Raw genomic sequence first — 113,256 nt, forward strand, 5'->3', positions numbered from 1 at the left:
CCCAGCCGAAGAACAGCTGCAGCAGGTTGTTGCTCATCACCAGCATCAGCATGGAGAAAGTGAACAGCGAGATGTAGGCGAAGAAGCGGTTGTATCCGGCGTCTTCTTCCATGTAGCCGATGGTGTAGATGTGCACCATCAACGACACGAAGGTCACCACGCACATCATCATGGCGGTGAGGCCATCGACCATGAAGCCGATCTCCATCTTCATGCCGCCGATCACCATCCATTCGTAGATGGTTTCATTGAATCGCGCGCCGTCCACGGCCACGCTCTTGAGCGTCATGGCCGAAAGGATGAAGGCGATCAGCACGCCCAGGATGGTCAGTGTGTGCGAGGTGCGGCGCCCGATGACGTTGCCGCCAAAGGTGGTGCCCAGGATGCCGGCCAGCGCCGCGCCCACAAGGGGCGCCAGCGGAACCGCCAGGAGTGTGCTTGCAGAAAGGGTGGTGCTCATTTTTGTGCCTGTTCTTTCCCTGTCTTCACCCCTTGAGGGTGTTGAGTTCTTCGACGCCGATGGACGACTTGGCCCGGAACAGCAACACCAGAATGGCCAGACCGATGGCCGATTCGGCCGCCGCCACCGTCAGGATGAAGAACACGAACACCTGCCCATGCATGTCACCCAGGAAATGGGAGAACGCCACAAAGTTCATGTTGACCGCCAGCAGCATGAGCTCAATGGCCATCAGCAGCACGATCAGGTTCTTGCGGTTGAGGAAGATGCCGATGACCGACAGGGCAAACAGGATCGCCCCCACGGATAGGAAATGTCCCAGTGTGAGGCTCATGCCTGGCCCTCCTCGTTGCTCAATGCCACCGGAGCGGCCTTCTGTGTGGCGGTCATGGGCAACACAACCAGGCGATCGCTGGCGCGCACCTTGACCTGCAGGCCCGGATCGATGGCTTTGCTGTCCTTGCGCTGGCGCAGCGTGAGCGCGATCGCGGCGAACATGGCCACCAGCAGGATCACGGCAGCCACTTCGATGGGGTACAGGTACTCGGTGTACAGCAGCTTGCCCAGCTCTTTGGTGTTCGAGTAGTTGGCCGGAACGGCAGCGATGCCCTCCCCCGTGACCGTCGGGAAACCGACCCACAACACCGCGATGATCTCAACCGCCACCAGGGTGCCCAGTGCCGCAGCCAGCGGGAAGTTCTGCCAGAAGCCCCAGCGGTCATCGTCGAGCTTGATGTCGAGCATCATCACCACGAACAGGAACAGCACCATCACCGCGCCCAGGTACACCAGCACCAGGGTCAGGCCCAGGAACTCCGCCTTGAGCAACAGCCACAGGGCAGCCGCCTGGGAGAAGGACAGCATCAGGTACAACACCGCGTGCACGGGGTTGTGCGCGGTCACCACGCGGTAGGCGGCGAACAGCAGCACCGCAGAGAACAGGTAGAAAAAGCCGGTCTGGTAATCCATGGTTCTTGTCTTTCGCCAGCTTCAGCGGTACTTCGCGTCGGCCGCCTTGGCCGCTGCGATCTCGGGTTCGTAGCGGTCACCCACCGCCAGCAGCATGTCTTTGGTGAAGTAGAGGTCGCCGCGCTTCTCGCCGTGGTATTCGAGGATGTGGGTTTCGACAATGGCGTCCACCGGGCAGGCCTCTTCACAGAAGCCGCAGAAGATGCATTTGGTCAGGTCGATGTCGTAGCGGGTGGTGCGGCGCGTGCCGTCGGATGCGCGCTCACCGGCTTCGATGGTGATGGCCAGGGCTGGGCACACGGCCTCGCACAGCTTGCAGGCAATGCAGCGCTCTTCACCGTTTTCATACCGGCGCTGGGCGTGCAGACCGCGGAAACGCGGAGACAATGGCGTCTTCTCTTCCGGGAACTGCACCGTCACTTTGCGACGGAAGGCGTAACGACCGGTCAGGGCCAGTCCTTTGACCAGCTCGACCAGCAGGAAGCTCTTGAAAAAGTCGCCGATGGAAAACGGCGCGACGACCGAAGGTGATGCGGAAGGGGATACGGTGGTGGACATGGTCGTTCGCCCTGCTTATTTCCAGATGTTCCACGAGGTCTGCATCAGACCGCCGACGAGCAGCAGCCAGACCAATGTCACAGGAATGAAAATCTTCCAGCCCAGACGCATGATCTGGTCGTAGCGGAAGCGCGGGAAGGTGGCGCGAATCCAGATGAACATGGACACCACGACGAAGGTCTTGATGCCCAGCCAGATCCAGCCGGGAATCCAGTTGAAGAGCGCGCTGTCGATGGGGGGCAACCAGCCGCCCAGGAACATCAGCACCGCCAGGATGGACACCAGCCACATGCTGGCGTACTCGGCCAGGAAGAAGATCGCGAAGCCCATGCCCGAGTACTCGACCATGTGACCGGCCACGATCTCGGCTTCACCTTCCACCACGTCAAACGGGTGGCGGTTGGTTTCGGCCACACCGGAAATCAGGTACACCATGAAAATGGGGAACAGGGGCAGCCAGTTCCAGGACAGGAAGCTCAGACCCATGTCCGCGCCCATGCCACGCGCCTGCGAAGCCACGATTTCACCCAGGTGCAGGCTGCCAGCGGTCATGACGACCACCAGGAAACAGAATCCGATGGCAATCTCGTAACTCACCATCTGGGCCGAGGCACGCAGCGCACCCAGGAAGGCGTACTTCGAGTTGGAGGCCCAGCCCGCGATGATCACGCCATAGACCTCGATCGAGGTGATCGCCAGGATCACCAGCAGACCCGCGTTCACGTTGGCGATCACGGCCTCAGGGCCGAAAGGAACGACCACCCACGCGGCCAGGGCCGGCATGATGGCCATGATGGGGCCAAGGCGGAACAGGCCCGGCGCCGCGGCGCTGGGGCTGATGATTTCCTTGGTCAGCAGCTTGATGGCATCGGCAATGGGCTGCAGCAGGCCAAACGGACCCACGCGGTTCGGACCCAGGCGCACCTGCATGAAGCCCAGCAGCTTGCGCTCCCACAGCGTGAGGTAGGCCACCGCGCCCATCAGGGGCGCCAGCACGGCGACGATCTTGACCATGCCCCAGATCACCGGCCAGGCGGCCGTGGTCCACCAGGGAGCCGCGATCAGGCCCAGGCCACCGTTGTACATCGCGTCGATCATGCGTGTGCTCCTTCTGCTGCGCGGGCATCGGCCGTGAGCTGCAGCGAGCTGGCGCGCCGCACCAGCGAATCCAGTTGGTAGATGGACGCCACGCAGGGCTGGCTGGCGGCAGGGTTCATGTCAATGAAAGCCGCACCGGCGTTGGACAGGCGCGAAGCATCCACCACGCTGCCAGCCGTCAGGCCCGGCAAAGCGGCGGCAAGCACGGCCTGCGACGAGTCGGCATCAAACCCCGGCAGGCCAAGCAGGTTGCCCAGCACGCGCAACACCTTCCAGGCCGGGCGGGTATCGCCCAGTGGGCGCACCACGGCGTGGAAACTCTGCAGCCGGCCTTCGGCGTTGACAAAAGATCCGGAGGTCTCGGTGAATGGGGCGATGGGCAGCAGCACGTCGCTGATGTCCAGGTTGGCCTTGAACGGGCTGAGCGTGACCACCATGCCGGCGTTGGCCAGACCCTGGCTGCCCACCGCACAGTCAAAAGCCGGTTCGTTGTTCAGCAGCAGCGCCGCCTTGAGTCCGCCACCGAGCATCTGACCGGCGTTCAAACCGCCCTGCCCCGGCAGGGCGTTCACCAGTTGGGCGCCCACGGTGTTCGCGGCTTCGCTGAGGTAACCCACCACGGCGCCGGTCTGCTGGCCGATCCAGTTGGCCAATGACAGCAGGCTGGCGGCCTGCGCATGGTGCGCAGCCGCATTGCCCAACAGGATGGCTTTGTGTTCACCACCGAGCAGCGACTTGGCGATGGCGCGAGCCGCATCGTTCACCTCGGCGGCCACCGGAGCCAGCACGCCCGTTTCGGCGCCCACGGCGTTGGCGATGCCGGCCAGGGCCGACACCCAGTGGGTGCTGTCGGCCAGCACGGTGTTCTTGACCGGCATGGCCCAGTCCTGCGACTGGGCATTGAGCGCGTTCACCTGCCCCCCCTTGCGAGCCGCCTGGCGGATGCGCTGGGCAAACAGCGGATGATCCTTGCGCAGATTAGATCCGACCACCAGCACGCTCTGCAGACCCGACAGGGCTGCGATCGGCATGCCCAGCCAGCGGGCCGTGTTCGGGGATGCCGCGTTGAAGAAGTCGGCGTGGCGCAGACGCGTGTCGATGTTCTCGCTGCCCAGACCACGCACGAGCGCACCGGCCAGGGCCAGTTCTTCCACCGTGCTGTGCGGGCTGGCCAGCACACCGATGGCGCCAGCGCCGTGGTCCGCCTTGACCTGCTTCAGGCCGTTGGCCACGTATTCCAATGCGGTCTGCCAGTCCACGGTTTTCCACTCGCCGCCCTGCTTGAGCATGGGCGCGGTGAGGCGGTCTTCGCTGTTGACAGCTTCGTAGCTGAAGCGGTCGCGGTCGGCAATCCAGCATTCGTTCACCGCATCGTTTTCCAGCGGGACCACGCGCATGACCCTGTGGTTCTTCACCTGAACGATCAGGTTGGCGCCGGTGGAGTCGTGCGGGCTCACGCTCTTGCGACGCGAGAGTTCCCAGGTACGCGCGCTGTAACGGAACGGCTTGCTCGTGAGCGCGCCCACCGGGCAGATGTCGATCATGTTGCCCGACAGCTCGGAATCCACCGACTGCCCGACAAAGGTTTCGATTTCGGCGTGTTCACCACGGTGCGACATGCCCAGCTCCATCACGCCGGCCACTTCCTGGCCAAAGCGCACGCAGCGGGTGCAGTGGATGCAACGGCTCATTTCCTCCATGGAAATCAGCGGACCGACGTCCTTGTGGAACACCACGCGCTTCTCTTCTTCGTAGCGCGAGGCACCGCCGCCGTAGCCCACGGCCAGATCCTGCAGCTGGCATTCACCGCCCTGGTCACAAATGGGGCAATCCAGCGGGTGGTTGATGAGCAGGAACTCCATTACCGACTGCTGGGCCTTGATGGCCTTGTCGGACTTGGTGCGCACGATCATGCCCATGGTCACCGGCGTGGCGCAGGCGGGCATGGGCTTGGGGGCCTTTTCCACTTCCACCAGGCACATGCGGCAACTCGCCGCGATGGACAGCTTCTTGTGGTAGCAGAAATGGGGAATGTAGGTGCCCGCCTTTTCGGCCGCATGCATGATCATGCTGCCCGGTGGCACTTCGACCTTCTGGCCGTCGAGTTCGATTTCAACCATAGTTTCTCGTCTCGTTTCAGGCGGTGGCGTCGGCCTTGATCATGGCCGCGAACTCGGGCCGGAAATGCTTGAGCATGGCGCGCACCGGCATCGCCGCCGCATCGCCCAGGGCGCAGATGGTGCGGCCCATGATGTTTTCAGCCACGTTGTCCAGCAGCGCCATGTCGGAAGCCTTGGCCTCGCCGCGCTGAATCTTGTCCACCAGACGCCAGAGCCAGCCCGTGCCTTCGCGACACGGCGTGCACTGCCCGCAGGACTCGTGCATGTAAAAGTACGACAGGCGCTTGAGTGACTCGACCATGCAGCGCGAATCGTCCATCACGATCACGGCACCCGAACCCAGCATCGAGCCGGCCTTGGCGATCGAGTCGTAATCCATGGTGCAGTCCATGATGATGGACGCGGGCAACACGGGCGACGACGATCCACCAGGGATCACGGCCTTGAGCTGACGGCCCGTGCGCACACCGCCGGCGAGTTCCAACAGTTTGGCGAACGGCGTGCCCATCGGCACTTCGTAATTGCCCGGCAGGTTGACGTCGCCACTGACCGAGAAGATCTTGGTGCCGCCGTTGTTGGGCTTACCGCATTCGAGGTAGGCCGAACCACCGTTGCGGATGATCCAGGGCACCGCCGCGAAGGTTTCGGTGTTGTTGATCGTGGTTGGCTTGCCATACAGGCCGAAGCTGGCCGGGAACGGCGGCTTGAATCGAGGCTGGCCCTTCTTACCTTCCAGCGATTCGAGCAGTGCGGTTTCTTCTCCGCAAATGTAGGCACCGAAGCCGTGGAAAGCGTGCAGCTGGAAGCTGAAGCTGCTGCCCATGATGCTGTTGCCGAGGTACCCCGCGGCACGCGCCTCTTCCAAGGCAGCTTCGAAGCGCTCGTAGACCTCGAAAATCTCACCGTGGATGTAGTTGTAGCCGACGTTGATGCCCATGGCATACGCCGCGATCGCCATGCCTTCGATGACGATGTGGGGGTTGAACATCAGGATGTCGCGGTCCTTGCAGGTGCCCGGCTCACCTTCGTCCGAGTTGCACACCAGGTACTTCTGACCCGGGAACTGGCGCGGCATGAAACTCCACTTCAAGCCACTCGGGAAGCCCGCGCCGCCACGCCCGCGCAGCGCGGATTCCTTGACGGTCGCGATCACCTGGTCCTGCGTCATGCCGACCACGCCGGTCTCGGGGTTCGGCGCCGAGCCATCCTGACCCAGGATCTTGCGCAGGGCCTGGTAGCCACCACGCGCTTCGTAGTCCTTGAGCGACCAGTTGCTGCCGTTCAGGTCCTTGTAGATCTGCGGTTCGATGTGACGACCATGGAAGCAGGTCTGCACGCCGGTGGCGCTGAACTGGGAAATCACCTGTTCTGCGTTCATGCTTTGCCCTCTGCGGCCTTCAGGCCGTCGATCAGCTGATCGAGCTTCTCGTTGCTCATGAAGCTGCACATGTGGCGGTCATTGACCAGCATCACCGGTGAATCGGCACACGCGCCCAGACACTCGCTCTGTTGCAGGGTGAAGAGGCCATCGGCCGTCGTTCCACCCATCTGCACGCCGAGCTTGTGCTCCAGATGCGCCAGCGCCTTGCCGCCGTCGCGCAACAGGCACGGCAGGTTGGTGCAGACGTTGAGCTTGAACTTGCCCACCGGCTGCTGGTTGTACATGTTGTAGAAGGTCGTGACCTCGTGCACAGCCATGACCGGCATGCCGAGGTAGTCAGCAATCGCCTTCTCGGCTTCGAGGGCGACATAACCCTGCTCTTGCTGCACGATGGACAGACAGGCCATCACGGCCGACTGCGCCTGCTCGGGCGGGAACTTGGCCACTTCGCGGGCGAAACGCGCCAGCGTGGCTTCGGACAGCTTCATCGCCTGAACGGCGCCGCCGGGGGTTTTGTGCTCAGAGATCATCGGTCAATCTCTCCAAAAACGATGTCCATGGTGCCGATGATGGCGACGGCGTCGGCCAGCATGTGGCCACTCGCCATTTCGTCCAGAGTGGACAGGTGGGCGAAGCCGGGGGCGCGAATTTTCAGGCGGTAGGGCTTGTTGGCGCCGTCGCTCACGAGATAGATACCGAACTCACCTTTGGGATGTTCGACCGCTGCATAGGCCTCGCCTTCAGGCACGTGGAAGCCTTCGGTGAAGAGCTTGAAGTGGTGGATCAGCTCTTCCATGCTCGACTTCATCGCTTCGCGAGAAGGCGGCGCCACCTTGTGGTTGTCGGTGATGACCGGGCCGGGGTTGACGCGCAGCCAGTCCACGCACTGCTTGATGATGCGGTTGGACTGCTTCATCTCTTCCATGCGGACGAGGTAGCGGTCGTAGGTATCACCGGTCTTGCCGACCGGGATGTCGAAGTCCATGCGGTCGTACACGTCGTACGGCTGCTTCTTGCGCAGGTCCCAGGCGATGCCCGAACCGCGCAACATGGGGCCGGTCATGCCGAGGTTGAGCGCACGCTCGGGTGTCACCACACCGATGCCGACCGTGCGCTGTTTCCAGATGCGGTTGTCGGTCAGCAGCGTGTGGTATTCGGCCAGGTAGGTCGGGAAACGCTGGGTGAAGTCGTCGATGAAGTCGAGCAAGGAACCCTGGCGGTTCGTGTTGAGCTCGGCCATCGCCTTGGCGTTGCGGATCTTGCTGTGCCGGTACTGCGGCATGGTGTCTGGCAGGTCGCGGTAGACACCACCCGGACGGAAGTAGGCCGCGTGCATGCGCGCACCCGAGACCGCTTCGTACATGTCGAACAGGTCTTCACGCTCGCGGAACGCGTAGATCAGGATGGTCGAGCTGCCGCAATCGTTGCCGTGCGATCCCAGCCACATCAGGTGGTTGAGCAGGCGGGTGATCTCGCTGAACATCACGCGGATGTACTGCGCGCGGATCGGCACCTCGATGCCCAGCAACTTCTCGATGGCCAGGCAGTAGGCGTGCTCATTGCACATCATCGACACGTAGTCCAGCCGGTCCATGTAGGGGAGCGACTGGATATAGGTCTTGTGCTCGGCCAGCTTTTCGGTGGCGCGGTGCAGCAGGCCGATGTGTGGATCGGCGCGCTGCACGACTTCGCCGTCGAGCTCCAGCACGAGGCGCAACACGCCGTGTGCGGCCGGGTGCTGCGGCCCGAGGTTCAGGGTGTAGTTCTTGATTTCGGCCATTTCAGTGCAGGCCTCCGTAGTTGTCTTCGCGAATCACGCGCGGTGTGACTTCACGCGGTTCAATGGTGACCGGCTCGTAGACCACCCGCGCGCGCTCGGCGTCGTAACGCATCTCCACGTGCCCCGAGAGCGGGAAGTCCTTGCGAAACGGGTGCCCGATGAAACCGTAGTCGGTCAGGATGCGGCGCAGGTCGTTGTGACCTTCGAACACGATGCCGTAAAGGTCAAACGCCTCGCGTTCGTACCAGTTCGCCGACGCCCAGAGCGTGCTCACGGAATCAATGACCGGGAAGTCGTCTTCCGGGCAGAACACCCGCACCCGCACCCGCTGGTTCAGGCTGACCGACAGCAGGTGCACCACCGCAGCAAAACGCGGACCTTCCCAACGACCGTCACCGTAGGTCTGGTAGTCCATGCCACACAGATCGATCATTTGCTCAAAGCGCGCTACGGGCGCGTCGCGCAAGGTCTGCATCACCGCGAGATAGTCGGGCGCAGCCACCACCAGGGTGAGCTCTTCACGCTCGACATCAAGGGATACCACGCGCTCACCCAGCAAGGCAGCGAGGGTGTTTTTCAGCGCTTGGGGATTGGAGGCGTAAAGGGTGGCGGTTTCGCTCATGGACCGTCTTTCTGACAGAAGCCTGTGGGCCGGTGCGGCGCTCAGGCGCGCGCGATGGTGTTGGTGCGACGGATCTTCTGCTGCAACTGGATGATCCCGTACAGCAAGGCCTCGGCAGTTGGCGGGCAGCCGGGCACATACACATCGACCGGCACGATGCGATCACAACCACGCACCACCGAATAGCTGTAGTGGTAATAACCGCCGCCATTGGCGCAGGATCCCATGGACAGCACCCAGCGCGGCTCAGCCATCTGGTCGTAGACCTTGCGCAGGGCGGGCGCCATCTTGTTGCAGAGCGTGCCGGCCACGATCATCAGATCGGACTGGCGCGGACTGGCACGAAACACCTCGGCGCCAAAACGGCCCAGGTCGTAGCGCGCAGTGGCTGCGTGCATCATTTCAACGGCGCAACAAGCCAGACCAAAGGTCATGGGCCATAGCGATCCCGTCTTGGCCCAGTTCACCACCGAGTCGTAGCTCGTGGTCACGAAACCTTCTTTGAAAACGCCTTCGATCATCTTGCGCTCCGGTGCGTCGGTGTCTTGTCAGTGGTGCGAGGGATGTGCGTCATTCCCAGTCCAGCGCGCCTTTTTTCCACGCGTAGACAAAGCCCACGAGCAGATCCACCAGGAAGATGACGCCGACCCAGAACCCAGTGGAACCAATGTCGGTAAGAGCCACAGCCCAGGGGATGAGAAACGCGATTTCGAGATCAAACAGAATGAAAAGGATGGCCACCAGGTAGTAGCGCACATCGAACTTCATGCGGGCATCTTCGAAAGCTTCGAAGCCGCACTCGTAAGGCGAATTTTTCTCTGCGTCTGGACGGTTGGGGCCGAGGATGTAGCCCAGAACCTGCGGGATGATCCCGACGGCAATACCCACCAAAATGAACAAGAGCACGGGAAGGTATTGTTCGAGACTCATCTTGGGTAAATTCCGCTGACATGGCTCAAGGGCCATGTTGTCCAAAGATTGGTGCCGACGGCGAGACTCGAACTCGCACAGCTTTCGCCACTACCCCCTCAAGATAGCGTGTCTACCAATTTCACCACGTCGGCTGGGTCTGCATTGTCTGGCTCACGAGGGACCGTGTGAGCCTTGCTGACAACCCATAGAGTTTACCCTGAAACCCCCCTGTTTTTCAGAGGGTGTATCGGATTTTCAAAAGGAAAGGGTTGGATTGCTGCAGCGCAAAAACACAGGCGCGGTGCGGCTTCCCGGCCTGTTGTACTCCCCCCGGTTATTTTCCAGGGATCTGTGCAGCACCTGTCGCCGGGACTGCGGCGGGCGCAGCCGTTGCGGGCGCTTCGGTGCCCGCGGGAATCTGCTGTGCAGCGGGCTGCTGCGCGGGAACGGCGCTCTCGAGCACACTGCCCGAAGGCGCCGCGGTGCGCAGGTTGCCAAAATACGCCAGACCCAGCGTGCAGACCAGGAACACCCCGGCCAGCACAGCCGTTGTGCGCGACAGGAAGTTCGCACCACCCGACGCACCAAACAGACTGGCCGAGCCTGCGCCACCACCGAAGGCAGCGCCCGCATCGGCACCCTTGCCGTGCTGCATCAGGATCAGGCCGATCATGCCGATGGCAGCCAGGATCTGCACCGCCTGAAGAATGGTCAACAAAACGTTCATGTTTTTCTCCGAAAGGGAAAGGATCGTGGGCGACGCTCAGCGAGCCGATGCCACGATTTGAAGGAAGTCGGCCGCCTTGAGCGATGCACCGCCAATCAGGCCGCCGTCGATATCGGGTTGCGCCAGCAGGCTGGCGGCGTTGGCCGCGTTCATGCTGCCGCCGTAGAGGATGTGCACCCGCTTGGGGTGGGTGGTCGCTGCTGCAAGCTGGGCCCGCAGCACCGCATGCACCGCCTGCGCCATCTCGGGCGTTGCGGTCTTGCCGGTGCCAATGGCCCAGACGGGTTCATAAGCGACAACGATCTCGGTGATGCAGTGCCCCACCGTGTGAATCGCCGCCGCGAGCTGGCGCTTGACCACGGCTTCGGTCTCACCGGCCTCGCGTTGCGCCAGGGTTTCACCGACGCACACGATGGGGGTGACGCCGGCGGCCAGTGCGCGCTGCGCCTTGGCCGCAACCATCTCGTCCGTCTCACCGTGGTACTGGCGGCGCTCTGAATGGCCGACGATGGCGTAGCGACAACCGAATTCCTTCAGCATGGCCACGCTCACTTCGCCGGTGTAGGCACCCTGCTCGTGCGCTGACACGTCCTGCCCACCCCAGGCAATGGGACTGCCCTGCAAAAGTGACTGCAACTGAGCCAGGTACGGGGCGGGAGCGCACAACGCCATGTCCGCTGCGGGTTCGGCGCCCTGCAGGCCTTCGAGCATGGCCTTGACCAGCGCTTCGTTGGCGGCCAGCGAGCCGTTCATTTTCCAGTTGCCTGCGATCAGTTTTTTCATCTTGGTCTCCATGGGACTCAAGCCCAGGTGAGGACTATTTTTCCGATGTGCTGATTGGTTTCCATCAAGACATGCGCTTGCGCAGCGTTCGAGGCTTCGAACACGCTGTGGATGACGGGCTTGACCCGACCTTGTTCCAGCAACGGCCACACCTTTTCGCGCAGCGAGGCGGCAATCGCCGCCTTGAAAGCGACCGGGCGCGGGCGCAGCGTGGAACCGGTGATGACCAGGCGGCGACGCAGCACCAGACCGGCATTGAACTCAGCCTTGACACCACCCTGCACCGCGATGATTACGAGCCGGCCGTCTTCGGCCAGGCACTCGACCTCGCGCGCCACGTAGCTGCCAGCGACCATGTCCAGAATGACGTCAACACCCTTCCCGTCCGTGAGCTCGCGCGCCACGGCCGAAAAGTCTTGCGTCTTGTAGTTGATGGCGTGGTCGGCACCGAGCGCCAGGCAGGCGGCGCACTTCTCGTCGCTGCCGGCCGTGGCGATCACACGCGCACCCAGGGCTTTCGCCAGCTGGATCGCGGTCACGCCAATGCCACTCGTGCCCCCCTGGATCAACAGGGTTTCGCCCGGCTGCAAACGCGCCCGGTCAAACACATTGCTCCACACCGTGAAGAAGGTCTCGGGCAGCGAAGCCGCCTGAACGTCGTCAAAACCCGCCGGGACCGGCAGGCACTGACCGACGGGAGCCACACAGTATTCGGCGTAACCGCCGCCAGCGACCAGTGCACACACACTGTCGCCAACCGCGAGGCCGGCTGCCGCCATCGCATCAGCATCACCCGACTCGATCACGCCCGCCACTTCCAGGCCGGGCAGGTCGGAAGCGCCAGGCGGTGGCGGGTAGGCACCGCTGCGTTGCAACACGTCGGGACGGTTCACGCCCGAAGCACGCACGCGGATCAACACCTCGCCCGCACCCGCGGCCGGCATCGGACGCTGGGCCAGACGCAGAACCTCAGGTGCGCCAAAAGCGCTGATCTCAACCGCTTGCATGGCTCGGCCGCTTATTGCTGCTGTTGCTGAGCTTGCTCGGCAGGCGCAGCGTTGCGGTCGATCAGCGCCTTCATGGACAGCTTGACGCGACCCTTTTCGTCCGTCTCCAGGACCTTGACCTTGACGATCTGGCCTTCGGTCAGGTAGTCGGTCACGCGCTCGACGCGCTCGTGGGCGATCTGGCTGATGTGCAGCAGACCGTCTTTGCCGGGCAGCAGGTTGATCAGCGCACCGAAGTCCAGGATCTTGGTGACCGGGCCTTCGTAGACCTTGCCGATTTCGACTTCGGCCGTGATCTCGGCGATGCGCTTCTTGGCCAGTTCGGCCTTTTCAGCATCGGTCGAGGCGATGGTGATCGTGCCGTCTTCGCTGATGTTGATCTGGCAGCCGGTCTCTTCGGTCAGCGCACGGATGGTGGCGCCGCCCTTGCCGATCACGTCACGGATCTTCTCGGCGTTGATCTTCATGGTGTACAGGCGAGGCGCGAATTCCGAGACTTCGGTGTTGGCGCCCGACATGGCTTCGACCATCTTGCCCAGGATGTGCAGGCGAGCTTCCTTGGCCTGCGCCAATGCCACTTGCATGATTTCCTTGGTGATGCCCTGGATCTTGATGTCCATCTGCAGGGCCGTCACGCCACCGGTGGTGCCGGCGACCTTGAAGTCCATGTCGCCCAGGTGATCTTCATCGCCCAGGATGTCGGTCAGCACGGCGAAGCGGTTGTCTTCCTTGATCAGGCCCATGGCGATGCCCGCCACGTGCGCCTTCATGGGGACGCCAGCGTCCATCATGGCCAGGCAGCCGCCGCAGACCGAAGCCATCGACGACGAGCCATTGGACTCGGTGATCTCAGACACCACGCGCACGGTGTAGCCGAACTCGTCCTTCGGGGGCAGCAACGGCACCAGGGCGCGTTTGGCCAGGCGGCCGTGGCCGATTTCGCGGCGCTTGGGCGTGCCCACGCGGCCGGTTTCGCCCGTGGCGAAGGGAGGCATGTTGTAGTGGAACAAGAAGCTGTCGCGGAAGTCGCCAGCCAGCGCGTCGATGCGCTGCGCGTCTTGCTCGGTGCCCAGCGTGGCGATCACCAGGGCCTGGGTTTCACCACGGGTGAACAGGGCCGAACCGTGAACGCGGGGCAGCACGCCCGTGCGGATCTCGATGGGGCGCACGGTGCGGGTGTCGCGGCCGTCGATGCGGGGCTCACCAGCCAGGATCTGGCTGCGCACGATCTTGGCTTCGATGTCGAACAGCAGGTTGTCGACCTTGACGCCGTCGAACGCAATGCCTTCGGCCGTCAGTGCGGCCTTGACATCAGCGTAGGCAGCGCGGGTGGCTTGCGTGCGGGCTTGCTTGGAGCGGATTTGATACGCGGCGCGCAGCTTCTCGCCAGCCAGGCCATCGATCTTGGCGATGAAGTCGTCGTCCTTAGGCGGCGCGGCCCAATCCCAGACGGGCTTGCCAGCATCACGCACCAGGTCGTGGATGGCGTTGATGGCGATGCGGCCTTGCTCGTGGCCGTAGACGATGCCGCCCAGCATGACTTCTTCGGTCAGCTGATCGGCTTCGGACTCGACCATCAGCACGGCAGCTTCGGTGCCAGCCACGATCAGGTCCATCTTGGAATTGGCCAGCTCGGACGGGCCGGGGTTCAGCACGTATTCGCCATTGACATAACCAACGCGGGCCGCACCGATGGGGCCGTTGAAGGGGATACCAGAGATGGCCAAGGCGGCGCTGGACGCGATCAGGGCGACGATGTCGGCCGAGACGTTGGGGTTCAGCGAAACGACGTGGATGACGATCTGGACTTCGTTGTAGAAGCCTTCGGGGAACAGGGGGCGCAAGGGGCGGTCGATCAGACGCGACGTCAGCGTCTCGAGTTCGCTGGGCTTGGCTTCGCGCTTGAAGAAGCTGCCAGGGATCTTGCCAGCGGCGTAGGTTTTCTCGATGTAATCGACGGTCAGGGGGAAGAAATCCTGGCCGGGCTTGGGGTTCTTGGCGGCGACAACGGTGGCCAGCACCACGGTGCCTTCAACGTCGGCGAGCACGGCACCGCTGGATTGACGGGCGATTTCGCCGGTCTCGAGCGTGACGCTGTGGTTGCCCCATTGGAAGGTCTTAGTGACTTTGTTGAACATGCTCATGGGATGAATCTCCGGTTGAGTGGCACCCCACATGGGGTGCTTTTTTATGCGACGCCACAGGCGTCGGGGGCCCAAATCACTCTGGCGCGATGCCATTCCATCAGGGCAGCGGTGGCTGCTTGCCCTCATGGAATGACAGAGCGTCGCTGGTCGAGTGCCTGGATTTAAAAAACAAAAAGCCTGTGCTGGAAAAAACCAGACAGGCTTCTTGTCATGGTGCCGATCTTATTGGCAAACTTACTTGCGCAGACCCAGCTTCTGGATCAGTGCCAGATAACGGTCAGCGTCCTTGGCCTTGAGGTAGTCCAGCAGCTTGCGGCGGCGGCTCACCATGCGCAGCAGGCCGCGGCGACCGTGGTGGTCTTTCTTGTGGGTCTTGAAATGGGGGGTCAGGTCGTTGATGCGTGCGGTGAGCAGGCCCACTTGCACTTCCGGAGATCCGGTGTCGCCCACGCTGCGTGCGTTGGACTTGACGACTTCTGCTCTGCTCTCGAGAGTAATGGTCATGATGATTCTTTCGGTTTCGAGTTGATCAACTTGCGGCGCCAGGTGAAACCGACCCAGGCCGTGCTTTGGGAAATCCCCAAATATGCCGCCCGATAAGAGGGCAAGCCCGCGATTATAACGATTTTTGACAGGGGTGTCAGATCTTTGAAAGATCCCAGCGCGGCTGGACGTCGAACACCGCATCACGGCGCAAAACGGCCATGCCCGCCTGCAGGCGCATGGCGCCCGCCAGGGCGATCATGGCACCGTTGTCGGTGCACAAGTGCATTTCCGGGTAGTGAACCCGGACACCGCGCCGCTCGCCCGCCTGGTTGAGTTGCTGGCGCAGCAGGCGGTTGGCCCCCACGCCGCCAGCCACCACGATCCGCTTCAAACCGGTGGCTTTCAGGGCCGCCAGGGATTTCTTGACCAGCACCTCCACGATGGCGGCCTGCGTCGAGGCGGCCAAATCGGCCAGCGGCCCGGCGGGCACGTCGGCCAAGGCCTTGGCCAATGCGGCCTCGTCGTCCAGCAGGTTCAGCTTCTGTAATTGCGTGCGCACCGAGGTTTTCAGTCCCGCGAACGAAAAATCCAGGTTGCCGCTGTGCAGCATGGGCCTGGGCAGCTCGAATGCCTTGGGGTTGCCCAATTCGGCCAACTTGGACAAATGCGGGCCGCCCGGGTAAGGCAGCCCCATGAGCTTGGCGGATTTGTCGAAGGCTTCACCCGCAGCGTCGTCCAAGGTCTCGCCCAGCAGTTCGTAGCGCCCTACCCCGTCCACGCGCATCAATTGGGTGTGCCCCCCCGAAACCAACAAAGCGATGAAAGGGAATTCCGGCGGATCAGCGGACAAGAAGGGCGACAGCAAATGCCCTTCCAGGTGGTGAACGCCGATCATGGGCTTGTCCAGCGCCGTGGCCAAGGCGCATGCCACACCCGCGCCCACCAGCAAGGCCCCCGCCAAACCAGGCCCACGGGTGTAGGCCACCACATCCACATCGGCCAGCGTGCGGTCAGCCTCCAGCATCACCTGGCGCACCAAAGGCACCACGCGGCGGATGTGGTCGCGCGAGGCCAGTTCGGGCACGACGCCGCCATAGGCCTGGTGCATGTCGATCTGGCTGTGCAGGGCATGGGACAGCAACTGCACCGGGCCCTGTGTGGGCGCGCCCACGAGGGCGACACCGGTTTCGTCGCAAGAGGACTCGATGCCAAGGATACAAAGGGGGCGTTCAGACATCCCTCTAGTTTAGGCGCCACCCCGAACGGCCCGACGGCTTCGGGCATTTGCCACGATTGCGTGACACGGCAGGCCGATGGTCGGCGCGTTTGTTGCATGATTGCGGACATGAATGTAGCCCGCAGCATGCGCCTGGTGATCGTGGCGCCAGAGAACCTCACCGCCGACCCGGAGGCCGATGAATCGGTGCGGGCCGAGGCCGAGCGTTCGCGGATGCTGCGCATCGCCTTGCTGGAATCAGGCTTCAACATCGTGGCCACCCTGCCCGCCGATGTCTTCCTGCCCGATCGCATCGCCCAGATCCAGCCGGACATGATCGTGGTGGATGCCGAAAGCCAGGGCCGCGACATCCTGGAGCACGTGGTGATGGCCACGCGCGGTGAGCGCCGCCCCATCGTGCTTTTTTCAGATGATGAAGACACATCGCATGTGCGCGCAGCCATCGCCGCTGGCGTGTCGGCCTATGTGGTGGCGGGCCTGCCCTCCGACAGCATCAAGCCCGTGATCGACGTGGCCATGGCCCGCTTCGAGCACGAAGAAAGCTTGCGGCGCGAACTGGCCGATGTGCGCGGCCAGCTGGAAGACCGCAAGGTGGTCGACCGCGCCAAAAGCGTGCTCATGAACCAGCATGGTTTGAGCGAGCAAGAAGCCTACTCACGGCTGCGCAAGGCAGCCATGGACAAAGGCCTGAAGCTGGCCGAAGTGGCGCAACGTCTGCTGGACGTGACCGACATGCTGGGCTGAGCACAAGCTCCAGCACCCGCGCACCAGTTCAGCGCCAAGCCGCCCCGCATCGGGGCAGGATCTTCAAAAAACACCTGGCACAGCGCTTGCATTCATCACTGGCAAGCGAAATCAACGGCGATTTCGCCACCCTACTTGAACACCCAATGAAGGGCTGTTCAAGGCACCCGACAAAGGCGTCTACCGAGGAGTTCCCGCGTTCACCGCAGGGCTCGACGGCAGGCGCCTTTTTTGTTTGTTGATAGCCAAGAAAGTTGAAGTGACCATGTCCACACAGGATTTCAAAATGTCCCGTCGCTCCATCCTCAAAACCGCCGCAGCCGCCAGTGCTGTGGGCGTGGTGCCCGGCCTGCAATCGGCCGTGTGGGCCGCAGGCTCCGACAAGCCTGAGCTGGAAGAAGTCAAGATCGGCTTCATCCCCCTCACTGACTGTGCATCCGTCGTGATGGCTGCGGTCCTGGGCTTCGACAAGAAGTACGGCGTCAAGATCATCCCCACCAAAGAGGCTTCCTGGGCCGGCGTGCGCGACAAGTTGGTGAACGGTGACCTGCACATGGCACACGTCCTTTATGGCCTGGTCTATGGCGTGCACATGGGCACGGCCGGCCCCAAGAAAGACATGGCCGTGCTGATGAACCTGAACAACAATGGCCAGGCCATCACACTGTCGAAGGCCATCGCCGACAAGGGCGCCGTCGACGGTCCCGGCCTCGCTAAGCTGATGGCCAAGGAAAAGCGCGAATACACCTTCGCCGGCACCTTCCCCACTGGCACCCACGCCATGTGGATGCACTACTGGCTGGCCGCTGCCGGCATCAACCCGCTGTCGGGCGCCAAGCTGATCACAGTTCCGCCACCGCAGATGGTCGCCAACATGCGCGTGGGCAACATGGACGGCTTCTGCGTGGGTGAGCCCTGGAACCACCGCGCCATCATGGACGGCATCGGGGTGACAGCCAACACCACCCAGGACATCTGGCAGGACCACCCCGAAAAGGTGCTCGGCTGCACCGCCGAGTTCGTCAAGAAATACCCCAACACCACACGTGCCGTGATGATGGCCGTGATGGAAGCAGGCCGTTGGATCGACGCCGGTCTGCAGAACAAGATGAAGATGGCCGAGACCGTGGCCGCCAAGGCCTACATCAACACCGGTGTGGACGCCATCAACCAGCGCATCCTGGGCCGCTACCAGAACGGCATGGGCAAGACCTGGGACGACCCCAACCACATGAAGTTCTTCAATGACGGCAAGGTCAACTTCCCCTACCTGAGTGATGGCATGTGGTTCCTGACCCAGCACAAGCGCTGGGGTTTGATCAAGGAGCATCCGGACTACCTGGGCATCGCCAAGCAGATCAACCAGATCGACCTGTACAAGCAAGCGGCCAGCGCACTGAAGATCAGCGTGCCTAAAGACGTGATGCGCACCAGCAAGTTGATCGACGGTGTGGTGTGGGACGGCAAAGACCCAGCCAAGTACGCCGACGGCTTCAAGATCAAAGCCTGACCCAGGCTCTGATCCAAGCTCCGTTCCCGCCTCAGACACAAGCACCAGGTTTGTGCACCCTGCCCGATTCGTGCGTTTCGTTTTCTAGAGTGTTCGCGAAGAACGCCACTGAGTCCCGCTGAGACCGGCTCGAAGGGGCATCCACCCAAATGGATGCCCCCACTGGCCACGATATTGCAGACAAACGAATCGGGCAGGCCCTGTGCTTCGCTCACGCCTCTCAGACCCTTCAAGGAGTCCAACATGGTCAGCGCCGTTTTTCACAGCCCCTCGGATGCCAGCGACGCGATGCGCGCGGAAAAGGCAGCCGGCAAGTTCTCCTCAAATGCCATGACTTCCGCAGTTACCGCTGGCGCCACGCCCGCATCTTCCGCCAAACCCGCCGCCGCGCCCAAGACGCCCATCGATTGGGGCGCCCTGGCCATCACGGTGCTCTCACCCATCGCGGGCCTCGCGATTCTCGTGGGCATCTGGCACCTGCTCACGATGAAGAGCACCACCTTCCCCACACCGGGGCAGACCTGGGATGCCGCCGTCGTGCTGTTCTCAGACCCCTTCTACGACAACGGCCCCAATGACCAGGGCATCGGCTGGAACATCTGGTACTCGCTCAAGCGCGTGGCCATGGGCTTCGGGCTGGCGGCGATGGTCGGCATCCCGATGGGCTTCATCATCGGCCGCTCCAAAGTCATCGGCAGCATGCTCAACCCGATCATCAGCTTGTTGCGCCCCGTGTCGCCACTCGCATGGCTGCCGATTGGCCTGCTGGTGTTCAAGTCGGCCGACCCGGCTGCCATCTGGACGATCTTCATCTGCTCGATCTGGCCCATGATCATCAACACCGCCGTGGGCGTGCAGCGCGTGCCTGACGACTACCTGAACGTGGCCAAGGTGCTGAACCTGAGCGAGTGGAAGATCGTCACCAAGATCCTGTTCCCCTCGGTGCTGCCTTACATGCTGACCGGCGTGCGCCTGTCGGTGGGCACGGCCTGGCTGGTGATCGTCGCGGCCGAAATGCTGACTGGCGGCGTGGGCATCGGCTTCTGGGTCTGGGACGAGTGGAACAACCTCAACGTGGCCCACATCATCATCGCCATCTTCGTCATCGGCATCGTCGGTCTGCTGCTGGAACAGCTGCTGATGCTGGTCGCCAAGCGCTTCAGCTACGAATAACCCGACACCCTTCAGGAGCCCCAACATGAGTCAATTCATCGACATCCACGGCGCCGAAATGGTGTTCCACACCAAAAAAGGGCACTTCCACGCCTTGCGCGACATCAACCTGGGCATCGACAAGGGCGAGTTTGTGACCCTGATCGGCCACTCAGGCTGCGGTAAATCCACCCTGCTGAACCTGATCGCCGGGCTGCTCCGGCCCACCGAAGGCGCCCTGGTCTGCGACAACAAGGAGGTCAACGCGCCCGGGCCAGAACGCGCCGTGGTGTTCCAGAACCACTCGTTGCTGCCCTGGCTGACCTGCTTTCAAAACGTCTACCTGGCGGTGGAACGTGTGTTTGGTGCCAAGGAGACCAAAGACCAACTCAAGAAGCGCACGATCGATGCGCTGCAGCTGGTGGGCATGGGCCACGCCATCGCCAAGCGTCCGCACGAAATCTCGGGCGGCATGAAACAGCGCGTGGGCATTGCCCGTGCGCTGGCCATGGAGCCCAAGGTTTTGCTGATGGACGAGCCCTTTGGCGCTCTGGACGCCCTGACCCGCGCCCACCTGCAAGATGAGTTGCTCAAGATCGTGGCGGGCACCAAGAGCACCGTGGTGATGGTGACCCACGATGTGGACGAGGCCGTGCTGCTGTCAGACCGCATCGTGATGATGACCAACGGCCCGGCCGCCACCATCGGCGAGATCCTGACCGTGCCCATCGAGCGTCCGCGCAACCGGGTGCAACTGGCCGAAGACCCGACCTATGTGCACTGCCGCAAAGAGGTGCTGGACTTTCTGTACACCCGCCACGGCGTGGCCGACCGAAAAGCCGCCTGAATCTGGCATGACCCTTGCGTACAGGATTTGTGATCGCCTGATTCGCCAGAGCCAGGTGGTCTTCCTCAGCGGGGGTCCGTGGGTCCGCGAAAACCTACCGGCCTCTTCACGCCTTCCGATCCTTGGGTCGGAAGGCGTCTTTTTTGGCCGCAGCCCAAATCAGGGCCCCAGCCACGACCATGGGCACGCACAGCCATTGGCCCATGCTCATGTTCAGGGCCAGCAGGCCCAGGAAGCTGTCAGGCTCGCGGAAGTATTCGGCCGTGAAACGGAACACGCCATAGCCCATCAGGAACATGCCCGAAACAGCACCCAATTGGCGCGGCTTGCGGCCATAGAACCACAGCAAGGCAAAGAGGGCCAGCCCCTCCAGCCCGAACTGGTACAGCTGCGACGGATGCCGGGGTTCCATGCTGCCCGAGTCCGGAAAAATCATGGCCCAGGGCAGCGAGGGATCGGCGAAACGGCCCCACAACTCGCCATTGATGAAGTTGCCGATGCGGCCAGCCGCCAGGCCCACCGGCACACAGGGCGCCACCAGATCGGCCACCTCGAAGAAGGCCCGCCCGTTCCGCTTGGCATACAGCCACATTGCCGCGATCACACCCAGCAGCCCGCCATGGAACGCCATGCCGCCTTGCCAGACGGCCAGGATCTCGGCGGGATGGCTCAGGTAATAGCCGGGCTTGTAAAAGAACACATAGCCGAGCCTGCCGCCCAGCACCACGCCCAGCACGCCAAAGAACAACAGGTCTTCCACTTGCTGGCGGTTCCAGCCGGCCTGCGCAAACGGCGCTCGTTTGGCCCGCCAGATGGCCAGCAGGTAGAACAGGCTGAAAGCCGCCAGGTAGGTCAGGCCATACCAGTGGACCTTGAGCGGCCCCAGTTCCAGGGCGATGGGATCGATGTGCGGATGAACGAGCATGTGGGGGTCAGACAAGCCAATGGCGTGTTCGAAGGGAAACCGAGGCGAACGATAACCGATGCCCGCACCATTGATAGGATGTGGCCATGAATCCCACCACCCTTCAAATCGTGGCGGCAACGCTGTTTGGCATTGCGCTGATCCACACCTTCTCGACCAAATTCTTTGAACGCTTGGCCCACACACGCCCAGCCCACGCCGGCCTGTGGCATTTGCTGGGCGAGGTCGAGGTGGTCTTTGGCTTCTGGGCCATGGTGCTGATGCTGGTGATGTTTGCCATGGAGGGCAAGGATTCAGCCATCACCTACATCGACGGCCGCAACTTCACGGAACCCATGTTCGTCTTCGCCATCATGGTGGTGGCGGGCAGCAAACCCATCCTGGAAACCGCCGGCCAGCTGACCCGCCTGCTGGCGCGAGCCCTGCCCTTGCCGGATGGCATGTCGTTCGCGCTGGTGACCTTGTCGGTGGTGCCGCTGTTGGGCTCGTTCATCACCGAGCCGGCCGCCATGACCCTGGCCGCCCTGTTGCTGCGCGAACGCCTGTTCATGGCGCCCGTGTCAGCCCAGCTCAAGTACGCCACCCTGGGCGTGCTGTTCGTCAACGTGTCGATTGGCGGCACGCTCACCCATTTCGCCGCGCCCCCCGTGCTGATGGTGGCGGGTGTCTGGGGTTGGGACATGAATTTCATGTTCCACACCTTTGGCTGGAAAGCCGCGCTGGCGGTCCTGGTCAATGCCATCGGGCTGGTGCTGTTGTTCCGTCAGGATCTGCGCAAAGTGCTGCCCGCCTCCCGCAGCACCACCGGCCCGGCCATCCCCTGGCCGGTCAGTCTGGTCCATCTGGTCTTTCTGACGGGGGTGGTCGTGTTTGCCCACCACCCTGCTGTGTTCATGGCACTGTTCCTCTTCTTCATGGGATTCACCACGGCCTACGCCCAGTACCAAAACCCATTGATCCTGCGCGAAGGCATGTTGGTGGCGTTTTTCCTGGCTGGGCTGGTGGTGCTGGGCGGGCAGCAGCAATGGTGGCTGGAGCCACTGCTTATGCAGATGGACCACACCAGCGTGTTCTTTGGCGCCACAGCCTTGACCGCCATCACCGACAACGCCGCCCTGACCTACCTGGGCTCACTGGTGGAAGGGCTCAGCGACGAGTTCAAGGTGGCCCTGGTGGCGGGTGCGGTGTCGGGCGGGGGCCTGACCTTGATCGCCAACGCGCCCAATCCCGCAGGCGCCGCCATCCTGAAAGACGGCTTTGACGACAAATCCATCCACGCGGGCGGCCTGTTCCTGGCCGCGTTGCTGCCCACCGCCGTCGCAATGGCCGCCTTCGCCCTGCTTTGAAGCTTCACTCATGCCAGAAGATCACCAACCCATCCCCGATGCGCTGAAGGCCGAGTTGTCGGATTGGCGTCGTTGGGTATCGCGCGTGGTCGTGCTGAGTTTTGCCGCCCTGGCCGGCTTGAGCGTGGTGCTCATGACCCGCCTGAGCGAGCATGCCCTGGAGGTGTTTTTCAAGGTGCAGCAGCAGTGGTTCTGGGCGCCTTTGCTGTGGACTCCGCTGTGCACCGTGGCGGTGGTCTGGTGCACGCGCCGGTGGTTTCCAGGGGCCGCCGGATCGGGGATCCCGCAGGTCATGGCGGCGCTGGACCCAGAGACACCCCCCGCGCAACGGCGGCAACTGGTGTCCCTGCGCGTGGCGCTGGGCAAGATCGGCTTGACGTCGGCGGGCTTGATGGCCGGCCTGTCCACCGGACGCGAAGGCCCGTCGGTCCAGGTCGCTGCGGGCGTGATGCACCATGCGCGCCGCTGGCTGCCCACCGGGTCAGGCGTGAAGGACCATGAATTGCTGGTGGCCGGTGGTGCTGCGGGGATTGCCGCGGCCTTCAACACGCCACTGGGGGGCGTGATGTTCGCCATCGAGGAGCTGTCTCGCCACCCCGAGCAACGCCGCAGCGGCCTGCTGGTGGCCGCCATCGTGCTGGCGGGGCTGATCGCGGTGTCCATCGATGGCAACGGCACCTACTTTGGCGTGATCAAGGTGCAGGCCCTGACTTGGGCCTTGCTGTTGCCGGGCTTGCTGGTGGCGCTGTCGGCGGGCTTGCTGGGCGGCCTGTTTTCGCGCCTGCTCATCCAGTCTTTCAGCCCCAACGCTGGGCGATTCAGCATGTGGCGTCGGCAATACCCCCTGCGGTTCGCGGCAGGATGTGGCTTCGCCGTGGCATTGATTGGCGTGGCTGCCGGGGGGCTCACATTTGGCAGTGGCTACGAAACCACCAAGCAATTGCTGGAAGGCCAGGACAGCACCCCGGGTCTTTACGTGGCGCTGCGCTTTCTGGCCACCTGGCTGTCCGCCTGGAGCGGCGTGCCAGGCGGCATATTTGCGCCTTGCCTGACGATCGGTGCCGGGATTGGCAGCGACATCGCCAACCTGACCGGCCACCCTTATCAGGCCGCCTTGATCGCCCTGGGCATGACCGGGTTCCTGGCCGCCGTCACTCAGGCGCCCATCACCGCCTTCATCATCGTGATGGAGATGGTCGATGGGCACAGCATGGTGCTCAGCCTGATGGCCTGCGCCTTGACCGCCAGCGGTGTGGCACGCCTGCTCAGCCCACCCCTGTATGGCGCACTCACCAGCACCTGGAAGGTGAACCCGCCTGCCCAAACGTCCCCACCCGCCCCGGACCCCGAACGCTGAGCGACAATGCTGTTTTCGCCGCCAGCACCTTGCTGGCCGCTTGCCCCACAGCACCACCTAAAAGCAGACCTGCCATGAGCCTGAACCGCCGCTCGAAGAACATCACCGAAGGCGTCGCCCGCGCGCCCAACCGCTCCATGTACTACGGCATGGGCTACAAGGAAGGCGACTTCGTCAAACCCATGATCGGCGTGGCCAACGGCCATTCCACCATCACGCCCTGCAACTCCGGCCTGCAAAAACTGGCCGACGCCGCCGTCGAAGGCATCAAGGAAGCCGGCGGCAACGCCCAGGTCTTCGGCACGCCCACGATTTCGGACGGCATGGCGATGGGCACCGAAGGGATGAAGTACTCCCTCGTGTCGCGCGAGGTGATCTCGGACTGCGTGGAAACCTGCGTGGGCGGCCAGTGGATGGACGGCGTGATCGTCATCGGTGGCTGCGACAAGAACATGCCCGGCGGCCTGATGGGCATGCTGCGCGCCAACGTGCCCGCCATCTACGTGTACGGCGGCACCATCCTGCCCGGCCATTACAAGGGCAAGGACCTGAACATCGTCAGCGTGTTCGAGGCCGTGGGCCAGTTCACCGCCGGCAAGATGAGCGAAGAGGATTTCTGCCAGATCGAAAAGCGTGCCATCCCCGGCACCGGCTCCTGCGGCGGCATGTACACGGCCAACACCATGAGCTCGGCCTTCGAAGCCCTGGGCATCAGCCTGCCTTACAGCAGCACCATGGCCAACGTGGAAGACGAAAAAACCGCCAACACCAAGGAAAGCGCCCGCGTGCTGGTCGAGGCCATCCGCCAGGACATCAAGCCGCGCGACATCGTCACCAAGAAGGCCATTGAAAACGCCGTGGCCGTGATCATGGCCACCGGTGGCTCCACCAACGCCGTGCTGCACTTCCTGGCCATTGCCCACGCGGCCGAGGTTGACTGGACCATCGACGACTTCGAGCGCATGCGCAAGAAGGTGCCCGTGCTGTGCGACCTCAAGCCCAGCGGCGAGTACCTGGCCATCGACCTGCACCGCGCTGGCGGCATCCCCCAAGTCATGAAGATCTTGCTGAACGCCGGCCTGCTGCATGGCGACGCATTGACCATCACCGGCCAGACCATGGCCGAAGTGCTGGCCCATGTGCCGGACGAGCCGCGCGCCGACCAGAAGGTGATCCGCTCGATCGACCAGGCGATTTACGCCGAAGGCCACCTGGCGATCCTGAAAGGCAATCTGGCCCCCGAAGGCTGCGTGGCCAAGATCACCGGCTTGAAGAACCCCGTGATGACTGGCCCGGCCCGCGTGTTTGACGACGAGCAATCCGGCTTGGCCGCCATCATGGCCAAGCAGATCAAGGCAGGCGACGTGATGGTGCTGCGCTACCTGGGCCCCAAGGGCGGCCCCGGCATGCCCGAAATGCTGGCCCCCACGGGCGCGCTGATCGGCCAGGGCCTGGGCGAAAGCGTGGGCCTGATCACCGACGGCCGCTTCTCGGGCGGCACCTGGGGCATGGTGGTGGGCCACGTGGCGCCCGAAGCCGCCGCAGGTGGTTTGATCGCCCTGATCCAGGAAGGCGACTCGATCACCATCGACTCTCACCAGCTGCTGCTGCAGCTGAATGTGGACGACGCCGAAATTGCCCGCCGCCGCGCACTGTGGAAGGCCCCTGCACCACGCTACACTCGTGGCGTGCTGGCCAAATTTGCCCACAACGCGTCAAGCGCCAGCACGGGTGCCGTGCTCGACAAGTTTGAGTGAACGGCCCTGCCTGAATGAGCAAAGCCACCGCGAGGTGGCTTTTTCAATGGGCTTCAAAGGCAAGCCAGGTCAGCGCTTTTTCTTCTTGGGCCCCAGCCCCAGGGATTCCAGGCTTTTCTGCCGGCGAGCATCACGCCGGGCATCATCTTTGTCCATGGCTTTGCGTTGCGTCATGCCCGAGGCGTCGGCCCAGGCCCACCAGGCGGCAGCCAGCGCGAAAGGCAACAACATGGCCCACCAGCGATCAGCCCAGGTCCACTCGCCGATGGGGCCAATCCCGGCAAAATTCATCAGCAGCATGGCCACACCGATCACGATAAACCACATGCGAAGCCCCTTTGAAAAATAATCCTGCCGCGGTCAACCGAAACCGGGCCTGTCCGCGTTACTAGAATAGTGCTTAGACTTTACTTCACAGATTGCCCGAGGACACCCCATGAAATTGCTACCTTCGTTGCTGGCTGGCACCGCGCTCGCCTTGGCCGCCTTGTCACCCGCCCTGGCCAACCAGGAGCTGGCCCAGAAAAAAGCCTGCATGGCCTGTCATGGCATGGACAAGAAGATCGTCGGCCCGGCCTACCTGGACGTGGCCAAAAAGTACAAAGGCCAGAAAGACGCTGAAGCCAAGCTGGTGCAAAAGGTGCTCAAGGGCGGTGGTGGCGTTTGGGGCACGATGGCCATGCCCGCCAACCCACAACTCAGCGAAGCCGAAGCCAAGCAATTGGTGAAGTGGATCTTGTCGCTCAAATAAGGTCAGCGGCAAAAGCCTTTTCTTCATAAAAAAAGCCCCGCATGGCGACCATGCGGGGCTTTTTGCTGGCGTGTGACCGCCAGCACGACACTCAAACTCAATCGTTGGCGTAGATGTCAATGTCCTTGGTCTCGCGCACGAACAGCAGGCCGATCACGAACGTCGCACTGGCGACGATGATCGGGTACCAAAGTCCGTTGTAGATGTTGCCCGTTTGCGCCACGATCGCAAAGGCCGTGGTGGGCAGCAAGCCGCCAAACCAGCCATTCCCGATGTGGTACGGCAAGCTCATCGAGGTGTAGCGGATGCGAGTGGGGAACATCTCGACCAGCATGGCGGCGATCGGGCCGTAGACCATGGTCACGTAGATCACCAGCAAGGTCAGGATGGCCACAATCAAAGGCTTGTTCATCCTCTCGGGGTCGGCCTTCGGTGGGTAACCCGCCGTCTTCAGTGCCCCGCCCACTGCTTTCTTGAACTGGCCGTCGATCACCTTGAGGGCCGCAGCTTTGGGATCCTTGTCAAACGCGGCCAACGTGGCGCCAGACTCCTTGGCGTCCTTTTCAGCCGCCTTGAGCTTGTCATCAAACTCCTTGCCCATGGCGCCCGTGGCTTTCAGATCGTCAAGCTTCTTGACAGCGGCCTCCTGGCCTTTGGCCGCCGCTTCCTTGGCCGCAGCAATGTCCGCCTCGGTCACCTTGGTGGGGCTGTAGACCTGGATCAGCGTTTCGCCCACCTTGATCGCCGCCGGGGTACCGGCCGGGGCGTCCAGGTTCTCATAGTTCACCGAGTTGTTCGCCAGGTACTGCTTGGCGATGTCGCAGGAACTGGTGAACTTGGCGGTGCCCGTCGGGTTGAACTGGAACGAGCACTCCTTGGGGTCGGCCGTCACCGTCACCGGGGCGGTGGCCAGGGCATGGGCCAAGGCAGGGTTGGCGGCCTCGGTCAGCGCCTTGAACAGCGGGAAGTAGGTCAAGGCCGCGACGAGGCAGCCCGCCAGGATGATGGGCTTGCGGCCGATCCTGTCGGACAGCGTACCGAACACGACGAAGAACGGCGTGCCGATCAGCAACGCGATCGCGATCATGATGTTGGCCGTGGCGCCATCCACCTTCAGCGCCTGCGTCAGGAAGAACAGGGCATAGAACTGCCCGGTATACCAGACCACCGCCTGACCAGCGACCAGGCCAAACAGGGCCAGGATCACGATCTTGAGGTTAGCCCACTGGCCAAAGGATTCAGACAATGGCGCCTTGGACGTCTTGCCTTCGGCCTTCATTTTCTGGAAGGCCGGGCTTTCGTTCATGCTCAGGCGGATCCAGACGCTGACACCCAGCAAAGCCAGGGACACCAGGAAGGGAATGCGCCAGGCCCAATCGCCAAAAGCTTCTTCGCCAAAGTAGGTGCGCGTGCCCAGGATCACCAGCAGCGACAGGAACAAGCCCATCGTGGCCGTGGTCTGGATCCAGGCCGTGTAGGCGCCACGTCTGCCATGTGGCGCGTGTTCGGCCACGTAGGTGGCTGCACCGCCGTATTCACCGCCCAAGGCCAGGCCCTGCAGCAGCCGCAACACGATCAGGATGATGGGGGCCGCCACACCAATCGAGGCGTAGTTGGGCAAGATGCCCACGATGAAGGTGGACATCCCCATCAGCAAGATGGTGACCAGGAAGGTGTACTTGCGCCCAATCATGTCGCCCAAACGGCCAAAGACCAGGGCGCCGAACGGCCGCACGATGAAGCCCGCGGCGAAGGCCAGCAGCGCAAAGATGAAGCCCGAGGTGGGGTCCAGGCCCGCGAAGAACTGTTTGGCGATGATGGCCGCCAGGGAGCCGTAAAGGTAGAAGTCGTACCACTCGAAGACCGTGCCCAGACTGGAGGCAAAGATGACTTTTCTTTCCTCCTTGGTCATGGGGGCGGTGGACGCCACTGTGCTTGAAGCCATGGTTTTCTCCTCTTCCTTGGAAAATCGCAGCTCATGTGAGCTTTGCACCCCCCAATCTAGGGGGGTACGTTTCGATTTGTAATAAGGGGGAATGCTAGTACCGGCTTTTTAATTCATGCAAAACAACACAGTCAGCGTCGTGGGGCCTGCGCTCAGTTGGTCTGGGCCAGTTGATCGAGGATGGCGGGATTTTCCAGGGTGCTGGTGTCCTGCGTCACTTTTTCACCCTTGGCCACCACGCGCAACAGGCGCCGCATGATCTTGCCCGAGCGGGTCTTGGGCAAGTTGTCACCAAAGCGAATGTCCTTGGGCTTGGCGATGGCGCCGATCTGCTGGCCCACGTGGGCGCGCAACTCGTTGGCGATCTGCTTGGCCTCGTCACCCGTGGGCCGCGAGCGTTTGAGGACCACGAAGGCGCAAATGGCCTCACCGGTGAGGTCGTCGGGGCGCCCGACCACCGCCGCCTCGGCCACCAAGGGGTGGGACACCAGCGCGGATTCGACTTCCATGGTGCCCATGCGGTGGCCGGACACGTTCAACACATCGTCGATGCGGCCGGTGATGGTGAAGTAACCGGTGTCGACATCGCGGATGGCGCCGTCGCCGGCCAGGTAGAACTCGCTACCGAACTCGGCCGGGTAATAACTGGTCTTGAAGCGTTCCGGGTCGCCCCAGATGGTGCGGATCATGGACGGCCAGGGTTTGCGCACCACCAGCACGCCGCCCTGCCCCCACGGCACTTCTTTGCCGGTTTCATCGACCACGGCCGCGTCGATGCCGGGGAAAGGCAGGCTGCAAGAGCCTGGCACGAGCGTGTGGGCGCCGGGCAAGGGCGTGATCATGTGGCCACCGGTTTCGGTCTGCCAGAAGGTGTCGACGATGGGGCAGCGGCCGCCACCGATCTCGCGGTGGTACCACTCCCAGGCGGCGGGGTTGATGGGCTCGCCCACCGAACCCAGCAGGCGCAGGCTGCCCAGGTCAAAGTTGCGAGGGTGCACGGCGGGGGTGGTCTCGGCGGCCTTGATGAGGGCGCGGATGGCCGTGGGGGCGGTGTAGAACACGCTGACCTTGTGCGCCTCGATCATGCGCCAGAAGCGCGCGGCATCCGGGTAGGTGGGCACGCCTTCGAAGACCACTTGCGTGGCGGCGATGGCCAAGGGGCCGTAGGCAACGTAGGTGTGGCCGGTGACCCAGCCGATGTCGGCCGTGCACCAGAAGACGTCTTCAGGCTTGAGGTCGAAGGTCCACTTGGTGGTCAGGGCCGCGTGCAGCAAATAGCCACCGCTGGCGTGCTGCACGCCCTTGGGTTTGCCGGTGGAGCCGGAGGTGTAGAGCAAAAACAAGGGGTGCTCGGCGCCGACCCATTCAGGCTCGCAAGTGCTGGGTTGCGCGGCCATGACTTCGTGCAACCAAAGGTCGCGCCCTGCCTGGAAAGCCACCGAGCCACCTGTGCGCTGGTAGACGATGACCTGGCGGACGCTGCCCGCGCCTTCCATGGCCAGGGCTTCGTCAACGATGGCCTTGAGCGGCAGGTTCTTGCCGCCGCGCATTTGCTCGTCGGCGGTGATGACCAGCACGGCGCCCGCGCCTTCGATGCGGTCACGCAGGCTTTGGGCCGAGAAGCCGCCGAACACCACCGAATGTGTGGCGCCAATGCGCGCGCAGGCCTGCATGGCCACCACGCCTTCAACCGACATGGGCAGGTAAATGACGACGCGGTCGCCTTTCTTGACGCCTTGCGCCTTCAGCACATTGGCCAGGCGGCAGACGCGCTCCAGCAGTTCGCTGTAGGTGACGCGGGCGACCTGTCCACCATCGGATTCGAAAATGATGGCGACCTTGTTGCCCAGGCCAGCCTCAACGTGCCGGTCCAGGCAGTTGTAGGAGACGTTCAGCAGGCCATCGTCAAACCACTTGTAGAAGGGGGCCTGGCTGTCGTCCAACGCCTGGGTGAAGGGCTTTTTCCAGGAGAGGAACTCGCGGGCCAATCGGGCCCAGTAGCCCGCGTGGTCGGCATTCGCCTCGGCGCAAAGTTGGTCATACGCCTCGCGGCTGCCAATGTGCGCGCTTTGGGCAAATGCGGGCGGCACCGGGTGGTGGCTGGGGGTGGTGGAGGTGTTGTTGGATGCTGTCGTCATGGCATTGCTCCGAGAGGGTCCACATGCATACGTGGAGACCTTACCAGAACAAAACCATGCGCGGACCTCTAGAATTTGGTCCTTCGGACTATCCCGAAGTACTCGCCAAGGCCCCCATGAGTCAGCCGCCAAAACAAAACAACATGCGCCACCTGCCCAACTTCATCTTTGCCAGCCGCTGGCTGCAATTGCCGCTGTACCTGGGTTTGATTCTGGCGCAAGGCGTGTACGTGGTGCACTTCTGGGTAGAGCTGGTGCACCTGGTGCAGGCCGCTTTTGGCAATCAGGAGGCCCTGCAGCTCATTTTTGCCGCCACCGGGCAGCAGGCAAGCGCCACCCCCACCCACCTGACCGAAACCACCATCATGCTGGTGGTGCTGGGTTTGATCGACGTGGTGATGATCTCCAACCTGCTGATCATGGTGATCGTGGGCGGGTACGAAACCTTTGTGTCGCGCATGAACCTGGAAAATCACCCCGACCAGCCGGAGTGGTTGAGCCATGTGAATGCGTCGGTGCTGAAGGTGAAGCTGGCCACGGCGATCATCGGCATTTCATCGATCCACCTGCTGAAAACCTTCATCAATGCCGAGAACTACTCGGAGAAGGTCCTGATCTCGCAGACCGTGATTCACATCGCGTTCTTGTTGTCAGCACTGGCCATCGCTTACACAGACCGATTGCTGGGCCAGCCCACTGGCGACAAAGCCCACTGAGCGGCGAGCTGGCCGCTCAGACAGCAACCGCCACTTCAGCTGGCTTGTCGCGGTTCGTGGCGTGCGAGAGGTACCGCTCCAGGGCCGGCATCTCGGCCGGTGAGGTGTTCTGCACCCGCACGCGCAACTCGCGCTCCAGCTCCCGCAGCCGCCAGATGATCTCCTGGAGGATCATCGCCACCTCCTGGCCCACATCCTTGTCCTGGAACATCGGCAAATCGGAGAGCATGTGCGGAGGGTGGGCATCCAACCCGGTGCTGGACCAAGCCCGCAATATGCGCTCAAAGCGGTCGCGCGCCGACAGCAACAATGCTTTGAATGGCGGGCTGGCGCGTTCAAAGTCGTCCTCGAAATCGGCATGCAGGCTGTCAATGCGGCCCAATTGCTCGGCCACCCGAATCGCTTGCTGCAGCACCTTGCCAGTCGGAGCGCCCTGGCCCGCCTGATCCTGGCATCGGTGGCTGATCAGGCTGACCAGGTCGATGATGGGGCGGCTGAATTCGCCGGGAATCAGCTTGACGGCCACGTCAGCCTGCTTGAATGGCGCGCTGGTCTTGTCGAGCATGCCACCCAGCATTTCCGCCAGCGCGAGGATCTGGCTGCCCACAGCGATGTCCTTGCCCATGCGGCCATGCGGATATCCGAAACCATCCATGCGTTCGTGGTGCTCCAGCACCAAGGCGCTGGCGGCACGGCAAGGGCCAGGCAGGTCGCTGATCAGGCGGTGGGCCACCACGGGGTGCGCGGCCACATGCCGCCATTGCTGCGGATCCAGCCTCACGCCGGGCGCCAGGTAGTCGGGGTTGATGTACAGCTCGCCCACGTCGTGGCACAAGCCGGCGGTCATCACGATCTGGGCAAAATCGGCGGAGCCTGGCTGAATGCGCTGCGACATCCCCATGCCCAGCAGAGCCACGCCGACGGCATGCTGCAGTTTTTGAGGTCGGTGCTCGCAGTAAACCGTCAGCAAGGTTTGCAAGCGGCCTTTGATCGACATCTCGCCCAATGACTTGACGGGATCGAAGCGGGGCACGGAGCACAGGATCCGCAAAGACTCGTGTTGGTCGAGCAGTTCCTGGGCGGCCCGCACGCAGTCCGCGCCGGTGATGCCGCTGGCCACTTCCATGCAGTCTTCCAGCGGCTTGCGCAGCTTGCGCTCCAGCAGGCGATCGCGCATGTCCCGGTTGATCGGACGCCCCTTGGCGATCAGCTTCATGCCATTGTCGGCATAGATGTCTTCCGTGGCCTGGACCTCTCGGTCATCCGCCACCACCATCACGTTCTCCAGGTAATGCGGATTGACCTTGCCATCCAACTCTGTCACGACCATGCTCCTTTGCACCCGATCTGCGATTCTGAAGCCTTGGGAGGTGCTGCGCCAAAGTCCCGATGGCAAGAGGCTCCACAACTTCACGGCCGGGGCGAAAATCGTCAGAGGCCTGGCAGAAGATCTGGAAAAAGCCTCTGCATTCGCACCATGAGCGCTTGCCGCTCCAACACGGGGCGACGGTAGAATGAACGACCCTTTTCGAGCCCCACCACACACCATGTCCACGACCATTCACCACGACGATCTCGTTGAAAGCGTCGCAGCCGCCCTGCAGTACATCAGCTGAAAGTGACTCGCTAAGGAACCTGCGCCAACGAGCAACAGCCAGTTAGGGGGCACCTAGGTGCAAGCGGTGTACAGGTGATGATGGCTATTCAGCCGGTGCTGTCGCACCTTCTGCTATGCGTCGTGCAATTTTCTTTGCCCGCTCGGTCTTCGCTTTTGAAGGAAGCGCTTCAAGCAACTTGCTGATTGCGATCCTGTTCCTGTCTGAGCAAAACCGGTCTGCTTCCTCGCAGAACTGTTCGGCCTCACGCAGCGCCTCACGCATTTCCTTCATCTTGGTGCCCCACTCCTTCAAGGCCACATCAGTGAGGGTTGGCAATTGCGCTTCGTCTATGCCCTGCAACGGCAAAACGGCTTTGAACTTCAAAGTCGCTTGAATTACCTTAGCTTGTGACACGCAACTGGCACCAACGATGGTGCCTATGGTCACAGACACTTCCGCATGTTCCTTCCTACCGTCTTTGCCCATAGCCATCCGCCCGGCATCGCTGACTTTTTGGTAGACGTTGATTTGCCCTTTGAGCCTTACCGCTTCACCAAAGGCTTTCTCCATCGGCTTGTCCTTTTGGATTAAGCCGTATAGCTCATTGATGTCGTGTACGTGGAGCGAGGACTTACGTGTCAACTCATTAGCCTGCCGAAGAAGTACATGCTTTTGCGAAATCAAATCATTGATGTACTGCGTCTTGGCGTTGCGGTCCACTGCGGCTTTGTAGGTTGATACGAAGTCTTTGAACACTACGTCGAACTGCGTAAGCCCGCAGTCCTGGCCTATGTTCGTTTCGCGACCATCCTTGAACCGGATAACAAATCCATGCCAGTGCTTTCTCTTGCATCCATTGAGGCCGCACAACTGCTCTCTCGCCTTGTCGAACTCGTAATTGCCAATAATTTTGTCGAGCTGCTTAACGTCGCAGTGAAGATCATCGACGAAGTTTGGCCGAGTGCGAAACTGCTCGGGGCTCTCAAACAAGATCGGGACGAATGGGACCGTCGAATCTTGAACATCCACCAGAGGTGCGAATGTGCTGCCTGATAAAGCGATCATGAACTAAACCACTGTTTAAACATCCAGCTTTATAAGGCAAAAGCTCTAAATTATCGTGTGTTTTACACAACATTTGCATGTTTCCGCCCTTGATCGGTGCTAGTGACGGAGCTTGCCTTTTCGATCAAGGCTCATCTTGGCCTTTGTCGCGTCAGTGTGTTTGGTGCTCGTCTTCCCTTCACGAGCGTTCTGACTTGACAGCTTGATCTCGACATTGCCGATCTCGTAGTGACCAAGATCATTGGGCAGTGACATGCAGAACTGGCCTTGCTTCAAGCCCATGTTGTCGATCTGGCCTGAATGCATCCAGACATACAGCCACTCATCAAACGACATCAGGAACTGGATTGGCTCACCCAGCTTGTCTACCCTGCCCTTCGTGGTTTTCTTCTTGACGTTGTATTTGTTGCGGAGCTTTCGCAGCTCTTCTTGGTGTTCTTTCATTGGATTGGCCCCTGTAGACCAATCTATTTAGGCAACACAACCAAGTCAAAATAGACAAAAGCAACATGCAAGCGGGGCCTCGTGGACATCGATGTAGCTCAGATTGGGAAGTGGGGTGCCATCGCAGCCACTCTTGGCATCACCGGCATCTTGGGCACCATTTCGCCCAAGCTCTTTGACTTGTGGCTGAAGGCGCGTGAGAAGGCAGACGAGATTCAAGTTGGGTTCGGCACGATCAGCCCTGAACCCGTGCCTTACCCTGCCTTGCATGTGATCAGCCGCCGTGATCATCAAATGCAGCTGGCTGACTACGGCTTCATCACCGTTGACGGGAAGCTGTGCTCAATTGCAGCGACAAATGCCTTTGACTACGACCCAGAGTGGGGCTTTGATTGCCGTGGCACAACGATGCTCGCGAAACGCAACGACCGCTTCGAGTGCTGGATGAGCCACCATCCAACGCCAATTGGTGCCTATGCCCAGACATCCACCCAAACGAAGCCAACCGTGGCATTCCACAAAGACATAGGCTTGCTCAAGCGGACGGTGGTCAAACTTTCAATCAAGTACCGCAAGCGTTGGGATTGGCAAAACCATTGGGATTGGTCACCTTGGCTGTTGAAGCTGCTGGGCAAGCAGCACAAAGGACCGTTCGACTAGCCTCTTGATGAACAGTAAGCGGCGAACATGGATCACTTCGAAGAGCGCAAGCGTGAAGCCCAATACTGGTTCAACAAAGCCGCTGACCTACGCGCATCCGCAGGTGCGCTTTGGTACTGTGCTCAACCACGTCAACAATCTAAACAGCGAGGTGATGAAAACGCGGGTGCAAAGCCCGCGTTTTCATTGGAGCGCTATTTCTTCTTAACCTTAGCCTTAGCCTTGACCAAATGTAGCAGGATGATCAAGAAAGCAGCGCCCATTGGGTTTGCTTGTAGAACACACACGAAAGTGATGATGGGGTCCATCAATTTACTCCTTTGATCCCAGAGCATCAGTGCTTGGGATCAAAGTGTATCGACATCTCGCAAAACGGCAACGCGCGGGTTGGACGTGACTAAAAATCCAGAAACACTTGATCAAATCGCTTTTTGATACTGCTTGAATTAGTTAAATGCGAGAAAAAATGCACAATAAGCTGGTCTATAGGTGTACCTCTCAAGAATTGGGTATCTTGAGATATTAGTTAGACCCGATTACCACACCAGACCAGCAAACATGGTGATCATCTGGTTGTTGAAGGTCTTGGCCTACGCCCTCTCTCCATCAGATGTTCCTTGTCTTTGACTTGCAGGTTGTTGATGTTGATCTCGGTGCCTTCTTTGTCGTCGTCAGCGCTTCCAGATAGCCAATGCGAGCACGGCGAAAGCTGCAACGGCCACTAGACAGATAGCACCCATGGGGTTGTTCTGTAGGGCCGTCAAGACGCTAACCAACGATGAGGAAGCCTCAGGGATCGAGTTCATTGCAATGTTCCTGTTTGCTCGAATGCAGTCCACATTTCGTGCTGCCGGGCCGAAGCATGACAGATGCGAAATGCCTTTCAAGGGGCTCATGTCCGAAAATGCAAGCAACAGAGCGGCCATTTGACAGGAAGATTTTTTGATCTGCGAAAGTTGAGACCTTTTCTCACATGCTGCTATAAATCACCCTTACAACGTCCGCATCATAAGGGAGCGTCATGTTCTGGCAAGTAATCAACACCAACCTTTATTTGCAAGGTTCAATTCATAACGCTGACGAACCACTAAAGCTCAGTAAAGAAGCGCAAGCCGCCGCTGAACTTTGCGATACGTTTGTCTTTGAAGGCAACTTTCATAAACTTCCGAATCTAGATTTCGCGTTCTATTCAAACAATTCAGGCTTGAGCAAGCATATCCCAAAAGCATTATTTGAATCCACCCAAGAACTGTGGAAACAAGCAGGCCTGACGGACAATCTGGACACAAATAGGCCATGGTTCGCCACACTTAAGCTTACTCAAGCGCTCTACCGAGAAAAAGGCCTTGTCGATGCAAATGGCCTCGACAAGCAGATCTTCAAATGGGCCGAAGACAACAACAAGAAGTTTTACTTCTTAGAGACAATACTTTCCGGCCTGCAAGCGCTTAGCAGCACACCACTTTCCGAGCAACAAGACGTTCTATCTCTGGTTGTTCACAACCCAGAAAAGGTCGTCAGCCAACTGCAAGCCATGCTCGTTGCTTGGAAGGACGGCAATGCTAACGATCTCTATAAAATAGTTGAAGAAAATCTAAGGTTGACACCGAAGATGACCACCAAGCTGTTTTCCAGCAGAAATCACAAGTGGCTTCCTCAACTGCTCAATTTTGCAAAGAGTGGAGAAAAAGTTTTTGTCACTGTTGGTGCCCTTCATCTGTCAGGTCCAGCAGATGTGGTCAGCCTGCTAGCGGCAAAGGGATATCAGTGCAAATATTTCGGAACTTGAGCACGTCTAAACGTGCAACGAACATTGGGCCTTTGAGGAGATCTATATGACAGCGAACACCTTTCCATCGCCTAAAGAGTTGATTCTTAATACACCTCTTTATAAGAAAATCCCTCTCACCGACGGAACACTGCATGAAGCGGCAACTGATTTCTTGTTTTTTGCCGGAACGTATGACAATTTTTGCTTTGAATGCAATGAAATTTCAACGTTCCAAGTGGTGACCAAAACTCGAACTCCTCAGTTTAGTAAAAGTGATGCGAAAGCTATCAACATGTCAAAGCTTGCCGAGGTACTAGATAGCCTCACATATGCACCTGCAGGCACTCATCAGATCGAAGGCAGGTGTGCAAGGTCAAAAGGGCATCAACAGTTTTTCATTTATTATGTGGATCAACAAGCCACTCTAGAGGGCGAAAAAACCAAGCTATCATCGTCCATCCAAAAGATCGGTCAATATCCTGCTTTTGGCGACTCTCACAATGAACGCATTAAAAAATTTCAGAAGGTGTTACCCAAAGACCAGATGGGTGAGTTAAAGCGTGCAATACATTTGGCGTCGCATGATGTTGGAGTCGGATCATACGTTTACTTGCGAAGAATCTTTGAAGGTCTAATTGAAGAGGCTCATCAGATTGCAGCAGGGGAACCCACTTGGGATGAAAGTGCTTTTAACACTTTAAGAATGGCAGATAAGATCAAAGCACTCAAGAGCAACCTTCCCTCATTTCTAACTGAAAATGCAAGCATGTATTCGCTATTGAGCAAAGGTATTCATGAGATGAGTGAAAAGGATTGTTTGACTCATTTCGAAGCTCTAAGAATTGCGATTGAGATCATCTTGGAAGAAAAGCTGGAGAAGAAAGAGAGGGCTCAGTTGCTTATAGATGCAAAAGAAGCAATTAATATGGCTATAAGCTCCACCAAGTAAGCAACGCGACAAGTGTCTCTGCTAAGGCCCTTCTAGACCCGTGGTGACGCTGTGCAGGGGTGCAACACGCCCTCCAATGTTGTGGTCTGGTATCTTTGATTCGATGGCATCCGCCATGACGTAACGGGACCAGAAGATGTCGATTGCTGAAGATAGAGAAGAGTTCAACAACACCGGGCTTCGCGGTCTGCTGCAAAGGCTGGCCAAGACTGGCCAGCCCACCTACGTGCTGGAGTTGGACGGTGGCCATCGCGGTCAAGTGATCGATGCAAAACCGCATCTTGGTGGTGGCGCCTACATCTTTAGTGAACGGGGCTCTCCACCATTGCGTTACGCCAACTTGGTTGAGGGCGAGACTCCCACTGAATACCGGCTGTTTGTCTAAATTTTGTTGAGACGGTCAGCCCCGAAGCGCCAGCTGTCAGGCACCTTGTGATCGTACTTAGAACGCGGGTGGTTGCGCCGGAAGTCTTCCTGCAATGACCCATGCCCTCGGCCCGCACACTGAGTCTTCATGTGCTCGGCAATCTCAGGTGGACGTGCGATGTAGACACGCGGGGCGTCACCAAGCTGTACGTCATGGAACTGGACGAAGACATACATGATGTCCTCTCGTTGGTTTGCCAGCCATTTGTCGATAGCCTCGTGATAGTTCACACCAGGCTTCACGTATCGGACAGCAAGCATCCAGCCGCCATCCTGACTCCCCTTCACGGACACAAACAAGGTGCGGTTGTTCTTCACGCCCACTAAGTCATAGTGCGGTTGATTCGCACCATATTGAACCAGCACGTCGTAACCACATTGCGCCAGCAAGCACGCGGTATAAGACTCGGCAGCAATCTCACATTGACGAGGGGTCATATCGAGGTTTTAATAGCGGTGAACACAAAGCGCACATGAAGCAAATTCTATCTTGCTATGGCTGACAAACCCAAAGACCAGAAGTTCAAATTCCCTATGCCTGAGACTCTTGCGTATCCGGTGCAAAAGGTAATGATCAACTATGAGTATGAAGATCTAGAACTGCATCGATTATTTTCAAACGAAGCTCTGGCCAAAAGAGAAAGTATGGTTCAGGCTGACTTAACTCGTCGCTCTGCACATTTGAGCGCAGATGAAGTGTCAGACTTCTATGCTGATAATGCCGACGTGCATGGTGAAGTCTTTGAGCGACTTCAAGTCAACTCTCAACTTGTTCTAGCTTGCTCACTATTTGAACATCAACTTTATAGTCTTTGTGATGGCATCAAACGACGTTCAAATCTACCAACGTTTGTTTCTCGCAAAAGCGGTGGCACTTTGGGTGAGGCAAAAAAATATTTAACACACGCTGGCGTAAAGGGCCTTTTTGACTTAAAGATTTGGAGCGATGTGCAAACGATCTTCAAAGTTCGAAACGCAGTGGTTCACAATAATCTAGAGCTCCGTAATGACGAGGACTTGGACAAAGATCTCTTGAAGAAACTAATGTCTGATCCAAACCTGAAACACAAGCTTTATCTAGATCTGGACAAAGAGCCTTACCTGTATGAGTTTTCACTTAGCGACGCATACCTGCAAGACGCCTTCGCAAAGCTCAAGACCATGATTTTTGCAGTTGCGGACTACCGGCTCTACCCAGACGCAGACGCAGACAATTCCTAGGCCTCACCGAGTCAAAAATCCCCACCACCAGCCACCACTTTTGAGGATCGACCTACAGGTCCCCAACCTTCATGTGCCTGGCTCGAATATCGTCAGCTATCCCACTCAAAACGGTAACAAGGGCGTAGGTACTTTGCACGTAGTTGTCTACGGCTTCCTGCGTAGGTTCGAAATCGTTGGAATGAGCGACGAGGTTCCTCATCTTCTGCAACTGGGTAGTCAAGTGATAGACCTGCTCAGTTAAAGCTATCCCGTCGATCTTCTCGATGATCTTCCAGTAGCTTCGAACATCGCTTCGCTTGTCAGGTAGAGGGATACCAGCCGCCTTAATTATTGAGCGCAACGCATCTTCGATTTCCCGCCAGCTATCCAAGATTCGAGCAGACGGACGTACGGAAAAATCTGGTTGCTTGATGCTTAAAGCAAGGCGTTGCTCCAGTTCCGCAGACTTAGCTCTTTCAATTGCCACTTGCTTTTCCAGCCGCTTCAATCCTTCAGCAACTTCGGGCGGCATCTCAGCTGTGACAGTCACTTCGGACTTGACGTTCGCCTCCAAGGGTGTGGCTGCAGGCTTCTCAAGCTCAGGCACGGGTTTGACTTCGGCCTGTTCCTCTACAACCTCCGCAATCACCCGAACTCTCTTGGAACTGTCCTCGAACTCCGCCTCAAGGGGGCCAGCCTTCAGCTTCTTCAACAAGGGAATGATCTTCAGCAGTTCGCCTCGGAGAAGCAATACAACCGTGAGCACGGCGATGGGCCAAGCAAGGGCTTCCGCCATCTTGCTTATGAACGTCAACCAATCCATAGACTCCCCTTTGCCTGGCAACTGATAGCGACTAGTTGCCGACAATCTTGAATTTGATATTTCGTGAATGCAGCAGCTTGGTCCACCGCTCGAAGAGTCTCTCATCACTTGTGGAAATGACACTCAACTCCGTGTTCTGAACGGGTGATGAAGCAAGCACCTCATCACCACTGATTTCGCGAAGCAATTTCTCGTCATTGATGTTTAGCTTGACTTGATATCTCAACATGGCGAATCCCTATCGAACTGGATGGATTAAGCGTTTCCGGATAAATCTTAGGTGAACGCATACAAGATCTATCACCGGCTGATCATCAGGGCTTGGCTCAGACAACAACCCGTAGACATCTATGAGGTGCATCACATCTTGCCGACCGCACTGGGTGGCACTGATGACAAGACCAACCTAATCAAGCTTACACCACGAGAACATCGGCTTGCCGACATCCTGCTGGCCCGGATGCTGGACAGGAACCAGTGGTGTGCCGTCCATGCAATCGAGAAGCGCTTTCCCTACTTGAGGAAGCGGGAGACGCATCGAATGTGGCTGCGCACCCTGAACGCTGCACGAAATCGAAGACACTGAGCCGGAAGATCGAACGTCACAGGGGAAGAGATGTCACTAGAGAGCGTTATCAGTGCAATTGCTTCGGCGATTGCCATAGGAACCGTTGGTCTTGCGCTCTTGAAAGAGCGCCAACCTGCTGTCAAGATTACAAGCCTCCGACTATATACAGCAGGTGAATTTCAACAGATTACTCTTGAACTAAAGAATACAAAAGACTATGACGTAACCATAAAACAGTCACAGGTCTTCTCAATGTATAGATTCATGACAAATTTAGGACCTTCGAGCAGACCAAGACTCATCCCGGTTCTCGAAACTGATGATATTGTTTGCATAATACCCGAGACGCCGATCCCATCTAAGGGCTATGTCAGGCTATCCTTAAATGTAAATTTCCCAGCAATCGAATTCAAGAAATTCGTTGCATTGATGAATACATCTCATGGCAACTACACGACAAAAGCCAAGGTAGAACACATAAGCGGAATGATTCATATCCGCAGCCATAGAACCGTCTTTCAGTCAAGAAGAGCCGCTTACCGCTGCTTCGTATGGACTAAGGCAGCAAATTTTTTACACCTATCCCCACTAAAGAATACTGCTTTAGCGGGAAAGTTGAAAACAAGAGCCGATCAGATATTCGAGGAAGCTTTGGTTCCAAAAAGAGAGCCATTTCGAAACAGATGAGCTCAGCCGTTCAAGATGCCAGCCGCCTTTCGTGAAGACGCTTTGTTGTCCGCATGCAGATAGACGGTCGTGCTTTGTAGGTGACGATGTCCCAACTGCTGTTGGACTTCAAGCACAGACATCCCGCCATCAAGTAAGCGCGAAGCATGCGAGTGCCGCATGACGTGCAGGGTCACGTTGCCTTGACTGACATCAAGACCCGCTCATTTAACAGCAGCGTTAATCCAGTTGGTGTTGACCTTGGCCTTCGCTTTGTGCGGGAACACATGAACGGCGTCAGCGCCCACAAGCGCACGACGACGCACAAACATTTCATGCAAGCGATCAGTCATCGCGACGTTGCTGTCAACACCGCGCTTTGAGCGGACAACTGTTCCCAAGCGGGATTTAAGGAACGCTTGAATCGCTGCATGAAGGTTAACGTGAAACGGCCCCCTGATTCACCGGACACGGACTATCGCTTATCTTACGGATAGGAATAGGACTGTGAGTATGACTAGGCGTACAGAGACCATAGAGGTCATCACGACCGATCAGCGCCGCCGGCGTTGGTCCATCGAAGAGAAGTCGGCGCTGGTGCGTCGCACCTATGAGCCGGGCATGTCCGTCTCACTGGTAGCGCGAGAGGCGGGCGTGTCAGCCGGTCTTCTGTTTCAGTGGCGCAAGCTTGATCGTCAGGGCGCATTGGTGGCTGTCTCGGCCGGCGAAGCCGTGGTGCCAGCGTCCGAACTGGCCGCAGCCCGGGCAGAGATCGCCAAGCTGCAGCGGGTGCTGGGCAAAAAGACCTTGGAGAACGAGATCCTCAAGGAAGCGGTGGAGTACGCCGCAGAAAAAAAGTGGATTGCGCGCTCGCCCTTGTTGCCAAAGGACGAACAGTGAAAGCTGTTTGTCTGGCCCTTGGGTTAGCGCGCTCTCATGTCCACAACTTGCTTGCCCGGCCTGATGGCTGGGTCGATGGCCGAACGCAGCGCACACCTGCTGTCGATGAGCAGTTGGTGGGCGAGATCCGTCAGCACATCACCGAACTGCCCAGCTATGGCTACCGACGCGCCTGCGCATTGGTCAATCGTGCACGCCGTGCCAGCAGCCGGGCCGTGGTCAATCCAAAGAGGGCTTACAGGGTCATGAAGCAACACGGACTTTTGCTGCCACGGGCGCCCCGCAGAAGGGCTTCAAGCAGACCTCACGAGGGCAAGGTGGCCGTGGCCAGCAGTGACCTGCGCTGGTGCTCTGATGGCTTCGAGATCAAGTGCGATTCCGGCGAGACGGTCACGGCGACCTTTGCCAAGGATTGCTGCGACCGGGAGATCATGGCTTGGCGAGCGTGGCCAGGCAAAGGGCTGCTTGGTGAGCCCGTGCGAGAGATGCTCATCGAGGCTGTGGAGAAGCGCTTTGGTTCGGTCGAAGCCGTACCCTCAGGCCACCAGCTTGAGTTCCTCACGGACAACGGTGGGGCTTATATCGCCATCGAAACCAGGCGCATCGCCAGAGATCTGGGGCTCAAGCCGGTCAACACGCCAGTGTGCAGCCCACAGAGCAATGGCATGGCCGAGAGCTTCGTCAATACGTTCAAGCGGGACTACGTCAGCCGCATGGATCTTCAAGATGCCAGGACGGTGCTGGCCCAACTGCCATCAGCGTTCGAACACTTCAACGAGGTGCACCCGCACTCAAGCTTGAAAATGAGATCGCCTCGGGAGTTCAGGCAACATCAACGGCGCGAAACCCAGCCCGATGGGCAAGCGCTACATTGCGCATAGACCGTGTCCGGGGATACGGGGGCAAGATCAAACGGGCTTCACACCAGCAATAAGTATCGACTTAATGTGCTCAGCTTCCCAACAAGCCGAAATCTGTTCCGCAAGCTTCCTATCTGCGGTTTTCGTTGATCTTGCTATTGCGTGACCGTTGATCGTCTTGCGGGAAAACCAAAACTCCCCGCGCATTTCCAGCGACATGACTTACTCCTGTTATTGCAGGACCAGTCTGCTTTCTAGGTGGCAGCGGATCAACAGTAGATTTTCTGCATGCAAGGAATGTACAGATTCAGGTTTTAAAACTGACTTGCCCGGTGCGGCATTCAAGGTCCGGCTTCATAGGAAGAAGGGCCAATTGCGAATGGTTCTTGACCAGGCCTCGCTTTTGTTGCTGGATGGATCGCACATGACGTACCTCGTACACGATCCAACCATTAAAATGCAGCACCCCTCTGAGCAGCCTACCTAGTCGCCACCATGACCACCATTCGCCACGACGATCTCGTCGAATCAGTCGCCGCAGCCCTGCAGTACATCAGCTACTACCACCCTGCCGACTACATCGCCCACCTGGCCCGCGCCTACGAGCGCGAGGAAAGCCCCGCCGCCAAAGACGCCATCGCCCAGATCCTGACCAACTCCAAGATGTGCGCCGAGGGCCGCCGCCCCATCTGCCAGGACACCGGCATCGTCAACGTCTTCCTGAAGATCGGGATGGACGTGAAATGGGAAGGCTTCAACGGCAAGGGCATTCAAGAAGCCGTGAACGCGGGCGTGCGCAAGGGTTACCTCAACCCCGACAACGTGCTGCGCGCCTCGGTGCTGGCCGACCCCATCTTCGAGCGCAAGAACACCAAGGACAACACGCCCGCCGTGGTCCACATGGAACTGGTGCCCGGCAACACGGTCGACGTGATCGTGGCAGCCAAGGGTGGCGGCTCCGAGAACAAGTCCAAGATGTACATGCTCAACCCCAGCGACAACATCGTCGACTGGGTGCTCAAGACGGTGCCCACCATGGGCGCGGGCTGGTGCCCTCCGGGCATGCTGGGCATCGGCGTGGGCGGCACGGCCGAGAAGGCCGTGATGCTGGCCAAAGAGTCGTTGATGGAAGACATCGACATGTACGAATTGCTGGAGCGCGGCCCCAAGGACAAGCTCGAAGAAATGCGCATCGAGCTGTACGAGAAGGTCAACGCGCTGGGCATCGGCGCGCAGGGCTTGGGCGGCCTGACCACGGTGCTGGACGTGAAGATCAAGACCTTCCCCACGCACGCCGCCTCCAAGCCCATCGCCATGATCCCCAACTGCGCGGCCACCCGCCACGCGCACTTCGTGATGGACGGCAGCGGCCCGGTCTACATGGACCCGCCCAGCCTCGACCTGTGGCCCGACGTGAAGTGGGCGCCTGATTACAACAAGAGCAAGCGCGTTGACCTGAACACCCTGACCAAGGCTGAAGTGGCCAGCTGGAAACCCGGCGACACCCTGCTGCTGAACGGCAAGATGTTGACCGGCCGCGACGCCGCACACAAGCGCATCGCCGACATGCTGGGCAAGGGCGAGGCCCTGCCGGTCGATTTCACCAACCGCGTCATCTATTACGTGGGGCCGGTCGATCCGGTGCGCGACGAAGTGGTCGGCCCCGCCGGCCCCACCACCGCCACCCGCATGGACAGCTTCACCGAGATGATGCTGGCCCAGACTGGCCTGATCTCGATGGTGGGCAAGGCCGAGCGCGGCCCCGTGGCCATCGAGGCCATCAAGAAGCACAAGTCGGCCTACCTGATGGCCGTGGGCGGCAGCGCCTACCTCGTGTCCAAGGCCATCAAGGCGGCCAAGGTGGTGGGCTTTGAAGACCTGGGCATGGAAGCCATCTACGAGTTCGACGTGGTCGACATGCCGGTGACGGTGGCCGTGGATGCAGGCGGCACCAGCGCCCACATCGAAGGGCCCAAGTTGTGGCAGGCCAAGATCGGCAAGATCCCGGTCAGCGTGGCCTGAACACTCCGCCGTCAAGACACGCCAGGCCCAACGCGCCTGGCGTGATCTTTGCAGCACCCCCATGGTGATCCCTGACCTTGCCATTCGTCAGCATGACCATCCCCTCCCCCACCACCGGCTTGTTCGCCCAAACCAAGATCTGCCCGCCCCGGCAGCGGGCAGGACAGGTGCCACGCCACGCCATCGTCTCGGCCCTGAGCGATGGCATCGGGCACCACCGGCTGGCCTTGTTGACAGCGCCTGCGGGCTTTGGCAAGACCGCAGTGCTGTCCCAGTTGCTGCAGAAACTGCCCCCGGGCACTGGCTGGTGCTGGATCTCGGCCGATGCCGACGATGACCTGCCCCGCCTGCTGGCCTGCCTGACCGCCGCATTGGACCCCTGGGATCTGCCCTGGCGTGTGGCGCCAGACACCCTGGCCGAGCAAGCCCGGCAAGGCTCGAACGGCCCGAGGCAAGTGGCTCGCGAAGTGGCGCAGGCACTGATCAGCAGCGGCCTGGCGCAGGGCTTGATCATCATCGACGACACCCACCGCATCCAGCAAGCAGCCGTGTTCGAATGGCTGGATGCCCTGGTGGAATGCCTGCCACCCCACTGGACCTTGCTGCTGAGCAGCCGCGTCGAAGCCCCGCTGGCCATTGCCCGTTGGCGCGCCCAAGGTGATGTGCTGGACCTGCGCCAAAGCCACCTGCAATTCACCCCCGACGAGACCTCGCACCTGTTGCAGAACCTGGGGCGCAGCCTGACGCCCGATCAGTTGCAGGCCCTGAGCCAACGCACCCAGGGCTGGGCCGCTGGGCTGAGCCTGCTGCTGCGCAGTGGCCCATTGGGCATCGGCGCGGCCAAACCGGTGCAAGACCGGCACATGTTCGATTTCCTGGCCAGCGAAGTGCTGAATGGCCTGGAGCCCGGCCTGCGCCAGTTCCTGCTGCGCTGTTCGGTTTTGCCCGAGCTGACCGCCGAGCGCTGCGCCGTGGTGTCGGGCCAAGCCCATGCCCTGCAGCGGCTGGACGACATCGAACGCATGGGCCTGTTCGTCAACGTGCTGGACGAGGCCGAGCTGACCTTGCAACTGCACGATTTGTTCAGAGACTTTCTGCAAGACCGTTTGCGCAAGGAGGCCGCCGACGAATGGCCCGCCTTGCTGCAACGTGCGGCCGACACCGAGCCTGATCCCGTGCGACAGGTGGGCTTTCTGATCAAGGCCGGGCATTGGGAGGTGGCTGAACGCACCTTGTTCGGGTTGGCCTCCGGGATGCTGGCCCGCGGCCACGGCGCGCAAGTGCAGCGCCTGGTCGAGCAGTTCCCCGCCACCTGGCGCGAGCGCTCCGGGCCCCTCACCCATTTGCTGGGCCTGTGCGCGTGGGCCCGCTGGGACCTGGTGAACATGATCCAGGCTTTGACCCGCGCTGGCGAGCTGTACGACCAGCAGGGCCAGGCCCCCGCCGCGCAAGAGGCGCGCATGCTGCAGGTGCTGGGCTTGGCCGCCGGAGGGTCGGTGCTGTCCTCGTACGCCCTGCTGGAACAACTCAAATCGCAGCCTTTGAGCCACGGTGCCCAGGTCATCGCGGCACAGGCCAGCAGCTGGCACGCGGTGGCCGCCAGCCGTTTCGACCAGGTCCAGGTGCCACTCACGCAGATGGTCGAGTTGCTGCTGGCCGGCGCCAGCCCCATGCTGTGGCTGCAAAGCGTGCCGTTGACCACCTTCCTGGGCTTGCCGGGCACGCGCGAGCCGCTGCAGCGCTACATCGATGGCGCCTTGGAGCATTGCCAGGGCGAAGACCCCACGCCCTTGAGCGTGATGACCCACATCCTCCAGGCCGCGCTGGACCTGTGGGCAGGCGACCTCGCCTCAGCCACCCAGCGCCTGCAGACCGCCGAGGAGGACTGCCGCTGGCTGAACCAGCCGCCCAACCTCATGGGTTACTGGTCCCTGGTGCAGGCCTTGACCCAGGCCGTGTTGGGGCATGCACCGAAAGCCATGGCGGCCATCCAGACCCGGCTGGCCTCGCTGGACGACGAGCGCACCAGCGGGCGCAAAGCCACCTGGCTGAACCATTTCTATTTCACGCAGGTGCGCGTGGCCTGCATCCTGGAAGACCAGACCGCCTTCGATGAAGCGGTGGCACTGATACAAGCCAACCCCAAGCCCGACGAACACGCGATTTTTCTGCGCGAGCGCGCCACCCTGCCCGCCCGCACCGCCGAAATGGCCCAGCGCTGGGACGAAGCCGCCTCGCTGTACCAACAAGCACTGACCGACGCCCAAGGCATCGACCTGTACGGCCAGGCCCTGGAAACCCGCCTGCGCCTGGCCCATGCCCTGCTGATGAGTGGTCAGACCGAGGCCGCGGCCGAAGCCGCCCAACTGGGCATGGCCCAGGCCGCCTCCCTGGGCCAGGTGGGTGGCGCCTTGTTCGCGGGGCCCACAGTGCTGAAGGCCCTGGCCGCCCACCATTGGCAGGATCACCTGACCCCAGCCCAGCAGCAAACCCTGCGGGATTGGGCCCAACGGCTGCCCCAGCAGCCCCGGCATGGCCCGATCCTGCTGAATGTGCCGCAGAACGAAGCGCTTCCCCTGCGCACAACAACCCCCACCAGCCGACATGACGCACTGACCTCCCGGGAGTTGGAGGTGCTGCGCCACATGAGCGCGGGCCACAGCAACAAGCTCATCGCCCGCTCGCTGGACCTGAGCCCCCACACCATCAAGCGGCACGTGGCCAACATCCTGGACAAGCTGGGCGTCAGCTCTCGCGGCCAGGCCGTGGCCCGCCTTGGCGCGCCCCACTGAGCCCGGGTTGAGGAGCACCGCTGGGGGTGATACCCCCAAAAGCGGGCACCCAAAGGGGTTGGCCCGTTTTTGAGCGGGCCATTGGCTCTTTTGGCCGATGTACCACCCCCACGCATTTCGGACACTGGCGGCACACACACCAGGAGTCCCCCCATGTCCACCACCGCTGTTCTCAACGCCACCGTCCGCCCCATCACCGCCCGGCCCGCCTCGGCCACCGCGCCCCGCTTCGACATCTACGCCGGCATCCACAAAGCCCTGCGCACCCTGATGACCGACACGCTGGGCCGACTGGGCCGCTGCGACCTCGACCATGAGGCCGATCTGCACGACACGCTCGACCGCACCTCGCTCATGCTCACCTTGCTGGCGGGCCACATCGACAGCGAGAACCAGGTCATCCACGCCGCCATCGAGGCGCGCCGCCCCCAAGGCGCACGCAAGACCAGCGATGACCACACCGACCACCTGCAAAGCATGGCCGACCTGACCGACGACATCCAGGCCCTGCGCCAGACCCCCATCGCGCAACGCCCCCTGCTGGCGCAGGCCCTGTACCGGCACGTGGCCCTGTTCGTGGCCGAGAACCTCGAGCACATGCACGTGGAAGAAACCACCAACAACGCCACCTTGTGGTCCCTGTTCACCGACGCCGAGATCGCCCAACTGGAAGGCCAGATCGTGGCCCGTCTCAGCCCCGAAAAACTCTCGGCCTACCTGCGCTGGATGGCCGTCAGCCTGTCCACCGCCGAGCTCACCGGCTTCCTGCAGGCCATGCGCCTGGGCGCGCCAGCCGAAGCCTTCCACGCCACCGTGTCGCTCATCCACGGCGAACTGGACGCCGTGCGCTGGGGCCGCCTGGCCATGGCCCTGGGCATGAACAGCCTCGCTGTCGAGACCAGGAGCCAAGCATGAACCTTTGGATCAAACGCGGCCTGATCGCCACCGGATTGCTGGCCACACTGGCTGGTGCCACGATCATGGCCGCCACCCACCAGGCCGACCTGAAGATGCGGCGTCAGCTCGACGTGCCCGCCCGCGGCGTGGCCCTGCGCAGCGACACCGCCAGCATCGAACGTGGCCGCTACCTGTTCAACTCGCGCGGCTGCACCGATTGCCACGGCGTCAAAGGCGAGGGACGCACCTTCATCAACGATGGCAAAGGCATGCTGGTGGCCGGGCCCAACATCAGCCCGGGGCCAGGCAGCGTCGTGAAGCATTACGCGCCTGAAGACTGGGACCGGGCCATCCGCCACGGCGTCAAACCCGATGGCCGCCCTCTGTTGATCATGCCGGCCGAGGACTACAGCCGCCTGACCGACGACGACCTGGCCTCGCTGGTGGCCTACGTCCGACAGTTGGCGCCTGCCACCGGCGCGGAAGCCGTGATCCAGCTGCCCCTGCCCGTCAAGGCCCTGTATGGCTTGGGCATGATCAAGGATGCCGCCGCCAAGATCGACCACAGCCTGCCCACGCCGCAACCCGTGCCGGAAGGCGTGACCATCGAGCATGGCCGCTACGTGGCCAACATGTGCATTGGCTGCCATGGTGCCCAACTGGAGGGCGGCAAGATCCCCGGCACCCCACCGGAGTGGCCCGCCGCCGCCAAGCTCACGCCCGGCGAAGGCAGCGCCATGCCGCGCTACGTGAATGCCGACACCTTCGTGGCCATGTTGCGATCCGGCCAGCGTCCCGATGGCAGCGCCGTCAGCCCGGTCATGCCCTTCGAGGCCCTCAAGCACCTGAGCGACACCGACGCCAAGGCGCTCTACACCTACCTGCAGGCCATGCCAGCGCCAAGCCCGAGATGACGGCATGATGGCGGGCATGAAGAAGAACCCCCACTTCAACCCCGCCAAGAAACACCACCGCCCCGGTGGCTTCCAGAACAACTACATCTCGTTCCGGGGCAAGCGCTGGCATGAACTGCTGCGCTGGAAATGGGGGGCCTGGCGGGCCGGGCATCCCCGCCTGCCCACCGAGCCCATCGCCATCGTGGCGCCCGACCTGGCCTTCATCCAGGCCAATGCGCAGGCCGGTCTGGCGATGCAGCCTGCGGCCACCTGGATCGGGCACATCACGGTGCTGGTGCAAATGGGTGGGTTGAACATCCTCACCGACCCGGTGTTTTCAGACCGGTGCTCACCCGTGCAATGGAGCGGCCCCAGGCGCCACACGCCGCCTGGCCTGTCGTTGGCCCAGTTGCCGCGCATTGACGTGGTGCTGCTCTCGCACAACCACTACGACCACATGGACGAGGCCTCGCTGGTGGCGCTGTCACGGCAATCCGGCGGCTGCCCCTTGTTCATCACGCCACTGGGCCACCAGCACTGGTTTGCCCGGCGCGGCATCCACCGCGTGATCGAGCTGGATTGGTGGGACACGCATGTGCTGGAGGCCACCACGAAGTCCGCGCGCATCCCCGTGACTTTGACGCCCGCCCAGCACTGGTCGGCCCGCACCGCCACCGATGCCCTGCGCAGCCTGTGGGGCGGCTTCGCGGTGCGGTCGGCCGACTGCCATTTGTTCTTCGCGGGCGACACGGCTTATTCAAAAGACTTCGTCGACATCCGCCAGCACTTTGCGCGCGAGCACACGCCCGAACAAGGTGGCGGCTTCGACCTGGCCCTGCTGCCCATCGGCGCTTACGAGCCGCGCTGGTTCATGAAAGACCAGCACGTCAACCCGGCCGAGTCGGTGCAGATCTTCAAGGATCTGGGTTGCAAGCGGGCCATGGCGGTGCATTGGGGCACCTTCACTTTGACCGATGAGCCCCTGGATGAGCCACCGCGCGAACTGGCGCGTGCATTGCGCGAACAAAAAATCAATGGCCAGGACTTTCAAGTCCTGGCCATTGGTCAAACCTGGCACCTGCCCAAAAGGCCGACACCAGTTTGAGATCAGTGCACCACGCGCCCAAACTGAAAGCCGCCTTCCTCGTTCACATCCACCGGGATCACATCCTTGGGACCGAACTTGCCCTGCAGGATCAGCTTGGCCACCGGGTTCTCGATCTGCTGCTGGATGGCCCGCTTCAAAGGCCGCGCCCCAAAGGCCGGATCGAACCCCACCTTGGCCAGCTCGGCCAGCGCAGCCTCCGACACGTCCAGCTTCATCTCCATCTTCTCCAGGCGTGACTCCAGACCCTTGAGTTGAATGCGCGCGATCGATGCGATGTTGGCGCGGTCCAGCGCATGGAACACCACCACCTCGTCGATGCGGTTCAGGAACTCAGGCCGGAAATGCTGCTTCACCTCGACCCACACGGCCGCCTTGATGTCCGCTGAAGGCTCGCCCGCCATCTGCATGATCTGGTGCGAACCCAGGTTCGACGTCATCACGATCACCGTGTTCTTGAAATCCACCGTGCGGCCTTGGCCATCGGTCAGGCGGCCATCGTCCAGCACCTGCAGCAGCACGTTGAACACGTCCGGGTGCGCCTTCTCGACTTCGTCCAGCAGCACCACGCTGTAGGGCTTGCGACGCACGGCCTCGGTCAGCGTGCCCCCTTCTTCGTAGCCCACATAGCCCGGAGGTGCGCCGATCAACCGGCTCACCGAATGCTTCTCCATGAACTCGCTCATGTCGATGCGGATCAGGTGATCCTCGCTGTCGAACAGGAAGCCCGCCAAGGCCTTGCACAACTCTGTCTTACCCACGCCCGTGGGGCCCAGGAACAGGAATGAACCATAGGGCCGGTTGGGATCGGACAGCCCCGCACGCGAGCGGCGGATGGCATCGGACACGGCCACGATGGCCTCTTGCTGGCCCACCACGCGGTCATGCAACTTGTCTTCCATGGCCAGCAGCTTGTCGCGCTCGCCCTGCATCAGCTTGGACACGGGGATGCCCGTGGCGCGCGCCACCACTTCGGCGATTTCTTCGGCGCCCACTTGCGTGCGTAAGAGCGTCGGACGCGTGCCGTCCTTGCCCTTGGCGGTTTCCTTGTCCTGCGCTTCCTTCAGGCGCTTTTCCAGCTCGGGCAGCTTGCCGTATTGCAGCTCAGCCACCTTATTGAAATCACCCTTGCGCTTGAATTCCTCGATCTGAAAACGGATGCGGTCGATCTCTTCCTTGACGTGGGCCGAGCCCTGGGCCTGGGCCTTCTCGGCCTGCCAGATCTCTTCCATGTCCGCGACTTCGCGCTCCAGCTTGACGATCTCTTCTTCGATCAGGCCCATGCGGCGCACCGAAGCTTCGTCTTTCTCGCGGCGCACGGCTTCACGCTCGATCTTGAGCTGGATCACGCGGCGGTCAAGCCGGTCCAAGGCTTCGGGCTTGGAGTCGATCTCGATCTTGATCTTGGCCGCCGCCTCGTCGATCAGATCAATGGCCTTGTCGGGCAGGAAGCGGTCGGTGATGTAGCGGTTGGACAGCTCGGCCGCAGCCACGATGGCGGGGTCGGTGATCTCGACGCCATGGTGCACTTCGTACTTTTCTTGCAGCCCACGCAGGATGGCGATGGTGGCCTCGACAGTGGGCTCGCCCACCAGAATCTTCTGGAAGCGACGCTCCAGCGCGGCGTCCTTCTCGATGTACTTGCGGTATTCGTCGAGTGTGGTCGCGCCAATGCAATGCAACTCGCCACGCGCCAGGGCGGGCTTGAGCATGTTGCCCGCGTCCATGGCGCCTTCGGTCTTGCCGGCGCCCACCATGGTGTGCAACTCGTCGATGAAGATGATGGTTTGACCTTCGTCCTTGGCCACCTCCTTCAGCACGCCCTTCAGGCGCTCTTCGAAATCGCCACGGTACTTGGCGCCAGCCAGCAACAAGGCCATGTCCAGCACCAGCACGCGCTTGTTCTTGAGCGAGTCGGGCACTTCGCCCGCCACGATGCGCTGCGCCAGGCCTTCAACGATGGCGGTCTTGCCAACGCCGGGCTCGCCAATCAGCACGGGGTTGTTCTTGGATCGGCGTTGCAGCACCTGAATGGTTCGGCGGATTTCTTCGTCGCGACCGATGACAGGATCGAGCTTGCCCTGGCGGGCGCGCTCGGTCAGGTCCAGGGTGTACTTCTTCAGCGATTCACGCTGGCCTTCGGCCTCGGGGTTGTCCACCTTCTGATCGCCGCGCACGGCTTGCACAGCCGCATCCAGCGTCTTGCGATTCAGGCCAAAGTCGCGCGCCAGCGAGGCCGTGTCGCCTTTGTGGTCGGCCAGGGCCAGCAGGAACATCTCGCTGGCGATGTAGGGGTCGCCGCGCTTGTGGGCTTCTTTTTCAGCACCTTGCAACAGGCCGACGGTGTCGCGCCCGGCCTGCACCTGCTCACCACCCTGCACTTGCGGCAGTTTGGCCAGTTGCTTTTCCAGCGCGGTGATCAAACCAGGCACGTTCACGCTGGCGCGTTCGAGCAAAGCGCGCGGACCATCGTCCTGCTGGATCATGGCGAGCAGCAAGTGCGCCGGTTCGATGTAGGGGTTCTCGCGGGTGACAGCCAGACTCTGGGCGTCGGTCAGCGCTTCCTGGAATTTGGTGGTGAGCTTGTCAAGTCGCATGGGGCAATCCTTTGGGGCCCGGCATGGGTGGGCCGATTGCTCACGCAGATGGGGCGCCCTGACCCCATTTCAAGGTCTGAACGCCAGCTCAGCCTTGATGCACATCAACAATCGTTGTCGCCAAAGACCACGCGGTTGCGGCCATTTTGCTTGGCCTCGTACAGGCGCACATCGGCGCGCGACAGGTCTTCTTCCAGCGAGCTGTTGGGGCAGTGGAAGCTCACCCCGATGCTGATCGTGACCCGGATCGGCCCCACCCTGGTTTCACAGGGCGTGGACTCGATGGCATGGCGCAGGCGCTCGGCCACGCCATGGGCTTCCTGCATGGTGTGCACCGGCAGCAGGATGGTGAACTCTTCGCCGCCATAGCGGGCCAGCAAGGCATCTTCGCGCAGGCGCTCGCGCACCACGTGGGTGATGTGCTTCAGCACATCGTCGCCGATCAGGTGCCCATATCGATCGTTCACCGCTTTAAAGTAATCAACATCGAGCATCAGTACCGCCACCAGGCTGGGCTGGTGCTCCTGCATGGCCAGCATGCGCTCGCCCAGTTCGCGCAAGCCACGGCGCGACAAGGCCCCCGTCAACTCGTCAGACAAGGCGCGCGCGCGCAGTTGCTGGTTCAAACGGTCGTTGATGATGGCGAACACCACCGAGGCCACCGCCAGGGGCAGCAATGCAAAGCTGATGCCGCTGATGGGCAGCAACCAAGTGGGGCTGTGCAACCAATGCGGCGGGTAAGGCCCGGGCACGGTCAGCACATTGGCCAAGAAGAACACCCAGTGCAGGGCAAAGCCACCGGCCACCACCAGCAAGGTCAACTCACTGCCATTGACTCGGGCGCTGCGCAAAATCAGCCAGCCTTGGTCGATCGCCAGGCCCAGACTCACCAGGGCGAAGGCAGATGCCAAGGCCAGCTCGTAAGCTTCGTCGCTGCCAAAGGCAAAACCCCACAGGCCCGCGCCCACGGCCACGGTGAGCAAGGTGCCCAACCAAGGCGGTGTGCGGCGGCCATTCAATTGACGGAAGGCCCAGGCCAGCAAAGTCACGCCCATGCCGGCAAAGCCGATGGCGGCCTTGGTCACCCAGGGGAGCAGATCAGGCGGGGCAAAAATGACCCCACCCAAGGCGGCCAGACAGATGAATGCGCAGCGGTACAGGAACAGCGCGTAGGACACGCGCGGCTGCTCTGTCTGGATGAGTGAGATGAGGCCCAGCCCCACCAGGGAGCCGACACCCGCCACTGCGTAGCAACTGAAGATATCAACAGAGAACATGCGCCCAGCTTGAAAGCGGTCAGATCAGACCTTATCGGCAGTTTGGGCGCCTGGCTTCAATGCCAAATGGTGAAAAGAGGTCGAAATACCGACCTGGGCGTTGACTGCGCGTTAAGCGAGGTACCAGCGCATGGCGCGCGCACCGAGGGCGGCACAGGCCAGAGCGCCCAGCACGTGGGCGGTGGTGTGGAATGCCGCCAGGTCAAAACGGCCTTTTTCCAGCAATGACAGCGATTCGGCCGAAAAAGTCGAGAACGTCGTCAAACCACCCAAAAAACCAGTGACCAACAACAAGCGCAAGGGCTCGTTGGGGAAACGGCCAAAGGCCACGAAGGCCATGCCCGCCAGCAAGCCGCCAATGGCATTGACCGCCAGCGTCCCGATGGGAAAGCCCGCCCACACCGAATTGAGCCACAAACCTGCGCCCCAGCGCAGCAAGGCACCTACCACGGCGCCCATGGCCACTGCAGCACCCAACAACCAATGGCTCATGGCAAGGCCCCCCAGCGCGCCAGCGCTTCGTCGTCGCTGGCCTTGGCCTCGACCCAGCGCGAGCCCGTGGCCGAGATTTCTTTTTTCCAGAAGGGTGCCTGCGTCTTGAGCCAATCCATCAGGAACTCACAAGCCGAGAAGGCCTGGCCGCGGTGGCTGGAGGCCACCACCACCAGCACGATCTGCTCGCCAACGGCCAGGCGCCCCACCCGGTGAATGACACGCACGCCGCGCAGGTCAAACCGGCGCCCGGCTTCGTCGATCATGGCTTCGATGGCAGATTCGGTCATGCCGGGGTAGTGCTCAAGCTCAAGGCAAGCCTGCGGATCCGCAAGGGTGCCATCGGCCGACGCAAGCCACTCGCGCACCGTGCCCACGAAGCTCACCACCGCGCCAATCTGGCCATCCTGGCTGCGCAGCCGGGCCACTTCGCTCGACAGGTCGAAATCGTCCGCCTGCACCGACACGCGCGCTGCCGTCATGCTCATCAGCCTCCCGTCACCGGCGGGAAGAACGCGATTTCGGCGCCATCCGGCAACGGCTCGTGGGCCGAACACATCAACTGATTGCAGGCCGCGCGCAAGGGCAAGCTGGCGTCCAGCGCCCGAGCATGGTTGGGCGACCGGCCGATCAGCCATTGCCGCAACTCGCCCACGGTGGCGGGCACGTCTGCCGCGTCTGCAGTCCAATCCAAATCTTCCCCCGGGCCCAGCAGCTCTCGGACCTGGGCGAAATAGCGCACGGTGATTTTCATGGTGGCCGCCTCAGGCTTGACATTGGACCGCTGCTGGCGCCAGCCATTCGGACAGGGCCACGAAAGACACCATGTCGCCGCGCTGCACGGTTTGCCCGGGCGCCAAGTCCACCAGACCATCGGCCCACACGGCCGAGGTCAGCACGCCCGAGCCCTGGTGGGGGTACAGGCTGACGCCCCCGTCCACATTGCGCCGCACACGCACGAACTCGCGGCGCTTGTCGGCCCTCGGCCAGTCAAAATCGGCACGCAACAAGGTGGGCGCTGGCCAGCACCAGAGCTCACCCGCCAGCACGCCCAACACCGGCCGCACCAACAACAAAAAGGTGACAAAACTGGCCGCCGGGTTGCCGGGCAGGCCCATGTAGAGCGCATGCGAACCATCCGGGCGCCTGATGCGCCCGAATACAAACGGCTTGCCGGGCTTGATCGCCAGTTGCCAGAAGTGCAATTCGCCTTCGGCTTGCACGGCAGCCTTGAGGTGGTCTTCCTCGCCCACCGACACGCCGCCGCTGGTCAGGATCAGGTCGTGCTCTAGCGCGGCCTGGCGCAGCTTGGCACGCGTGGAGGCCAGATCGTCGGGGATCAGCCCCAAGTCGCTGCTGCGCGCACCGGTCGCCTGGATCAGGCCGCGCAGCATGTGGCGGTTGGAGTTGTAGATGGCCCCCGAGGGCAATGGCTGCCCTGGCATCACCAACTCATTGCCAGTGGTGAGCACCGCCACGCGAGGTTGCTTAAACACCGTCAACTGGGCCGCGCCCACTGAGGCGGCCACACCCAAAGCAGCCGGCGACAGCCTCAATCCGCGCGACAGCACGGTGGCGCCGCGGGCAATGTCTTCGCCTTGGCGGCGGATGTTCTGCCCAGGCGCAGGCGCGGTCAGGAAGCGAACGGCATCGGGACCCGCTTCGCATTGCTCCTGCATGACCACGGCATCCGCACCATGCGGCACCGGGGCGCCCGTGAAAATGCGGGCGCATGTGCCGGGCGTCAGCTCAGCCCCCACCTGCCCAGCCGCCACACGCTGCGATTGCGGCAGCGCCACACCAGCGGTGAGCACATCGGCGCAGCAAACGGCATAGCCATCCATGGCACTGTTGTCCAGCGGTGGCACGTCCACGGGGGACACGACATCCTCAGCCAGCACGCGGCCCAAGGCCTCGAAGCTGTCGATCACTTCGGTGGATGGCACCGCATGCGTCTGCAGGGCTTCACGCAGCCCCAGCAGCGCCTCGTCCAGCGGCATCAACGGTTTGGGCACGTAGACGGCCATGACGCGATCTCAGTCCTGACAATGGCGGATGACGTAATCCTTGACCATGTCCACATCGGCGGGCACCACGGTGAAGCGCTTGGGGCGGTCTTCCAGGCCTTCCAGCCCGGCGATCCAGTGGGGGCGCTCAGGATGGCGGCCGGTGGCCTCAAAAATGGTCTCGGCGAACTTGGCGGGCAAGGCGGTTTCCAGCACCAGCATGGGCACGCCGGGCGTCAGGTGCTCGCGCGCCACTTTCAGTCCGTCGGCCGTGTGGGTGTCCACCAGCACGTCGAAACGGTCAAAGGTGTCCTTGATGGTCTTGAGGCGGTCGACGTGCGTGCTCTTGCCCGAGGCAAAGCCGTACTGGGCGACGTTCTTGAACTCGTCGGCACTGACCTGGAAGGAGCCCTTCACCTCGACATCGTCCTTGAACAATGCCTTGACGCGGGACCCATCGCGGCCAAGCAGATCAAACACGAAGCGCTCGAAATTGGACGCCTTGGAGATGTCCATCGACGGGCTGGACGTTTCATACGTCTCCGGGCCCTTGCGCACACGGTAGGTGCCGGTGCGGAAGAACTCGTCCAGCACGTCGTTCTCATTCGTGGCGGCCACCAACTGGTGAACCGGCAGGCCCATCATGCGGGCCACGTGGCCGGCGCAGATGTTGCCAAAGTTGCCCGAAGGCACCGTGAAGCTGACCTTCTCAGCGTTGGTCTTGGTGGCCTGGAAGTAGCCAGCAAAGTAATACACCACCTGGGCCAGCAGGCGCGCCCAGTTGATCGAATTGACCGTGCCGATCTTGTACTTGCGCTTGAATTCCAGGTCGTTGGACACCGCCTTGACGATGTCCTGGCAATCATCGAACACACCTTCGACCGCCAGGTTGTGGATGTTGGGGTCTTGCAGGCTGAACATCTGCGCCTGCTGGAAAGAACTCATGCGGCCATGCGGCGACAGCATGAACACGCGCACGCCGTGCTTGCCACGCATGGCGTACTCGGCCGCGCTGCCCGTGTCGCCCGAGGTGGCTCCCAGGATGTTGAGCTGCTCGCCACGGCGTGCCAGCTCGTATTCGAACAGATTGCCCAGCAACTGCATGGCCATGTCCTTGAAGGCCAGCGTGGGGCCGTTGGACAGGGCTTCCAGGTAAACGCCGTCTTCCAACTTCTTCAAGGGCACGATCGCGTCAAAGCCATACACCGCCTTGGTGTAGGTCTTGGCGGCGATGGCCTTCAGGTCGGCGGCAGGGATGTCGTCGATGTACAGCGACAGGATCTCAAAGGCCAGCTCGGCGTAGCTCAGACCGCGCCATGTGGTCAGCGTGGCATCGTCGATCTTGGGGTAGGACGTGGGCAGGTACAGGCCGCCATCGGGCGCCAGGCCCTCCAGCAGGATCTCGGAGAAACCACGCTCAGTCTTGTCGCCGCGGGTGCTGATGTACTTCATGCCAACTCTTCCTTGCGCAGGCGAACGATGGGCGCCAGCACGGTGGGCAAAGCCTGCACCTGGGCCAGGGCCTGGTTCATGCGGCCCTCCTTGGTGTCGTGCGTCAGGATGATCAGGTCGGTCTGGTTGCCGCCTTCACCGCTCACCTCATCGGCCTCGCGTTGGATGACCGCGTCGATCGACACTTCCTGCTCGGCCAGGATGCCGGTGATCTTGGCCAGCACACCGGTCTGGTCGGCCACGCGCAAGCGCAGGTAGAAAGCGGTGACCACTTCTTCGATCGGCAAAATCGGCATGGCCGACAGCTCATCGGGCTGGAAGGCCAGGGACGGCACGCGCGCGGCGGGCGCGGCGTCCAGCAAGCGGGCGATGTCGACCAGGTCGGCCACCACGGCCGATGCCGTCGGTTCAGCGCCAGCGCCCTTGCCGTAGTACAGCGTGGTGCCCACGGCATCGCCCTGCACCATCACGGCGTTCATCGCGCCTTCGACGTTGGCGATCAGGCTGCGCATTGGCACCAGCGTAGGGTGCACGCGCAGCTCAATGCCATTGGCCTGGCGGCGCGCGATGCCCAGCAGCTTGATGCGGTAGCCCATCTGCTCGGCGTACTTGATGTCGGTGGCCGACAGCTTGGTGATGCCTTCAATGTGCGCCTTGTCGAACTGCACCGGCACGCCAAAGGCAATCGCGCTCATCAGCGTGACCTTGTGTGCGGCGTCCACGCCTTCGATGTCGAAGGTTGGGTCGGCCTCGGCATAGCCCAAGCGTTGCGCTTCTTTCAGCACCACGTCAAAGTCCAAACCCTTGTCGCGCATCTCGGACAGGATGAAGTTGGTGGTGCCGTTGATGATGCCGGCCACCCACTGGATCTGGTTGGCGGTCAGGCCTTCGCGCAGCGACTTGATGATGGGGATGCCCCCGGCCACGGCCGCTTCAAAGGCCACGATCACGCCCTTGGCACGCGCGGCGGCAAAGATCTCGGTGCCGTGCACGGCCAGCAAAGCCTTGTTGGCCGTGACCACGTGCTTGCCAGCGGCAATCGCTTCCAGCACCAGGGCCTTGGCCACGCCATAGCCACCAATCAGCTCAACCACCACGTCGATGTCCGGGTTGGCAATGATCTGGCGCGCATCGCTGACCACGGTCACGCCTTCGCCAGCCACTTCACGGGCGCGCTCGATGTTCAGGTCAGCCACCATCGAAATCTCGATGCCACGGCCGGCACGGCGGCGGATCTCAGCCTGGTTGCGGCGCAGCACGGCGAAGGTGCCGCCGCCAACGGTGCCGATGCCCAGCAGGCCAACTTGAACGGGTTTTTGCAAAGTGGAGCTCATGGAATCTCTAAGGGTCTTGGTCGTCATTCGGATCGGGGAAAGCGCGGTTCAGGCGTGGCGCTTGCGGTAGTTCTCAAGGAAGCGTGCAATGCGCCCGATGGCCTCGGCCAAGTCATCGCTGTTGGGCAGGAACACCAGGCGGAAGTGGTCCGGGTGCTCCCAGTTGAAGCCAGTGCCCTGCACGATCAGCACTTTCTCTTCGGCCAGCAACTCGTAGGCAAATTGCTGGTCATCGGTGATGGGGTAGATCTTGGCGTCCAGGCGCACGAACATGTACAGCGCCGCCTTGGGTTTGACCACGCTCACGCCCGGGATCTTGGACAGCAGCTCGTAGGCCAGATCGCGTTGGCGGCACAGGCGGCCACCCGGCGCCACCAATTCCTTGATGCTCTGGTGGCCACCCAGCGCGGTCTGGATCGCCAGTTGGCCCGGCGTGTTGGCGCACAGGCGCATCGAGGCCAGCATGTTCAGGCCTTCGATGTAGTCGCCAGCGTGCTTCTTCTCGCCCGACACCACCATCCAGCCAGCACGGTAGCCGCACGAACGGTAGTTCTTGCTCAGGCCGTTGAAGGTCAAAAAGAACACATCGTCCGCCAGCGAGGCGATGCTGGTGTGCGTGTGGCCGTCAAACAAGGTCTTGTCGTAGATTTCGTCGGCGAACACCATCAACTCGTGCTCACGCGCGATGTCGACAATGCCTTGCAGGATGTCGTCGGGGTACAGCGCACCCGTCGGGTTGTTCGGGTTGATGACGACGATGGCCTTGGTGCGCGGCGTGATCTTGGCGCGGATGTCGTCCAGGTCTGGGTACCACTCCTTGGCCTCGTCGCACAGGTAGTGCACGGGCTTGCCACTGGACAGCGCCACAGCGGCTGTGTACAGCGGGTAGTCGGGCGCGGGGATCAGCACCTCGTCGCCATCGTTCAGCAAGGCGTTGAAGGCCATCACGATCAGCTCGGAGGCGCCATTGCCCAGGTAGACGTCGTCCACCGCCACGCCAGAGATGTTCTTTTCCTGGCAGTAGTGCACGATGGCCTTGCGTGGTGCGAACAGGCCCTTGGAATCGGTGTAACCGGCCGCGTTGGGCAGGTTGCGGATCATGTCCTGCACGATCTCGTCGGGCGGCTCCAGCCCGAACACGGCCAGGTTGCCGATGTTCAGCTTGATGATCTTGTGGCCATCCTCTTCCATCTGCCGGGCCTTTTCCAGGACCGGCCCACGGATGTCATAACAGACGCTGGCGAGCTTGCTGGACTTGGTGATCGGCTTCAAAACGAGGGTCTCCACAGACAAAGAAATAGAATTTAACCACACCCCCCTCACTTTGCGCCCCCATGAAACTCCAAGCCGACCGTCCTGAAGGCGTCAATGTCATCAATGCTTACACCCGCCAGTCGGTGTCGATCAATGGCCAGGAACACCTGGGCAGCGTGCTCGTGCCCCCCAGCGGTGAGCCTGTGCCGTGGCCCGTGACCAGCATCGCCGACCTGACCGAGGCCCATTTCGAGCAAATCCTGCAGATGGACCCGGAATTGGTGGTGCTGGGCAGCGGCCCGACCCTGAAATTCACCTCGCCCGCCTTGATGAAGGCGTTGATGCAAAAGCGCATTGGCGTGGAGACCATGGACACCCCGGCGGCGTGCCGCACATACAACATCCTGGTCGGTGAGGGGCGTCGCGTGGTCGCCGCCCTGCTGGTTCACCCCTGAAAACGCCCTTGAAAAGCGCATTTGGGACCCCAATTTGGGGGAGATCCCCCCACGCCTTGGGGGTAGACCCATAAGCACTTTATAATCTCGGGTTATTCACGCAGGCTGATCAATAGTAGAACATGACACCCGCCCTCAACAAACCTTTGCCAGAATTCGAAGCTGTCGCCACGGGTGGAGTCAAATTCACTCCCCAGGCCTTCGTCGGCCAAACCGTGGTGCTGTACTTCTACCCCAAGGATCACACCCCCGGTTGCACCACCGAAGCCATGCAATTCCGCGACAAGCACAAGGAATTCATCAAGGCTGGCGCCATCGTGTTCGGTGTCTCCCGGGATAACCTCGTTTCGCACGACAAGTTCAAGGAAAACCTTGAATTGCCCTACGAACTCATTGCCGACACTGAAGAAAAGCTTTGCCACATGTTCGGTGTGGTCAAGAACAAGATCATGTACGGCAAGAAGGTCAAGGGCATCGAGCGCAGCACCTTCCTGATCGATGCCAGCGGCATCCTCCGCGAAGAATGGCGCGGCATCAAGGTCGCTGACCACGTCGAAGCCGTGCTCAAGGCCGTCAAAGACCTGAACAAAGAAGCGGCCTGATTCACAAAGCGTGACAAAGGGGCGTGTTGCACGCCTCCGACACGGTCACGCGTTGGGCATGGAGTGTGCATAATCAAGCCATGCTTCTGAGCTTGTACCGACTCAGCCCCCTTTGTGAACCCCGAATGGCAAGCCATGCTTGCCTGCAAGATCAGCGTGAGGCCGCACATTAACCTGTGCGGCCTTTTTGTTTGTGCCCACCCGAGGAACGGAAACACCATGCCCCTGCCCAAGCCGCCTGCCAAACGTGCTGACATGCTGAATGCTGACGACTACTCGTCGCAGCCCAAACCTGCCAAAACCAGTGCCCGCAGCAGCACACGCGCCACCCCCGCCAAACCAGCCCGCGCGCCGGTGCTGGAACTGGTGGGCAAAGAGCCTTTGAACACGCCGGCTTTCCAGCAAACGGTCAATGACCTGAACCCGCCTGCCCGCACCGCACCAGCCGCGCCCAAACGCGCCGCCCCCGCGCCTGTCGTGGCTGAGAAGATCAGCGATGGCAGCCCATCCTTCCCGATGCGCAGCACCCCCGCATCCGCGTCCAACCCTTCGCTGAGCGGCACACGCCGCCGCAAAGGCGCCGCAGGCCCCGCCAAGCTGTTCGTGCTGGACACCAACGTGCTGCTGCACGATCCGATGTCGCTGTTCCGCTTTGACGAGCACGATGTCTACCTGCCGATGATCACGCTCGAAGAGCTGGACGGGCACAAGAAGGGCATGACCGAAGTGGCGCGCAACGCCCGCCAAGTCAGCCGCGACCTGGACGCTCTGGCCGCCGACATGGGCCGGGCCCAGTCCGACCCATCCGCCGGCATCGAGCTGTCCAAGACCGGCCACAAGGATGCGCGCGGCAAGCTGTACTTCCAGACCATGAACCTGGACGCGCAACTGCCCATCGGCCTGCCGCAGGGCAAGGCCGACAACCAGATCCTGGGCGTGGTGCAGGCCTTGCGCACGCAGCAGCCTGATCGCGATGTGGCGCTGGTGTCCAAGGACATCAACATGCGCATCAAGGCGCGCGCCCTGGGCCTGCCTGCTGAAGATTACTTCAACGACAAGACGCTGGAAGACGGCGACCTGCTGTACACCGGCGTGCTGCCCCTCCCCACCGATTTCTGGGAGCGCCACGCCAAGGGCATGGAAAGCTGGCAGCAAGGCGGCATCACCTTCTACCGCATCAGCGGACCCATGGTGCCGGTGCTGCTGATCAACCAGTTTGTGTACCTTGAAACCCCCGGCGCCACCCCCTGGTACGGCAAGGTCACCGAGATCACGGGCAAGTCGGCCGTGCTCAAAACGGTCAAGGACTTCAGCCACCAGAAGCACTCGATCTGGGGCGTGGCCGCGCGCAACCGCGAGCAAAACTTCGCCCTGAACCTGCTGATGGACCCCGAATGCGACTTCGTGACGCTGACGGGCTCCGCTGGCACCGGCAAGACGCTGATGACGCTGGCCGCCGCCCTGAGCCAGGTGCTCGATGACCGCCGCTACACCGAGATCATCGTCACCCGCGTGACGGTGCCGGTGGGCGAGGACATCGGCTTCCTGCCCGGCACGGAAGAGGAAAAGATGTCGCCCTGGATGGGCGCGCTGGACGACAACCTGGAAGTGCTGGCCCGCGGTGGTGACAACACCGCTGGCGAGTGGGGCCGGGCTGCCGCCAATGATCTGGTGCGCAGCAAGATCAAGAGCATGAACTTCATGCGCGGGCGCACCTTCCTGAACAAGATCGTCATCATCGACGAGGCACAAAACCTGACGCCCAAACAGATGAAGACCTTGATCACACGGGCCGGGCCTGGCACCAAGATCATCTGCTTGGGCAACCTGGCGCAGATCGACACGCCTTACCTGACCGAAGGCAGCTCAGGCCTGACCTACGCGGTGGACAAGTTCAAAGGCTGGCCTCACAGCGGCCACGTCACCCTGGCGCGCGGCGAACGCTCGCGCCTGGCGGACTTTGCCTCCGAGGTGCTTTGAGATCCAGCCTGAACAGCTGAGCTGACAACGACAAAGGCCGGGCGGCAACGTCCGGCCTTTTGCTTTGCAGGCGTCAAAGCTTGAGGGTATGCTTTCCCGACATCAACTTCGGGAGGCCACATGAGTTCAAACCTCACGCTGCACGTTGACAGTCGTTTTTTCAGCCCTTACGCCATGTTCGCGTTCGTGGCACTGACCGAAAAGAAAATCCCCTTCACCATCGAGAAGGTCGATCTGGTCAACAACGCACACCACACCAGCGGTTACCAGCAACTGTCGCTCACAGGCCGTGTTCCAACATTGGTTCATGGTGATTTTTCGGTGTCGGAGTCTTCGGCCATCATCGAGTACCTGGAGGATGCCTTTCCCGCGCCTCACCACCTGGCCGTGCTGCCAGCGTCCGTGCGCGACCGGGCGAGGGCGCGCCAGCTGCAGGCATGGATGCGCAGTGATCTCATGCCGCTTCGTGAAGACCGGCCCACCACCGTCATCTTTCAGCAACCCAGCCCCCTGCCCTTGTCGCCCACGGGGCAAGCTGCGGCACAGCAACTGACCACCGCGGCCGCATCCCTGGTCAACGATGCGGGCGACAACCTGTTCGGAGCCTGGTCTATCGCGGATACCGAACTGGCCCTGATGTTGAACCGCCTGGTGGTCAACCAAGACCCGGTGTCGCCCAAGTTGAAAACCTACGTGGCCCGGCAATGGCAACGCCCCTCGGTGCAGGCCTGGATCCAGCAACAGGGCTGACTCCCCGCGAACAAGGGGCGCACACCCTGCATTAGTTCTCATTTCGCAGGTGCAACCCTGACAGAAGGAATGTCAAGGTATTTCAAAATGGAAAACACGGGGCCTCGGACAAGCTGAGGCCTTGCTGATTCAGCCATTGCCTTGAAATACCTGCCCGAATTCACCCCCTCCGATCTGCTCAGCACGCAATCTCACTACCTGATTGCGTGGGCCGTGCTGATCACCGCCGTCGTGGTCTGCGTGACCGCGATGATCCGGTGCAACACCCTGTGGTTGCACCGCTGGTTGAGCCTGGGCTGGCTGAGCGACATCCTGTTCACCCAAGACCCCAAGCAAAAGACCATTGGACTGCGCTACCTGGTCGGCGTGGCCAACTGCACAACCGGCTTGGTGGCCTTGAACTATGGCGTGAGCATCGGCGTGATCGATCCAGACGGCTGCCGACAACTGACGTGGGCCGCCGTGCTGGTCATGGGCGCGTTTTACGTGCTGCTGCGCACGGGCTGGAATCAGAAACTGGCCAACCCCTCCATGTCGGAAGCCCAGATGGCCGCCGCCATTGGTTTTCTGGGCTGGGGCTACCTGATCGGGGGGCCGGGTGCGCCCGTGGCCCTGATGCTGCTGTTCATCATCCTGATGTTCGGCATGTTCACCGCCACCTCGCGCCAGCTCATCCGCTCCAGCGTGTTGGCCGGGATCGTGTTCGCCACGGTGTTTTTGATGACCGCGATGCGTGAATCAGCCTCGCCCACCACCGTTCAGCTGCAGATGGTGTATTTCGGCGTGCTGGTGATCATGCTGGTGAGCGTGTGCCTGCTGGTCAACGAAATGGCCCGCCTGCGTGCGCGCCTGACCCAGCGCAAAACCGACCTGACCGCCGCGCTGGCGCAGATCAAGGAGCTGGCCATTCGGGACGAGTTGACCGGCCTGTTCAACCGGCGCCACATGGTCAGCGTGCTGAACGCCGAAGGGCAGCGTACCGACCGCAGCCAGGGCCGGTTCTGCCTGTGCCTGATCGATGTGGACCACTTCAAGGCCATCAATGACGAGTGGGGCCATGGCATCGGCGATGAGGTGCTGCGCTCACTGTCCAACGTGATCGCGGCCGGCCTGCGGGAAACCGACGTGGTGGCCCGTTGGGGAGGCGAAGAGTTTCTGGTGTTGTTCACCGAAACCGACTGCGAAGACGCCACCGTGGTGATCGAGCGCATCCGCTTGATGCTGAGCAACACGGTGGTGAGCTCCGCCTTGCCGGAGTTGCGTGTGACCTTCTCGGCAGGGTTGACCACTTACCAAGTGGACGAATCCATCGTGGCCACCATCGAGCGGGCCGACCAGGCCCTGTACCAGGCCAAGGCCACCGGCCGCAACCGCACCGAGCGGCACACTTTCTGCGACGGCGACTACTTGGCCTGAGCCGGTTCAGCGGCTTCGTCTTTTTCGAACACGGCCATGCTTTCGACGTGCGCGGTGTGCGGGAACATGTTGACCGCCCCCGCCGACACGCAACGGTAACCGCCCAGGTGCACCAGCAGGCCGGCATCGCGCGCCAGGGTCGCCGGGTTGCAGCTGACATAGACGATGCGCTTGGGCGCGACCCACCCGGGCGCCAAGCTCGGGTCCTGGTTCAAGTCGGCCACCGCCTTGGCCAAGGCGAAAGCGCCTTCGCGTGGCGGATCGACCAGCCACTTGTCGGCATGGCCGTAGCTGGCCAGTTCGGCCGGCGTCAACTCGAACAGGTTGCGGGCCACAAAACTGGTGCGCTCGACCTGGCCGTTGAGCAGCGCGTTCTCGCGGGAGCGGGCCACCAGTTGCTCGCTGCCTTCGATGCCCAAGACCTCGCGGGCCTGCGTGGCCAGTGGCAAGGTGAAATTGCCCAGGCCGCAGAACCAGTCGATCACCCGCTCATTGGGCTGCACCTGCAGCAGGCGCAAGGCCCGGCCCACGAGCACCTGATTGATCGCGTGGTTGACCTGGGTGAAATCAGTGGGCTTGAACGGCATGGTGACGCCGAACTCGGGCAGCGTGTAGTCCAGCCCAGGCTGGGTGTCGTCCAGCGGCTTGACGGTCTCGGGCCCTTTGGATTGCAGCCACCAGGCGATCGGAAAGCGGCCTTCATCGTGCGCACTTTGCTTGGCCGCGAAATCACGCAACAGCTTGATGTCCTTGGCGCTCAAGGCCTCCAGATGGCGCAGCACCAATGCCGTGACGTGCGAACCCACGGCCACCTCGATCTGCGGCACTCGGTCGCAATGGTCCATGGCACCGATCAACTCGCGCAAGGGCAGCAACAGGCGCGACACGTGGGGCGGCAGGATCTCGCAGGATTGGATGTCGGCCACATAGCGCGACTTGCGCTCGTGGAAGCCCACCAGCACCGTGCCCTTTTTGACCACGTGGCGCACCGACAGGCGCGCGCGGTAGCGGTAGCCCCAAGCCGGCCCTTCAATCGGCCGAAGCAGGGTTTCGGACTTGACCTTGCCCAGGTGCCAGAGGTTGTCCTCCAGCACGCGCTGTTTGACGGCCACTTGGGCGGAAGCGTGAAAGTGCTGCATCTTGCAACCGCCGCACATGCCGAAGTGGGTGCATTGGGGCACCACGCGCTGCGAACTTTCGCGGCGCATCTCGGTCATCGAGCCCTGCTCCCAGTTGTTCTTGCGGCGAAACACATTCGCGCGAACTTCTTCGCCGGGCAAGGCGCCTTCAATGAACACCACCTTGCCATCGGCTCGGTGGGCCACGCCCTGGGCTTCCAGGTCCAGGGACTCAACCTTCAGCCACTCATCACAGGGGCGAAGGGAAACTTGTGCTTCAGACATCAAAGAACGATCAATCGATCAACGGGTGGGCAACTGACGCGCCGGGTCAACGGGCTTGCCTTGTTTGCGGATTTCAAAATGCAGTTGCACGCGCTCGGCGTCGGTCGCGCCCATTTCGGCGATCTTCTGGCCCTTGCGCACGGCCTGGTCTTCCTTGACCAGCAAGGTCTGGTTGTGGGCGTAGGCCGTCAGGTACTCGGCGTTGTGCTTGATGATGACCAGGTTGCCGTAGCCACGCAGGCCCGATCCGGCATAGACCACGCGGCCATCGGCCGAGGCGAACACCGCGTCGCCGGCCTTGCCACCAATGACAAGGCCTTTGCGCTTGCCTTCTTCAAAGCCGCCCAGCACCGGGCCGTTCGCGGGCCATTGCCAGTTGGGTTCGTCCGCTTCGCGGGGGTCTTTGGCGGCGGGCTCTTTGGGTGCTTCTGCCACCGAAGACGCCTGGCTGGCTGGTGCCATGGCGCCAGAAGCCGCCGATGCACCAGGCTTGACGCCCGAGGCCGCTGCCGACACAGGCGCCTTCGGATCAATGACCCGTGCCTGGATGTTGGGCGAAGCAATGGGTTTGGTCGACGACGCACCGCTGGCGGCGCTGGCCGTGGCATCCGGGGATACCACACGCAAAACCTGCCCCACCTCGATCAGGTTCGGGTTGTCCAGGTTGTTCCAGGCGGCCAGGTCACGCCAGTTCTGCCCTGTGTCCAGGCTGATGCGGATCAGGGTGTCGTTGGGCTTGACCGTGTAGTAACCCGGCTTGCCCGCGTTTTCGGCACCCGGCAGGACGCGGGCAGGCGCGGTGGCAGCACCCGAAGCAGCACTGCCGCCGGAACGGCTGCGGTCTTCAACCGGCGCACGCTGGTGGTTCGTGGCGCAGCCTGCCAAGGACAGAACAATGGCGGCACTGGCCAGCAGGCGGTGATTCAGAATGATTTGCATGTGAGGAAGACTCAAAGCGGGCCGCGCATCACGCCACGGCCGAGGCATCAGGTGATGCCGGATTTTAAGGGGACGAAGAGCACCGCTCCAGACGAGGTTTGCTGAAGCCGACCATCCAGGAGGCGATCGACCACGGTCAGCACCTGCCCTTGGCCTCGGCCATCGTCCATGGGGGCCACCAGGCGGCCACCGGGGGCCAACTGGTCCAACCAGGCCTGAGGCAGGTTGCGACCGCCTGCGGCTGCGATGATCGTGTCATAGGGGGCAGAAGGCGCGTGGCCCAGCATGCCGTCACCATACACCAGTCTCACATCGGGCGAACCAGGCAACTGACGCCGGACCGCGTCCAGGTTGTGGCGAGCTTTCAGGTGCAGATCGCGCAGCCGTTCGATGGAGATCACCTGGCGGGACAGGTCGGCCAAAAGCGCCGCCTGGTAGCCGCAGCCCGTGCCAATTTCCAGGCACATGCCCAAAGGACGCGTGGCATCGGCCGCCAAGCCAGGGCGGGTGCACAGCAAGGCGATCATGGCACCCACGACCGAGGGTTTGGAGATGGTCTGGCCCAGGCCGATGGGCAGGCTGGTGTCTTCATAAGCCTGGTTGACCAAGGCCGTGTCGACGAACAAGTGGCGCGGCACGCGGGCGAACGCCGCCAGCACGCGGGGGCTCTGCAGGCCATCGGCTTTCAGGCGCTCGACCATGCGCATGCGCACGTGGACCGAATCCAGGCCCAGGCCTTGGGGGGCCATGACCACCTTGCGGTCGCGCTCGGCGGCTTGCAAGGGGGCCTGGGGCCGCAGCAGCAAGGTGTCGCGGCTGGCAGCCGGGCGCGCTGAGCCCATCTGGTCCAACCGCAAGGGAAATCGGCTGGCTTTGCGACCTGGCGCTTTGTCGCTCACGGCTGCTGGCCCACCCAGGTTTGCCATTGCGGCAAGGCGGCGTGGTGCGTCATGTCCACCTGCAGGGGCGTGATGGACACCAGGCCCTGCCGCGTGGCTTCGAAATCGGTGCCTTCACCCACATCGCGGGCCTCGCCCGCCGGCCCGATCCAGTAGATGGGCTCGCCCCGGGGATTGGTCTGCGCGATGGCCGGGAAACTGGCGTGGCGGCGGCCCAGGCGCGTGGTGCGCCAGGGGGCGGCGTCGGCCTTGGCGTCGGCCGGGATGTTCACATTGAGCAGAAAGTGGCCCTGCTGTGGCGGCTTGGCCAGCACCGCCTCCACCACGCGGCGGGCCACGCGGGCGGCCACATCCAGATGGGCCCAGCCCTTGTCGGTCAGCGAAAACGCGATGGACGGGATGCCGAACAGGTAACCCTCGGTGGCCGCGGCAACCGTGCCTGAGTAGAGGGTGTCGTCGCCCATGTTGGCGCCGTTGTTGATGCCCGACAGAACCAGGTCGGGCTTGGCGATCAAACCCGACGTCAACGCCAGGTGAACGCTGTCGGACGGGGTGCCCGTGACGAAGCGGAATCCGTTGGCGGCGGTGTGAACCGTGAGCGGCTGGTGCAGGGTCAGGGAGTTGGAGGTGCCGCTGGCGTTGCGCTCAGGGGCGAAAACGTCAATGGTGCCCAAACCCTGGCAGGCATCGACCAAAGCCTGGAGGCCGGGGGCCAGGTAGCCGTCGTCGTTGGCGATCAATATGTGCATGTTGCCAATTGTAGGAGTGAGGACCACCCATCTCGGTGTTGGAACGATGCGATTTCGAATGACGGCATGTGTAGACATGCGGATAATCGGAAGATTGTTCGCCCCGGGTGGTCAGGGGCGCAGATCAACCCCGGCTTGCCGCTTTTGGCAGCAAGCTTCGGGAGGGGCTCCATGGCTGTCAAGGTTCTGATTCTCGAAGACAACCCGGTCGCCCGGGGCTTTTTGTGCCGTGTGGTGCGCGAAAGCTTCAGCGACATCAGCAGCATCGCCGAGGCTGGCGATCTCGAAGCCGCGCGCCGGCTGCTGGGCCACAGGGCAGGCGGTCGGGCGGCCGCCTGCGACGATCCCTACCAATTGATCATGGTCGATCTGGAGTTGCCCGACGGCAGCGGCCTGGAGTTGCTGACCGAGCTGGCCAACTACCCGGCCACGCGCATCGTGACCACGCTTTATTCCGACGACGAACATTTGTTTCCCGCCCTGCAATGCGGTGCCGATGGCTACCTGCTGAAAGAAGACCGCTTCGAGGTCCTGGTGGAAGAGTTGCAGAAAATCGTGCGCGGGCAGCCGCCCCTGTCGCCCGCCATTGCCCGCCGCCTGCTGACGCATTTCCGCACCGGCGATGGCTTGATGTCGGGCCATGCCCCGGCCGCCCCCGCGGCTGCGCCGGTCAGTGCCCCCGCCCCCTTGGCACCGCTGGACCACGAGCGCCTGACGCCGCGCGAAAGCGAAGTGCTCACTTACCTCAGCAAGGGGTTCACCATCAAGGAGATCGCGGCCTTGATGGGCATCAAATGGTTCACGGTCAACGACCACATCAAGTCCATCTACAAAAAACTGAACGTGTCCAGCCGTGCCGAAGCGGCGGTGCTGGCCAGCAAACAAGGCCTGGTCTGAGCGTCGCGCCATGTCGGCCATGGACACATCGCCGCCCCGCGCTGCGCCTGATTTGCTGATCGGAGGCTCCGGCTACATCCCCACGCTGGACGAGGTGCTGCAGGGTTCGCACGACCTGCCTCGCTGGATTGGCTGGCGTCTGCGCATGCTGGTGGGCGCGGTGCTGATGGGCTTCGTGCTGGTGCTGCTGGTGGGGCAATGGTTGTCCAGCCAGCCCCGGCTACCCGTCACCTTGCGCGCCACGGCGGAAGGCACGGTCCGCCTGCATTCGGTGGACAACCCCGCGATGCAACGCCTGGAAGGCCACATCCTGGAAGGCCTGCGTGGCGAAGTGGTGCAGCCCTACGGCAGCACCCAGGTCCTGGAAACACCCATCGAAATGCTGGCCCTGCAACGCTCGGGGCGCTGGATCAGCGACGCCGAGCAACGCCAGCACTTCGTGAACCTGCACTTGGGTGTTGCTCGATTGCTGGAGGCCTTGCCAGACAACAACAAGGTGGTGCAATTGCAATTGGTCAATGCGCCTGACGAGCCGGTGCTGATCACGCCGCGCGGCTGGTCAGGCTTGAGCCCCTTGTTCTGGTTGCTGTCGGCCCTGGCCCTGACGCTTTTCGCCGTGGGGGCGGTGGTGGTGCTGGCCGGGCCGCAATTGCGCAACCTGGCCTACCTGGCCTTGGCGCTGAGCCAGGCGGGCCAATTGATGTTCATCGCGGTCGAAACCAACCTGGACCTGTTCCTGCCAGAGTGGTTCATGACGCTGGACATGCGTGCGCGTGGCGGGTTGGACCTGGTCACGGCCGCGGCCATGATCCAGGTGGCCGTGCTGCACCCCCGCCGCCTGAAAGGTTGGCCTTATTTCATGGCCCTGGGCTGGGCTGCCGCCGCGGGCCTGGGCATCACGGCCATGAGCCTGGACCACCCCAACAGTTGGCTTTGGCTGCACACCGGTTGCACGGTCATGACGGGGGCCGCCATCATGCTGATGGGCGCCGCCTACCGCGCCTCGCCCCACCCGTTCACGCTGGTCTTGCAGCGCTTTTCAATCATCACGCTGGCGACCTGGGTGTTGCTGAGTGTGGCCGTGGCCAGGGGTGGCGCACGGCCCGACATGTTGCTCAACATCACCACCTTTGGCGTGATGACCTGGCACGTGTTCTTTGCCTCCGAACTGCTGCTGGCTCCTTACTTGTCGCGCTCCAAGCAGATCCTGCAGGAGTTCTCGCTGCTGGCCGCCTCCAGCACCGTGGCCGCTTCGCTGGACCTGTTGTTCGTGGCCGTGTTTTCGCTGGGCCAGTTCACGTCGATGACCTTGTCGCTGTTCCTGTCCTTTGGTGTGTACATGTCGGTGCGGCGCTGGCTGATGACCCGCCTGCCCGGGCGCGATCCCATCACCATGGAGCGGCTGTTCGAGCGGCTGTACCGCATGGCGCGCGAGCTGGAGCGCCGCCCGGCCAAGACCGATGACCTGCTGGCCCGACTGATGCGCGAGTTGTTTGACCCGCTGGAAGTGACCGTGGCGCGTGGCGAGGTGTTCGCTTCTGAATTGCGCGGCAATGGCTCGGTGATGCTGGTGCGCCTGCCCTCTTTGCGGCCCAACAGGGAAGCCCCATCAAAACACGCCCTGGTGCTGAAGCACTCGAACAAAGGCCGACGACTGTTCACCTCTGAAGACGCGCGCCTGGCCGACCGGATCATCGACCAGTTGCACCGGGTGCTGAGCTTTGACCAGGCCGTGGAGCAAGGCCGCAGCGAAGAGCGCGTGCGCATCGCGCAAGATTTGCACGACGACATCGGCGCCCGCCTGCTGACCCTGATGTACCAGGCGCCCAACGCCAACATCGAGGAATACATCCGCCACACCTTGCAGGATTTGAAGACGCTGACACGCGGACTGGCCGCGCAAAGCCATGGCCTGAGCGAAGCGGCTGGCGAATGGAAACGCGATCTGCACCAACGCCTGGGCTTTGCGCAATGCGAGCTGACCTGGCAGATGACGCAAGACTGCGACGTGACCTTGTCGATGGGCCAATGGTCAGCCCTGACCCGCATCCTGCGTGAGCTGGTCAACAACACCATCAGCCACGCGAAGGCATCGAAGGTGCAGGTGGTGCTGGTGCTGGCGAACGATCAGCTGTCGCTGACGGTGACCGACAACGGTTTGGGACGAGCCCCCGAAACCTGGTCGCACGGCCTGGGATTGGGTGGTGTGCGCAAGCGCGTCAAGCAACTGGGAGGCACGGTGCGCTGGAGCGAAGCCGAGCCCAAGGGCGTGTGCTGCGAGGTCGTGGTCGAGAACTTCTCGGCCAGCGCGGGGCCGACGGGCGACGGGCTTTGAGGTCGCGTTCAGTGCTTGGCTGACGCCACGGCTTTTTCTAGGTAGCGCGGGGCGCGGGCTGGGGCGGTCTCCGGCAGGGCTTCAGCCCTTTGTTCGCCCCGCCGGTGGCATGCCACAAACTGCCACCGTGCCACGCCACCAGCGGGGCGATCAGGGATGAGGCGGAGGCGGGCGGGGCGACTTCGGGGGCGGCGAGGCGCGCAGGCCATGGCGGGTTGCCCCTCGCGCAGCGAGGGGTCGGCGAGGACTGTCTGAGCTGGCCAACGGCCAGCGAGTTCCGCAGCCGCCCGTCGTGGCCGAGCACCGAGCGCAGTCCGCCGCAACGCGGTGGACCGCCACCATAGGAGCCCCGCCCGCCTCTGACTCATCCCCGCCTCGCGCTGCCCATACAAAGCACGCCACAGGTCAAACCCAAACCCTGCTCACCCTTCCCACTGCGGCGTGTTGCGCAAAATTTCGTCCAGCGTGGTCACCCCTTCAGACACCTTCATGACACCCGACAAGCGCAAGGGACGCAGCCCCTCTTGCGCCGCCGCCTGGCGCAGCTTGGCCATGTCCACCGAAGGATTCATGGCCGCACGCAAAGCCTCGGTGATGGGCAGCAGTTCGTACAGGCCCACGCGGCCCTTGAAGCCCGTCATGCGGCACTCCAGGCACCCCACAGGCTGAAAAGGACGCAAGGTACCGTTCATGCGCCAAGGCTTGATGGAGGCAGCCAAGGTCTCGGGCGCCAACGCCTCGTCGGGCTTCTTGCACGCGGGGCACAAAGTGCGCACCAGGCGCTGGGCCAGCACGCCGATCACGGTGGCGCTGATCAGGTAAGGCGCCACGCCAATGTCGGTCAGGCGCGTGATGGCCGAGACTGCGTCGTTGGTGTGCAGCGTCGAGAACACCAGGTGGCCGGTCAAGGCGGCCTGGATGGCCATCTCGGCGGTTTCCAGGTCGCGGATTTCGCCAACCATGATGATGTCCGGGTCCTGACGCATCAACGCGCGCAGGCCATCGGCAAAGTTCAGGTCGATGTTGGACTGCACCTGCGTCTGGTTGAAAGAAGCCTCGATCATTTCGATCGGGTCTTCAATGGTGCAGACGTTGACATCGTCGGTGGCAATGCGCTTGAGCGTGGAGTACAGCGTGGTCGTCTTGCCCGAGCCCGTGGGGCCGGTGACCAGGATGATCCCGTGCGGACGCGAGACAAGGCCTTCCCAGGTCGTTTGTTCGCTGGGCGCAAAGCCCAGGGCCTCCAGCGACTTGACGGTGTTGTCAGGATCAAAAATCCGCATCACCAGCTTTTCGCCAAAGGCGGTGGGCATGGTGGACAAACGCATTTCGATTTCGTCGCCCGCCGGGTTGCGGGTCTTGATGCGGCCGTCCAGCGGCCGGCGCTTTTCAACAACGTCCATGCGGCCCAGCAGCTTGATCCGCGCCGTCATGGCCTGCATCACCGACAGCGGCACTTGGTAGACCGTGTGCAGCACGCCGTCGATTCGGAAGCGGATGGCGCCCATCTCGCGGCGCGGTTCCAGGTGGATGTCGGAGGCGCGCTGGTCAAAAGCGTATTGCCACAGCCAGTCAACGACCTGGATGATGCCCTGGTCATTGGCGTCAAGTTGGCGGTTGGTCTTGCCCAGCTCGACCAACTGCTCGAAGTTGTGAGCCACGCTGTCGCCGGTCTTCTTGTTGGCGTCGCGGACCGATTTGGCCAGGGTGTAGAACTCGGTGCGGTAACGCTGCAGATCCAGCGGGCTGGACACGACCAGGCGCACGTTCTTCTTGGTGTGCGACAGGATCTCGTCCACCCAGGCCACGTCCAGCGGCTCGCTGGTGGCGATGGTGATTTCGTTCAGCCCCACCTGCACCGGCAGGCACTTGCGCCGCTCGGCATAGTTGATGGACATGACCTCAGACACGCGGGCCACGTCCACTTTCAAGGGATCGATGCGCAGGTAGCCCAGGCCCAGGTGCTTGGCCAGCCATTCGGTCAGGGCTTCCAGTTCCAGCACATGGTCGTTGTCGGCGCGCTTCAAGCCCATGGTGCCCAGGCGCACCAGCGGGTGCTGGGCACTGGTGCCCGCCGCAAAACGCTGGGCCACGCGCTCGCCTTCCTTGACGGTGATGATGCCGTCCTCGGTCAACCAGGCCAACAGCCATTTCCAGTCCAGCGGCCCCTTGTGCGTGAGGGAGCGCTTTTTGGCAGGCTTGGCAGGTGCAGACGGGCTTGACGTGGTCATGTCGTCGGTCGGGGGGTGAAAGTGGACAAAAGCTTGAGCCATTTTCCCGCTGGCAGCTCAAATCTGTTTTGTAAAGTTTCGGCCCGTTCCGCCAGTATTTCTCGGCTTGGCAGGTCGAAGCCCTTCCAGGCCAGGACAACGGTATTGCCTTCGCGGGTGGGTTTGAGCATGGCAGTTCGGCCAGGGCCGAAGGCGGCGGCGATGCGGGCCGAGCTGACCGCAAAGCTGGCGTCGCGGCCAAACAGGTTCACGCTCATCACGCCGCCATCGTCCAGCAGGCGCCAGCAATCGCGGTAAAAGGCCTCGTCGTCCAGCACAGGGCTGGCCGCTTCCTGGTCGTACAGGTCAACGCACAGGGCATCGGCGCTGGCGGCGTGGTCGGCGTTGGCCACGTACTTGGCGGCGTCAAGCTGCACCACTTTGAGGCGCTCGTCGTTGTCCGGCAGGTTGAACCAGTTGCGGCACACACCGATCACGGTCGGGTTGATCTCGACCGCCGTGGTGCTGGCCACTCTCAAAACGGCGTGGCAATGTTTGGTGATGGCCGCCGCGCCCAGGCCCAGTTGCACGCAGCGCGTGTCAGGCAAGGCGGACAGCTCGCGCAAAAGCAACCAGGACATCATGCGCTGGATGTACTCCAGCTCAAGTTTGAGCGGTTTGCTGACGCGCATGGCGCCCTGGATCCAGGGCGTATCCAGGTGAAGGCACCTCACACCACGGGATTCCGACAGCGTGGCTTCTGGCAATTTAAGTTTGCGCTTCACAGGTCGATAAGTAGAAACAGTCAAGAGCGTGGCCATCAGTGTCGCACGGGGTGCAAAGCCACCTAGGGAGACCGCGAATACCAAGGCCACCGGGTAAACAAGTTTGACTGCGTCCACTTTTGTCATAAGGGATCACTCATGCAACTGACATCGACACTGGGCCGAAGCATCTCGGCACTGGTGCTGGCCATTGGCGCCAACACCTTGGCCCTGGCGGCCGACCCCATCCTCCACACTGACCAGGGCCAAGCAAGGGGGATCGCCAGCAGTGGCGTCTCACGCTTTCTGGGGCTGCCTTTTGCGGCGCCCCCAGTGGGCGATCTGCGCTGGAAGGCGCCGCAGCTACCAGCGGCCTGGTCCGGCGTGCGCGATGCCACGCAGTTCGCCAACGTCTGCCCGCAAGAGCCCAGTGCTTTTTCAGGGCGCTCCGAAACGGAGGACTGCCTCTACCTGAATGTTTACCGGCCTGACAACAGCACTGGTCAGCCCCTGCCCGTGATGGTGTGGCTCCATGGTGGCGGCTACGTGCTGGGCGCGGGCTCTCACTATGATGGCGCCCCGTTGGCGCGCCAGGCCAATGCGGTGGTCGTGACGGTGAACTACCGCCTGGGCGTGTTCGGCTTCATGGCCCTGCCCGGCTTGCAAGCAGAAAACGCCGCCGCCAACTACGGCATCCAGGACCAGCAAGCCGCCTTGCGCTGGGTCAAGCAGCACGCCAGTCGGCTGGGCGGCGATCCGAGTCGCATCACCCTCTTTGGGCAATCTGCGGGAGGCAACAGCGCGTGCCTGCACCTGCTGTCGCCAGGGTCTGCAGGCCTGTTCAACGGGGCCATCTCGCAAAGCGGCCCTTGCGTGTTGCTGCGCAACGTGCCGCTGGCAGAGATCCATGACCAGTCCGAGGTGCTGTCCCAAAGCCTGGGCTGCCCCAGCGGCCCCCATCAACTGGCCTGCATGCGCCAGCAAAGCACGGTGGCCTTGATGAACGCCACGCCGCCCAACCTGGACATCATCTACAGCAAGCCGCCTTGGGTGCCCGCCATCGACAGGGTGGTGCTGCCGGAGGCGGCGGACAAGCTGCTTCAAAGCGGGCGCATCAACAAGGTGCCCGTGATGTTTGGCGGCACCCACGACGAGGGCCGCCTGTTCGTGGCGCTGACCTTCCACCTGGGGCAGCAACGGGGCGTGACGGCCGCGGACCACAGCCTGGCCATGCGCGGCATGGTGGGGCCCACCTTGGCCCCTTTGTTCACGGACGTGCTGTACTCGCCCGCCCGGTACGGATCGCTCGACAAGGCCCTGGCCGCCGCAGTGACCGACAACTTCTACGCCTGCAGTTCACAAAGCGACGTTCGGACTTTGTCTGGCTTCACCAAAGCCTACGCCTTCGAGTTCAACGACCCGAACGCACCCGGTGCCGCGCCCGACCCTTACTTCGCGTGGAACGCCTACCACTCGGCCGAGCTGGCCTACATCTTCCAAGGCGAAACGCCCTCACCGGTGTTCACCACTGCGCAGCAAACCCTGGCCGACCAGATGGTGAAGTACTGGGCCAATTTCGCGGCCAAGGGTGATCCCAACGGCCCGGGCCTGCCGCGCTGGAGCCGCTTCAACAGGCTCAGCGCACCGGTTCAGGACCTGGCACCCGGCGCCGTCACGACCACGCGCTTTGGGCAGTTCGAGCGCGATCACCAATGCGGTGTGTGGGCCACCGTGCATGCCTTGAGGAAACTGAACGCGCTATAAATCGGGTGATGAGCGTTTCATCACCCCCCGCCCTGCCCACCCTGCAGGGCCTGCCCCCAGTCATCGCGGCCAACACCCGGCTCGTGGTGCTGGGGAGCTTTCCCAGCGTGGCCTCACTGGCCCACCAGCAGTACTACGCCCACCCGCGCAATCAGTTCTGGCCCATTCTCTCCCGCCTTTGGGGGCTGACGGGTGCCAACGACCTGCGCCATCAACCCTATGAACGCCGGTTGGATGCGGCACGGGCCCATGGCCTGGGCATTTGGGATGTCTACGCCCATTGCCAGCGGCAAGGCAGCCTGGACAGCGCCATCGAGCAGGCGCAGCTCAATGAACTGCACCTCTTGCGTGAATGGGCCCCGGGCTTGCAGGGCATCGCGCACAACGGTGGCGAATCTGCCAGGCACATGCGCATCAGCCAGGCTTTGGGGCTCCCGGTCGTCAAGCTGCCATCGACCAGCCCGGCCAATGCATCCTGGTCGTTCGAGCGCAAGCTGGCGGCCTGGCGCGAGGTGTTTGAAGCGTTCGGCCTCCTCAAGGATTCAGCCCCGTGACCTCACCCAGCCCGAACGACCCCAGCGACCTGCACCATCTGGTCCAGCAGTTCCCGCAACCAGGTCGGCTGGAAAGCATCATCCTGCGGCCCGAGCGGCGCGCGCCCACGGTGCACGTTGACAGCGTTCAGGTGCTGATGAACCGAGGTCTGGAGGGCGACCGCGCCTCGGCGCGCAAACCATCGGCCGCTGGCGGTGGTGGCAAACGCCAGGTCACCTTGATCCAGGCCGAGCACCTCCCGGTGATCGCCGCCTTCATGCGCATGGCCCAAGTTGACCCCGCACTGCTCAGGCGCAACCTGGTGGTCTCGGGCCTGAACCTGCTGGCCGCCCGTGCACTGTTCAAGAACGAGCCTATGGTGCTGTGCATCGGCCACGAGGTCGTGCTGGAAATCACCGGCCCGTGCGAGCCTTGCTCGCGGATGGAGGCATTGCTCGGCCCCGGTGGCTACAACGCGATGCGGGGGCATGGCGGCATGAACGCGCGCGTGATCGCTGAAGGGGTGATGCGTGTAGGGGATTTCATCACCTGCCGCGCCCAACATGGCAGGATTTGAGTCCACCAGTTCAACCCCGGGGAGGGGACCATGCCTTACGCAGCACAGATCGTGAAGTACCTGGATGGTGACCTTGAGACCACGGCCAAGCACATTGCCAACAAGCCCGGCAACACCACGGCATCGTGGGGGCCCTACTCGGGCAGCAGCACGCAATCTCCGGGCGGCGCCCTGAGCGGCGTGGGGGCAGATTTCCGCCTGGTCATCGTGGGCCATGGCGACCCGCAATCCACCTCCATCGGCAACAACAACCTGAGCGCCAAGAAGCTGGCTGAAGTGGTCAGCATCTGGCTGGGCGGCACGAAAATCAAACGGATCAGCCTGCACATGTGCTACGGCGGAGGCAACCGCGGCAGCGCCACTGGCGCCGACGTCGAGCAATTCACCGTGAGGCCCCAGAACTCCTTCGCCGCCAAATTCGCCAGCTATTGCGGGCAACTCACCCAGGATGTGACCGCGCGCACCGACTCCGTGGCGGGCACCTTCACCGAAAATGAAAGCGGTTGCACCACCAGCTTCAAACGGACCGTTGGCGACAGACACAAAGCCCAGGGCGACAAGCTGGTGTTCACCACCAACCCTCAAAGCACGCTGAACGAACCCAAGGACGCGACCCGCCAATTCGTGTGGGTCGATGTGGATTGATGGGCCAAGCTCAAGCCTTGGTGATCCGCAGGCCCGCATCCACCAACAGCACCTCGCCCGTGGTCTTGGCCGCGCCTGCGCCCAGCCACCACGCGGCGTCGGCCACGTCCTCGGGGCTGAGCACGCTTTCCAGGGCCGCACGCGCCTTGTAGCCCTGCACCGACGCGGCATAGCGCGCCTCGCCCAAACCGTTTTGCAACCAAGGGGTTTCAACCAGCCCCGGGGCGACGGCATTGACCCGGATCTCCGGGCCCAAGGCACGTGCCAGGCCCACCGTCATCGCGTTCAACGCGCCCTTGGATGCCATGTAGGCGATGGACGAACCCACGCCCATCATGGAAGCCACCGACGAGATGTTGACGATGCCCGCGCCCGGGTTCTGCTTCAACAAAGGCGCCAGGGCCCGGATCATTTGATAGGCGCCAACCACGTTGACGCTGTAGATGCGGTGAAAGTCTTCCGCCTCCAGCCCATCCAGGTCTTTCAGGCCCACGAACTTGGTGGTGCCCGCGTTGTTAACCAGCACATCGGCCCGGCCAAAGCGGGCCTGGACCTCGGCGGCCAGGCGCACGCAGTCTTCATTGACCGCCACATCGGCCTTGACGACCAGCACCTCGGCGCCCAGCGCGCGGCATTCTGCCGCCACCGCTTCAGCCGGTGCCGGATCGCGCGAGAAATTGACGACCACGTCCCAGCCACGGCTGGCATACAAGCGCGCGGTGGACGCGCCAATGCCCGACGACGAACCGGTCACGACACAGACTTTTTTGCTCAAGGGGATCCCTCCTGAAGGCCGCCACGCGCGGCCAGCAGAAGATCTTATGCCAGGCGGTCAGCGGCCGGAAGTGGCCCGCCCAATGACCCGGAAAGCCAGGGCCAGGCGCACCTGCAGGGCATGGACCAGCCCCTGCAAGGAACCGCGCCGCGCCTGCTGCGACAGCGCCCGGGCCTTTTCGCCCCAGGTGTGCGAATTGGAGACCTCGATGCCCGTCATGGCCCCGGTCCATTCGCAACTCTGGACGGTGTGCCAATCGCGGCCCAGGCGCACCACGCCGTTCTGGTCCATCAGCACCACCATCGATCCCTCGATCAGGGGCCCCGTCAAGCGGGCAAAAGCCTGGGTGCGGATCAAGTCGCGGGCCTGCTCGTCCGACAAGCCTTTCAGCAAATCGCCCAGCAGGCGCGCCAACTCGGACGTGTCGCTGAAAGCGGGATTTTGGGGGGCCAGGTGGGCAATGCTGCCGTTGTGCATCAACATCAGGCCGGGCCTGACGGTGTAGGGGTGGGCCATCTCATGGTTCACCTCGCCATAGGTGGCCTTGCGCAGGTGAATGCAGGCCTCGACATGGGCCGGCAGGCGGCGGTTGTACTCAAGCAACTCTTCAAACGCCAGGCCGCGCGCCCAGACGACTTCGCCGTTCTGGACGAAGAAACCACCCCAGCCGTGGAAATTGCGTTCCCAGGCGTTCTTCAGGAAATCAGCGCAAATCGTGCGCCCGGCGGGCTTCTTGATGATGAGGCACATTGGTGTTCGAAAGGCAGGTCGGCCATGCTTCTACAACTATGGATCGAAATGGGTTGACCGACACCGTAAAGTACGCGACTTTTGGCGGCTTTACCAGAAAATTCAGGCAGAACCTCATGCCGCGAGCGCATCGCCAGCAGGGTTTGGCCAACTCTGGTACCTTCGCGTCCAACACGATTCAGGAGACCCGAGCGTGACCAGTTTTGATGAACGCTTGCGCACGCTCTCGCCCGAGCGATTGAAAGGCATCCGCCGAGGCATCGAGAAAGAAAGCCTGCGCGTGCACCCCGATGGCCACCTGGCCTTGACGCCCCACCCAGCCGCCCTGGGCTCGGCCCTGGCCAACCCCAGCATCACCACCGATTTCAGCGAATCGCAGATCGAACTGGTCACCGGCGCCCACCGCAGTGTGCAGGCGGCCATCGCGGAGCTGACGCAGATCCACCAGTTCGTCTACCGCTCACTGGCACAAGCTGGCGACGAGCAGTTGTGGGTCAGCAGCATGCCCAGCATCCTGCCCACCGACCAGGACATCCCCATTGGCCGCTATGGCACGTCGAACGTGGGCCAGGCCAAAAGCGTCTACCGCATCGGGCTGGCCAACCGTTATGGCCCGCGCATGCAGACCATCTCGGGCATCCACTACAACTGGTCGCTGCCCGGCATGTCCAACGAGGACTACTTCTCGCTGATCCGCAACTTTCGGCGCCAGTCCTTTTTGTTGTTGCTGCTGTTTGGTGCTTCACCCGCCGTCTGCCCCAGCTTTGTGGCGGGCCAGGCGCATGGCCTGGACACCTTGAGCGACCGCACGCTGTACCTGCCCTACGCCACCTCGCTGCGCATGGGTCGGCTGGGTTACCAGAGCGATGCGCAATCCTCGCTCTCGGTCAGCTACAACGGGCTGGAGGGCTACGGCACCTCGTTGCAGGACGCACTCACGCGCAGCTACCCGCCTTATCAAACCATCGGCATCCAGGGCCCGGAGGGCGACTACCGCCAGCTGTCCACCACCTTGCTGCAGATCGAGAACGAGTTCTACGGCACCATCCGGCCCAAGCGCGTGATCTTTCCGGGCGAGCGGCCGCTGCATGCGCTGCGCGAGCGCGGCGTCGAGTACGTGGAGGTGCGCTGCATGGACCTCAACCCCTTCCTGCCCGTCGGCATCGACGACAGCACGGCCCGGTTCCTGGACACCTTCCTGCTGCATTGCCTGCTGCTGGACAGTCCACCGGACACGCCTGCCGAAATCGCCGAACTGGCGCGCAACCAGCACCGCACCGCATCGCGCGGCCGCGAACCTGGCTTGATGCTGGAGCGCCAAGGGCAAGAGGTGGTGCTGACCGATTGGGCACGCGAGATCATCCATCAGTGTGAGCCCATCGCCCAGGCGCTGGACGCGGCTCAAGGCGGCACCAGCCACCTGCAAGCCTGGCAGTCGGCCCTGCACGCGCTGAACCACCCCGAGACGCTGCCCTCGGCCCGCGTGCTGGCCGCCTTGACGCAGCAGCATGACAAGGTCTACGTCGACTTTGTGCGCGAGCGCTCGGCGCAAACCCAAAAGACCTTGTTGGACGCCCCTTGGGATGCCGAGCAGCAAGCCCATTTCGAGCACATGGCGCGGGAGTCGATCCAGGAGCAAGCCCGCATCGAAGCGGCAGACACCATGCCCTTCGAGATCTACCGGCGCGAGTACCTGGCCACCAAACGCCTGGGCACCGCGCGGAAAGACTGACGCGTCTTCAGGTGGACGATGAGCCGCCACGCGCCGCAGCCGCGCGCAGCTTGTCTTTCTTGCTGGGCCGCTTGCCTTTGATGCCACCGTTGACATCGGCCACGGGCGCGGCCACTTCAACCGGCTCAAAGCCAGGGATTTGCTCGCGGGGCACACGCAGGCCCTGGCGCTTTTCAATCAACCTGAAATGCGCCTCGGCATCGGGCGTGATGAAACTGATGGCCACGCCACTTTGACCAGCCCGGCCGGTGCGGCCAATCCGGTGCGTGTAATCCACCGCCGAGCGCGGCAGATCGTAGTTCACCACCGCGGGCAAACGCGCCACGTCAATGCCACGCGCCGCCACATCGGTGGCCACGACCACCTGCAGCCGCGAAGCCTTGAAGTCGGACAAGACCTGGGTGCGCGCGCCCTGGCTGAGCTCGCCATGGAAGGCCTGTGCGTGGATGCCCGCCAAGCTCAGCTTGTGAGTCACCAGCTCGGTGGCGTACTTGGTGGCCACGAACACCAGCACCCGCGTCCAGCCCTGCTCTTTGATCAGGTGGCGCAGCAAGGGGGTGCGTTTGGCCGTGTCAACCTCGATGGCACGCTGCAGGATGTCGGGTTGTGTTTCAGGCTCGGCCTCGACTTCGATGCGGACCGGGTCGCGCAACAAATGATCGGCCAAGCCCTGAACCGCAGGCGGGAATGTCGCTGAGAAAAACAGGTTCTGACGCCGCGCAGGCAGCTCTTCCAGCACGCGCGCCAACTCGTCGGCAAAGCCCAGGTCCAGCAGGCGGTCGGCCTCGTCCAGCACCAGGGTCTGGACATCACCCAGCCTGAGCGCGTTGTGTTCGACCAGGTCCAGCAAGCGCCCGGGCGTGGCCACCACGATGTCGGCCCCGCCGCGCAAACCCATCATTTGCGGATTGATGGAAACGCCGCCGAACAGCACCGCGATCTTCAAAGGCTCGGGCAGGTACTGCGCCAGGTGGCGGAAGGTGTCGCCCACCTGGGCGGCCAACTCGCGGGTCGGCACCAGGATCAAGGCGTGAACGCGGCGGGGGCGGTCACGGCGTGTGTCCGCCAGGCGCTGCAGGATGGGCAGGGCAAACGCCGCCGTTTTGCCCGAGCCGGTTTGCGCGCAACCCAGCACATCCATCCCACGCAGCGCAGCGGGAATGGCTTGGGCCTGGATGGCCGTGGGCTCAAGGTAGGCCCGTTCGCTGGTGGCGCGAAGCAGGGCTGGGGACAAACCCAATGACTCGAATGACATGAATGGCGACGCCGATTGCAGGAATACGCCGAGGTTACCCGAGCAAGACGGGCTTGACCGCGTTTGACACCTCTTATGCCCGCCCCCCATTGTCTCGGGGTGGGACAACCCTCGGATTCAAGGGTTACCACCCGAGGCACGTTCATCGTTCCGCGAGACATTCATCACACGGATTACCCAATCAATAACGACCTAAGGAACCAGGCCATGACATCGATTTTCTCCATGCGTGCCGTTTGCACCGCCGTTGCAGTTGCTGGCGCCGCCATGATCGCCGCCCCCGCTGCCCAGGCCGCCACCACTGGCTCCAAGACCAAGTACCCCCTGGTGCTGGTGCACGGCTTCATCGGTTTTGACAACATCCTGGGCATCCAGTACTTCTACAACATCCCCAACAGCCTGCGCAAAGACGGCGCCACTGTCTACGTGGCCTCGGTGAACCCTTCGCAAACCACCGAATTCCGTGGCGAAGAGCTGGTGAGGCAGCTCCAGCAATGGGCCGCCGCTGACGGCGTCAAGAAGTTCAACCTGATTGGCCACAGCCACGGCGGCCCCACTGTTCGCTACGCAGCGGGCACGGTGCCTTCCATGGTCGCCAGCGTGACCACAGTCGCCGGCACCCACTTCGGCAGCAAGGTCGCTGACGACATCCTGGCCGGCACCACGCCTGACGGCACCTTCGACAAGGTCGCCACCGGTGGCTTGCAACTGATCGGCTGGCTGACCGGCAACGGCACCTACAAGCAAGCCGACCTGCTGACCGCCCTCGGCGCCCTGAGCGCCCCTGGTGCTGCAGCCTTCAACAGCAAGTTCCCCGCAGGTGCCCCCACCAGCGATTGCGGCCAAGGCCCTGAAGTGGCCAGCGTCAATGGCAACAGCATCCGTTGGTACTCGATCTCCGGCACCGCCGTCAAGACGAACGGCTGGGACATCTCCGACGCCATCCTGTCCTACACGGGTAACTACTTCAAGGGTGAGCCCAATGACGGTCTGGTCGGCCGCTGCTCCAGCCACTGGGGCAAGGTCATCAAGGACGACTACCACTGGAACCACCTGGACGAAATCAACCAAGTCCTGGGCACCATCGGCAAGGGTGATCCTGATCCTGTCGCCTTCTACAAGCAGCAAGCCAGCCGCCTGAAGGCCCTGGCCCTGTAAATTCCCCCGGATTCGCGCAGGGGGCCAATTTCAATCGAAGTTGGCCCTTTTTCAATTCAGCGGGGAATGCCTCATGCAAACACGCAAAGCTTGGGTCGCGGGCATGGCCGCGGCCGCAGTGGCCGGTGCGGCCTGGCTGCTTTGGCAGCCAGGCGCCGCGACGCCAGAAAACGGCTCACCGCCATCGCACGCCGAAGGTGAAAGCACCTGGCGAATCGCCGATGCGGGTCGCGCCTTTGGCCTGGGAACGGCCAAACCCGCACCGACAGCGCGCTCGCCCGAAGAGGTGCGCCGACGCTTGTTCAAGGAAGGCTCGTTCGCGGGCACCGAGGCTGCGGGCAGCTGGTGTGTGGCCGATCAAAAGCTCAAACCTTGTGGCGAGCTGCGCAGCCGTTTCGAGTACTACGTGCTGGGCCTGGGCGAGGTCACCATCGAAGAAATTCGCGGCCTGATCCAGGACGAAGCCCAGCGTGCGAATGGTGCCCAGCTGGCCGGCGAGATCATGGCCGTCTGGGACAAGTACTGGCAGGTTCGCACTCACGACTGGCGCAACAAGTTCGTCCAGTCCGACCGCGCCACCTGGATGCCCGTGTTCGAAGAGCAGCGCTCCGTGCGGCGTCAGGTGCTGGGTGCACCCTGGGCAGAGGCCTTCTTCAAGGAAGACGAGAAGCACTTCTCGGACTACTACGCCCAGTTGGAATCAGGGCAAGCACCACCGCCCGATCCGGGTGAGCCCGTGCCCCAGATGGCGCCTGGCAAGGATCCTGCGGCCGTGCGCGCTGAACGCGTGGCCCGCTATGGCGAGGCCGCGGCCGATCGGCTGGCCAGGGCCGACGAGGAATGGGCGCAATGGGAGTTGCGCCTGAGTGGCGCCCAGCGCGAATGGGAGCGTTTGCAAAAAGCGGCCAACCTGTCGGACGCACAACGCAAGGCCGAGATCGTCAGCTATGTGAAGTCCAACTTCGCACCCGACGAGCAAATGCGCGTGCAGGCCCTGCTGCGCATCTGAGCCTCATGCCCCTCGCCATCAAGGCCGACGCGGACGACCCCGCGTCTGCCAAAGCGGCTTCTTGCCCTTGAGGTGGCGTTCAATGCCATCGTTGAGGCGGCCGCGCAAATCCACCACACGGTCCAGGTGGCCGTAGACGTTGGGAAAGCGCAGGTCCAGCCACAGCCACAGGGTGCAAGAGCGCAGGGCTTGCTCCATGCGCTCCAGGCGGCTGTGCTCGTCCACGTCCTCCAGGAACCAGGGGCTGCCCGCCTCGCCGGTGAGCGCGTGGTAATGCGTCCAGTTCAGGAACTCCTGCACCTGGGATTCAGTGCGGGTGTCCACCGGCGCCTGGGCATAGATGAAGCGCTCGCGCAATGACAGCTTGCCGGCGCTGCCATCCAGCTGGGCGGCCAGGTCCAGCATCTGTTCCAGCTCGGCCACGGCGAAGTGGGCGTCATCCAGCTCCAGTTGCTCCATGAAAATGCCCAGCACGTCGCGCAGGCGGTCTTTCTTCAGGCGCGTGGCGATGGTCTCCACGTGCCACCAGTTGGGGGCCACGGGGGCCTTGAAATCAATCGGTGCCTTGGGTTGCTTGGGCAGCAGCTCGCGCAGCATGCGCAAGGCCGTGGGTTCGGCCTCCTTGAGCACGCCGACAAAACCTTCGTCGTGCATGCCAAAGCGCCCCGCCCGCCCGGCGATCTGGTGCACCTCGGACACGGTGAGTGGCCGGTCGGTCTGGCCGTCGTACTTGACCATGGTGCTGAACAGCACACGCCGGATCGGCAGGTTCAGGCCCATGCCGATGGCATCGGTGGCCACCAGCACATGCGATTCACCCTGCGCGAAGCGCTCGGCTTCGCGGCGGCGCACTTCGGGCGGCAAGGCGCCGTAGATCACCGACACGGTCTTGCCATTGGCGGCGATCTGGTCGCGCAGCATCAACACTTCGCGGCGGCTGAAAGCCACCACGGCGTCGCCCTTTTTCAGCGCGTTGATGGACAGGGGCGCAGGCAGCAGTTGCACATGCTGTTTGCGCTCGAAGTGCTTGACCTCGCAGTCCTCGCCGCACAGGCGCAGCAGGTTCTGGATGGCGGGCACGGCGTAGGCCGAACAGATGATGATGACTTCATCGGCGGGCACGGCCACGATGGCCTGGGTCCAGGCCCAGCCACGGAAGGCGTCGAAGATCATCTGAGCTTCGTCGATGACGGCGACTTCAATGGGCTCGTTGGTGCCCACCATTTCGATGGTGCTGGACACCACGGCGGCGCCTTCGGCCGGCACGCTTTCTTCACCGGTCAGCAGCGAGCAGGCCACGCCACGCCCTTGCAGTCGATCGCGGCCTTCCAGGGCCAGCAAACGCAAAGGCGCCAGGTAAGCACCCTTGCTGGCTTTGGCCAGGCGCTCGAAGGCCGCGTGGGTCTTGCCGCTGTTGGGTGGCCCCACGTACAGGGTCACCTTGCGCTGCAGCTGACGGGCTTTCTGGAAGGTGTCGGGGTAGCCATCGAAGGCCAGTTGGTCGTTCAGGTCGTCCAGGGTGTCGAGTTCGGCCTCGTGGTGCTCCCAGCGCTCCAGGGCGCGGGTGCAGGCGGCCTTCAGGTGGTCGAATGACTGAGGCGTGCCGCACTCGGCTTGCAGGCGTGGCAGCAGCGAGGCCATCTGGCGCGGGTTGCTCACCTTGGCACGGGCTAGCAGGGCTTGCAGGTGGGCCAGCAGTTCGTCGGCATGCGCGTAGGCCGGGGGCGTGCCCAGGCGCTTGATCAGGGCTGGCTTGTCGCCGGTTCGGTAAAAGTCCCAGACCGGCTCGGCATCGATGGGCACCTTGAAGGACACCACCACCTTCCAACCTTGATCAGGCACCGGCAAGGTCTGGCTGATCAGTCGGTCCCAATCCTGGCCGCGCCGAAACAACCCGAGCGACTCCAGCGCCGTGCCCCGGTCCTGCATGAGGGTGCGCACTTCGCGGCCGCCACCGATGGCGTCCAGGTGCCGCAGGGCGAGGTCCATCAACTCGGGCGCGATCCAGCGGCTGGGCCGCGCACCGGCCACGGCTTTTTGCAGCAGGATCAGGCCCCGGCCATCCAGGTAGCCCTCGAAATCAGGCGTGTTCTCAGGGATGAAATCGGCCGGCTTGACCACCTGGGGCAAGTTGTAGGCGGCCTGCCGGATGCGGCCAATTTGTTCGGCGTTCAGGTGCGGGGGCACACGGCTCGCGTGGCGGGGAATGGGCAGGCTGCGGGGATCGGGCGAGGTGACGGACATGGAGGCGGTGCGTGTCCCCGGTCAAGGGGAAAAGAGGGTGGCAAGGTCGCCAGGAGAAGCGGGTATTGTCCGCTCAGGCGCGAAACAGCGGTTTCAGGCGCGGCAAGGCCTGGAGGGCGTTGGCCGTGGTGAGGTCGCGGGTCTGGTCCAGCGACCAGCCGCGCAGGGCGGCCAGGGTCTGCGCGATGCGGGGTAATTCGGCCGGTTCGTTGCGGCTGGTGACGCCTTTGGCCCGGTCTTGTTCGAGCACGTACAGCCAGTGGGGCGGGATGTCGGGCGCGTCGGTTTCCAGCACGATGGCATCAGCGGGCAGGTCGGCGGCCAGGCGCCGGATTTGCAGAGCGCGGTCAAAGGTCATGGCACCGCCGAAGCCCAGCTTGAAGCCCAGGTCGATGAAGGCCTGCGCTTGTTGAGCGCTGCCGTTGAAGGCGTGCGCGATGCCGCCTTGTATCGCCTTGCCTTGTTGCTTCAGGCGCCGCAGGTGCTTGAGCAGGCCGTCGGCGCTGCGGCGCACGTGCACGATCACGGGCAGTTCAAACTCGACGGCCAGCGCCAGTTGCGCGGCATAGACGCGGTCCTGCAAGGCGTTGCTGGCCGGGTCTTTCAGGCTTTCGACGAAGTGGTCCAGGCCGATCTCGCCGATGGCCACCAGGCGCGGGTCGGCGTGGTGCTGTTGCAGGGCGGCGCGCAATTGGTCGATGGCATCATCACCGGCTTGTCTGGCGAACAAGGGGTGGATGCCGAGGGCGTAGGTGCCCTGGCATTGCAAGGCGGCCTGGCGGGCAGTTTCGAAGGTGGAGGGCATGACGGCCGGGACCACGATCATCCCCACGCCCGCTTGAGATGCACGCTCGATCACGGCTTGTCGGTCGCGGTCGAACTCGGGGGCATCAAGGTGGCAATGGGTGTCGATCCACATGGCTTGGCTAGTGCGTCTTCGCAGGCTCCATCTTCAAGGCACCCTCCTTGAACGCCCGCGAGGCCGTCTGGTAATAGGCAATCGCCTCGTTCATCAGGCGCTCATTGACCTCGGTCGGCGTGGTCGCCAAGGTGATGGGATCCACCTTGTACGCCAGCACTTTGCGCTTGGGCATCAACACCGTCAACACGTCGTCGCGCAGATAGCCCAGCTCCTGGTAGTTGCTGATGAAAGCCCGGTTCGGGTTCTCGTCGGTCTCGAAAAACGGCCGCCCGAAGAAGTGGTCATCACCGCTGTAGCCCATCATCTCCACGATCGTGGGAGCCAGGTCGAGCTGGCTCACGGTTGACTTGTAAACACTCGGCTCGACCATGTCGGGCGCATAAAAAATCAGCGGGATGTGGTACCCCGCGACGGGCAGTTTGCTCTTGCCCGCCACCGAAGCACAGTGGTCGGCGATGATGATGAACAGCGTGTCCTTGAACCAGGGCTGGCTGCGTGCATCGTCGATGAACTTGCCGATGGCGTAGTCGGTGTACTTGACCGCGCCATCTCGGCCACCGGGCGACTTGATGTCGATGCGGCCATCCGGGTAGGTGTAGGGCCGGTGGTTGGACGTGGTCATGATGTGGGCGAAGAAGGGCTTGCCACTGGCCGATTCGGCCGTCAAGGTCTTGGCCGCATGGCCGAAGAGCACTTCGTCGGCCACGCCCCAGACGTTCTCGAACACCACGGAGGCCTTGGGGATGTCGGTGCGGTCGACCACCTTGTAGCCGTTGGCATCGAAATAGGCGTTCATGTTGTCAAAGTAGCCATAGCCGCCGTAGAAGAAGAACGAGTTCACGCCTTGCGGCTTGAGGATCTCGCCCAGGGTGGCCAGGTGTTCGTTGTTGGGTCGGCGCACGATGGCTTGGCCCGGCACGGGTGGCGTGCCCAGTGACAAAGACTCCAGGCCCCGCACGGTGCGGGTGCCGGTGGCGTACACGTGCTCGAACATCATGCCCTCGCGCGCCAAGGCATCCAACCGGGGCATGAGGTGCTTGGTCGATCCGTAGGTGTCCATGAACTCGGCCGACAGGCTTTCGACCGAGATCAGCACCACGTTCTTGGGCCGACGCTTGAAGGGCAAGGGATCGTCGGCCGGGTCTTCTCCCGCTGGCGGGTGAATGGCCTCGCTCAAAGGTTGGCGCTCCACGTCCATGGCCTTCAGGATGGCATCGGCCTGGTCTTGCGGCATGGTGCGGTAGAACTTGTCGTAGTCCAGCTCATTGCGGCGCATGGCCGCGGCCAGCGTGAACAGGCCGTTGCCCGACAACTCGTCGGCATACGCATTGCCCAAACCTTGCATCTGGTCAACATTGGTCAGCAGCAAGCTGGCGGCAGGCAACGCAACGGCGGCCACCCACAGCACCGCGCGCTGCCGCCACGACAGCGTCTGCTCGTTGACAAGCCTCAAGGGCCGACGCAGGAACAGCGTCAACAGTGCCGACAGCGCCGCCAGGCCCAGCACGATCGCGGGGATGGGGTAGGACTGGCGGATGTTGCCAATCACCTCCTGGGTGTAGATCAGGTAATCCACCGCGATGAAGTTGAAGCGCGTGGAAAACTCGATCCAGAACGTCACCTCGGAGGCCGCCCCGAACAGCATCAGCAGCAGGGCAAACCACAACCACACGGTGCGCAACACCCGGTGCCAGGCCTGATGGCGCCAGCGGTTTGGCAGCATCGCTTCATAGGCGAAGACGGGCGCCGCGGCGATGGCGGCCACGGCCAGGTCGAACATCAGGCCCTTGGCAAAGATGCCGGGCCACAGCGTCAAGGGTACAGAGGCCGTGCCCACCAACAAAGCCAGGCCCAAGCGCAGCGCCGTGAACACCCCCACCCAGACCAGCATGACGAGCAAAGGCAATCTGGCAGGCGCCAGCATGGAAGGCCTGGAGTGAAGCATGTGCGAAATTCTTTGAGAGGAGTGTCGTGTGATTTCAGGCCGCCAGACGGCCCTGCACCAGGCGCAAATAGCGGTCGCAGCGGTGCGCCAGGCTGTCGTCGTGGGTGACCATGACGAAGGCCGTGCCTTGTTCTTTGGCCACTTGCAGCATGAGATCGAAAACGCCATCGGCGGTGCCGCGATCCAAGTTGCCGGTCGGCTCATCAGCCAGCACGCAAGCGGGCTGGCTGACCAGCGCCCGGGCCACGGCCACGCGTTGGCGCTCACCACCCGACAACTCCGAAGGACGGTGCTCGGCGCGCGACGACAAGCCCACACGCGCCAACATGGCCATGGCCTGCTTGCGCGCCTCGGGCACCGACAGGCGCCGAATCAACAGCGGCATGGCCACGTTGTCCACGGCCGAGAACTCGGGCAGCAAGTGGTGGAACTGGTAGATGAAACCCAGGTGCTGGTTGCGCCAGCCGCCCTGCTCTGCCGCGTTGAGCTGCGAGAAATCGCGGCCCATCAGTTGCACACGCCCTGAGGTGGGTGCTTCCAACCCGCCCAGCAAATGCAGCAGCGTGCTCTTGCCCGACCCCGAAGCGCCCACGATGGACAGGATCTCGCCGCGCGAGATGGTCAGGTCCACGCCTTGCAGCACGGTCACGTCCAGCGGGCCTTCGGTGAAGCGTTTGGTCAGGCCCTGCGCGTGCAGGATCAAGTCTGGCGACAACATGGGCTCATTCATAACGCAAAGCCTCGGCGGGCTGGACTCGGCTGGCGCGCCAGCTGGGGTAGATCGTGGCCAGGAAAGACAGCACCAGCGAAATCACGGCCACAGGCACGATGTCGGCCGACTGCGGATCGCTGGGCATGCGGCTGATCAGGTAGATGCTGCTGGGCAGAAAATGCACACCCAGCAGGTGCTCGATGAACTGCACGATGGCGCCCACATTGAAAGCCACCAACAGGCCCAGGCCCAGGCCGCCCAAAGTGCCCAGGATGCCCGACAGCGCGCCTTGCACCATGAAGATGCCCATGATGGAACCCGGTGTGGCGCCCAGGGTGCGCAGGATGGCGATGTCGGCCTGCTTGTCGGTCACCGTCATCACCAGGGTCGAGACCAGGTTGAAGGCGGCCACGGCCACGATCAGGGTCAGGATGATGAACATCATGCGTTTTTCAACCTGCACGGCCTCAAACCAGTTGCGGTTGGTGCGCGTCCAGTCATTGACCACGACATCGCTGCCCAGCGACACGGCCAACTCGCCAGCCACCAAGCGCGCGTCCTGCGCATCCTTCAGCTTGAGCTGCACCGCCGTGAGGCCGCCCGTGCGAAAGAGCTTGGCGGCATCGTCGGCGTGCATCAGCACCAGGCCGTTGTCGTACTCATAGTGGCCTGCACTGAAGGTGCCCACCACGGTGACCTGCTTGATGCGCGGCACCACGCCCGCAGGGGTGACCTGGCCACTGGGCGCCACCAGGGTGATGGGGTCGCCCACGCGCACATCCATGCTGTTGGCCAGTTCAGCGCCAATCACCACGCCCCAAGCGCCAGGCGTCAGCAATTGCATGGTGGACTTCATCTGCGCCGCCAAGGGCGTCACCGAGATTTCTTCCTCGGGCACGATGCCGCGCACCATGGCGCCGCGCATGTTCTCGCCCCGCGCGATCAAGGCCTGGGCGGGCACGAAAGGCGCCGCCCCGATCACCTTTGGATTCTGGCGGGCCCGGGCGGCCAGCGCCCGCCAGTCGTCCAGCGATCCGCCATGCGCGTCGTAGATCTCGACGTGGGCGATCACGGACAGCATGCGATCGCGCACTTCCTTCTGGAAGCCGTTCATCACCGACAAAACGATGATGAGCGCCGCCACCCCCAGGGCAATGCCCAGGACGGACACACCCGAGATGAAAGAGATAAAGCCATTGCGGCGGGCACCTCGGCCGGCGCGGGTGTAGCGCCAACCAACTCGCCATTCATAGGGAAGGTTCATGGTGCGCGAAGTGTACTCACTTGATAATCCCCGGATGCCCGCCTCGATTCCCTCCCAGCATTTGATCCTGCCTTTTGCGGCCAGCCTGTCCGACCCCTGCCAGCAGGCCCTGCCCCGGCTGGATGACGCGCAACAGATGCCGTACCTGCACCAATTGCTGGGTCGGTTGAGCCAATCCAGGCGCCTGGATGGCGACGAATACGCCCTGTCCATGCCCCACGAGCGCGTTCTGGCGCCATCTTTGGGTTGGAGCGACCTGGCCGACGGTACCCTGCCCTGGGCCGCCTGGCAGGCACAGAGTCATGGCGTCGCGACCGAAGAAGGCCAGGCCTGGGGCCTCCTGAGCCCCTGCCACTGGCTGATGGGCCGCGAAACCCTGACCCTGCTCGACCCCGACGAGTTGCGCCTGACCGAGGTGGAGGCCCGTGCCTTCCTGGAGGTTCTGCGCCCCTGGTTCGAAGAAGAAGGCTGGACCCTGGTCTACGCCACCCCGACCCGCTGGTACGCCGCCCACCCCTCGCTGGCCAGCCTGCCCACTGCCTCGTTGGACCGGGTCATTGGTCGAAATCCCGATGTGTGGATGCCCGACCACCCCCAGGCCCGCCTGATCAAGCGTCTGCAGAACGAAGTGCAGATGTTGATGTACGAGCACCCGCTCAATGAGCCCCGCGAGGCGTCTGGGCAATTGACCGTCAACTCTTTTTGGCTGAGCGGCACCGGGCAACTGCCCAGCCAGCCCACGCTCGCCCTGCCCCAAGGCACGCAACTGGTGACCGATTTGCGCGCGCCCTTGCTGGCCAGCAACCTGGCCGACTGGATCGCCACATGGCAAACGCTGGATGGCACCGTGTTGAAAGCCGCCTGTGGCGCGCTGGACGCTGGTCACCACGTCCAGCTGACACTGTGCGGCGAGCGCAGCGCCATCACCCTCAGCGCGCCCCCTGCCCCCTCTTTCTCCCAGCGCCTGCTCAGCAGCGCCCAGCGCTGGCTGGGCCGCCCCGCCGCCCAGCCTTCCGCCTTGCTCGCCACCCTTTGAACTGGCCCCACCCCGCCCCATGAAAATCACCGCCAGAGACGTCCCCGCCCGCACCACCTGGGCGCTTGAACAAGCGGGCGTGCACCCGCTGCTGGCGCGCCTGTTCGCATCGCGCGGCGTGCGCCACGTCGACGAACTGGACGATGCCCCCGCCAAATTGCTGCCACCCAGCGAGCTGAAAGGCGCGCTGGAAGCCGCCCGCCTGCTGGCCGACGCCATCGAGCAGAACCAGCACATCTGCATCGTGGCCGACTACGACTGCGACGGCGCCACCGCCTGCGCCGTGGGCCTGCGCGGCCTGAAGATGCTGGGCGCCCAGCCTGACCAGGTCAGCTTCGTGGTGCCCGACCGGGCCCTGCACGGCTATGGCCTCACCCCGCCCATCGTGGAGATGGTGCACGCCAAGCAAGCCAAGGTGCTGATGACCGTGGACAACGGCATGGCCAGCCATGAAGCGGTGGACCGCGCCCATGCCCTGGGCATCCAGGTGGTCATCACCGACCACCACTTGCCCGTGGTCAATGCCGATGGCCAGGTCAGCCTGCCCTTGGCTGACGTGATCGTGAACCCTAACCAGCCCGACTGCCCCTTTGCCAGCAAGGCACTGGTGGGCGTGGGCGTGATGTTCTACGTGCTGCTGGCCCTGCGCGCCGAACGCCGCCAGCGCGGCGCGTTTGACGCGGCCAACCAGCCCCGCATCGACAGCCTGCTGGACCTGGTGGCCCTGGGCACCGTGGCCGACGTGGGGCGCCTGGACGCCAACAACCGGCGCCTGGTCAGCCTCGGGCTCAAACGCATCCGCTCGGGCCGCATGCAGCCGGGCATCGCCGCCTTGTTCACCGCAGCCGGACGAGACGCGGCCAAAGCCTCCAGCCAGGACTTCGGTTTCGCACTGGGCCCCCGCGTGAACGCCGCCGGCCGCCTGGCCGAGATGGGCCTGGGCATTGAATGCCTGCTGACCGACGACGTGGGCCGCGCGCAGGAGCTGGCGCAGCAACTGGACGCCATCAACCGCGAACGCCGCGAGCTGGAAACCGGCATGCGCGAGCAGGCCGAAGCGCTGCTTGAATCACTGATGCCCGAGGACGAGCCGCCCCCGGCCATCGCCATCTTCGATCCCGAGTTCCATGAAGGCGTGGTGGGCATCGTGGCTTCGCGCCTGAAAGACCGCCAGCACCGCCCCACCTTTGTGTTCGCCTTGGGCCAGGACGGCCTGCTCAAAGGCTCCGGGCGATCGATCCCCGGCTTTCATTTGCGCGATGCGCTGGACCTGGTGAGCAAGCGCCACCCGGGTTTGCTGAAAAAGTTCGGTGGCCACGCCATGGCGGCCGGCTGCACCATCCTGGAAGAGGATTTCGACACCTTCGAGCAGGCCATCATGCTGGTCGCCCACGAAGGCCTGGACCCCAGCCTGCTGGCCCGCCAGATCAGCAGCGACGGCCCTTTGGACACGCAGTGGTTCACGCCAGAGACGGCATCAGCGCTGGAGCAAACCGTGTGGGGGCCGGGCTTTGATGCGCCCGTGTTCAGCGACGCGGTCGAGGTGATCAGCCAACGCCTGGTCGGCACGCGCCACATGAAGCTGAGCTTGCGGGTGCAGGGCCAGGTGCGCGATGGCATCTGGTTCGGGCGCACGGAACCGCTGCCCGACAAGGCACATTTGGCGTTTCGCATCGGCCTGGACGAATACCAGGGGCGCCAGCGCGTTCAGATCATGGTGGAAGGTTTGGCGGACGCCTGACGGCGAGCGATCGAAAGCTCAGGCGCGGTAGGCGTTCACAGCCATCTGGCCGGATTTGGGCGCCAGCGCCGAATAGGTCGCCGAGGCTTCTTGAGGCAAAAGCATGCTCAAGGTGCGCTCAATGGAATGCGCCGCGCGCCTGACGGTGGATTGCTGCCCCATGACGCGTGCTTGCGCCAGCAGCAGTTGATGACGCAATGTCGGCGTCAAAGAATCAGGCCCCGCATGGCGAAAAGCCGCCATGGCCTCGGCCAATGAACGGTGCAAGTCCTGGCTGCAGGACTCGATCGCCTGGGCGTCTTGCGACACCAATGCTTCGTCCAACACCCCCAATTGCGCCTCGATGGCGGCAATGTGGGGCGTCAGATCCAGCACGGGCGATTGCAAAACAGCGGCCATGATCGAACGAGCCTCGATCAGTGCTGACGTTCGAGCAGTTCGCGCGAATTGGCGATCAACTTGTCCGCGATCGCTTCGGGGTCCACTTTGTAGGACCCGTCGTCGATCGATTGCTTCACTTGCGAGACTTTGTTGGCATCGAAAGTGGGATCCGCCCCCGATAAGAGGTTGGATGCCGCGTTGGACAGTGTTACCTTGGCGCTTTCACTCACGCCGCCATCCAGGCTGGCCGTTTTACCGGTCGTCTTGGTACTGGCGATGGCTTCTGTCTTGGCACTGGTGCCGTTGACAGCTTTGTCTGAAGGGTTGCCGATTTTCATGATGTACTCCTTACTCTCGGTGTGAACCGAGTGGTCACATCCGGGATATCGACCCGGCCGCCACCGACTTTAACGCCAAAGGCCAAAACCCCCGCAATCCAGGGGGGTGAGGCTGCAAATTGCTCGAATTTCACAACAAGATCTCCACCTGCCGGGCACCCACGGGCTCCCCGCAGACCACGCGACCTCCCTCAAGCCGGATCTTGGCGCATTGGCCTTCGTCACCCGCCGTCAGCGCGGTGCCTTCGGATCCGACCGAAAATCCACGGCCCTTGACTGTCAAACGCACCGGATCACCGGCGGCAAACCAGCGGCGGACCTTCACATCTTCCTGACGCAGGCTTTGTCCGGCTGACAGCTGGCGCACCACGGTACGGCCCACGACGTCTTCTACACGCAGCACCGCAGGCGAGGCATGCGAGGCCAGGTCAACTTCCGCCATGCGCAAATCTTCCACCGTCAAAGGCGCGCCTGGGCGCACGGTGCCCACGGCCACCAATGCTTGGCCCCAGACCTTCACGGACACGGGCCAGTACACATTCCAGCGGACGGCGCCTTGCTCGCAACGCAAGCCCACGCGGGTGTTGCCCCACAAGCGCATGCCCGCAGGCACATAGGCCTTGACCTTGTCGCAAGGCGCCAGCTTGATGCGCGGATTCAGTTGACCCAGAACGACTTCAACGCGCCAGGGCGCGCTTTTCTTGGAACTGTCCGCTTGAGGCAAGGCCTGGTCGTGCAACAAGGTTTGCACGTACGCCTGTAGCACACCCGATTCACCCGCCGGTGCGGTTTGCGCATGGGCCGAGGGCGACAGCAGCACCGCGCCACCACACAACAGCAACCACACCAGGGCGCTCAGCAAGGCAGCCCAAATTTGGAAAGGCTCGAAACCCAGGTCATGCAGCAAACCCGGCACAGAGGCCGACGGGCTGGTCGATGAGGGGTTTTGGGGCTTCGTGTCCATGCCTGCCAATGTACGGAGCCCCAGCGCGCGAGGAAGTCTGAAATGAGGCCCGAAAGGCCGCTTATTCCGGCTCATGTTTCGGCACCACCAGTTCACCATCCCCTACAAGCTGCGCCAAATCCCGTTGTTCCTGGCAAAGCGCTCACAGGCCGGAGGGCTTGCCATGCTGAACAGATTGACCGACACCCTTAACTTCCAGGCTGATGCCCTGGCGTTGCGCTCAGAACGCCAGCGCCTGATCGCCAGCAACATCGCGAATGCCGACACCCCGAACTACCAGGCTCGGGACTTCGACTTCGCCAGTGCGCTGCGCAATGCCACCGGGCAGGCCTCGCAGGGCCAGTCGTCACTGGCCCCGGGCAAGCTTCAACTGGCCACCGCCAGCGCAGGGCACCTGGGCCGCGGCGGTGTGCCCGCTGGCAGCAAACAGCAGGCCGACATGAACTACGCCACGCCCGCGCAAACCAACCTGGACAGCAACACCGTCGACATGGACCGCGAGCGCGCCAGCTTTGCCGACAACACGGTGCGCTATGAAGCCACCCTGCGCTTCATCAACGGCCAGGTCAAGACGCTCAACACGGCCATCACTGGCCAGTGACCGGAGTAAACCACCATGTCCATGTTCAGCATCTTCAACGTCTCGGGCAGCGCGGTCAGCGCGCAGTCCCAGCGCCTCAACGTCGTGGCCTCGAATCTGGCCAACGCCGACACGGTGGCCGGCCCCGACCGCGCGCCCTACAAGGCCCGCCAGGTCGTGTTCACCACCACGCCCATGGGCGAGGTGGGCACCGCTGGCGTCACGGTGAGCAACATCACCGAAGACAACACCCCCGGCCGCAAGGTGCTCGACCCCAAACACCCGCAGGCCGATGCCGAGGGTTACGTGACCTACAGCAACGTGAACGCGGTGGAAGAGATGGTCAACATGATCTCCGCTTCGCGCTCGTACCAGAACAACATCGAAGTGATGAACACCGCCAAGAGCCTGCTGCTGAAAACGCTGCAACTCGGTCAAGGCACCTGATTTACCTGAGGACATGACATGAGCACAGTATCGTCAACCGGCAACTCCGTTCTCGACAAGATCAACGGCGCCAAGGCCGCCACCAGCGACAAGACGACGGAGGCCTCGGACCGCTTCCTGAAGCTGCTGGTCACGCAGATGCAGAACCAGGATCCGCTCAACCCGATGGACAACGCGCAGGTCACCAGCCAGATGGCCCAGATCAGCACGGTGACCGGCATTGAAAAGCTCAACACCACCATGGGTGGCGTGACCGATGGCTTCAGCCAGATGCAATTGCTGCAAGGCGCCAGCCTGGTGGGCCACCAGGTGCTGGTCGAAGGCAATCAACTGGTCGCAGGCACGGTCAAGGCCGAAGATGGCACCAGCAGCACGATCGCAGCGGGCGCTTTCGACTTGAGTGGCAGCGCGGCCACCGTCAACATCGATGTGATCAACGCCGCGGGCAAGGTGGTCGACACCATCAGCCAAGGCTCACAGACCGCAGGCCTGCACAGCTTCCAGTGGACGGTGCCCAGCACCATGTCCAGTGAAGGTCTGACCTTCAAGGTGTCCGCCAAAAATGGCAGCACCGACGTCAGCCACACCAGCCTCATGAACGATCAGGTCGATGCCATCAGCAACAGCAACGGCACTTTGAACCTGGAGCTGCGCAACAGCGGCAGCACGGCCTACAGCAAGATCAAAGTCGTCGTTTAATTTTTCAAGCAGTACCCTGAAAGGACAACACCATGGGCTTCCAACAAGGTCTCTCCGGTCTGAATGTATCGGCTCGCAATCTGGAGGTGATTGGCAACAACGTGGCCAACACCAGCACCTATGGTGCCAAGGCTTCGCGGGCCGAGTTCTCGGACATGTACGCTGCCGCCTTGAACGGCTCCGGCACCAGCACGGTCGGCATTGGCGCCACCGTGGCGGCCGTGGCCCAGCAGTTCACGCAGGGCAACATCAGCACCACCGACAACCCCATGGACCTGGCCATCAACGGCAATGGCTTCTTCCAGGTTCAGGATGGTCGAAACCAGACCTTCTTCACCCGCAACGGGCAGTTCAAGATCGACCGCGATGGCTTCATCGTCAACAACGCACAGCACAAGCTGCTGGGCTACCAGGCCGACCTGACGGGCAACATCACCAACACCAGTGACCTGGTGCCCATCCAGTTGACCACCGGTGGCATCGCCCCCAAGCAGACCGACAAAACCAACATCGAGATGAACTTCAAGTCGACCGACTCGATCAAGAGCGTGCCGATCGATTTCACCGACAACACCACCTACAACTTCACCACGTCGCAGACCATGTACGACGTGAAGGGCCAGTCGGTGGGCATGGCTTATTACTTTCAGAAGACAGGCGACAACTCCTGGGACATGTATGTGACGGCCAACGGCACCTCCATCCAGACCGATGGTTCGGGCGCACCCGCCAAGGCTGCCACGCTGACCTTCCCGACCTCGGGCGGCACGCCAACCGACCTGGCCAATGGCAACCCGGTTGCAGGCGACCCCGGCACGATCACCACTTACGATGCCAGCGGCAACCCGGTGGCCACCTCGTCCACCGGCAGCTTCACGCTGCCCGACATCCCCAAGGTCAACGTCACCAATGCCAGCGCCGTGCCGCCCATCGCGCAGACGGAAGTCATCAGTGGCGTGACGATGGACCTGTCCAAGGCCACGGAGTACGGCGGCAACTTCGCCGTGACCAACCTGTCGCAAACCGGCTATGCGCCAGGCGACCTGTCCAGCATCACCGTGGACAGCACCGGTGTGATCCTGGCGCGCTACTCCAATGGCCAATCCAAACCGGCTGGCCAGCTGGTGACGGCCAGCTTCCGCAATCCGCAAGGCCTGCAACCGCAGGGCAACAACGAATGGTCGGCCACTTACGCGTCCAACGCCCCGGTCACGGGCGCCCCGGGCACGGGCAACCTGGGCTTGCTGCAATCGGGCGCGCTGGAAGAGTCCAACGTGGACCTGACCGGCGAGCTGGTCAACATGATGGTGGCGCAGCGCATGTACCAGGCCAACGCGCAGACCATCAAGACCGAAGACCAGGTCTTGCAGACGCTGGTGAACCTGCGTTGATGCACCGCCCCGCCAGCAGTAACCGGAGCACACCATGGATCGGATGATTTACGTCGGCATGGCCGGCGCCAAGATGGACATGCAGCGCCAGGAGGTGTTGGCCAACAACCTGGCCAACGCCAGCACCACCGGCTTTCGCGCCGAGCTGCAGGCCATCCGCGCCGTGCCGGTGCGCGGCGATGGCGCCACCACGCGTGTGTACTCGCTGGAAACCACGGTGGGCTACGACGACTCGCAAGGCCCCATCACCTCGACGGGTCGGCCCCTGGACGTGGCCTTGCAAGGCAAGTCCATGCTGGCCGTGAGCGCCCTGGACGGCACCGAAGGCTACACGCGCTTTGGCTCGCTGACGGTGAACAACGAAGGCGTGCTGATGACCCAGGGCGGCCTGGCCGTGCTGGGCGACGGCGGCCCGATCACCATCCCGCAGAACGCCCAGGCCAGCATCGCGCCCGACGGCACGGTCAGCGCCAAGGAAGCCAGCGGCAAGATCACCGCGATCGGCAAGCTCAAGCTGGTCACCCCGGAAACCAAGCTGACGCGGGGCGAGGATGGCCTGTTCCGCAACGTGGATGGCGAACTGCCCGCCGATGCCAACGCCCGAGTGCAAGACGGGGCCCTGGAGGGCTCGAACGTCAATCCCATCGAGACCATGATCCACATGATCGCGGCCGCCCGCCAGTTCGAAACTCAGATGAAGTTGATCCAGACTTCCGAGAGCAACGAGAAGTCGGCATCCCAATTGTTGTCGGGCAATGCCTGATCTGTTTTACCTGGCTTGAGGCCTGAGGAGTAGCACCATGATGCGATCACTGTGGATTTCGAAATCGGGGATGGAAGCTCAGCAAACCCAGCTGGACCACATCTCTCACAACCTGGCCAACAGCGGCACTAATGGCTACAAGCGCTCGCACGCGGTGTTCGAGGACCTGATGTACCAGAACCTGCGCCAAAGCGGGGCCAACAGCTCGGAGCAGACGCAACTGCCCACGGGCCTGCAAGTCGGCCTGGGCGTGCGCCCGGTGGCCACCTCGCGCCAGTTCTCGCAAGGCAGCCTGCAGCAGACCACCAACTACCTGGACGTGGCCATCAAGGGCAACGGCTTCTTCCCCGTCACCATGCCGGACGGCACCACGGGCTACACCCGCGATGGCTCCTTCCAGCTTGACAATCAGGGCCAACTGGTGACCAACAACGGCTACCAGATCCAGCCGGGCATCACGGTGCCCGCCAACGCCACCTCGGTGACCATCGCCCCCGATGGCACGGTCAGTGCCGCCATCTCCGGGCAGAACACCGCGCAAACGCTGGGCCAGATCCAGCTGACCAACTTCATCAACCCGGCCGGGCTGGAACCACGCGGTGAGAACCTTTACGCTGAGACGCCCGCCTCCGGCACGCCGCAGACCGCCAACCCCGGCACCGACAGCACCGGCACGCTGGCCCAGGGTTTCGTGGAAACCTCCAACGTCAACGTGGTCGAAGAACTCGTCACGATGATCCAGACCCAACGCGCCTACGAACTCAACTCCAAGGCCATTCAGACTTCGGACCAGATGCTGCAACGTCTGGCGCAACTGTGATGAACGCCCTCCGCCGCCGCGCCCACCTGGCGCTCATCGCCGCCTGCAGCTTGCTGGGCGCTTGCTCGGTCCTGCCCACCACGGCCAAGGTCGACGTGCTGGAGCCCACCCAGGCGCGCCCGGCCGTCCCGGTGGTGCCGGTGATTGCCAACGGATCGCTGTTCCAGAGCGCGGGCTACCGGCCCTTGTTCGAAACCCACCGCGCCCGCATGATTGGCGACATCGTGAACGTCACCATCGTCGAGAAGATCGCTGCCAAGCAGGAATCGACCAGCAGCATCGAGAAGACGGGCGACGCTTCGACGTCAGTGTCGGCCGTGCCCCTCCTCAGGGCCGAGCAGCTGGCCAAGTTGCGCCTGAGCGCGAGCGGCACCTCGTCCAACACCTTTGACGGCAAGGGCACGACCGAGAGCTCTCACAACTTCGTGGGCACCATCACGGCCACCGTGGTCGAGGTTCTGCCCAATGGCCACCTGATCATCTCGGGCGAGAAGCAGATCGGCGTGAACAAAAACGTGGAATTGTTGCGTTTTTCAGGCCAGGTTGACCCCACGACCATCCAGCCGGGCAACACCGTGGCCTCCACCCAGATGGCCAATGTTCGCATCGAGCAACGAGGCCGCGGCGCCCAGGCCGACGCGCAGGGAATAGGCTGGCTTGCACACTTCTTTTTGAGCATTCTGCCGATCTAAAGAACTCCAAAATGAGGCCGAACCTTCCCGGAATCTGGCCTCATGAATACTTCAGAACGACTCCTCAAACTGCTGATCAGCCTGGCCTTCGTGGCCGCCTCGGCAGCCGTGTGGTGGCCCGTTGAGGCCAAGGCAGCCCGGCTGAAGGAAATCGCCAGCATCCAGGGCGTGCGCACCAACCAGTTGATGGGCTACGGCCTGGTCGTGGGCCTGGACGGCACCGGCGACCAGACCACCCAAACCCCCTTCACGGCCCAAAGCCTGAACTCCATGCTGCAGCAGATGGGCATCACCGTGCCCGCTGGCGTGGCCATGCAGGTCAAGAACGTGGCTGCCGTGCTGGTCACCGCCACCCTGCCCCCCTTTGCCCAACCCGGCCAGGCCATTGACGTCAATGTGTCTTCGCTGGGCAATGCCAAATCGCTGCGCGGCGGCACCCTGGTCACCACGCCCTTGAAGGGGGCCGACGGTCAGATCTACGGCCTGGCCCAGGGCAACCTGATCATCGCCGGGGCCGGCGCTTCGCAAGGCGGGGCCAAGGTCCAGGTCAACCACCTGAGCGCTGGCCGCATCCCCAACGGTGCCACGGTGGAGCGCAGTGTGCCCACCCCCTGGTTGCAAGGCAGCGTGGTCCAGCTGGACGTGCAAGCCGACGACTTCAACACCGCCCGCGACATCGCAGACACCATCAACAAGGCCAAAGGGGCTGGCACCGCCGAGGCCATCAACGGCCGCACCGTCAGCGTGAAGCTGCCCGCCCAGTCCGGCGAGCGCGTGGCCTTCATGGCCGACATCGAGAACCTGTCCATCGACCGCGCCACACCCTCTGCCCGCATCGTCATCAATGCCCGCACCGGTTCGGTGGTCGTGAACCAGGCCGTGACCATCGGCCCTTGCGCCATTGCCCACGGCAACCTGTCGGTCACCATCAGCTCCACCCCGGTCATCAGCCAGCCCAACGCCCTGTCGCAGGGCCAGACGGTCGTCACCGAGAAGGCAGACATCAAGATCAACCAGGAACCCGGCGCGCTGATCCAGCTGCCGGCTGGAACCAAATTGACCGACGTGGTCAAGGCGCTCAACACCCTGGGCGCCAACCCGCAGGACCTGCTGGCCATCCTGCAAGCCATGAAGGCGGCCGGCGCGCTCCAAGCCGAGCTGGAGGTCATCTGATGAGCCTGACACCCTTTCCCTCCTCCTCCGGCCAAAGCCTGAGCCTGGACACCCGCTCGCTCGACAAGCTGAAATACGCCTCGGGCAAGGACCAGAAAAGCGCGATCAAGGACACCGCCAAGCAACTGGAAAGCCTGTTCATGCAGGAGCTCATGAAGAGCATGCGCTCCACCACCATGAACAGCGGCATGCTTGAAAACTCGGGCACCGAGATGGGCACCAACATGCTCGACAGCCAGCGCGCTCAGCAGATGAGCGGCCTGCCTGGTGGTCTGAGCGACATGATCATCAAGCAGCTGCAGCGCCAATTGGGCGGCACCGACGCCTCGGCCGAGACCCCCATCAGCCCCTTCAAGGGCCTGGGGGACCTGAGCCTCGGCAAGCTCTCCCTGCCCGCCAACCCCGGTGCCACCGCGGCCATCGCGCCTGCCTCGGCGGCGGGCAGCGCTTCGGCCGCCAGCAACCGCAAGCTCAGCAACTCAGAGCAGTTCGTTCGCGAGCACCATGCAGCCGCCAAGGCCGCCGAGCAAGCCACCGGCATCCCCGCCAACCACATCCTGGGCCAGGCCGCGCTGGAGTCGGGCTGGGGCAAGCATCAGCCCAAGATGGCCGACGGCACCACCAGCCACAACCTGTTCGGCATCAAGGCCACGTCCAGCTGGACGGGCAAGGTAGCCGAGGTCACCACCACCGAGTACATCGGCGGCGTGGCCCGCAAAGTCACGGCCAAATTCCGTGCTTATGACTCCTATGAAGACGCCTTCAAGGACCACGCCAAGCTGCTGAGCAAAAGCCCCCGCTACAGTCAGACCGTGGCTCAGGCCGACACCGCGCAAGGCTTCGCGCAAGGACTGCAGAAGGCTGGCTACGCCACGGACCCCGCTTATGCCGACAAGCTCACCAAGGTCATCAACACCACGCTGCGCCTGCAGCGTTCGGTGACCTGATCGACTGACGGAGAAGTACCACCATGGGTTCAGGACTGCTCACCCTCGGCACACGCGCCATGTTCGCCAACCAGGCGAAGCTGGACACGATTGCCCACAACATCAGCAATGCCAGCACCGAGGGCTATTCGCGCCAGGAAGTGCAACTGTCCACCGAAGGCGGCCGCTACACGGGTGCGGGCTTTTATGGGCGCGGCGTCAAGATCGACACGGTCACGCGCGCCTCCGACTCCCTGCTGGCCCGCGATTACAACAACAACCTGTCCATCGCCTCGGCCGACCAGATGCGGCTGGACAAGCTCACCCAGCTCGAGAAAGCCTTGTCCACTGGCGAGTCGGGCATTGGCTATGCCGCCGGCCAGATGCTGAACGCCTTCGTTGACGTGGCCAACCAACCGCAGGATCTGTCGGCGCGCCAGGTGGTTCTGTCCAAGGCCTCTGAATTGGCCAGCCGCATGAGCACCGCGGGCACCCAGTTGAACGACCTGCAGGGCGGCACGCTGTCCGACATGAAGGCGACCGTGGCCGAGATCAACTCGCTGGCCGCGCGCATCGCCGACATGAACCAGAAGATCGCCTCGGTGACCGGCGTGGGCCACGAGCCCAATGACCTGATCGACCAGCGCGACTTGCTGGTCAAGAACCTGTCCGAGAAGATCCAGGTCTCCACCGTGCCTGCCGACGATGGCTCCATCAGCGTCTTCATCGGAGGCGGCCAGCAACTGGTGCTCAGCAACCAGGCCTCCACGCTGGGCGTGCAGGCCGACCAATACGATGCCACCCAAGGCCGCATCACCATCGGCACCGGCAACAACCAGCACACCCTGGACGAAAGCCTGCTCACCGGCGGCACCCTGGCTGGTTTGCTGAAAGTTCAGAACGAAGACATCCCGGCCGCGCGCAACCTGCTGGGGCAGATGGCCTCGGCCCTGAGCTGGCGCGTCAATCAACAGCAATCCTTCGGCCTGGACCTGGGTACGCCCGCTTCGGCGGGCGCGCCCATCTTCAGCGTCGGCACGCCGCAGGTTCTGCCCTCCAACAAAAACACGTCATCCACGGCCTTCCCCCCCGTCAGCATGACAGTGATGGACGCGCGCGAACTGCAGGCCAGCGACTACAGCCTGATGGAAGACCCCGCCAGCCCCGGCAGCTACCGGCTGACCCGCCTGAGCGACAACACCGTCACTTCGGTGGCCGATGGCGACGTGGTCGATGGTTTCAGAATCAACATCGACGCGGCCACCATCGCCAGCGGCGACAAGTTCATGCTGCGCCCCGTGGGCAATGCCGCCCTCAGCATGAAGCGGGTGCTGGACAAACCCACCGGCATCGCGGCGGCATCGCCCGTGAACGGCACCCTGGGCACGGCCAACACGGGCACGGCCACGGTGGCCTCGGTTCGCATCACGGCCACACCGACCACGCCTTACGATGCGCTCACCGTCGCCTTCACCGGGGCCTCAGGCTCGGGCCAGGACTATGAAATCCACGACTCCGGCGGCGCGGTGCTGGCCTCCGGCACCTGGCAACCTGGCTCGCCCATCGAGTACAACGGTTTCGAGCTGAACCTCAATGGCGTGCCCAAGGACGGTGACACCATCGGCGTGGCCCCGACCCTTTACCCCTCCTCCAACAATGGCAATGCCTTGTCGCTGCTGGCGTTGCGCGATGAAGACATCGTGGGCCGCATCAACCAGGGCGCTGGCGGCACGGCGCCCGGGGCCACCATCACCAACGCCTACTCGCAGGTCATCGGCAGCATCGGTGTCCGGGTGCAAGATGCCAAGACATCGGCCACCATCTCAAGCACACTGGCAGCCAACTCGCAAGAATTGTTGACCAACAAGACTGGCGTCAACCTCGATGAGGAAGCCGCCCGGCTCATCCAGTTCCAGCAGGGCTACCAGGCCGCTGCCAAGATCCTGCAAGTGGCGCAGTCGGTGTTCGACACGCTGCTCAGCATCAGCCGATAAGGAGTCTCGTCATGCGCATCAGCACCGCCTACAGCTTCGACTCTTCGATCGACAACCTGCAAAAGCGCCAAAGCGAAATGTCGCAATCGCAGATGCAGCTCACCTCGGGCAAGAAGGTCAACTTTGCCAGCGACGACCCCATCGCCGCCGCCCGCGCCGAGCGTGCCCTGGCCAGCATCTCGCGCGAAGACGCCAACCAGCGTTCGCTGGATGCCAGCCGCAACGTCATGCAACTGAGCGAATCAGCGATTGGCGACGCCGTCAGCCTGCTGCAAACCGCCCGCGAATCCATGATCGCGGCCGGCAATGGCAGCTACACCGACAAGGAGCGCGAGGCCCTGGCCCTCAAGCTCAAGGACATCCGTGCCCAGATGCTCACCATCGCCAACCGTTCAGACGGTAGCGGCGGCTTCGTGTTTGGCGGCCAAGGCTCGGCCACACCGCCTTTCCTGGACACCACCAGTGGCGTGCAGTTCGTCGGCCAGGGCGGCCAGGTGCAGGCTGCCGCTGGTGAAACGCTGAACCTCACGGTGGATGGCGACCAGACCTGGCTGAAAGCCAAGTCAGGCAATGGCGTCTACGAGACCAACCCCGCCAGCACCAACACCGGCGCAGGGTGGATCACCGCCGGCTCGGTGACCTCGCCCAGCGCCCTGCCCTACCCGGCAGCGCCTGGCGGCACGCCGCCCCAGTACGCCGTCACCTTCACCGTCAACGCGGGCGTGACCACCTACAGCGTCACCAAGGACGGGGGCGGCACCACCTTGACCGACGTGCCTTACGCCAGCGGCAAGGCCATCGTGATCGACGGCATGTCCTTCGCCGTCAGCGGGCAGCCCGCCAATGCCGACAGCTTCACCATCGACCAATCCACCAACGACCTGAGCGTCTTCGATGCCCTGGACTCGGCCATCACCTCGCTGACCACCGGCAACCAAGGCAGCGGCCAGATCATGCAGGCCGTGAACCGGGGTTTGAGCAACCTGGACAGCGTCCTGGGCAACGTCAGCGCCGCGCGCTCGGAAGTTGGTGAAAGCCTGAACCGCATGGACAGCATCGAGGGCCGCATCAGCGCCTCCAAACTAGCGGCCGAAACCGAACGATCCAATGCCGAAGACCTGGACATGGTCTCGGCCATCTCCAAGTTCCAGAACCAGCAATCTGGCTACGAAGCCGCGCTCAAGAGTTATGCGATGGTGCAAAAATTGTCGCTGTTCCAGTACATCAATGGCTGACCCACAAGGGACTCACTGCCCATGACAGACCACCCCATTCTCGGCCAGATCGCCCTGGCCTACTGCCCGGTCATCGACCGCAACCGCGCCGTCACCGCCACGCGCCTGACCGTGTTCCCGGTCAATCAGGGCGGCGCACTGGACTCGGCCTCACTGCTGGCGGCGGTGGGCGAAGCCTGGCCCGTCGGCGGCCCGCAAATCTGGCTGAACGTGCTGAGCGAAGGCCTGCTGCACGACCTGATCTCCGCGCAACCGGCCACGCACATCCTGGTGGAGATCCCTTCCTTCATGGCCTGCGAGCCCGACAGCGTGGGGCCCATCTGCACGCTGCACGCCAATGGCAACCTGCTGCTGCTCAAAGGCCGCCCCTTGCGCGAGTTGCCGCGTGAAGTGCTGCCCTGCTTCAAGTACTCCATCATCGACTACGACGATGACCGCCGCGTCGATCCGCACACCGGCATCAGCAACAGCAGCCCCGAAGGCGTGATCCGCACCATCGGGCATGTGCAATCGGGCATCCGCACGGTTGAGGCCATGGAAAACGCCTTCCGCCGTGGCGCCACCGCCGTGCTGGGCTGGCCCATCGACGACGCCATCGAGGTCTCCACCCGGCCCACCGACCAACCCGCCCTTCAGGTCATCGTGCTGCTCATCGACCAGGTCCACAAACAGGCCGACATCGAAGACCTGGAAAAGACCCTCAAGCGCGACCCGCCGCTGGCCTACAAGCTGATGCGCTTCATCAACTCTCCCGCCTTCGGCCTGTCGGTCGAAATCAGCTCCTTCCGCCACGCCATCATGATCCTGGGCTACCAGCGCCTCAAGCGCTGGCTGGCCCTGCTGCTGGCCACCGCCAGCAAGGATCCGAACATGCGCCCGGTGATGTTCGCCGCCGTGCGCCGTGGCCTGTTGATGGAAGAGCTGTCACGCGGCCATGGCGATGGCGAACTGAGCAACGAGCTGTTCATCTGCGGCGTGTTCTCGCTGCTGGACCGCATGTTCCGCCAGCCTTTCAGCGAGTTGCTCAAGACCATCCCGGTGCCCGAACGCGTCTACCAGGTGCTGGTTGATGGCACCGGCCCCTACGCGCCTTACGTCAACCTGGTCAAGGCCATGGAAGGCCAGACCCTGGACGAGATCCGCGAAGGCGCCGATGCCCTGATGATGAGTTTTGGCGACATCAACAGCGCCATGCTGCGCGCCATGAGTGCGGGCTCGCAACTCGACTGAGGCGAAACAAGCACGGCATCCCCGGTCGGGGGCTCGTAAGATGCGGGATGACCTCATCGGACACCCCCTACGCCAACCTCACCCCTGACGCGGTCCTCCACGCCCTGCAAGCCTCAGGCGTGTTCAGCGACGGCCGCCTTCTGCAGCTCAACTCCTACGAGAACCGCGTCTTCCAGATCGGCCTGGAAGACGCCGGCTACGTCATCGCCAAGTTCTACCGCTCGGGCCGCTGGACCGACGCGCAGATCCTGGAAGAACACGCCTTCGCGCAAGAGTTGATGGACGCCGAGGTGCCCGCCGTGGCCCCGCTGCCCCTGATCGCCGACCTGGAGGTCGACCCCGCCGTGCGCTGCATCGGCCAGCCCGCCACCTTGGGCCTGCTGGGCGACATCCGCCTGGCGGTGACCCCACGCAAAGGTGGCCGCTCGCCTGAGCTGGAAGACCCCGCCGTGCTGGAGCGCCTGGGCCGTTTCCTGGCCCGCTTGCACACCGTGGGCGCCGCCAAAAAATTCAAGCACCGCACCACCTTGAGCGTGGACACCACGGGCCGCGCCGCGCGTGACTGGCTGGTCCAAAACAAGGTCGTCACCGACGACCAACGCGCGGTGTGGCTGTCGGTCGCCGACCAGGCGCTGGACCTGGCCCAAGCCGCCTTTGACCGCATCGATGGCCTGCGCCTGCGCCGCCTGCATGGCGACTGCCACGTCGGCAACGTGCTGTGGACACCCGAAGGCCCGCACTTCGTGGACCTGGACGACGCCTGCATGGGCCCCGCCGTGCAAGACCTGTGGATGCTGCTCAGCGGCGACCACCAGGAGCGCCAGCAACAACTGCATTCACTGCTGTCAGGCTACGAGTCCTTCGCCGATTTTGACTGGCGCGAACTGACGCTGATCGAGCCGCTGCGCACCCTGCGCATCATCCACCACAGTGCCTGGCTGGCCCGGCGCTGGGCCGATCCGGCCTTCCCGGCGGCCTTCGCCTGGTTCGGCACCTCGGCTTACTGGAGCGAACAATCGCAACTGCTGCGGCAACAGATCGAACTCTTGCAGGAAAGCCAGCACGGCCGCCCCATGGTGGACGAAGAAGACTGGTGAACGCCCTGCCCTGGACTCAACTGGCCAACACCGTCCGATTGCGCCCAGCACGTTTGGCGCGGTAAAGCGCCTGGTCGGCGCGCTCGATGGTGTCGGCCACCTCTTCGTCAAAGCGCTGCTCGGCCAAACCGGCTGAAAAGCGGATGTGCAGCTCCGGGTGCTCCGGGCACATCAGCTTGTTGTTCACCACTTCGCGCACCCGCTCCATCATCGCGTCGGCCTGGCCCACGCGGCATTCGGTCAGCATCAGCAAGAACTCTTCGCCACCCCAGCGGGCGATGACGTCGGACTCGCGCAGCTCATGCTGCACAGTGTGGGCAAAGTTGCGCAGCACCTCGTCACCCGCACCGTGGCCATGCGTGTCGTTCACCCGCTTGAAGTGGTCGATGTCCAGGATGCCGATGCAGAACACCCGCCCACCCCGGTCGCTGAACTTCTTCTGCAAGGACAAGGTCTCGACCATGTGACGGCGGTTGAACAGGCCCGTGAGCTCATCGCGCGTGGCCAGGGTCTGGATGCGCTCCACCGCGATGGCCAGCTCATCCTTGCGCGCCCGCAGGCGGGATCGCAGATCGCTGAGCTGACCGGCCAACAGCGAGATCGTGGGCAAGGTGGTGCAGGCGAACAGGAAGTGGATCAGCTCCTGGCGCACCGGGTAACGGCCAGGTTCCAGCGCATTCATGGCCAGCATGGTCAGGCCCTGGGCCACCAGCGCAAAAAAGGCCGCCGACCTGGCTTGCGACGCCGTCAGGTTGAACAAGCCAAACACCAGCACCAGCACCAGCAACATCAAACTCGCCCCACGCGACTCTTCCAGAATGGCATACGCCCCCACCACACAAGTGATGGCCACCATGATCTGCGGCAGGGTCAGTGACGGGTCGGCAAATCGCAGGTTGAAGCCACTGCGCAGCAGGCCGTAGAACAACAGGCAGCTGCCCATCATGTAGGCACCAAGCGCCCAACCCGCGGTCTCGTTCACGGCGCCCACGCTGACCGAGTAGGCCAGCACCACGGTGCAGATCACGAAGTTCACCGCGGCCACCATGTAGCGCTGGATGCGCAAACGCTGCTTGGGATCGCTGGAGAACACCAGGTGCATCAAAGTCTGCAGAAAGCCAGAAGCTTCTTCGCCATCGTTCTTGGTGAACTGCGACAAGGTCACGCCAATCACGGCCAGCAACATGAAGCGCAACAACTCCTGGGCCATGTCATAGGTGTGTGGATGGGCATGCAACAGCCACACCATGGCGGCCCCCATGGCCACAATCACGTAGGCACTGAGCAAGCGCACCTGCAGAGAACGCAGATAGCGGAAACCGTAGAGCAACAAGGGCACCAGGACAAACAACATGACATCCCGGGCAGGCCCACCCATGGTGTAAACCCAAGCGGCATAAGTCACCGCCAACACCATCTGCGGCATGGTCAGCGACGCATCCCGAAAGCGCAGGTTCAGCTTGCTGCGCAGCACCGCGTAAAACACCACCGTGGTCACACCAATGGCCCCGCTGATGGCCAGCACCGGGCCT

At 62.6% G+C, this 113,256-nt stretch carries 108 protein-coding genes, 1 tRNA gene and 1 pseudogene (1 of these 110 only partly in view); 53 read left to right on the forward strand and 57 right to left on the reverse strand.

The window, feature by feature from the left end:
• The 19 genes and pseudogenes from Q7V20_RS08935 to tsaD form a co-directional block, all read right to left on the reverse strand.
• Positions 1–460, reverse strand: a pseudogene (locus tag Q7V20_RS08935) (NADH-quinone oxidoreductase subunit L); the annotation flags it as partial.
• Positions 461–485: 25 nt separating this feature from the next.
• Positions 486–794, reverse strand: a complete 309-nt coding sequence (gene nuoK / locus Q7V20_RS08940; protein WP_177135809.1) for an NADH-quinone oxidoreductase subunit NuoK — start codon at positions 792–794, stop codon at positions 486–488.
• Complete coding sequence (locus tag Q7V20_RS08945; RefSeq protein ID WP_304789463.1) at positions 791–1,429, reverse strand: NADH-quinone oxidoreductase subunit J; 639 nt, start codon at positions 1,427–1,429, stop codon at positions 791–793. Before Q7V20_RS08945 ends, nuoK begins: the two co-directional genes overlap by 4 nt.
• Before the next feature lie 21 nt (positions 1,430–1,450).
• Positions 1,451–1,987, reverse strand: a complete 537-nt coding sequence (nuoI, locus tag Q7V20_RS08950; RefSeq protein WP_177135807.1) for an NADH-quinone oxidoreductase subunit NuoI — start codon at positions 1,985–1,987, stop codon at positions 1,451–1,453.
• A 15-nt stretch (positions 1,988–2,002) separates the two neighbouring features.
• A complete protein-coding gene (gene nuoH / locus Q7V20_RS08955; protein ID WP_177135806.1) occupies positions 2,003–3,085 on the reverse strand; it encodes an NADH-quinone oxidoreductase subunit NuoH in 1,083 nt (360 codons plus the stop codon).
• Entirely contained in the window at positions 3,082–5,205 is a 2,124-nt protein-coding gene (gene nuoG / locus Q7V20_RS08960) for an NADH-quinone oxidoreductase subunit NuoG (protein ID WP_304789468.1), read from the reverse strand. Before nuoG ends, nuoH begins: the two co-directional genes overlap by 4 nt.
• A gap of 16 nt (positions 5,206–5,221) precedes the next feature.
• Positions 5,222–6,583, reverse strand: a complete 1,362-nt coding sequence (gene nuoF, locus Q7V20_RS08965; protein WP_304789471.1) for an NADH-quinone oxidoreductase subunit NuoF — start codon at positions 6,581–6,583, stop codon at positions 5,222–5,224.
• Entirely contained in the window at positions 6,580–7,116 is a 537-nt protein-coding gene (gene nuoE, locus Q7V20_RS08970; RefSeq protein ID WP_226462849.1) for an NAD(P)H-dependent oxidoreductase subunit E, read from the reverse strand. Before nuoE ends, nuoF begins: the two co-directional genes overlap by 4 nt.
• On the reverse strand, positions 7,113–8,366 hold the full coding sequence (locus Q7V20_RS08975) for an NADH-quinone oxidoreductase subunit D (RefSeq protein WP_177135803.1): 1,254 nt from the start codon (positions 8,364–8,366) through the stop codon (positions 7,113–7,115). The genes nuoE and Q7V20_RS08975 overlap by 4 nt, the downstream gene beginning before the upstream one ends.
• Before the next feature lies 1 nt (position 8,367).
• Positions 8,368–8,988 carry an NADH-quinone oxidoreductase subunit C gene (locus Q7V20_RS08980; RefSeq protein ID WP_304789479.1) on the reverse strand — a complete coding sequence of 207 codons (621 nt, stop codon included), beginning with the start codon at positions 8,986–8,988 and terminating at the stop codon, positions 8,368–8,370.
• Between the two features lie 41 nt (positions 8,989–9,029).
• A complete protein-coding gene (locus tag Q7V20_RS08985) occupies positions 9,030–9,509 on the reverse strand; it encodes an NADH-quinone oxidoreductase subunit B family protein (protein WP_068175390.1) in 480 nt (159 codons plus the stop codon).
• Between the two features lie 49 nt (positions 9,510–9,558).
• Positions 9,559–9,918: an NADH-quinone oxidoreductase subunit A gene (locus tag Q7V20_RS08990; RefSeq protein WP_177135801.1), complete on the reverse strand. Its 360-nt coding sequence runs from the start codon at positions 9,916–9,918 to the stop codon at positions 9,559–9,561.
• A gap of 49 nt (positions 9,919–9,967) precedes the next feature.
• Positions 9,968–10,052: transfer RNA gene (locus Q7V20_RS08995), tRNA-Leu, on the reverse strand.
• Positions 10,053–10,234: 182 nt separating this feature from the next.
• Positions 10,235–10,627: a preprotein translocase subunit SecG gene (secG, locus tag Q7V20_RS09000; protein WP_226462852.1), complete on the reverse strand. Its 393-nt coding sequence runs from the start codon at positions 10,625–10,627 to the stop codon at positions 10,235–10,237.
• A gap of 36 nt (positions 10,628–10,663) precedes the next feature.
• Complete coding sequence (gene tpiA, locus Q7V20_RS09005) at positions 10,664–11,410, reverse strand: triose-phosphate isomerase (protein ID WP_370652430.1); 747 nt, start codon at positions 11,408–11,410, stop codon at positions 10,664–10,666.
• A 17-nt stretch (positions 11,411–11,427) separates the two neighbouring features.
• Complete coding sequence (locus tag Q7V20_RS09010) at positions 11,428–12,417, reverse strand: NAD(P)H-quinone oxidoreductase (protein WP_304789492.1); 990 nt, start codon at positions 12,415–12,417, stop codon at positions 11,428–11,430.
• Positions 12,418–12,428: 11 nt separating this feature from the next.
• Positions 12,429–14,561: a polyribonucleotide nucleotidyltransferase gene (pnp, locus tag Q7V20_RS09015; protein WP_304789495.1), complete on the reverse strand. Its 2,133-nt coding sequence runs from the start codon at positions 14,559–14,561 to the stop codon at positions 12,429–12,431.
• Positions 14,562–14,798: 237 nt separating this feature from the next.
• Complete coding sequence (gene rpsO / locus Q7V20_RS09020) at positions 14,799–15,068, reverse strand: 30S ribosomal protein S15 (RefSeq protein WP_300549061.1); 270 nt, start codon at positions 15,066–15,068, stop codon at positions 14,799–14,801.
• Positions 15,069–15,204: 136 nt separating this feature from the next.
• The gene (gene tsaD, locus Q7V20_RS09025) at positions 15,205–16,287 is read right to left on the reverse strand and encodes a tRNA (adenosine(37)-N6)-threonylcarbamoyltransferase complex transferase subunit TsaD (RefSeq protein ID WP_304789500.1); all 1,083 of its coding nucleotides are present in this window, start codon (positions 16,285–16,287) and stop codon (positions 15,205–15,207) included.
• 108 nt (positions 16,288–16,395) lie between these two features.
• On the opposite strand from tsaD, the gene Q7V20_RS09030 reads away from it, so the two are divergent.
• The 4 genes from Q7V20_RS09030 to Q7V20_RS09045 all read left to right on the forward strand — a co-directional run bounded on the left by Q7V20_RS09030 (position 16,396) and on the right by Q7V20_RS09045 (position 20,540).
• On the forward strand, positions 16,396–17,031 hold the full coding sequence (locus tag Q7V20_RS09030) for an ANTAR domain-containing response regulator (protein WP_304789502.1): 636 nt from the start codon (positions 16,396–16,398) through the stop codon (positions 17,029–17,031).
• A 286-nt stretch (positions 17,032–17,317) separates the two neighbouring features.
• A complete protein-coding gene (locus tag Q7V20_RS09035) occupies positions 17,318–18,541 on the forward strand; it encodes a CmpA/NrtA family ABC transporter substrate-binding protein (protein ID WP_304789505.1) in 1,224 nt (407 codons plus the stop codon).
• A gap of 243 nt (positions 18,542–18,784) precedes the next feature.
• On the forward strand, positions 18,785–19,714 hold the full coding sequence (gene ntrB, locus Q7V20_RS09040) for a nitrate ABC transporter permease (RefSeq protein ID WP_304789508.1): 930 nt from the start codon (positions 18,785–18,787) through the stop codon (positions 19,712–19,714).
• Between the two features lie 25 nt (positions 19,715–19,739).
• Complete coding sequence (locus Q7V20_RS09045; RefSeq protein ID WP_304789510.1) at positions 19,740–20,540, forward strand: ABC transporter ATP-binding protein; 801 nt, start codon at positions 19,740–19,742, stop codon at positions 20,538–20,540.
• Between the two features lie 106 nt (positions 20,541–20,646).
• Here Q7V20_RS09045 and lgt read toward each other — a convergent pair whose 3' ends face one another.
• Complete coding sequence (gene lgt, locus Q7V20_RS09050; protein WP_304789513.1) at positions 20,647–21,465, reverse strand: prolipoprotein diacylglyceryl transferase; 819 nt, start codon at positions 21,463–21,465, stop codon at positions 20,647–20,649.
• An 86-nt stretch (positions 21,466–21,551) separates the two neighbouring features.
• On the opposite strand from lgt, the gene Q7V20_RS09055 reads away from it, so the two are divergent.
• The 3 genes from Q7V20_RS09055 to ilvD all read left to right on the forward strand — a co-directional run bounded on the left by Q7V20_RS09055 (position 21,552) and on the right by ilvD (position 25,925).
• Positions 21,552–22,811, forward strand: a complete 1,260-nt coding sequence (locus Q7V20_RS09055; protein ID WP_304789516.1) for a putative Na+/H+ antiporter — start codon at positions 21,552–21,554, stop codon at positions 22,809–22,811.
• Positions 22,812–22,821: 10 nt separating this feature from the next.
• Positions 22,822–24,168, forward strand: coding sequence for a chloride channel protein (locus Q7V20_RS09060; RefSeq protein WP_304789519.1), 1,347 nt, complete (start codon positions 22,822–22,824; stop codon positions 24,166–24,168).
• Between the two features lie 74 nt (positions 24,169–24,242).
• A complete protein-coding gene (gene ilvD, locus Q7V20_RS09065) occupies positions 24,243–25,925 on the forward strand; it encodes a dihydroxy-acid dehydratase (protein ID WP_304789521.1) in 1,683 nt (560 codons plus the stop codon).
• 69 nt (positions 25,926–25,994) lie between these two features.
• Here the strand turns inward: ilvD and Q7V20_RS09070 are convergent, their stop codons facing one another.
• Positions 25,995–26,252: a TIGR04438 family Trp-rich protein gene (locus Q7V20_RS09070; protein WP_304789524.1), complete on the reverse strand. Its 258-nt coding sequence runs from the start codon at positions 26,250–26,252 to the stop codon at positions 25,995–25,997.
• A gap of 109 nt (positions 26,253–26,361) precedes the next feature.
• Between Q7V20_RS09070 and Q7V20_RS09075 the strand changes: the two genes are divergently transcribed.
• Positions 26,362–26,676, forward strand: a complete 315-nt coding sequence (locus tag Q7V20_RS09075; RefSeq protein ID WP_304789527.1) for a c-type cytochrome — start codon at positions 26,362–26,364, stop codon at positions 26,674–26,676.
• 97 nt (positions 26,677–26,773) lie between these two features.
• Here Q7V20_RS09075 and Q7V20_RS09080 read toward each other — a convergent pair whose 3' ends face one another.
• Both Q7V20_RS09080 and acs read right to left on the reverse strand, forming a co-directional pair.
• A complete protein-coding gene (locus Q7V20_RS09080; protein ID WP_304789530.1) occupies positions 26,774–28,621 on the reverse strand; it encodes an MFS transporter in 1,848 nt (615 codons plus the stop codon).
• Positions 28,622–28,773: 152 nt separating this feature from the next.
• Complete coding sequence (acs, locus tag Q7V20_RS09085) at positions 28,774–30,759, reverse strand: acetate--CoA ligase (protein ID WP_304789533.1); 1,986 nt, start codon at positions 30,757–30,759, stop codon at positions 28,774–28,776.
• A gap of 143 nt (positions 30,760–30,902) precedes the next feature.
• Between acs and Q7V20_RS09090 the strand changes: the two genes are divergently transcribed.
• On the forward strand, positions 30,903–31,475 hold the full coding sequence (locus tag Q7V20_RS09090; RefSeq protein ID WP_370652431.1) for a TIGR00645 family protein: 573 nt from the start codon (positions 30,903–30,905) through the stop codon (positions 31,473–31,475).
• A gap of 16 nt (positions 31,476–31,491) precedes the next feature.
• Here Q7V20_RS09090 and Q7V20_RS09095 read toward each other — a convergent pair whose 3' ends face one another.
• The 3 genes from Q7V20_RS09095 to Q7V20_RS09105 all read right to left on the reverse strand — a co-directional run bounded on the left by Q7V20_RS09095 (position 31,492) and on the right by Q7V20_RS09105 (position 34,582).
• Complete coding sequence (locus tag Q7V20_RS09095) at positions 31,492–32,799, reverse strand: HD-GYP domain-containing protein (protein WP_304789539.1); 1,308 nt, start codon at positions 32,797–32,799, stop codon at positions 31,492–31,494.
• Positions 32,800–33,175: 376 nt separating this feature from the next.
• Positions 33,176–34,138, reverse strand: a complete 963-nt coding sequence (locus Q7V20_RS09100; RefSeq protein ID WP_304789541.1) for a hypothetical protein — start codon at positions 34,136–34,138, stop codon at positions 33,176–33,178.
• Positions 34,139–34,237: 99 nt separating this feature from the next.
• Entirely contained in the window at positions 34,238–34,582 is a 345-nt protein-coding gene (locus Q7V20_RS09105) for a hypothetical protein (protein ID WP_304789544.1), read from the reverse strand.
• A gap of 81 nt (positions 34,583–34,663) precedes the next feature.
• Between Q7V20_RS09105 and Q7V20_RS09110 the strand changes: the two genes are divergently transcribed.
• The 5 genes from Q7V20_RS09110 (at position 34,664) to Q7V20_RS09130 (ending at position 38,347) form a co-directional block, all read left to right on the forward strand.
• A complete protein-coding gene (locus tag Q7V20_RS09110; protein ID WP_304789546.1) occupies positions 34,664–35,242 on the forward strand; it encodes a hypothetical protein in 579 nt (192 codons plus the stop codon).
• A 27-nt stretch (positions 35,243–35,269) separates the two neighbouring features.
• Complete coding sequence (locus Q7V20_RS09115) at positions 35,270–35,566, forward strand: hypothetical protein (protein ID WP_304789549.1); 297 nt, start codon at positions 35,270–35,272, stop codon at positions 35,564–35,566.
• Between the two features lie 697 nt (positions 35,567–36,263).
• On the forward strand, positions 36,264–37,031 hold the full coding sequence (locus Q7V20_RS09120; RefSeq protein WP_304789552.1) for a TraB/GumN family protein: 768 nt from the start codon (positions 36,264–36,266) through the stop codon (positions 37,029–37,031).
• 46 nt (positions 37,032–37,077) lie between these two features.
• Positions 37,078–37,962, forward strand: coding sequence for a hypothetical protein (locus Q7V20_RS09125; RefSeq protein ID WP_304789555.1), 885 nt, complete (start codon positions 37,078–37,080; stop codon positions 37,960–37,962).
• 136 nt (positions 37,963–38,098) lie between these two features.
• Positions 38,099–38,347, forward strand: coding sequence for a hypothetical protein (locus Q7V20_RS09130; RefSeq protein ID WP_304789557.1), 249 nt, complete (start codon positions 38,099–38,101; stop codon positions 38,345–38,347).
• Here Q7V20_RS09130 and Q7V20_RS09135 read toward each other — a convergent pair.
• Positions 38,344–38,826 carry a hypothetical protein gene (locus tag Q7V20_RS09135; RefSeq protein ID WP_304789560.1) on the reverse strand — a complete coding sequence of 161 codons (483 nt, stop codon included), beginning with the start codon at positions 38,824–38,826 and terminating at the stop codon, positions 38,344–38,346. The genes Q7V20_RS09130 and Q7V20_RS09135 overlap by 4 nt on opposite strands.
• A 57-nt stretch (positions 38,827–38,883) precedes the next feature.
• Here Q7V20_RS09135 and Q7V20_RS09140 point away from each other — a divergent pair, with 57 nt between their 5' ends.
• Positions 38,884–39,609: a hypothetical protein gene (locus tag Q7V20_RS09140; protein WP_304789562.1), complete on the forward strand. Its 726-nt coding sequence runs from the start codon at positions 38,884–38,886 to the stop codon at positions 39,607–39,609.
• 52 nt (positions 39,610–39,661) lie between these two features.
• On the opposite strand, the gene Q7V20_RS09145 is transcribed toward Q7V20_RS09140, so the two are convergent.
• Positions 39,662–40,414, reverse strand: a complete 753-nt coding sequence (locus Q7V20_RS09145; protein WP_304789565.1) for a hypothetical protein — start codon at positions 40,412–40,414, stop codon at positions 39,662–39,664.
• Positions 40,415–40,694: 280 nt separating this feature from the next.
• Between Q7V20_RS09145 and Q7V20_RS09150 the strand changes: the two genes are divergently transcribed.
• Both Q7V20_RS09150 and Q7V20_RS09155 read left to right on the forward strand, forming a co-directional pair.
• Positions 40,695–41,000: an HNH endonuclease gene (locus tag Q7V20_RS09150; RefSeq protein WP_304789568.1), complete on the forward strand. Its 306-nt coding sequence runs from the start codon at positions 40,695–40,697 to the stop codon at positions 40,998–41,000.
• 30 nt (positions 41,001–41,030) lie between these two features.
• Complete coding sequence (locus tag Q7V20_RS09155) at positions 41,031–41,669, forward strand: hypothetical protein (protein ID WP_304789571.1); 639 nt, start codon at positions 41,031–41,033, stop codon at positions 41,667–41,669.
• 2 nt (positions 41,670–41,671) lie between these two features.
• Here Q7V20_RS09155 and Q7V20_RS24345 read toward each other — a convergent pair whose 3' ends face one another.
• Complete coding sequence (locus Q7V20_RS24345; protein ID WP_370652432.1) at positions 41,672–41,845, reverse strand: tyrosine-type recombinase/integrase; 174 nt, start codon at positions 41,843–41,845, stop codon at positions 41,672–41,674.
• Between the two features lie 6 nt (positions 41,846–41,851).
• Here Q7V20_RS24345 and Q7V20_RS09160 point away from each other — a divergent pair, with 6 nt between their 5' ends.
• Together Q7V20_RS09160 and Q7V20_RS09165 are read left to right on the forward strand one after the other, a co-directional pair.
• Positions 41,852–42,031, forward strand: coding sequence for a hypothetical protein (locus Q7V20_RS09160; protein WP_304789574.1), 180 nt, complete (start codon positions 41,852–41,854; stop codon positions 42,029–42,031).
• A 130-nt stretch (positions 42,032–42,161) separates the two neighbouring features.
• A protein-coding gene (locus Q7V20_RS09165) for an IS3 family transposase (RefSeq protein ID WP_304789577.1) occupies positions 42,162–43,429 on the forward strand; the annotation gives its coding sequence in 2 pieces (ribosomal slippage) (positions 42,162–42,492 and positions 42,492–43,429; 1,269 coding nt in all).
• Positions 43,430–43,456: 27 nt separating this feature from the next.
• Here the strand turns inward: Q7V20_RS09165 and Q7V20_RS09170 are convergent.
• Entirely contained in the window at positions 43,457–43,627 is a 171-nt protein-coding gene (locus tag Q7V20_RS09170) for a hypothetical protein (protein ID WP_304789579.1), read from the reverse strand.
• Positions 43,628–43,903: 276 nt separating this feature from the next.
• Between Q7V20_RS09170 and Q7V20_RS09175 the strand changes: the two genes are divergently transcribed.
• From Q7V20_RS09175 to Q7V20_RS09195, 5 genes are all read left to right on the forward strand, one after another.
• Complete coding sequence (locus Q7V20_RS09175; RefSeq protein WP_304789582.1) at positions 43,904–45,430, forward strand: fumarate hydratase; 1,527 nt, start codon at positions 43,904–43,906, stop codon at positions 45,428–45,430.
• A gap of 92 nt (positions 45,431–45,522) precedes the next feature.
• Complete coding sequence (locus Q7V20_RS09180) at positions 45,523–48,222, forward strand: LuxR C-terminal-related transcriptional regulator (RefSeq protein ID WP_304789585.1); 2,700 nt, start codon at positions 45,523–45,525, stop codon at positions 48,220–48,222.
• 153 nt (positions 48,223–48,375) lie between these two features.
• Positions 48,376–49,137 carry a hypothetical protein gene (locus Q7V20_RS09185; protein WP_304789587.1) on the forward strand — a complete coding sequence of 254 codons (762 nt, stop codon included), beginning with the start codon at positions 48,376–48,378 and terminating at the stop codon, positions 49,135–49,137.
• The gene (locus Q7V20_RS09190) at positions 49,134–50,033 is read left to right on the forward strand and encodes a c-type cytochrome (protein WP_304789590.1); all 900 of its coding nucleotides are present in this window, start codon (positions 49,134–49,136) and stop codon (positions 50,031–50,033) included. Before Q7V20_RS09185 ends, Q7V20_RS09190 begins: the two co-directional genes overlap by 4 nt.
• A gap of 16 nt (positions 50,034–50,049) precedes the next feature.
• Positions 50,050–51,120 carry an MBL fold metallo-hydrolase gene (locus tag Q7V20_RS09195; RefSeq protein WP_304789594.1) on the forward strand — a complete coding sequence of 357 codons (1,071 nt, stop codon included), beginning with the start codon at positions 50,050–50,052 and terminating at the stop codon, positions 51,118–51,120.
• A 2-nt stretch (positions 51,121–51,122) separates the two neighbouring features.
• On the opposite strand, the gene clpB is transcribed toward Q7V20_RS09195, so the two are convergent.
• The 9 genes from clpB to Q7V20_RS09240 all read right to left on the reverse strand — a co-directional run bounded on the left by clpB (position 51,123) and on the right by Q7V20_RS09240 (position 61,550).
• A complete protein-coding gene (gene clpB / locus Q7V20_RS09200) occupies positions 51,123–53,717 on the reverse strand; it encodes an ATP-dependent chaperone ClpB (protein ID WP_304789597.1) in 2,595 nt (864 codons plus the stop codon).
• Positions 53,718–53,821: 104 nt separating this feature from the next.
• Positions 53,822–54,994, reverse strand: coding sequence for a GGDEF domain-containing protein (locus tag Q7V20_RS09205; RefSeq protein WP_304789600.1), 1,173 nt, complete (start codon positions 54,992–54,994; stop codon positions 53,822–53,824).
• Positions 54,995–55,105: 111 nt separating this feature from the next.
• A complete protein-coding gene (gene crcB / locus Q7V20_RS09210) occupies positions 55,106–55,486 on the reverse strand; it encodes a fluoride efflux transporter CrcB (RefSeq protein ID WP_304789603.1) in 381 nt (126 codons plus the stop codon).
• Positions 55,483–55,968: a molybdenum cofactor biosynthesis protein MoaE gene (locus tag Q7V20_RS09215; RefSeq protein WP_304789880.1), complete on the reverse strand. Its 486-nt coding sequence runs from the start codon at positions 55,966–55,968 to the stop codon at positions 55,483–55,485. The genes crcB and Q7V20_RS09215 overlap by 4 nt, the downstream gene beginning before the upstream one ends.
• A 5-nt stretch (positions 55,969–55,973) precedes the next feature.
• Complete coding sequence (locus Q7V20_RS09220; protein ID WP_304789607.1) at positions 55,974–56,240, reverse strand: MoaD/ThiS family protein; 267 nt, start codon at positions 56,238–56,240, stop codon at positions 55,974–55,976.
• 10 nt (positions 56,241–56,250) lie between these two features.
• Positions 56,251–57,513: a gephyrin-like molybdotransferase Glp gene (glp, locus tag Q7V20_RS09225; protein WP_304789609.1), complete on the reverse strand. Its 1,263-nt coding sequence runs from the start codon at positions 57,511–57,513 to the stop codon at positions 56,251–56,253.
• 9 nt (positions 57,514–57,522) lie between these two features.
• Positions 57,523–58,944: a threonine synthase gene (gene thrC, locus Q7V20_RS09230; protein ID WP_304789612.1), complete on the reverse strand. Its 1,422-nt coding sequence runs from the start codon at positions 58,942–58,944 to the stop codon at positions 57,523–57,525.
• Positions 58,941–60,278, reverse strand: coding sequence for a homoserine dehydrogenase (locus Q7V20_RS09235; RefSeq protein WP_304789615.1), 1,338 nt, complete (start codon positions 60,276–60,278; stop codon positions 58,941–58,943). Before Q7V20_RS09235 ends, thrC begins: the two co-directional genes overlap by 4 nt.
• Positions 60,279–60,326: 48 nt before the next feature.
• Complete coding sequence (locus Q7V20_RS09240; RefSeq protein ID WP_304789617.1) at positions 60,327–61,550, reverse strand: pyridoxal phosphate-dependent aminotransferase; 1,224 nt, start codon at positions 61,548–61,550, stop codon at positions 60,327–60,329.
• 62 nt (positions 61,551–61,612) lie between these two features.
• Here Q7V20_RS09240 and Q7V20_RS09245 point away from each other — a divergent pair, with 62 nt between their 5' ends.
• The 5 genes from Q7V20_RS09245 (at position 61,613) to Q7V20_RS09265 (ending at position 66,735) form a co-directional block, all read left to right on the forward strand.
• Positions 61,613–61,987, forward strand: a complete 375-nt coding sequence (locus Q7V20_RS09245) for an Mth938-like domain-containing protein (RefSeq protein ID WP_304789620.1) — start codon at positions 61,613–61,615, stop codon at positions 61,985–61,987.
• Between the two features lie 122 nt (positions 61,988–62,109).
• Positions 62,110–62,589, forward strand: coding sequence for a peroxiredoxin (locus tag Q7V20_RS09250; RefSeq protein ID WP_304789624.1), 480 nt, complete (start codon positions 62,110–62,112; stop codon positions 62,587–62,589).
• Between the two features lie 219 nt (positions 62,590–62,808).
• Positions 62,809–64,569, forward strand: coding sequence for a PhoH family protein (locus tag Q7V20_RS09255; RefSeq protein WP_304789627.1), 1,761 nt, complete (start codon positions 62,809–62,811; stop codon positions 64,567–64,569).
• 120 nt (positions 64,570–64,689) lie between these two features.
• Complete coding sequence (gene yfcF / locus Q7V20_RS09260; protein ID WP_304789629.1) at positions 64,690–65,319, forward strand: glutathione transferase; 630 nt, start codon at positions 64,690–64,692, stop codon at positions 65,317–65,319.
• Between the two features lie 141 nt (positions 65,320–65,460).
• Entirely contained in the window at positions 65,461–66,735 is a 1,275-nt protein-coding gene (locus Q7V20_RS09265) for a diguanylate cyclase (RefSeq protein WP_304789632.1), read from the forward strand.
• On the opposite strand, the gene rlmD is transcribed toward Q7V20_RS09265, so the two are convergent.
• From rlmD to surE, 4 genes are read right to left on the reverse strand one after another with little or no spacing between them, the layout of a single operon-like run.
• Positions 66,723–68,138, reverse strand: coding sequence for a 23S rRNA (uracil(1939)-C(5))-methyltransferase RlmD (gene rlmD, locus Q7V20_RS09270; protein WP_304789635.1), 1,416 nt, complete (start codon positions 68,136–68,138; stop codon positions 66,723–66,725). The two genes, Q7V20_RS09265 and rlmD, sit on opposite strands and share 13 nt — an antisense overlap.
• A gap of 18 nt (positions 68,139–68,156) precedes the next feature.
• A complete protein-coding gene (locus Q7V20_RS09275; protein ID WP_304789637.1) occupies positions 68,157–69,077 on the reverse strand; it encodes a peptidoglycan DD-metalloendopeptidase family protein in 921 nt (306 codons plus the stop codon).
• A 47-nt stretch (positions 69,078–69,124) separates the two neighbouring features.
• Positions 69,125–69,919, reverse strand: a complete 795-nt coding sequence (pcm, locus tag Q7V20_RS09280; RefSeq protein WP_304789883.1) for a protein-L-isoaspartate O-methyltransferase — start codon at positions 69,917–69,919, stop codon at positions 69,125–69,127.
• Positions 69,920–69,972: 53 nt separating this feature from the next.
• A complete protein-coding gene (gene surE, locus Q7V20_RS09285) occupies positions 69,973–70,725 on the reverse strand; it encodes a 5'/3'-nucleotidase SurE (protein ID WP_304789640.1) in 753 nt (250 codons plus the stop codon).
• Between the two features lie 171 nt (positions 70,726–70,896).
• Between surE and Q7V20_RS09290 the strand changes: the two genes are divergently transcribed.
• The gene (locus Q7V20_RS09290; RefSeq protein WP_304789643.1) at positions 70,897–71,622 is read left to right on the forward strand and encodes a response regulator transcription factor; all 726 of its coding nucleotides are present in this window, start codon (positions 70,897–70,899) and stop codon (positions 71,620–71,622) included.
• Between the two features lie 10 nt (positions 71,623–71,632).
• The gene (locus Q7V20_RS09295; RefSeq protein ID WP_304789646.1) at positions 71,633–73,957 is read left to right on the forward strand and encodes a sensor histidine kinase; all 2,325 of its coding nucleotides are present in this window, start codon (positions 71,633–71,635) and stop codon (positions 73,955–73,957) included.
• A gap of 422 nt (positions 73,958–74,379) precedes the next feature.
• Here the strand turns inward: Q7V20_RS09295 and Q7V20_RS09300 are convergent, their stop codons facing one another.
• A complete protein-coding gene (locus tag Q7V20_RS09300) occupies positions 74,380–76,188 on the reverse strand; it encodes a GspE/PulE family protein (RefSeq protein WP_304789649.1) in 1,809 nt (602 codons plus the stop codon).
• A complete protein-coding gene (locus Q7V20_RS09305) occupies positions 76,185–76,859 on the reverse strand; it encodes a spermidine synthase (protein ID WP_304789652.1) in 675 nt (224 codons plus the stop codon). Before Q7V20_RS09305 ends, Q7V20_RS09300 begins: the two co-directional genes overlap by 4 nt.
• A gap of 231 nt (positions 76,860–77,090) precedes the next feature.
• On the opposite strand from Q7V20_RS09305, the gene Q7V20_RS09310 reads away from it, so the two are divergent.
• Genes Q7V20_RS09310 through Q7V20_RS09325 form a run of 4 tightly spaced genes read left to right on the forward strand, consistent with a single transcriptional unit; the run spans position 77,091 to position 80,451 of the window.
• Positions 77,091–78,695: a carboxylesterase/lipase family protein gene (locus Q7V20_RS09310; protein ID WP_304789655.1), complete on the forward strand. Its 1,605-nt coding sequence runs from the start codon at positions 77,091–77,093 to the stop codon at positions 78,693–78,695.
• Positions 78,696–78,703: 8 nt separating this feature from the next.
• Positions 78,704–79,249, forward strand: a complete 546-nt coding sequence (locus Q7V20_RS09315; protein ID WP_304789657.1) for a DNA-deoxyinosine glycosylase — start codon at positions 78,704–78,706, stop codon at positions 79,247–79,249.
• Complete coding sequence (locus tag Q7V20_RS09320) at positions 79,246–79,806, forward strand: MOSC domain-containing protein (RefSeq protein ID WP_304789660.1); 561 nt, start codon at positions 79,246–79,248, stop codon at positions 79,804–79,806. Before Q7V20_RS09315 ends, Q7V20_RS09320 begins: the two co-directional genes overlap by 4 nt.
• A gap of 30 nt (positions 79,807–79,836) precedes the next feature.
• Positions 79,837–80,451 (forward strand): hypothetical protein, encoded by a 615-nt coding sequence (locus Q7V20_RS09325; RefSeq protein ID WP_304789663.1) that lies wholly within the window; start codon positions 79,837–79,839, stop codon positions 80,449–80,451.
• A gap of 10 nt (positions 80,452–80,461) precedes the next feature.
• On the opposite strand, the gene Q7V20_RS09330 is transcribed toward Q7V20_RS09325, so the two are convergent.
• Positions 80,462–81,226 carry an SDR family NAD(P)-dependent oxidoreductase gene (locus Q7V20_RS09330; protein WP_304789666.1) on the reverse strand — a complete coding sequence of 255 codons (765 nt, stop codon included), beginning with the start codon at positions 81,224–81,226 and terminating at the stop codon, positions 80,462–80,464.
• Between the two features lie 57 nt (positions 81,227–81,283).
• Positions 81,284–81,976 carry a hypothetical protein gene (locus Q7V20_RS09335; protein ID WP_304789669.1) on the reverse strand — a complete coding sequence of 231 codons (693 nt, stop codon included), beginning with the start codon at positions 81,974–81,976 and terminating at the stop codon, positions 81,284–81,286.
• Positions 81,977–82,169: 193 nt separating this feature from the next.
• On the opposite strand from Q7V20_RS09335, the gene gshA reads away from it, so the two are divergent.
• Entirely contained in the window at positions 82,170–83,708 is a 1,539-nt protein-coding gene (gshA, locus tag Q7V20_RS09340; RefSeq protein ID WP_304789671.1) for a glutamate--cysteine ligase, read from the forward strand.
• A 7-nt stretch (positions 83,709–83,715) separates the two neighbouring features.
• Here the strand turns inward: gshA and Q7V20_RS09345 are convergent, their stop codons facing one another.
• Positions 83,716–84,963: a DEAD/DEAH box helicase gene (locus Q7V20_RS09345; RefSeq protein WP_304789674.1), complete on the reverse strand. Its 1,248-nt coding sequence runs from the start codon at positions 84,961–84,963 to the stop codon at positions 83,716–83,718.
• Between the two features lie 207 nt (positions 84,964–85,170).
• Between Q7V20_RS09345 and Q7V20_RS09350 the strand changes: the two genes are divergently transcribed.
• Both Q7V20_RS09350 and Q7V20_RS09355 read left to right on the forward strand, forming a co-directional pair.
• A complete protein-coding gene (locus Q7V20_RS09350) occupies positions 85,171–86,121 on the forward strand; it encodes a triacylglycerol lipase (protein ID WP_304789677.1) in 951 nt (316 codons plus the stop codon).
• Positions 86,122–86,194: 73 nt separating this feature from the next.
• Entirely contained in the window at positions 86,195–87,130 is a 936-nt protein-coding gene (locus Q7V20_RS09355; RefSeq protein ID WP_304789680.1) for a lipase secretion chaperone, read from the forward strand.
• 18 nt (positions 87,131–87,148) lie between these two features.
• Here Q7V20_RS09355 and Q7V20_RS09360 read toward each other — a convergent pair whose 3' ends face one another.
• The 5 genes from Q7V20_RS09360 to Q7V20_RS09380 form a co-directional block, all read right to left on the reverse strand.
• Entirely contained in the window at positions 87,149–89,374 is a 2,226-nt protein-coding gene (locus Q7V20_RS09360) for a helicase-related protein (protein ID WP_304789690.1), read from the reverse strand.
• A 73-nt stretch (positions 89,375–89,447) separates the two neighbouring features.
• Complete coding sequence (locus tag Q7V20_RS09365; RefSeq protein ID WP_304789693.1) at positions 89,448–90,293, reverse strand: TatD family hydrolase; 846 nt, start codon at positions 90,291–90,293, stop codon at positions 89,448–89,450.
• A gap of 7 nt (positions 90,294–90,300) precedes the next feature.
• Complete coding sequence (locus Q7V20_RS09370) at positions 90,301–92,241, reverse strand: LTA synthase family protein (protein WP_304789698.1); 1,941 nt, start codon at positions 92,239–92,241, stop codon at positions 90,301–90,303.
• Between the two features lie 34 nt (positions 92,242–92,275).
• Entirely contained in the window at positions 92,276–92,959 is a 684-nt protein-coding gene (gene lolD, locus Q7V20_RS09375; protein ID WP_370652433.1) for a lipoprotein-releasing ABC transporter ATP-binding protein LolD, read from the reverse strand.
• A 4-nt stretch (positions 92,960–92,963) separates the two neighbouring features.
• Positions 92,964–94,217: a lipoprotein-releasing ABC transporter permease subunit gene (locus tag Q7V20_RS09380; protein ID WP_304789704.1), complete on the reverse strand. Its 1,254-nt coding sequence runs from the start codon at positions 94,215–94,217 to the stop codon at positions 92,964–92,966.
• A gap of 34 nt (positions 94,218–94,251) precedes the next feature.
• On the opposite strand from Q7V20_RS09380, the gene Q7V20_RS09385 reads away from it, so the two are divergent.
• A complete protein-coding gene (locus Q7V20_RS09385) occupies positions 94,252–95,253 on the forward strand; it encodes a hypothetical protein (protein WP_304789707.1) in 1,002 nt (333 codons plus the stop codon).
• Positions 95,254–95,272: 19 nt separating this feature from the next.
• On the forward strand, positions 95,273–96,994 hold the full coding sequence (recJ, locus tag Q7V20_RS09390; RefSeq protein ID WP_304789709.1) for a single-stranded-DNA-specific exonuclease RecJ: 1,722 nt from the start codon (positions 95,273–95,275) through the stop codon (positions 96,992–96,994).
• 18 nt (positions 96,995–97,012) lie between these two features.
• Here recJ and Q7V20_RS09395 read toward each other — a convergent pair whose 3' ends face one another.
• The 3 genes from Q7V20_RS09395 to flgA form a co-directional block, all read right to left on the reverse strand.
• Entirely contained in the window at positions 97,013–97,393 is a 381-nt protein-coding gene (locus tag Q7V20_RS09395; RefSeq protein ID WP_304789712.1) for a hypothetical protein, read from the reverse strand.
• 17 nt (positions 97,394–97,410) lie between these two features.
• The gene (gene flgM, locus Q7V20_RS09400; RefSeq protein ID WP_304789715.1) at positions 97,411–97,713 is read right to left on the reverse strand and encodes a flagellar biosynthesis anti-sigma factor FlgM; all 303 of its coding nucleotides are present in this window, start codon (positions 97,711–97,713) and stop codon (positions 97,411–97,413) included.
• A 130-nt stretch (positions 97,714–97,843) separates the two neighbouring features.
• Positions 97,844–98,677, reverse strand: coding sequence for a flagellar basal body P-ring formation chaperone FlgA (gene flgA / locus Q7V20_RS09405; protein ID WP_304789717.1), 834 nt, complete (start codon positions 98,675–98,677; stop codon positions 97,844–97,846).
• A 163-nt stretch (positions 98,678–98,840) separates the two neighbouring features.
• On the opposite strand from flgA, the gene flgB reads away from it, so the two are divergent.
• From flgB to Q7V20_RS09470, 13 genes are read left to right on the forward strand one after another with little or no spacing between them, the layout of a single operon-like run.
• Positions 98,841–99,278 carry a flagellar basal body rod protein FlgB gene (gene flgB, locus Q7V20_RS09410; RefSeq protein WP_304789721.1) on the forward strand — a complete coding sequence of 146 codons (438 nt, stop codon included), beginning with the start codon at positions 98,841–98,843 and terminating at the stop codon, positions 99,276–99,278.
• Positions 99,279–99,293: 15 nt separating this feature from the next.
• Entirely contained in the window at positions 99,294–99,704 is a 411-nt protein-coding gene (gene flgC, locus Q7V20_RS09415) for a flagellar basal body rod protein FlgC (RefSeq protein ID WP_304789724.1), read from the forward strand.
• An 18-nt stretch (positions 99,705–99,722) separates the two neighbouring features.
• A complete protein-coding gene (locus tag Q7V20_RS09420) occupies positions 99,723–100,403 on the forward strand; it encodes a flagellar hook assembly protein FlgD (RefSeq protein WP_304789727.1) in 681 nt (226 codons plus the stop codon).
• A gap of 32 nt (positions 100,404–100,435) precedes the next feature.
• On the forward strand, positions 100,436–101,794 hold the full coding sequence (gene flgE / locus Q7V20_RS09425; protein ID WP_304789730.1) for a flagellar hook protein FlgE: 1,359 nt from the start codon (positions 100,436–100,438) through the stop codon (positions 101,792–101,794).
• A gap of 34 nt (positions 101,795–101,828) precedes the next feature.
• Positions 101,829–102,557 carry a flagellar basal-body rod protein FlgF gene (flgF, locus tag Q7V20_RS09430; RefSeq protein WP_304789732.1) on the forward strand — a complete coding sequence of 243 codons (729 nt, stop codon included), beginning with the start codon at positions 101,829–101,831 and terminating at the stop codon, positions 102,555–102,557.
• Between the two features lie 37 nt (positions 102,558–102,594).
• The gene (flgG, locus tag Q7V20_RS09435; protein WP_304789735.1) at positions 102,595–103,377 is read left to right on the forward strand and encodes a flagellar basal-body rod protein FlgG; all 783 of its coding nucleotides are present in this window, start codon (positions 102,595–102,597) and stop codon (positions 103,375–103,377) included.
• Positions 103,377–104,069: a flagellar basal body L-ring protein FlgH gene (locus Q7V20_RS09440; protein WP_304789738.1), complete on the forward strand. Its 693-nt coding sequence runs from the start codon at positions 103,377–103,379 to the stop codon at positions 104,067–104,069. The genes flgG and Q7V20_RS09440 overlap by 1 nt, the downstream gene beginning before the upstream one ends.
• Before the next feature lie 42 nt (positions 104,070–104,111).
• Positions 104,112–105,242, forward strand: a complete 1,131-nt coding sequence (locus Q7V20_RS09445; RefSeq protein WP_304789741.1) for a flagellar basal body P-ring protein FlgI — start codon at positions 104,112–104,114, stop codon at positions 105,240–105,242.
• Positions 105,242–106,189, forward strand: coding sequence for a flagellar assembly peptidoglycan hydrolase FlgJ (gene flgJ / locus Q7V20_RS09450; RefSeq protein ID WP_304789744.1), 948 nt, complete (start codon positions 105,242–105,244; stop codon positions 106,187–106,189). Before Q7V20_RS09445 ends, flgJ begins: the two co-directional genes overlap by 1 nt.
• A 23-nt stretch (positions 106,190–106,212) precedes the next feature.
• Positions 106,213–108,162 carry a flagellar hook-associated protein FlgK gene (gene flgK, locus Q7V20_RS09455; protein ID WP_304789747.1) on the forward strand — a complete coding sequence of 650 codons (1,950 nt, stop codon included), beginning with the start codon at positions 106,213–106,215 and terminating at the stop codon, positions 108,160–108,162.
• An 11-nt stretch (positions 108,163–108,173) separates the two neighbouring features.
• Entirely contained in the window at positions 108,174–109,397 is a 1,224-nt protein-coding gene (gene flgL, locus Q7V20_RS09460; RefSeq protein WP_304789750.1) for a flagellar hook-associated protein FlgL, read from the forward strand.
• A 21-nt stretch (positions 109,398–109,418) separates the two neighbouring features.
• Complete coding sequence (locus tag Q7V20_RS09465; protein ID WP_304789752.1) at positions 109,419–110,627, forward strand: EAL and HDOD domain-containing protein; 1,209 nt, start codon at positions 109,419–109,421, stop codon at positions 110,625–110,627.
• A gap of 47 nt (positions 110,628–110,674) precedes the next feature.
• Positions 110,675–111,724, forward strand: a complete 1,050-nt coding sequence (locus tag Q7V20_RS09470) for a serine/threonine protein kinase (RefSeq protein WP_304789754.1) — start codon at positions 110,675–110,677, stop codon at positions 111,722–111,724.
• Between the two features lie 16 nt (positions 111,725–111,740).
• Here Q7V20_RS09470 and Q7V20_RS09475 read toward each other — a convergent pair whose 3' ends face one another.
• Positions 111,741–113,256 carry the 3' portion of a diguanylate cyclase gene (locus Q7V20_RS09475; RefSeq protein WP_304789757.1) on the reverse strand. 179 nt of this gene lie beyond the right edge of the window, so 1,516 of the gene's 1,695 nt are visible here — the last part of the coding sequence; the start codon falls outside the window, past its right edge; the stop codon is at positions 111,741–111,743.

It is taken from the genome of Aquabacterium sp. (genome assembly GCF_030652515.1).
Classification (GTDB): domain Bacteria; phylum Pseudomonadota; class Gammaproteobacteria; order Burkholderiales; family Burkholderiaceae_C; genus Aquabacterium.

Excerpts from the sequence above, each read along its gene's own strand:
- nuoK (WP_177135809.1), bottom strand. The coding sequence starts at position 794 with ATGAGCCTCACACTGGGACATTTCCTATCCGTGGGGGCGATCCTGTTT.
- Q7V20_RS08945 (WP_304789463.1), bottom strand. The coding sequence starts at position 1,429 with ATGGATTACCAGACCGGCTTTTTCTACCTGTTCTCTGCGGTGCTGCTG.
- nuoI (WP_177135807.1), bottom strand. The coding sequence starts at position 1,987 with ATGTCCACCACCGTATCCCCTTCCGCATCACCTTCGGTCGTCGCGCCG.
- nuoH (WP_177135806.1), bottom strand. The coding sequence starts at position 3,085 with ATGATCGACGCGATGTACAACGGTGGCCTGGGCCTGATCGCGGCTCCC.
- nuoG (WP_304789468.1), bottom strand. The coding sequence starts at position 5,205 with ATGGTTGAAATCGAACTCGACGGCCAGAAGGTCGAAGTGCCACCGGGC.
- nuoF (WP_304789471.1), bottom strand. The coding sequence starts at position 6,583 with ATGAACGCAGAACAGGTGATTTCCCAGTTCAGCGCCACCGGCGTGCAG.
- nuoE (WP_226462849.1), bottom strand. The coding sequence starts at position 7,116 with ATGATCTCTGAGCACAAAACCCCCGGCGGCGCCGTTCAGGCGATGAAG.
- Q7V20_RS08975 (WP_177135803.1), bottom strand. The coding sequence starts at position 8,366 with ATGGCCGAAATCAAGAACTACACCCTGAACCTCGGGCCGCAGCACCCG.
- Q7V20_RS08980 (WP_304789479.1), bottom strand. The coding sequence starts at position 8,988 with ATGAGCGAAACCGCCACCCTTTACGCCTCCAATCCCCAAGCGCTGAAA.
- Q7V20_RS08985 (WP_068175390.1), bottom strand. The coding sequence starts at position 9,509 with ATGATCGAAGGCGTTTTCAAAGAAGGTTTCGTGACCACGAGCTACGAC.
- Q7V20_RS08990 (WP_177135801.1), bottom strand. The coding sequence starts at position 9,918 with ATGAGTCTCGAACAATACCTTCCCGTGCTCTTGTTCATTTTGGTGGGT.
- secG (WP_226462852.1), bottom strand. The coding sequence starts at position 10,627 with ATGAACGTTTTGTTGACCATTCTTCAGGCGGTGCAGATCCTGGCTGCC.
- tpiA (WP_370652430.1), bottom strand. The coding sequence starts at position 11,410 with ATGAAAAAACTGATCGCAGGCAACTGGAAAATGAACGGCTCGCTGGCC.
- Q7V20_RS09010 (WP_304789492.1), bottom strand. The coding sequence starts at position 12,417 with ATGCAAGCGGTTGAGATCAGCGCTTTTGGCGCACCTGAGGTTCTGCGT.
- pnp (WP_304789495.1), bottom strand. The coding sequence starts at position 14,561 with ATGAGCATGTTCAACAAAGTCACTAAGACCTTCCAATGGGGCAACCAC.
- rpsO (WP_300549061.1), bottom strand. The coding sequence starts at position 15,068 with ATGACCATTACTCTCGAGAGCAGAGCAGAAGTCGTCAAGTCCAACGCA.
- tsaD (WP_304789500.1), bottom strand. The coding sequence starts at position 16,287 with ATGTCTGAACGCCCCCTTTGTATCCTTGGCATCGAGTCCTCTTGCGAC.
- Q7V20_RS09030 (WP_304789502.1), top strand. The coding sequence starts at position 16,396 with ATGAATGTAGCCCGCAGCATGCGCCTGGTGATCGTGGCGCCAGAGAAC.
- Q7V20_RS09035 (WP_304789505.1), top strand. The coding sequence starts at position 17,318 with ATGTCCCGTCGCTCCATCCTCAAAACCGCCGCAGCCGCCAGTGCTGTG.
- ntrB (WP_304789508.1), top strand. The coding sequence starts at position 18,785 with ATGGTCAGCGCCGTTTTTCACAGCCCCTCGGATGCCAGCGACGCGATG.
- Q7V20_RS09045 (WP_304789510.1), top strand. The coding sequence starts at position 19,740 with ATGAGTCAATTCATCGACATCCACGGCGCCGAAATGGTGTTCCACACC.
- lgt (WP_304789513.1), bottom strand. The coding sequence starts at position 21,465 with ATGCTCGTTCATCCGCACATCGATCCCATCGCCCTGGAACTGGGGCCG.
- Q7V20_RS09055 (WP_304789516.1), top strand. The coding sequence starts at position 21,552 with ATGAATCCCACCACCCTTCAAATCGTGGCGGCAACGCTGTTTGGCATT.
- Q7V20_RS09060 (WP_304789519.1), top strand. The coding sequence starts at position 22,822 with ATGCCAGAAGATCACCAACCCATCCCCGATGCGCTGAAGGCCGAGTTG.
- ilvD (WP_304789521.1), top strand. The coding sequence starts at position 24,243 with ATGAGCCTGAACCGCCGCTCGAAGAACATCACCGAAGGCGTCGCCCGC.
- Q7V20_RS09070 (WP_304789524.1), bottom strand. The coding sequence starts at position 26,252 with ATGTGGTTTATCGTGATCGGTGTGGCCATGCTGCTGATGAATTTTGCC.
- Q7V20_RS09075 (WP_304789527.1), top strand. The coding sequence starts at position 26,362 with ATGAAATTGCTACCTTCGTTGCTGGCTGGCACCGCGCTCGCCTTGGCC.
- Q7V20_RS09080 (WP_304789530.1), bottom strand. The coding sequence starts at position 28,621 with ATGGCTTCAAGCACAGTGGCGTCCACCGCCCCCATGACCAAGGAGGAA.
- acs (WP_304789533.1), bottom strand. The coding sequence starts at position 30,759 with ATGACGACAGCATCCAACAACACCTCCACCACCCCCAGCCACCACCCG.
- Q7V20_RS09090 (WP_370652431.1), top strand. The coding sequence starts at position 30,903 with ATGCGCCACCTGCCCAACTTCATCTTTGCCAGCCGCTGGCTGCAATTG.
- Q7V20_RS09100 (WP_304789541.1), bottom strand. The coding sequence starts at position 34,138 with ATGATCGCTTTATCAGGCAGCACATTCGCACCTCTGGTGGATGTTCAA.
- Q7V20_RS09105 (WP_304789544.1), bottom strand. The coding sequence starts at position 34,582 with ATGAAAGAACACCAAGAAGAGCTGCGAAAGCTCCGCAACAAATACAAC.
- Q7V20_RS09115 (WP_304789549.1), top strand. The coding sequence starts at position 35,270 with ATGGATCACTTCGAAGAGCGCAAGCGTGAAGCCCAATACTGGTTCAAC.
- Q7V20_RS09120 (WP_304789552.1), top strand. The coding sequence starts at position 36,264 with ATGTTCTGGCAAGTAATCAACACCAACCTTTATTTGCAAGGTTCAATT.
- Q7V20_RS09125 (WP_304789555.1), top strand. The coding sequence starts at position 37,078 with ATGACAGCGAACACCTTTCCATCGCCTAAAGAGTTGATTCTTAATACA.
- Q7V20_RS09130 (WP_304789557.1), top strand. The coding sequence starts at position 38,099 with ATGTCGATTGCTGAAGATAGAGAAGAGTTCAACAACACCGGGCTTCGC.
- Q7V20_RS09135 (WP_304789560.1), bottom strand. The coding sequence starts at position 38,826 with ATGACCCCTCGTCAATGTGAGATTGCTGCCGAGTCTTATACCGCGTGC.
- Q7V20_RS09140 (WP_304789562.1), top strand. The coding sequence starts at position 38,884 with ATGGCTGACAAACCCAAAGACCAGAAGTTCAAATTCCCTATGCCTGAG.
- Q7V20_RS09145 (WP_304789565.1), bottom strand. The coding sequence starts at position 40,414 with ATGGATTGGTTGACGTTCATAAGCAAGATGGCGGAAGCCCTTGCTTGG.
- Q7V20_RS09155 (WP_304789571.1), top strand. The coding sequence starts at position 41,031 with ATGTCACTAGAGAGCGTTATCAGTGCAATTGCTTCGGCGATTGCCATA.
- Q7V20_RS09170 (WP_304789579.1), bottom strand. The coding sequence starts at position 43,627 with ATGTCGCTGGAAATGCGCGGGGAGTTTTGGTTTTCCCGCAAGACGATC.
- Q7V20_RS09175 (WP_304789582.1), top strand. The coding sequence starts at position 43,904 with ATGACCACCATTCGCCACGACGATCTCGTCGAATCAGTCGCCGCAGCC.
- Q7V20_RS09180 (WP_304789585.1), top strand. The coding sequence starts at position 45,523 with ATGACCATCCCCTCCCCCACCACCGGCTTGTTCGCCCAAACCAAGATC.
- Q7V20_RS09185 (WP_304789587.1), top strand. The coding sequence starts at position 48,376 with ATGTCCACCACCGCTGTTCTCAACGCCACCGTCCGCCCCATCACCGCC.
- Q7V20_RS09190 (WP_304789590.1), top strand. The coding sequence starts at position 49,134 with ATGAACCTTTGGATCAAACGCGGCCTGATCGCCACCGGATTGCTGGCC.
- Q7V20_RS09195 (WP_304789594.1), top strand. The coding sequence starts at position 50,050 with ATGAAGAAGAACCCCCACTTCAACCCCGCCAAGAAACACCACCGCCCC.
- clpB (WP_304789597.1), bottom strand. The coding sequence starts at position 53,717 with ATGCGACTTGACAAGCTCACCACCAAATTCCAGGAAGCGCTGACCGAC.
- Q7V20_RS09205 (WP_304789600.1), bottom strand. The coding sequence starts at position 54,994 with ATGTTCTCTGTTGATATCTTCAGTTGCTACGCAGTGGCGGGTGTCGGC.
- crcB (WP_304789603.1), bottom strand. The coding sequence starts at position 55,486 with ATGAGCCATTGGTTGTTGGGTGCTGCAGTGGCCATGGGCGCCGTGGTA.
- Q7V20_RS09215 (WP_304789880.1), bottom strand. The coding sequence starts at position 55,968 with ATGACGGCAGCGCGCGTGTCGGTGCAGGCGGACGATTTCGACCTGTCG.
- Q7V20_RS09220 (WP_304789607.1), bottom strand. The coding sequence starts at position 56,240 with ATGAAAATCACCGTGCGCTATTTCGCCCAGGTCCGAGAGCTGCTGGGC.
- glp (WP_304789609.1), bottom strand. The coding sequence starts at position 57,513 with ATGGCCGTCTACGTGCCCAAACCGTTGATGCCGCTGGACGAGGCGCTG.
- thrC (WP_304789612.1), bottom strand. The coding sequence starts at position 58,944 with ATGAAGTACATCAGCACCCGCGGCGACAAGACTGAGCGTGGTTTCTCC.
- Q7V20_RS09235 (WP_304789615.1), bottom strand. The coding sequence starts at position 60,278 with ATGAGCTCCACTTTGCAAAAACCCGTTCAAGTTGGCCTGCTGGGCATC.
- Q7V20_RS09245 (WP_304789620.1), top strand. The coding sequence starts at position 61,613 with ATGAAACTCCAAGCCGACCGTCCTGAAGGCGTCAATGTCATCAATGCT.
- Q7V20_RS09250 (WP_304789624.1), top strand. The coding sequence starts at position 62,110 with ATGACACCCGCCCTCAACAAACCTTTGCCAGAATTCGAAGCTGTCGCC.
- Q7V20_RS09255 (WP_304789627.1), top strand. The coding sequence starts at position 62,809 with ATGCCCCTGCCCAAGCCGCCTGCCAAACGTGCTGACATGCTGAATGCT.
- yfcF (WP_304789629.1), top strand. The coding sequence starts at position 64,690 with ATGAGTTCAAACCTCACGCTGCACGTTGACAGTCGTTTTTTCAGCCCT.
- rlmD (WP_304789635.1), bottom strand. The coding sequence starts at position 68,138 with ATGTCTGAAGCACAAGTTTCCCTTCGCCCCTGTGATGAGTGGCTGAAG.
- Q7V20_RS09275 (WP_304789637.1), bottom strand. The coding sequence starts at position 69,077 with ATGCAAATCATTCTGAATCACCGCCTGCTGGCCAGTGCCGCCATTGTT.
- pcm (WP_304789883.1), bottom strand. The coding sequence starts at position 69,919 with ATGGGCTCAGCGCGCCCGGCTGCCAGCCGCGACACCTTGCTGCTGCGG.
- surE (WP_304789640.1), bottom strand. The coding sequence starts at position 70,725 with ATGCACATATTGATCGCCAACGACGACGGCTACCTGGCCCCCGGCCTC.
- Q7V20_RS09290 (WP_304789643.1), top strand. The coding sequence starts at position 70,897 with ATGGCTGTCAAGGTTCTGATTCTCGAAGACAACCCGGTCGCCCGGGGC.
- Q7V20_RS09295 (WP_304789646.1), top strand. The coding sequence starts at position 71,633 with ATGTCGGCCATGGACACATCGCCGCCCCGCGCTGCGCCTGATTTGCTG.
- Q7V20_RS09300 (WP_304789649.1), bottom strand. The coding sequence starts at position 76,188 with ATGACCACGTCAAGCCCGTCTGCACCTGCCAAGCCTGCCAAAAAGCGC.
- Q7V20_RS09305 (WP_304789652.1), bottom strand. The coding sequence starts at position 76,859 with ATGCGCGTCAGCAAACCGCTCAAACTTGAGCTGGAGTACATCCAGCGC.
- Q7V20_RS09310 (WP_304789655.1), top strand. The coding sequence starts at position 77,091 with ATGCAACTGACATCGACACTGGGCCGAAGCATCTCGGCACTGGTGCTG.
- Q7V20_RS09315 (WP_304789657.1), top strand. The coding sequence starts at position 78,704 with ATGAGCGTTTCATCACCCCCCGCCCTGCCCACCCTGCAGGGCCTGCCC.
- Q7V20_RS09325 (WP_304789663.1), top strand. The coding sequence starts at position 79,837 with ATGCCTTACGCAGCACAGATCGTGAAGTACCTGGATGGTGACCTTGAG.
- Q7V20_RS09335 (WP_304789669.1), bottom strand. The coding sequence starts at position 81,976 with ATGTGCCTCATCATCAAGAAGCCCGCCGGGCGCACGATTTGCGCTGAT.
- Q7V20_RS09345 (WP_304789674.1), bottom strand. The coding sequence starts at position 84,963 with ATGTCATTCGAGTCATTGGGTTTGTCCCCAGCCCTGCTTCGCGCCACC.
- Q7V20_RS09350 (WP_304789677.1), top strand. The coding sequence starts at position 85,171 with ATGACATCGATTTTCTCCATGCGTGCCGTTTGCACCGCCGTTGCAGTT.
- Q7V20_RS09355 (WP_304789680.1), top strand. The coding sequence starts at position 86,195 with ATGCAAACACGCAAAGCTTGGGTCGCGGGCATGGCCGCGGCCGCAGTG.
- Q7V20_RS09360 (WP_304789690.1), bottom strand. The coding sequence starts at position 89,374 with ATGTCCGTCACCTCGCCCGATCCCCGCAGCCTGCCCATTCCCCGCCAC.
- Q7V20_RS09365 (WP_304789693.1), bottom strand. The coding sequence starts at position 90,293 with ATGTGGATCGACACCCATTGCCACCTTGATGCCCCCGAGTTCGACCGC.
- Q7V20_RS09370 (WP_304789698.1), bottom strand. The coding sequence starts at position 92,241 with ATGCTTCACTCCAGGCCTTCCATGCTGGCGCCTGCCAGATTGCCTTTG.
- lolD (WP_370652433.1), bottom strand. The coding sequence starts at position 92,959 with ATGTTGTCGCCAGACTTGATCCTGCACGCGCAGGGCCTGACCAAACGC.
- Q7V20_RS09380 (WP_304789704.1), bottom strand. The coding sequence starts at position 94,217 with ATGAACCTTCCCTATGAATGGCGAGTTGGTTGGCGCTACACCCGCGCC.
- Q7V20_RS09385 (WP_304789707.1), top strand. The coding sequence starts at position 94,252 with ATGCCCGCCTCGATTCCCTCCCAGCATTTGATCCTGCCTTTTGCGGCC.
- recJ (WP_304789709.1), top strand. The coding sequence starts at position 95,273 with ATGAAAATCACCGCCAGAGACGTCCCCGCCCGCACCACCTGGGCGCTT.
- Q7V20_RS09395 (WP_304789712.1), bottom strand. The coding sequence starts at position 97,393 with ATGGCCGCTGTTTTGCAATCGCCCGTGCTGGATCTGACGCCCCACATT.
- flgM (WP_304789715.1), bottom strand. The coding sequence starts at position 97,713 with ATGAAAATCGGCAACCCTTCAGACAAAGCTGTCAACGGCACCAGTGCC.
- flgA (WP_304789717.1), bottom strand. The coding sequence starts at position 98,677 with ATGGACACGAAGCCCCAAAACCCCTCATCGACCAGCCCGTCGGCCTCT.
- flgB (WP_304789721.1), top strand. The coding sequence starts at position 98,841 with ATGCTGAACAGATTGACCGACACCCTTAACTTCCAGGCTGATGCCCTG.
- flgC (WP_304789724.1), top strand. The coding sequence starts at position 99,294 with ATGTCCATGTTCAGCATCTTCAACGTCTCGGGCAGCGCGGTCAGCGCG.
- Q7V20_RS09420 (WP_304789727.1), top strand. The coding sequence starts at position 99,723 with ATGAGCACAGTATCGTCAACCGGCAACTCCGTTCTCGACAAGATCAAC.
- flgE (WP_304789730.1), top strand. The coding sequence starts at position 100,436 with ATGGGCTTCCAACAAGGTCTCTCCGGTCTGAATGTATCGGCTCGCAAT.
- flgF (WP_304789732.1), top strand. The coding sequence starts at position 101,829 with ATGGATCGGATGATTTACGTCGGCATGGCCGGCGCCAAGATGGACATG.
- flgG (WP_304789735.1), top strand. The coding sequence starts at position 102,595 with ATGATGCGATCACTGTGGATTTCGAAATCGGGGATGGAAGCTCAGCAA.
- Q7V20_RS09440 (WP_304789738.1), top strand. The coding sequence starts at position 103,377 with ATGAACGCCCTCCGCCGCCGCGCCCACCTGGCGCTCATCGCCGCCTGC.
- Q7V20_RS09445 (WP_304789741.1), top strand. The coding sequence starts at position 104,112 with ATGAATACTTCAGAACGACTCCTCAAACTGCTGATCAGCCTGGCCTTC.
- flgJ (WP_304789744.1), top strand. The coding sequence starts at position 105,242 with ATGAGCCTGACACCCTTTCCCTCCTCCTCCGGCCAAAGCCTGAGCCTG.
- flgK (WP_304789747.1), top strand. The coding sequence starts at position 106,213 with ATGGGTTCAGGACTGCTCACCCTCGGCACACGCGCCATGTTCGCCAAC.
- flgL (WP_304789750.1), top strand. The coding sequence starts at position 108,174 with ATGCGCATCAGCACCGCCTACAGCTTCGACTCTTCGATCGACAACCTG.
- Q7V20_RS09465 (WP_304789752.1), top strand. The coding sequence starts at position 109,419 with ATGACAGACCACCCCATTCTCGGCCAGATCGCCCTGGCCTACTGCCCG.
- Q7V20_RS09470 (WP_304789754.1), top strand. The coding sequence starts at position 110,675 with ATGACCTCATCGGACACCCCCTACGCCAACCTCACCCCTGACGCGGTC.